At 72.0% G+C, this 115343-nt stretch carries 82 protein-coding genes (2 of these 82 running past the window's edge); 69 read left to right on the top strand and 13 right to left on the bottom strand.

The window, feature by feature from the left end; all coding sequences use genetic code 11:
• The 15 genes from CcI49_RS13280 to CcI49_RS13210 all read left to right on the top strand — a co-directional run.
• Positions 1–325 carry the 3' portion of a translation elongation factor Ts gene (locus tag CcI49_RS13280; protein WP_054564992.1) on the top strand. The gene continues 290 nt to the left of window position 1, outside the view, so the window shows 325 of its 615 coding nt (coding positions 291–615); its start codon lies off the left edge, out of view; its stop codon occupies positions 323–325.
• Between the two features lie 312 nt (positions 326–637).
• A complete protein-coding gene (pyrH, locus tag CcI49_RS13275; protein ID WP_006544168.1) occupies positions 638–1435 on the top strand; it encodes a UMP kinase in 798 nt (265 codons plus the stop codon).
• Positions 1432–1989, top strand: a complete 558-nt coding sequence (gene frr, locus CcI49_RS13270; RefSeq protein ID WP_076826792.1) for a ribosome recycling factor — start codon at positions 1432–1434, stop codon at positions 1987–1989. The genes pyrH and frr overlap by 4 nt, the downstream gene beginning before the upstream one ends.
• 152 nt (positions 1990–2141) lie before the next feature.
• Positions 2142–3350 carry a phosphatidate cytidylyltransferase gene (locus CcI49_RS13265; protein ID WP_347280116.1) on the top strand — a complete coding sequence of 403 codons (1209 nt, stop codon included), beginning with the start codon at positions 2142–2144 and terminating at the stop codon, positions 3348–3350.
• 140 nt (positions 3351–3490) lie between these two features.
• Positions 3491–4633 (top strand): 23S rRNA (adenine(2503)-C(2))-methyltransferase RlmN, encoded by a 1143-nt coding sequence (gene rlmN, locus CcI49_RS13260; protein WP_076826788.1) that lies wholly within the window; start codon positions 3491–3493, stop codon positions 4631–4633.
• Between the two features lie 167 nt (positions 4634–4800).
• On the top strand, positions 4801–6120 hold the full coding sequence (locus tag CcI49_RS13255) for a PHB depolymerase family esterase (protein WP_241840044.1): 1320 nt from the start codon (positions 4801–4803) through the stop codon (positions 6118–6120).
• A 155-nt stretch (positions 6121–6275) separates the two neighbouring features.
• Entirely contained in the window at positions 6276–7526 is a 1251-nt protein-coding gene (gene dxr / locus CcI49_RS13250) for a 1-deoxy-D-xylulose-5-phosphate reductoisomerase (RefSeq protein WP_054564988.1), read from the top strand.
• The gene (locus CcI49_RS13245; protein ID WP_076826786.1) at positions 7526–8713 is read left to right on the top strand and encodes a site-2 protease family protein; all 1188 of its coding nucleotides are present in this window, start codon (positions 7526–7528) and stop codon (positions 8711–8713) included. Before dxr ends, CcI49_RS13245 begins: the two co-directional genes overlap by 1 nt.
• 263 nt (positions 8714–8976) lie before the next feature.
• Positions 8977–10131: a flavodoxin-dependent (E)-4-hydroxy-3-methylbut-2-enyl-diphosphate synthase gene (gene ispG, locus CcI49_RS13240; protein ID WP_054564986.1), complete on the top strand. Its 1155-nt coding sequence runs from the start codon at positions 8977–8979 to the stop codon at positions 10129–10131.
• Between the two features lie 16 nt (positions 10132–10147).
• The gene (locus tag CcI49_RS13235; protein WP_076826784.1) at positions 10148–10999 is read left to right on the top strand and encodes a GNAT family N-acetyltransferase; all 852 of its coding nucleotides are present in this window, start codon (positions 10148–10150) and stop codon (positions 10997–10999) included.
• A 316-nt stretch (positions 11000–11315) separates the two neighbouring features.
• Positions 11316–12389 (top strand): ABC transporter substrate-binding protein, encoded by a 1074-nt coding sequence (locus CcI49_RS13230; RefSeq protein ID WP_054564984.1) that lies wholly within the window; start codon positions 11316–11318, stop codon positions 12387–12389.
• 107 nt (positions 12390–12496) lie between these two features.
• On the top strand, positions 12497–13258 hold the full coding sequence (locus CcI49_RS13225) for an ABC transporter ATP-binding protein (RefSeq protein ID WP_076826781.1): 762 nt from the start codon (positions 12497–12499) through the stop codon (positions 13256–13258).
• Positions 13248–14339 carry an ABC transporter permease gene (locus CcI49_RS13220; protein ID WP_076826778.1) on the top strand — a complete coding sequence of 364 codons (1092 nt, stop codon included), beginning with the start codon at positions 13248–13250 and terminating at the stop codon, positions 14337–14339. The genes CcI49_RS13225 and CcI49_RS13220 overlap by 11 nt, the downstream gene beginning before the upstream one ends.
• 92 nt (positions 14340–14431) lie before the next feature.
• On the top strand, positions 14432–14887 hold the full coding sequence (locus CcI49_RS13215) for an Rrf2 family transcriptional regulator (protein ID WP_006545460.1): 456 nt from the start codon (positions 14432–14434) through the stop codon (positions 14885–14887).
• A gap of 138 nt (positions 14888–15025) precedes the next feature.
• The gene (locus CcI49_RS13210; protein ID WP_076826776.1) at positions 15026–16006 is read left to right on the top strand and encodes an HAD family hydrolase; all 981 of its coding nucleotides are present in this window, start codon (positions 15026–15028) and stop codon (positions 16004–16006) included.
• A 130-nt stretch (positions 16007–16136) separates the two neighbouring features.
• Here the strand turns inward: CcI49_RS13210 and CcI49_RS13205 are convergent, their stop codons facing one another.
• Both CcI49_RS13205 and CcI49_RS13200 read right to left on the bottom strand, forming a co-directional pair.
• Complete coding sequence (locus tag CcI49_RS13205) at positions 16137–16622, bottom strand: DUF4439 domain-containing protein (protein WP_198955518.1); 486 nt, start codon at positions 16620–16622, stop codon at positions 16137–16139.
• A complete protein-coding gene (locus tag CcI49_RS13200; RefSeq protein ID WP_241840043.1) occupies positions 16619–17257 on the bottom strand; it encodes a hypothetical protein in 639 nt (212 codons plus the stop codon). Before CcI49_RS13200 ends, CcI49_RS13205 begins: the two co-directional genes overlap by 4 nt.
• 365 nt (positions 17258–17622) lie before the next feature.
• Here CcI49_RS13200 and rimP point away from each other — a divergent pair, with 365 nt between their 5' ends.
• The 34 genes from rimP to CcI49_RS13020 all read left to right on the top strand — a co-directional run bounded on the left by rimP (position 17623) and on the right by CcI49_RS13020 (position 62615).
• Positions 17623–18609, top strand: coding sequence for a ribosome maturation factor RimP (rimP, locus tag CcI49_RS13195; RefSeq protein WP_076826774.1), 987 nt, complete (start codon positions 17623–17625; stop codon positions 18607–18609).
• The gene (gene nusA, locus CcI49_RS13190) at positions 18606–19694 is read left to right on the top strand and encodes a transcription termination factor NusA (RefSeq protein ID WP_076826771.1); all 1089 of its coding nucleotides are present in this window, start codon (positions 18606–18608) and stop codon (positions 19692–19694) included. Before rimP ends, nusA begins: the two co-directional genes overlap by 4 nt.
• 7 nt (positions 19695–19701) lie before the next feature.
• Positions 19702–20055: a YlxR family protein gene (locus CcI49_RS13185; RefSeq protein ID WP_083749484.1), complete on the top strand. Its 354-nt coding sequence runs from the start codon at positions 19702–19704 to the stop codon at positions 20053–20055.
• Between the two features lie 232 nt (positions 20056–20287).
• A complete protein-coding gene (gene infB / locus CcI49_RS13180; RefSeq protein WP_076826769.1) occupies positions 20288–23413 on the top strand; it encodes a translation initiation factor IF-2 in 3126 nt (1041 codons plus the stop codon).
• A gap of 83 nt (positions 23414–23496) precedes the next feature.
• On the top strand, positions 23497–23826 hold the full coding sequence (locus CcI49_RS13175) for a DUF503 domain-containing protein (protein ID WP_076826767.1): 330 nt from the start codon (positions 23497–23499) through the stop codon (positions 23824–23826).
• A 178-nt stretch (positions 23827–24004) separates the two neighbouring features.
• Positions 24005–24574, top strand: coding sequence for a 30S ribosome-binding factor RbfA (gene rbfA / locus CcI49_RS13170; RefSeq protein WP_054564976.1), 570 nt, complete (start codon positions 24005–24007; stop codon positions 24572–24574).
• Positions 24571–25692: a bifunctional oligoribonuclease/PAP phosphatase NrnA gene (locus tag CcI49_RS13165; protein WP_054564975.1), complete on the top strand. Its 1122-nt coding sequence runs from the start codon at positions 24571–24573 to the stop codon at positions 25690–25692. The genes rbfA and CcI49_RS13165 overlap by 4 nt, the downstream gene beginning before the upstream one ends.
• A complete protein-coding gene (gene truB / locus CcI49_RS13160) occupies positions 25689–26624 on the top strand; it encodes a tRNA pseudouridine(55) synthase TruB (RefSeq protein ID WP_054564974.1) in 936 nt (311 codons plus the stop codon). Before CcI49_RS13165 ends, truB begins: the two co-directional genes overlap by 4 nt.
• 118 nt (positions 26625–26742) lie before the next feature.
• Entirely contained in the window at positions 26743–27672 is a 930-nt protein-coding gene (locus CcI49_RS13155; protein WP_076826764.1) for a bifunctional riboflavin kinase/FAD synthetase, read from the top strand.
• 485 nt (positions 27673–28157) lie between these two features.
• Entirely contained in the window at positions 28158–28427 is a 270-nt protein-coding gene (gene rpsO, locus CcI49_RS13150) for a 30S ribosomal protein S15 (protein WP_006543548.1), read from the top strand.
• 255 nt (positions 28428–28682) lie between these two features.
• A complete protein-coding gene (locus CcI49_RS13145; protein WP_054564972.1) occupies positions 28683–30872 on the top strand; it encodes a polyribonucleotide nucleotidyltransferase in 2190 nt (729 codons plus the stop codon).
• A gap of 44 nt (positions 30873–30916) precedes the next feature.
• On the top strand, positions 30917–32320 hold the full coding sequence (locus CcI49_RS13140) for a pitrilysin family protein (protein ID WP_076826762.1): 1404 nt from the start codon (positions 30917–30919) through the stop codon (positions 32318–32320).
• 57 nt (positions 32321–32377) lie between these two features.
• Positions 32378–33121, top strand: a complete 744-nt coding sequence (gene dapB, locus CcI49_RS13135; protein ID WP_054564970.1) for a 4-hydroxy-tetrahydrodipicolinate reductase — start codon at positions 32378–32380, stop codon at positions 33119–33121.
• An 80-nt stretch (positions 33122–33201) separates the two neighbouring features.
• On the top strand, positions 33202–35037 hold the full coding sequence (locus tag CcI49_RS13130) for an Hsp70 family protein (RefSeq protein WP_054564969.1): 1836 nt from the start codon (positions 33202–33204) through the stop codon (positions 35035–35037).
• Between the two features lie 40 nt (positions 35038–35077).
• Positions 35078–37822 (top strand): hypothetical protein, encoded by a 2745-nt coding sequence (locus tag CcI49_RS13125; RefSeq protein WP_076826877.1) that lies wholly within the window; start codon positions 35078–35080, stop codon positions 37820–37822.
• Positions 37823–37974: 152 nt separating this feature from the next.
• A complete protein-coding gene (gene hisS, locus CcI49_RS13120) occupies positions 37975–39294 on the top strand; it encodes a histidine--tRNA ligase (protein WP_054564968.1) in 1320 nt (439 codons plus the stop codon).
• Between the two features lie 652 nt (positions 39295–39946).
• The gene (gene thyX / locus CcI49_RS13110) at positions 39947–40756 is read left to right on the top strand and encodes an FAD-dependent thymidylate synthase (RefSeq protein WP_235497670.1); all 810 of its coding nucleotides are present in this window, start codon (positions 39947–39949) and stop codon (positions 40754–40756) included.
• Positions 40757–40961: 205 nt separating this feature from the next.
• A complete protein-coding gene (locus CcI49_RS13105) occupies positions 40962–43397 on the top strand; it encodes a phosphoketolase family protein (RefSeq protein WP_054564967.1) in 2436 nt (811 codons plus the stop codon).
• A 50-nt stretch (positions 43398–43447) separates the two neighbouring features.
• Positions 43448–44557 carry an acetate/propionate family kinase gene (locus CcI49_RS13100; protein ID WP_076826759.1) on the top strand — a complete coding sequence of 370 codons (1110 nt, stop codon included), beginning with the start codon at positions 43448–43450 and terminating at the stop codon, positions 44555–44557.
• Between the two features lie 189 nt (positions 44558–44746).
• Positions 44747–46228: a hypothetical protein gene (locus CcI49_RS13095; protein ID WP_083749487.1), complete on the top strand. Its 1482-nt coding sequence runs from the start codon at positions 44747–44749 to the stop codon at positions 46226–46228.
• A gap of 448 nt (positions 46229–46676) precedes the next feature.
• Positions 46677–47714 carry a 4-hydroxy-tetrahydrodipicolinate synthase gene (gene dapA / locus CcI49_RS13085; RefSeq protein ID WP_076826757.1) on the top strand — a complete coding sequence of 346 codons (1038 nt, stop codon included), beginning with the start codon at positions 46677–46679 and terminating at the stop codon, positions 47712–47714.
• Positions 47711–49396 (top strand): ribonuclease J, encoded by a 1686-nt coding sequence (locus tag CcI49_RS13080; protein WP_054564963.1) that lies wholly within the window; start codon positions 47711–47713, stop codon positions 49394–49396. Before dapA ends, CcI49_RS13080 begins: the two co-directional genes overlap by 4 nt.
• Before the next feature lie 127 nt (positions 49397–49523).
• Positions 49524–49895, top strand: a complete 372-nt coding sequence (locus CcI49_RS13075; RefSeq protein ID WP_076826754.1) for a PadR family transcriptional regulator — start codon at positions 49524–49526, stop codon at positions 49893–49895.
• Entirely contained in the window at positions 49892–50431 is a 540-nt protein-coding gene (locus CcI49_RS13070; RefSeq protein ID WP_076826752.1) for a hypothetical protein, read from the top strand. The genes CcI49_RS13075 and CcI49_RS13070 overlap by 4 nt, the downstream gene beginning before the upstream one ends.
• 197 nt (positions 50432–50628) lie before the next feature.
• Complete coding sequence (locus CcI49_RS13065; protein ID WP_083473072.1) at positions 50629–53430, top strand: DNA translocase FtsK; 2802 nt, start codon at positions 50629–50631, stop codon at positions 53428–53430.
• A 108-nt stretch (positions 53431–53538) separates the two neighbouring features.
• Positions 53539–54459, top strand: a complete 921-nt coding sequence (locus CcI49_RS13060; protein ID WP_076826750.1) for a helix-turn-helix domain-containing protein — start codon at positions 53539–53541, stop codon at positions 54457–54459.
• 58 nt (positions 54460–54517) lie between these two features.
• Entirely contained in the window at positions 54518–56296 is a 1779-nt protein-coding gene (locus tag CcI49_RS13055) for a radical SAM protein (RefSeq protein WP_076826748.1), read from the top strand.
• On the top strand, positions 56293–57057 hold the full coding sequence (locus tag CcI49_RS13050) for a CDP-alcohol phosphatidyltransferase family protein (RefSeq protein WP_076826746.1): 765 nt from the start codon (positions 56293–56295) through the stop codon (positions 57055–57057). Before CcI49_RS13055 ends, CcI49_RS13050 begins: the two co-directional genes overlap by 4 nt.
• Positions 57047–58363, top strand: coding sequence for a competence/damage-inducible protein A (locus CcI49_RS13045; protein ID WP_076826744.1), 1317 nt, complete (start codon positions 57047–57049; stop codon positions 58361–58363). The genes CcI49_RS13050 and CcI49_RS13045 overlap by 11 nt, the downstream gene beginning before the upstream one ends.
• A 152-nt stretch (positions 58364–58515) precedes the next feature.
• Entirely contained in the window at positions 58516–58833 is a 318-nt protein-coding gene (locus CcI49_RS13040) for a helix-turn-helix transcriptional regulator (RefSeq protein WP_006544978.1), read from the top strand.
• Between the two features lie 79 nt (positions 58834–58912).
• Positions 58913–59380, top strand: a complete 468-nt coding sequence (locus CcI49_RS13035) for a DNA starvation/stationary phase protection protein (RefSeq protein WP_054564956.1) — start codon at positions 58913–58915, stop codon at positions 59378–59380.
• A 180-nt stretch (positions 59381–59560) separates the two neighbouring features.
• Complete coding sequence (locus CcI49_RS13030; protein ID WP_054564955.1) at positions 59561–60478, top strand: PspA/IM30 family protein; 918 nt, start codon at positions 59561–59563, stop codon at positions 60476–60478.
• Positions 60479–60755: 277 nt separating this feature from the next.
• The gene (locus CcI49_RS13025; RefSeq protein ID WP_235497668.1) at positions 60756–61613 is read left to right on the top strand and encodes a hypothetical protein; all 858 of its coding nucleotides are present in this window, start codon (positions 60756–60758) and stop codon (positions 61611–61613) included.
• Between the two features lie 411 nt (positions 61614–62024).
• Positions 62025–62615, top strand: coding sequence for a sigma-70 family RNA polymerase sigma factor (locus tag CcI49_RS13020; protein ID WP_076826742.1), 591 nt, complete (start codon positions 62025–62027; stop codon positions 62613–62615).
• A 32-nt stretch (positions 62616–62647) separates the two neighbouring features.
• Here CcI49_RS13020 and CcI49_RS13015 read toward each other — a convergent pair whose 3' ends face one another.
• The 3 genes from CcI49_RS13015 to CcI49_RS13005 form a co-directional block, all read right to left on the bottom strand.
• Positions 62648–63601 (bottom strand): DNA-formamidopyrimidine glycosylase family protein, encoded by a 954-nt coding sequence (locus CcI49_RS13015; RefSeq protein WP_076826740.1) that lies wholly within the window; start codon positions 63599–63601, stop codon positions 62648–62650.
• A 102-nt stretch (positions 63602–63703) separates the two neighbouring features.
• A complete protein-coding gene (locus CcI49_RS13010) occupies positions 63704–65206 on the bottom strand; it encodes an MFS transporter (protein WP_076826738.1) in 1503 nt (500 codons plus the stop codon).
• The gene (locus tag CcI49_RS13005; RefSeq protein ID WP_198955517.1) at positions 65203–70062 is read right to left on the bottom strand and encodes an ATP-dependent helicase; all 4860 of its coding nucleotides are present in this window, start codon (positions 70060–70062) and stop codon (positions 65203–65205) included. Before CcI49_RS13005 ends, CcI49_RS13010 begins: the two co-directional genes overlap by 4 nt.
• Positions 70063–70207: 145 nt before the next feature.
• Between CcI49_RS13005 and CcI49_RS13000 the strand changes: the two genes are divergently transcribed.
• The 4 genes from CcI49_RS13000 (at position 70208) to rny (ending at position 74993) form a co-directional block, all read left to right on the top strand.
• Positions 70208–70402: a DUF3046 domain-containing protein gene (locus CcI49_RS13000; protein WP_035955154.1), complete on the top strand. Its 195-nt coding sequence runs from the start codon at positions 70208–70210 to the stop codon at positions 70400–70402.
• 363 nt (positions 70403–70765) lie between these two features.
• Complete coding sequence (recA, locus tag CcI49_RS12995) at positions 70766–71809, top strand: recombinase RecA (RefSeq protein WP_054564952.1); 1044 nt, start codon at positions 70766–70768, stop codon at positions 71807–71809.
• Between the two features lie 50 nt (positions 71810–71859).
• Positions 71860–72495: a recombination regulator RecX gene (gene recX / locus CcI49_RS12990; protein ID WP_241840042.1), complete on the top strand. Its 636-nt coding sequence runs from the start codon at positions 71860–71862 to the stop codon at positions 72493–72495.
• A gap of 332 nt (positions 72496–72827) precedes the next feature.
• Positions 72828–74993 carry a ribonuclease Y gene (gene rny / locus CcI49_RS12985; protein ID WP_076826736.1) on the top strand — a complete coding sequence of 722 codons (2166 nt, stop codon included), beginning with the start codon at positions 72828–72830 and terminating at the stop codon, positions 74991–74993.
• A gap of 22 nt (positions 74994–75015) precedes the next feature.
• On the opposite strand, the gene CcI49_RS12980 is transcribed toward rny, so the two are convergent.
• The 4 genes from CcI49_RS12980 to CcI49_RS12965 all read right to left on the bottom strand — a co-directional run bounded on the left by CcI49_RS12980 (position 75016) and on the right by CcI49_RS12965 (position 78908).
• Positions 75016–75885, bottom strand: a complete 870-nt coding sequence (locus CcI49_RS12980; protein ID WP_076826734.1) for an amino acid ABC transporter permease — start codon at positions 75883–75885, stop codon at positions 75016–75018.
• Positions 75882–76523, bottom strand: a complete 642-nt coding sequence (locus tag CcI49_RS12975) for an amino acid ABC transporter permease (RefSeq protein WP_083473025.1) — start codon at positions 76521–76523, stop codon at positions 75882–75884. The genes CcI49_RS12980 and CcI49_RS12975 overlap by 4 nt, the downstream gene beginning before the upstream one ends.
• Before the next feature lie 189 nt (positions 76524–76712).
• Complete coding sequence (locus tag CcI49_RS12970) at positions 76713–77681, bottom strand: glutamate ABC transporter substrate-binding protein (RefSeq protein ID WP_054564947.1); 969 nt, start codon at positions 77679–77681, stop codon at positions 76713–76715.
• A 492-nt stretch (positions 77682–78173) separates the two neighbouring features.
• Positions 78174–78908 carry an amino acid ABC transporter ATP-binding protein gene (locus CcI49_RS12965; RefSeq protein ID WP_054564946.1) on the bottom strand — a complete coding sequence of 245 codons (735 nt, stop codon included), beginning with the start codon at positions 78906–78908 and terminating at the stop codon, positions 78174–78176.
• 514 nt (positions 78909–79422) lie between these two features.
• On the opposite strand from CcI49_RS12965, the gene miaB reads away from it, so the two are divergent.
• The 6 genes from miaB (at position 79423) to hflX (ending at position 86510) form a co-directional block, all read left to right on the top strand.
• Positions 79423–80964, top strand: coding sequence for a tRNA (N6-isopentenyl adenosine(37)-C2)-methylthiotransferase MiaB (gene miaB / locus CcI49_RS12960; RefSeq protein WP_076826732.1), 1542 nt, complete (start codon positions 79423–79425; stop codon positions 80962–80964).
• Positions 80961–81755, top strand: a complete 795-nt coding sequence (locus tag CcI49_RS12955) for a hypothetical protein (RefSeq protein ID WP_076826730.1) — start codon at positions 80961–80963, stop codon at positions 81753–81755. The genes miaB and CcI49_RS12955 overlap by 4 nt, the downstream gene beginning before the upstream one ends.
• Entirely contained in the window at positions 81752–82651 is a 900-nt protein-coding gene (gene miaA / locus CcI49_RS12950) for a tRNA (adenosine(37)-N6)-dimethylallyltransferase MiaA (protein ID WP_054565436.1), read from the top strand. The genes CcI49_RS12955 and miaA overlap by 4 nt, the downstream gene beginning before the upstream one ends.
• Before the next feature lie 53 nt (positions 82652–82704).
• On the top strand, positions 82705–83880 hold the full coding sequence (locus tag CcI49_RS12945) for an EAL domain-containing protein (RefSeq protein WP_076826727.1): 1176 nt from the start codon (positions 82705–82707) through the stop codon (positions 83878–83880).
• On the top strand, positions 83877–84812 hold the full coding sequence (dapF, locus tag CcI49_RS12940) for a diaminopimelate epimerase (RefSeq protein ID WP_054564942.1): 936 nt from the start codon (positions 83877–83879) through the stop codon (positions 84810–84812). The genes CcI49_RS12945 and dapF overlap by 4 nt, the downstream gene beginning before the upstream one ends.
• Positions 84813–85001: 189 nt before the next feature.
• Positions 85002–86510 (top strand): GTPase HflX, encoded by a 1509-nt coding sequence (gene hflX, locus CcI49_RS12935; protein WP_054564941.1) that lies wholly within the window; start codon positions 85002–85004, stop codon positions 86508–86510.
• Between the two features lie 127 nt (positions 86511–86637).
• On the opposite strand, the gene lexA is transcribed toward hflX, so the two are convergent.
• Entirely contained in the window at positions 86638–87387 is a 750-nt protein-coding gene (gene lexA, locus CcI49_RS12930; protein ID WP_054564940.1) for a transcriptional repressor LexA, read from the bottom strand.
• A 1102-nt stretch (positions 87388–88489) separates the two neighbouring features.
• On the opposite strand from lexA, the gene CcI49_RS12925 reads away from it, so the two are divergent.
• The 3 genes from CcI49_RS12925 to CcI49_RS12915 all read left to right on the top strand — a co-directional run bounded on the left by CcI49_RS12925 (position 88490) and on the right by CcI49_RS12915 (position 93123).
• Positions 88490–88741, top strand: a complete 252-nt coding sequence (locus CcI49_RS12925; RefSeq protein ID WP_076826725.1) for a LysM peptidoglycan-binding domain-containing protein — start codon at positions 88490–88492, stop codon at positions 88739–88741.
• Between the two features lie 301 nt (positions 88742–89042).
• Complete coding sequence (nrdR, locus tag CcI49_RS12920; RefSeq protein WP_054564939.1) at positions 89043–89624, top strand: transcriptional regulator NrdR; 582 nt, start codon at positions 89043–89045, stop codon at positions 89622–89624.
• Between the two features lie 481 nt (positions 89625–90105).
• Complete coding sequence (locus CcI49_RS12915; RefSeq protein ID WP_076826723.1) at positions 90106–93123, top strand: vitamin B12-dependent ribonucleotide reductase; 3018 nt, start codon at positions 90106–90108, stop codon at positions 93121–93123.
• Between the two features lie 207 nt (positions 93124–93330).
• On the opposite strand, the gene CcI49_RS12910 is transcribed toward CcI49_RS12915, so the two are convergent.
• Positions 93331–95028 carry a trehalase family glycosidase gene (locus tag CcI49_RS12910; RefSeq protein WP_235497662.1) on the bottom strand — a complete coding sequence of 566 codons (1698 nt, stop codon included), beginning with the start codon at positions 95026–95028 and terminating at the stop codon, positions 93331–93333.
• 991 nt (positions 95029–96019) lie between these two features.
• On the opposite strand from CcI49_RS12910, the gene CcI49_RS12905 reads away from it, so the two are divergent.
• The gene (locus CcI49_RS12905) at positions 96020–97297 is read left to right on the top strand and encodes an RNA polymerase sigma factor (protein WP_076826721.1); all 1278 of its coding nucleotides are present in this window, start codon (positions 96020–96022) and stop codon (positions 97295–97297) included.
• A 283-nt stretch (positions 97298–97580) separates the two neighbouring features.
• On the opposite strand, the gene CcI49_RS12900 is transcribed toward CcI49_RS12905, so the two are convergent.
• Entirely contained in the window at positions 97581–99227 is a 1647-nt protein-coding gene (locus CcI49_RS12900; protein WP_347280115.1) for an AMP-binding protein, read from the bottom strand.
• Positions 99228–99427: 200 nt separating this feature from the next.
• Here CcI49_RS12900 and CcI49_RS12895 point away from each other — a divergent pair, with 200 nt between their 5' ends.
• The 5 genes from CcI49_RS12895 to CcI49_RS12870 all read left to right on the top strand — a co-directional run bounded on the left by CcI49_RS12895 (position 99428) and on the right by CcI49_RS12870 (position 110792).
• Positions 99428–100729, top strand: coding sequence for an acetoin utilization protein AcuC (locus CcI49_RS12895; RefSeq protein ID WP_076826869.1), 1302 nt, complete (start codon positions 99428–99430; stop codon positions 100727–100729).
• Entirely contained in the window at positions 100726–103494 is a 2769-nt protein-coding gene (locus CcI49_RS12890; RefSeq protein ID WP_083749481.1) for a GNAT family N-acetyltransferase, read from the top strand. Before CcI49_RS12895 ends, CcI49_RS12890 begins: the two co-directional genes overlap by 4 nt.
• 134 nt (positions 103495–103628) lie before the next feature.
• Positions 103629–107681: a SpoIIE family protein phosphatase gene (locus CcI49_RS12885; protein ID WP_277872717.1), complete on the top strand. Its 4053-nt coding sequence runs from the start codon at positions 103629–103631 to the stop codon at positions 107679–107681.
• 99 nt (positions 107682–107780) lie between these two features.
• Positions 107781–108605, top strand: coding sequence for an ABC transporter ATP-binding protein (locus CcI49_RS12880; protein WP_054564935.1), 825 nt, complete (start codon positions 107781–107783; stop codon positions 108603–108605).
• Between the two features lie 1845 nt (positions 108606–110450).
• A complete protein-coding gene (locus CcI49_RS12870) occupies positions 110451–110792 on the top strand; it encodes an Lsr2 family protein (protein WP_006542630.1) in 342 nt (113 codons plus the stop codon).
• A 256-nt stretch (positions 110793–111048) separates the two neighbouring features.
• On the opposite strand, the gene CcI49_RS12865 is transcribed toward CcI49_RS12870, so the two are convergent.
• A complete protein-coding gene (locus tag CcI49_RS12865; protein WP_054565430.1) occupies positions 111049–112455 on the bottom strand; it encodes an aminopeptidase P family protein in 1407 nt (468 codons plus the stop codon).
• Between the two features lie 2212 nt (positions 112456–114667).
• Between CcI49_RS12865 and CcI49_RS12860 the strand changes: the two genes are divergently transcribed.
• Positions 114668–115343 carry the 5' portion of an LCP family protein gene (locus CcI49_RS12860; protein WP_054564934.1) on the top strand. It continues 494 nt past the right edge of the window, so the window shows 676 of its 1170 coding nt (coding positions 1–676); its start codon is at positions 114668–114670; its stop codon lies beyond the right edge, outside the window.

Genomic DNA, 115343 nt, shown 5'->3' with positions numbered 1-115343 from the left:
GCAGCTCGCGCGTGACCTCGCTCAGCACATCGCGGCGGCCGACCCGCTGTACGTGACCGCGGAGCAGATCCCGAACGAGGTGCTGGAAGCCGAGCGGAAGATCTACGAGGCGGCGGCCCGCGAAGAGGGCAAGAACGAGAACGCCATCCCGAAGATCGTCGAGGGCAAGGTCAACGGCTACATCAAGAGCGCGGTGCTGCTCGACCAGCCCTGGGTGAAGGATGGCAAGATCACCATCCGTGCCCTGCTGGAGCAGGCGGGCTCCTCACTCGGTGAGAAGATCGAGGTGGGCCGGTTCGCGCGGTTCAACGTGCGGCAGGCCTGAGTAGGCGCTCGCCACGCCGGTGGGGAGAGACGGCCGGGCATCTGGCAGGGGATGAACCCTCTGCGGATGTCCGGCCGACGTCGGTTTGCGGTCCTTCGCCTCTGCGGCCCCTCGCGTTCGCGGGCATCACACGGCACACGGTGACGTTTGGCGGCGCGATCTGCACCGGCCCGATCCGGGGCCGGCCACAGTTCGCGCTCGTCGACGCGCCACGCGGCCCCACGGGCAGCCGTGCCTGAGTCGTGCGGCAGACTGCAGTCAGCATGAACGTCCCAGGCCGATGATCCCGGCTAACGGCGAAGGAGCCTCCCCGTGACCGATGACGCCTACAACGCCGTGGGTGCAGTCGACTCTGGAGACCGCACTGACACCCAGCCGCGATGGACCCGGGTGCTGCTGAAGCTCTCCGGTGAGGCGTTCGCCGGCGGGGAGCCGCTGGGGATCGACCCCGTCACCCTTTCGACGATCGCACGCCAGATCGCCGGGGTGAGCCGGTCGGGTATCGAGGTCGCCATCGTCGTCGGCGCGGGAAACATGTTCCGCGGGCAGGCCCTGGCCGAGCGTGGGATGGACCGCGCCCGGGCCGACTACATGGGCATGCTCGGAACGGTGATCAACTGCCTCGCGCTGCAGGACGTCCTCGAGCGGGAAGGCATCGTGACGCGGGTGCAGACGGCGATCGCCATGGGCCAGGTCGCCGAGCCCTACCTTCCCCTGCGGGCGATCCGCCATCTGGAGAAGGGCCGAGTGGTGATCTTCGGTGCGGGTCTGGGGGCGCCTTTCTTCTCGACTGACACCACGGCCGCCCAGCGGGCGCTGGAGGTCAAGGCCCAGGCGGTGCTCAAGGCGACGAAGGTCGACGGGGTCTACGACTCCGACCCTGCGACGAATCCCGCCGCCGTTCGGTTCGACACCCTCACTTACGGTGAGGTTCTCGCGCGCGGCCTGAAAGTGATGGACGCGACCGCGATCAGCCTGTGCATGGACAACGACCTGCCGATCGTCGTCTTCGATCTCCTCACCGAGGGGAACATCTCCCGGGCTGTCCGGGGTGAGAAGATCGGCACGTTGGTCGGTGTCGAAACGTACGGAACGGAAGGTACGCGGTGATCGACGACACGCTCCTCGAGGCCGAGGAGAAGATGGACAAGGCAGTCTCGGTCGCCAAGGAGGACTTCGGGAACATCCGGACCGGCCGCATCACCCCGGCGGTCTTCGGGAAGGTCCTCGTTGACTACTACGGTGCGCCGACCCCTGTCCAGCAGCTCGCCTCGTTCCACATCCCCGAGCCGCGCATGGTCATCATCACCCCCTACGACAAGTCGTCGCTGGGTGCGGTGGAGAAGGCCGTCCGGGACTCGGACCTCGGGGTGAACCCGAGCAACGACGGTGCGATCATCCGCTGCGTCTTTCCGGAGCTCTCCGAACAGCGCCGCCGTGAGCTGGTGAAGGTGGCCCGCACCAAGGCCGAGGAGGCCCGGGTCAGCATCCRCAACATCCGGCGCCACGCCAAGGACGCCATCGACCGTATCGTCCGTGACGGTGACGCCGGCGAGGACGAGGGCCGGCGTGGCGAGAAGGATCTCGACGAGGCGACCCACCGGTACGTCGCGCAGGTCGATGAACTTCTCCGCGTCAAGGAGTCGGACCTGCTCTCGGTCTGACCCCCGAGCAGCGTTCAGCCATATGCGGCACCGTGCCCATCCGCCACCTCGGACCATCCAGGGGTGGCGTGCCGGGCGTGCCGGTAGGAACGGATGGGATGGGCGGAGCGGTGAGTATCCCGGCCCTGGGAATGCCGCCCGAGGACACGGCTGTGACTGACCGCGCCGACACGCCTGACGACCCGGGACGGGACGGTCTCCGAACGGAGCAGCACGGCTTCGTCCCGGCGGACGGGCCTGCTCCGGGCGGCCATGCCTCGAACGGCATCGGTGGTCCGCACGGCATCGGTGGTCCGCACGGTGCCGGCGGTTCGAACGGTGCCGCCGGTTCGAACGGTGCCGCCGGCTCGGAGCGGGTCACCCGACCGCTGGCCGGGGACGTTGATCTCGCGTCCGCCCCGGTCGTCGGGCCAGGTACCGGTCGCGGCGGTGATGCGGCGGGCCGCGGGCCGGCAGCCCAGCCGCCGTTGGAAGGCGACCAGCAGCCGGCCGCGGGGGGCCTGCCCGCGAAGAACACCGCGAAGAGCGGCCGGCGGGTGATCCGGGCCGGCCGTGACCTCCCCGCCGCGATCGCGGTGGGGATCGTCCTCGGCGCGGTGATCCTCGTCCCGCTGTTCACCTTCTACCCGATCTGGGTGGGCGTGGTCAGCGCCGCGGTGGCGATCGGGACCTACGAGGTCGTCCGTGCGCTGCACGTCGCGGGGATGACGGTCCCGCTGGTCCCACTGGCGGCGGGTGCCGTCGCGATGCCTGTCGCGGCCTACGGCGCCGGTACGAACGGACTCGTGCTGGCCCTGGCGGGCACCATCCTCGCCGCCGTCGCCGTCCGTGGCGTGCGCGATCCCACGACGGCGAACAGCGCGGCACGGTTGCGGGACTTCGCGGCCTGCGCCTTCACCGCCGCGTACGTCGGCTTTCCGGCCGGCTTCGCCACCCTGCTGACCTCCGCGCCGGACGGCCACTGGCGCACCATCGCGTTCCTCGGCACGGTGGTCGCCAGCGACATCGGCGGCTACACGGCAGGTGTGCTCTCGGGCGGCCGTCACAAGCTGGCTCCGTCGGTTTCGCCCGGCAAGTCGTGGGAGGGCTTCGCCGGGTCGATCGTCGGCTGCGTCATCGTCGGCGCCGTCCTGATGACCTGGCCGCTGGACGGCGAGATCTGGCAGGGAGCGCTGCTCGGGGTGGCCACCGCCTGTTCCGCGACTGTGGGTGACCTGGGCGAGTCGCTGCTCAAGCGGGACATCGGCATCAAGGACATGGGCAGTCTGCTGCCCGGCCACGGCGGGATCATGGACCGCCTCGACTCCCTGCTGTGCACGGCCCCGGTGGCCTGGCTGCTCATCACCGCGTTCCTCGGCTGACCGGGCCGACCTCGACTGACCGGGCGAGGCTCAGCGGGGCCGCGGGCGCGTTCTGACCGGCGCAGACCCGGGGCGGCGAACGGGCCTCGTGGATCACCGGGGCGCCGTCTCGCCGGACTGCCTGGCAGACTGGACAGGCGATGACTGCCACGACCGCCGATTCCGGAGACCTCCTGCCACTGGTGGCAGGGCGGTCTCGCCCGCCGCGTCACCTCGCGGACCTCTCCCGCGACGAACGGCGTGCCGTGGCCGAGTCGCTTGGCCTGCCGGCCTTCCGGGCCGACCAGCTCGCCCGGCACTACTTCGCCCGTCATCTGCGGGCCGAGGACGCCGCCGCGATGACCGACCTGCCCGCGCAGGTCCGGGCGACGCTCGTCGACTCGCTGCTGCCGCGGCTGCTCACCGCCGCCACCACGGCGGACTGCGACGGTGGCCAGACCCGCAAGACCGTCTGGCGCACGGTTGACGGCGCCAAGATCGAGTCCGTGCTGATGCGATACCCGCAGCGGACAACCGTCTGTGTCTCGAGCCAGGCGGGCTGCGGTATGGCCTGTCCCTTCTGCGCGACGGGCCAGGGTGGTCTCACCCGCAACCTCTCGACGGCCGAGATCGTCGAACAGGTGGTGGACGCGGCTCGCACGATGACTCGGGGCGGCCTGCCCGGTGGGCCCGGCAGGTTGTCCAACGTGGTGTTCATGGGCATGGGCGAGCCGTTGGCGAACTACAACGCCCTGCTCGCCGCGCTGCGGCGGCTCGTCGAGCCCACGCCGGACGGTCTCGGTCTCTCGGCGCGGAGCCTGACGGTGAGCACGGTGGGCCWGGTGCCGGGGATCCGCCGGCTGGCCGGTGAGGGGCTTCCGGTGACGCTCGCGCTCTCGCTGCACGCACCGGACGACGAGCTGCGCAACGAGCTCGTTCCGATCAACACGCGGTGGCCCGTGGCCGAGGTCCTCGAGGCTGCCTGGGACTACGCCCGCATCACCGGCCGGCGGGTGAGCATCGAATACGCGCTGATCGACGGCGTCAACGACTCTCCCGAGCGGGCGGACGCCCTCGGCGCCCTGCTCGCCGGCCAGCTGGCACATGTGAACCTGATCCCGCTCAACCCGACGGACGGCTCGTCCTGGCAGGCGAGCGCCCCCCGCGGCCAGCGGGTCTTCGTGGATCGACTGCGAGCCCGGGGCGTCACGGCGACAGTGCGCGACACCCGCGGCCGGGAGATCGCCGCCGCGTGCGGCCAGCTCGCGGCCGAACCGCCGGCCCGTCGGCGGACGGGGCGCTAGCCGTGGCGTTCGGGAGCCCTGCCGGGCGTCGGCGAGGCAACGGCCGGCCCGGTGCCGGTTCGGCGAGGTCGACCGGCGGATCAGCGAGACCTGGTGTCGGTTCGGCGAGATCTGGTGTCGGTTCGGCGAGGTCGGCCGCGGGCTCGGCGAGGTCGGCCGCGGGCCGGGTGCGGGCTCGCTCCGGTGCGCTGCGCAACGGCTCCCGGCCGAACAGCACGCTCTGGCTGCCGATCACCGCCGCGGCGGGGGTGCTCCTCCTGCTGCTCTGGTATGCGATGTCACAGTCCCCGTCGGGCAAGTCCGATGCCGCGGCGCCGGTCGCGACCGCGCTGGGCAGGGCAGGGGCTTCGGGTGCGGCCGCGCTGGCCGCGCTTCCCACCGTGCCGGCGCCGCCGGCCAGCGGCTGCCAGACGGGCAAGAGCCTGCCGTCCGGGGTCACCACCGAGACCGTCACCGTCGCGGGCACGGATCGGCAGTACCGGCTCGCCGTGCCCCAGGGCGCCAGGGCGGGCACGGCGCTTCCGCTCGTCGTCAACCTGCACGACCGCGACCAGTCCGTGGACCAGCTGGAGCAGTACACCGGGATGGCTGACGCGGGGACCAGATCGGGCTATGCGGTCGTCACCCCGGTCGGCGTGTCCGCCCGGTGGAACCTCACCCGCTCGGCCGAGGTCGGCCCCGACGACGTTCTGTTCATCGGCACGGTGCTCAACGACCTGACGGGCCGGATGTGCCTCGACCCGAAGCGGGTGTTCGCCAGCGGCTTCTCCGATGGCGCCGACATGGTGCTGGAGCTCGCCTGCGCGCTGCCCGACCGGTTCGCGGCCGTGGTCACGGTCGCGGCGAGCCGGGTCCCGGACGACTGCGCGGATCCGCGCGCGAACCTGCTCGAGATGCACGGAACCGCGGACGCGATCGCTCCCTGGGACGGCGGCGGCCCGGCCCGTACCGCGCCCTTCGCGGGACTGGTCGCGCAGCCCGTCGAGAGCCGCACCGACCGGTACGCCAGGGCGTTCGGCTGCGGCGGTGAGCATTCCGCCGGCGCGGAGATGTCCAGCGCCGCCCTCACTGCCTGGACGTCCTGCCCGACGGGCAAGGACGTCGGGGTGCTGGCCATCAAGGGCGGTGGTCACACCTGGCCGGGCGCGGCCGCGCGGCCCGAGCTCGGGGCCACCGTGTCGAACCTGAGCGCGACCGTCGTCGCCCTGGAGTTCTTCGGCGGGCATCCGGCCGACGGCCGGACGGTCACCGGTGGGGGTGCTTCCGGCGGCGGTGGCACGGCCGGGGGCGGTGCGACCAGGCCGGCCGTTCCCACGACGAGCCCGGCACCGGCGTCCGCGACGAGGTCGGCAGGCCCGGAACCGTCCGCATCCGCGGTACCGGATAGCACCACCGAGCCCACGACCGGACCGACTCCGTCCCCCACTCCAGTGGTCCCCTCTGTGTCCGCCACCGCATCGGCGAGCCCGGCGGCCGCCGGCGGGTGAGGGTTGACGCCAGGTGAGAGGCCAGTGGCTACGGGGCAGGTCAGCGTATTCGGTGCTGACCGCGGGTAGGCGCGGGTGCACCCAATGCACACCTTCGGGTTGCACCTGTCAGGAACCGAACAGGCCTCGGTCCAAGCGTCGAAGGGCCTGCGAGAATGGGCGGTGTGGCGGAGGCTTCGGTCCAGCGTGAAGTGGTTCTGCTCGGGTCCACCGGCTCGATCGGAACCCAGGCGATAGATGTCGTACGCCGCAACCCGGACAGGTTCCGGGTGGTGGCGCTGATGGGCGGCGGGTCACGGGTGGACCTGCTCGCGGAGCAGGCGCTCGATCTCGGCGTCGAGGCGGTCGGTGTGGCCGCCGCGTCCGCGGCGCAGGACCTGCAGCTCGCGTTCTTCGCGGAGGCGTCCCGGCGCGGGTACCGCCGCGGGGAGTTCGCGGTTCCCAAGATTCTCGCGGGGCCCGACGCGGCCGTCGAGATCGCGTCCTGGCCGGCGGACATCGTTCTCAACGGGGTGTCGGGCTCGGTCGGGCTCGCCCCGACCCTGGCGGCGCTCAAGGCAGGCGCGACGGTGGGCCTGGCGAACAAGGAGTCCCTGGTCGCCGGCGGCCCGCTGGTGCTCGAGGCGCTGGGCGGCAATCCCGACCGGCTCGTGCCGGTGGACTCCGAGCACTCCGCGCTGGCCCAGTGCCTGCGCGGGGGGCGGCGCGAGGAGGTCCACAAGCTGGTGCTGACCGCCAGCGGCGGTCCGTTCCGCGGGCGGAGCCGGGACGAGCTGGCCGGCGTCACCCGCGAGCAGGCGCTCGCGCATCCGACGTGGGCGATGGGGCCACTGGTCACCATCAACTCGGCGACGCTGATGAACAAGGGCCTCGAGCTGATCGAGGCGCACCTGTTCTTCGGGGTGCCCTACGACGACATCGAGGTCGTCGTTCATCCGCAGTCGCTGGTCCACTCGATGGTCGAGTTCACCGACGGTTCGACCATCGCGCAGGTGTCGCCGCCGGACATGCGGCTGCCCATCGCCCTGGCGCTGGGGTGGCCGGACCGGGTGCCCCTGGCACAGCCGCCGATGGACTGGACCCGGCCGCAGTCGCTGACCTTCGAGCCACTCGACACCGTCGCGTTCCCCGCGGTCGACCTCGCCCGGACGGCGGGCCGGCTCGGTGGCACCGCTCCGGCGGTGTTCAATGCGGCGAACGAGGAGGCCGTCGCGGCCTTCCTCGCGGGTGGGCTGCCGTTCGTCCGTATCGTCGACCTGGTGGCTGAGGTGGTGGAAGCGCACGAGGTGATCGCCCGTCCGACGTTGGACGAGGTGTTCGAGACCGAGCGCGAGGCCCGGGCCGCGGCGAACCGTCTGATCGAACAGGCCGGTGGGCGGCCTGTGGCGGCCGGAGGACGTGCTTGATGGCAGCCCTGGGCATCGCAGCCTTCGTCCTCGCCCTGTTCGTCTCGGTCGTCCTGCACGAGGCCKGGCACTTCGTCACGGCCCGGTACTTCGGGATGAAGGCGTCCCGCTTCTTCGTCGGTTTCGGCCCCACCCTGTGGTCGAAGCAGCGCGGGGAGACCGAGTACGGGGTGAAGGCCATCCCGGCCGGCGGGTTCGTCAAGATCGAGGGAATGACCTCCCTCGAGGAGATCGACCCGGCTGACGAGCCGCGGGCCTTCTACAAGGCCCCGGCACGGGCGAGGCTGGTCGTGATGTCCGCGGGCTCGTTCGTCCACTTCGTCATCGCGATCGTGCTGATCTACGGCGTGCTGGTCACCCTCGGCACCAAGCAGACCAGCGAGACGCTGATCGGGGAGACGACGTGCCTGCCCGCGGCGGGCCAGACCGAGTGCACCGGGGCCGGCCCGGCGGCGGCCGCCGGGCTGCTCAAGGGCGACCGGGTGGTGAGCTTCGAGGGAACGTCCATCACCACGTGGGAGGACTTCACCCGGCTGGTGCGAGAGCACGGACCCGGGCCCGCCGAGCTCGTCGTCTCCCGGGACGGCCGGCAGCTGACCCTGCGCCCCGACCTCGGCGAGGTCCTGCGTGACCGCAGGACCGGCGGCGAGGGGAAGGACCCGGTCGGAGCCCTGGGAGTCAGGCCGGGGCAGGAGTCCGTTCACTACGGGGTGCTCGGAGCCGTTCCGGAGACCTTCAAGGTGATCGGCTCCGGGTTCACCGGGATGTACGACACGTTCACCGAACGGCTCGATGACATCAGCCGCATCTTCGGTGACAACCGCGACGAAAGCGGTTTCATCAGTGTGGTGGGCGCGGCCCGCCTCGGTGGCGACGTGGTCACCGCGGACGAGGACTGGTCCGACCGCATCGGGGTCTTCCTGTTCCTCGTGGCCGCGATCAATCTCGCCATCGGGATCTTCAACCTGTTGCCGCTGCTACCGCTCGACGGCGGGCACATCGCGGTGCTCGGTTTCGAGCAGGCCCGACACGGGCTGCGGCGGCTGCGTGGTTACCGGGGGCCGGTGCAGCCGGTGGACTTCGCGAAGCTGTTACCAGCCACGTACGCCACGGTCGTCGTTCTCGTCGGGTTCAGTCTGATCATTCTGTCCGCCGACATCGTCAACCCCATCCGCATCAACCAGTGAGCCGCCGTGTACCCGCGGTGGCGCGCGGTGGTGGTCAGTGGACGTCCCGGTCGCCGGTCGATCCGGCGGATCCGGTCGGGCGTCGCGCCGGCCGTCGTGAGTGCGCCGCCTCCGCACGACGTCCATCGACCTGATTGACACCGATCCAGCCGATCTGTGAATCGGCTCGGACCTGATCGACCCGGATGCCCCGGTCGCCCATGGCGGACCGGGGCCGGGTCGCCAATTGACGATCAAGAATCCGACACGCCAGTGAGGACATCGTGACCGTTACTCTGGGCATGCCCGCCGCTCCGCCCCGCCCGGTCGGAACCCGGCGGGTCAGCCGGCAGATCCACGTGGGCAACGTGCCGGTCGGAGGTGACGCCCCGGTCTCCATCCAGTCGATGTGCACCACGCTGACCTCGGACGTCAACGCCACCCTGCAGCAGATCGCCGAGCTGACCACCGCCGGCTGTCAGATCGTGCGGGTCGCCGTTCCGAGTCAGGACGACGCGGACGCCCTCGCGGCGATCGTGCGCAAGTCGCCGATCCCGGTGATCGCCGACATCCACTTCCAGCCGAAGTACGTGTTCGCCGCGATCGACGCGGGCTGCGCCGCGGTCCGGGTGAACCCGGGCAACATCAAGCAGTTCGACGACAAGGTCGGGGAGATCGCGCGGGCCGCCAAGGGCGCCGGCACCCCGATCCGCATCGGTGTCAACGCCGGGTCGCTCGACAAGCGCCTGCTGGAGAAGTACGGCAAGGCCACCCCGGAAGCGCTCTGCGAGTCGGCGCTGTGGGAGTGCTCCCTGTTCGAGGAGCACGACTTCCGCGACATCAAGATCTCGGTGAAGCACAACGACCCAGTGATCATGATTCAGGCCTACCGGCTGCTGGCCCAGGCCTGTGACTACCCGCTGCACCTCGGTGTCACCGAGGCCGGCCCGGCGTTCCAGGGCACCGTCAAGTCGGCGGTCGCCTTCGGAGCCCTGCTGGCCGAGGGTATCGGCGACACGATCCGGGTCTCGCTGTCGGCTCCTCCGATCGAGGAGGTCAAGGTCGGCGCGGCGATCCTGGAGTCGCTCGGGCTCAAGGAGCGGCGACTGGAGATCGTCTCCTGCCCGGCCTGTGGCCGGGCTCAGGTCGACGTCTACACCCTCGCCAACGAGGTCAGCGCCGGCCTCGAGGGCATGGAGGTGCCGCTGCGCGTGGCCGTCATGGGCTGCGTCGTGAACGGCCCGGGCGAGGCCCGCGAGGCCGACCTCGGCGTTGCCTCCGGCAACGGCAAGGGTCAGATCTTCGTCCGTGGCAAGGTAATCAAGACGGTCCCCGAGGCGCAGATCGTGGAGACTCTGATCGAGGAGGCCATGCGAATCGCGGAGGAGATGGAGGCTGACGGCGCGGCCTCCGGTACGCCGTCGGTGTCTGTGGCCTGACAACGGGAAGGGCTGGATGGGTCTGCCGCTTCGCTCCACTCCGACCAGGCTGCTCGATGACCGGGATCTTCCCGCGGTCACCGAGCTGCTGAGCCGCAACCCGGTCGCGGACGTGTTCGTCGCGTCGCGGGTGGCGGCGTGTGGCCTGGATCCCTGGCGCCTGGGCGCCGAGGTCTGGGGGCACACGGTCGACGGCACCCTCACAGCCCTGTGTTACTCCGGCGCGAACCTCTGGCCCGTGGGGGCGGGCCCGGACTCGGCGAAGCTGTTCGCCGAGCGGGCCCGCCGCCAGGGGCGCCGCTGTTCGTCGATCGTCGGCGTCGCTTCGGCGGTCGCCGCGATGTGGCGGCATCTGGAGCCGGTGTGGGGCCCGGCCCGGGAGATCCGCGGCGAGCAGCCTTTACTCGCCATCAACGACGAGCCCAGGATCGCGCCCGATCCCGGGGTCCGCCAGGTCCGGCCAGATGAGCTGGACATCCTGCTCCCCGCCTGCATCGCGATGTTCACCGAGGAGATCGGGGTCTCGCCGGTCGGTGCCGACGGTGGCGCGCTCTACCGCTCCCGGGTCGCCGAGTTCATCGGGCAGCGGCGGTCCTTCGCCCACATCGAGAACGGCCGGGTGCTGTTCAAGGCGGAGCTCGGTGCCGTCGCGGGGAACGTCTGCCAGATCCAGGGCGTGTGGGTTGACCCGGCGCTACGCGGCCGCGGCCTCGGCGCCGCCGGTACCGCCAGCGTCGTCGCGCTGGCCCGGGCGATGTTCGCCCCGGTCGTGAGCCTGTACGTGAACGACTTCAACCACGTCGCGCGCCGCGCCTATGAGCGTGTCGGCTTCGAGCGCGTGGGCACGTTCGCCTCGATCCTCTTCTAGCGCGGACGTCCGGGCTGAGCCCGGCTCTCACTGCGACTGCCATGTCGCGCCATTTCCGCGCCACTTCCGCGCCGCGTCGCGTGCACGGATCCCTTACTCGCGCCGTGGTGGTCGACGCGTCCTCCTCCAGCACCTGAAATTGCCGGATCGTGGTCGTTCGATCACTGATCGTCGCACTTTTCGGTATCCGTGTTCATTGCTGTGGCGCTATCGCCCTATCTCTGGCATCCTTACCTTCTCGACGTAATCAATCGACAAGACGCATTCGATCGAGTTTGTTAGACGATCGGGTGTGTGGGAGAGGGTACGGAACGTGATGAAGCCCCAGGGTCTGTGGCGCAGGTTCGTGCCACTGGTTGCTGCCAGTGCGCTAGCGCTGACGGTGGCCGCCTGCTCGGGCGACGACGGGGGGTCGGAGTCCGTGGCGGCGTCCGGGGAGGTCACCGGAACCCTGCGGCTCGGGTACTTCCCGAACCTCACCCACGCCCCGGCACTGGTCGGCGTCGAGCAGGGCACCTTCGCCAAGGAGCTCGGCTCCGGAGTGAAGCTGGCGCCCTCGACGTTCAACTCGGGCACGCAGGAGGCGGAGGCGATCCTCTCCGGCGCGATCGATGCCGGCTTCATCGGTCCGAACCCGGCCGTCAACACCTTCATCAAGTCCAGGGGCGAAGCCATCCGGATCGTCTCCGGGGTGACCTCCGGCGGTGCGGCGCTGGTGGTGAAGCCGGAGATCACCTCGGTCGACCAGCTTCGCGGCAAGACGCTGGCCACGCCGAGCCTCGGCAACACCCAGGACGTCGCGCTGCGCTACTTCCTCAAGAAGAAGGGCTTCGAGACCGACACCAAGGGCGGCGGCGACGTCTCGATCCGCCCGCAGGACAACTCGATCACCGTCGACGCGTTCAAGTCCGGTGCCATCGACGGCGCGTGGGTGCCCGAGCCCACCGCGTCCAGGCTGGTCTCGGAGGGCGGGCACGTCCTGGTCGACGAGGCCGACGAGTGGCCCGAGACCGACGGCAAGTTCGTCACCACCGTCCTGCTCGTCCGCACGGACTACCTGAAGAAGAACCCGGAGATCGTCGAGCGGCTGATCACGGCGAACATCAACGTGATCAAGCAGCTGAACGACGACCCGGCCGCCGGGCAGGCCGCCGCGAACGAGGCGCTGAAGAAGCTCACCGGCAAGCCGCTCGCCGACGACGTCGTCTCGTCCGCCTGGAAGGGCCTGACGTTCAGCCCGGACCCGGTCGCGAAGTCGCTGTTCACCTCGGCCGCGCACCAGGAGGAGCTCGGGCTCATCAAGGACCCCCAGCTCGACGGGATCTTCGACCTCTCGGTCGTCAACAGGATTCTCGCCGACGCGGGCGAGCCGGCGGTCGCGGACAAGTAGCCCACGGGCGCGAGAGCACAGGCAGGTAACGGAGCGGGTGCCGTGGCGGCCACATGGCCGCGACGACACCCGCTCTGGCGCACCACACATCCCGAGGGGAGCAAGCGTTGAGCGTTCTCACGACGGGCGCGGCGCTGCGGATCGACGGCGTCAGCCGGGTCTTCGGCGGCGGCGCAGGCCAGGTCCGCGCACTGGACGACATCACGCTGGATGTCCGGCCCGGTGAGTTCGTCTGTCTGCTCGGAGCATCCGGCTGCGGCAAGTCGACCCTGCTCGGGCTGGTGGCCGGCCTGGACCGGCCCACGACGGGCACGGTCGACACCGGAGGGCGCCGGGTCGGGATGATGTTCCAGGATTCGGCCCTGCTGCCCTGGCTGACCGCCGGGGGCAACGTAGAGGTGCCGCTGAAGCTGCGCCGGATGCCGAAGGCGGGCCGGGAGGCGAGAGTCCGCGAGCTGCTCGCGATGGTCCGCCTCGCCGGGCAGGCGGACCGGCGTCCGCACGAGCTGTCCGGGGGCATGCGCCAGCGGGTCAGCCTGGCCCGGGCGTTCGCCCAGGAGGCCGACATCCTCTGCATGGACGAGCCGTTCGGGGCGCTCGACGCGATGACCCGCGACCTCCTCCACGACGAGCTGGAGCGGATCTGGCGGGAGACCGGCATCACCGTCCTGTTCGTCACCCACGACGTGCGGGAGGCCGTGCGGCTGGGTGACCGGATCGTCCTGCTCTCCTCCCGTCCCGGCCGGGTCGCGGAGGTCTTCGACGTCGCGATCGACCGCCCGCGCCGCATCGATCAGCCCCAGGTCTCCGAGCTGGCCGCCGCCGTGACGGCACGGCTGCGAGAGGAAGTCGCCCGTCATGGCCACTGACACCGACACCGGCGTGCCGTCGCTCCGGACGCCGGGCCGGACGCCGGGCCGGACGTCGGACGGGACGTCGGACGGGACGTCGGACGGGACGTCGGACCAGACCCTGGCGGGCCTCGACGCGCTCGACATCCCGGTGGGTGAGCAGCGTCCGCTGGCGCGCCGCACATGGTCCGCGACGTGGCCGAAGGTCGCCGCGTTCGCGCTGTTCCTGCTGCTCTGGCAGGCGGTCGTCTGGTCGGGCTGGAAGCCGACCTACGTGCTGCCGGGCCCCGACGAGGCCCTGCCCGAGTTCTTCAGCCAGCTCGGCACCGCCGACTTCTGGGACGCGCTCGGCCGAACCCTCAGCCGTGCCGGCCAGGGCTACGCGCTCGCGGTGGTCATCGGCGCGGCTGTCGGGCTCGCGGTCGCGCGCTTCGCGCTGCTGCGGACCGCGGTGGGGTCGTTCATCACCGCGCTGCAGACGATGCCGTCCATCGTCTGGTTCCCGCTCGCGATCCTGCTGTTCCAGCTCAGCGAGTCGGCCATCATGTTCGTCGTCGTGCTCGGGGCCGCCCCGTCGGTGGCCAACGGTGTCATCTACGGCGTCGACTACGTCCCGCCGTTGCTGGTCCGGGTCGGGCGCAGCATGGGGGCGAAGGGCTTCGCGCTCTATCGGCATGTCGTGGCCCCGGCGGCGCTGCCGTCGGTGCTCGCCGGGCTCAAGCAGGGCTGGGCGTTCGCGTGGCGCAGCCTGATGGCCGGCGAGCTGATCGTCATCGTCCCCGGCCATCCCTCGATCGGCGCCAACCTGCAGAACGCCCGCGACCTTTCGGACACCGTCGGTGTCATGGTGTCCATGCTGACGATCTTCGTCGTCGGCGTGGTCGTGGATGCCGTCTTCAACGCCCTCGACCGGCGGATGCGGCAGCGAAGAGGCCTGCTGGCCGAAGGCTCGGCCGCGGTCAAGGCGGCCCGTGGGCCCCGGCGACCCGGCCCGGAGGCGGTCGCTGGGCCGGGTGCCGAGCCGGGTGCCGAGCCGGGTGGCGGGCACCTGCCGGCACCCGCCGGCGGCGCGGAGGGCCCGTCCGGTACCGGGGTCTGACCGGCCGCCGTCGCGCGACCTGGGCTGCCCGGCCACCCAGGTCCGCGGGGCCACCGAGCGCCGCTTGGCGCTGCGGGCTGCAAGATAGTGCCATGCAGATCTCCGCCCGGGCCGACTACGCACTGCGGGCCCTGCTCACGCTCGCTGCCTCGGACGGCAACCTCGTCAAGGGGGAGACCCTCGCCTCGGCACAGGACCTCCCCCTGCGTTTCCTGGAAAACATCCTCACCGACCTGCGGCGCAGCGGCCTCGTGCAGAGCCGCCGCGGTGCCGACGGCGGCTATCAGCTCTGCCGCCCTGCGGAGGACATCACGATCGCCACGGTGATCCGGGCGACCGACGGCCCGCTGGCCAGCGTCCGCGGCCGTCCGCCGGAGACCGCGCACTACGAGGGCGCGGCCAAGCATCTCCAGGACGTCTGGATCGCGACCAGGGTCAACCTGCGCCGGGTGCTGGAAGCCGTGACCCTCGCCGACGTCGCCAGCGGGAAACTGCCGGACATCGTCTGTGAGCTGCGGGAGGATCCGGACGCATGGACCACCAGATAGGCAGGGGCCACCACATGGCCAGAGGCCACCGGACGGCCGCGGGCCACCACACAGCCGTGGGGTACCAGACAGTCGTGGGGCGCCAGACAGTCGCGGGCCGCCGGCCAGCCGTGGGCCAGCAGCCAGTTCGGTGATCGGGTGGCCTTCTCGTGGTTCACACAGGGCACCGACCCGGCTGTCGGCCGAGCCGTCGACCCGGCTGCCGGCGGGGCTTCGGRCCCGAACGGCGGAAGGCCGCTCGAAGCCGTGGTCTTCGACTGGGGCGGCACACTGACGCCGTTCCACGACGTGGACCTGCTCGACCTGTGGCGAATGGCCGCCATCGAGATCTCGCCGGCGCACGCGGATGAGATCACCGCGATCCTGGCCGGGCTGGAATCAGCCTGGTGGCGGGGCCGGGAGGGCGCCGACGGGCTGTCCGGGAACGGTGCCCAGGACGGGATGACCGGCTCGGTCACCGAGCTGCTCGCCGAGGCCTCGGCCCGGCTGGGGGTCGACGTGGCCGCCGCGGTGCTGCAGGCCGCCACCCGTCGTGACCTGGCGGCGTGGACCCCGCACACGATGTGCGACCCCGAGGCGTTGCTGCTCGTGCACCTCGTTCGCGCCCGTGGCCTGCTCGTCGGCCTGCTGACGAACACCCGCTGGCCACGGCTGTGGCACGAGCGGCTGCTGGAGCGGGACGGCCTGCTCGGCCTGTTCCACGCGCGGGTCTACACCAGTGATCTTCCGTTCGACAAGCCGCATCCGATCGCGTTCCAGGCTGTGCTCGACGCGCTCGGGCTGGTGGATCCGTCCCGTGTTCTCTTCGTCGGCGACCGCGTGCAGACCGACATCCGTGGTGCCCGAGCCGCCGGCATGCGCACCGTCCTCGTCTCGGATGGCCGGGGCGGTCTCGGACCGGGCGGTCTCGGACCGGGCGGTCTCGGAGCGGGCCGGACGGAGCTGGCCGGACCGGCCCGCCCGAATCCGTTTGCCGATCCGATTCCTCGGGATGACGAGGGACGTGCCGGGGGACAGCGGCCTGTCGCCGCGGACGCGGTCATCGCCCGGCTCGGACAGCTTCTCGACGTCCTCGACGCGTTCGGGGCGGCCAGGCCGGGGACGCCGCCACCGCGCTGATTCCGGACGCCCGCCGTCCGACGACCAGCATTCGTCGACCAGCCTCCGTGCGGCGATCGGCTCCGTGCGGCGAGGGGCTCCGTGCGGCGAGCGGGCAGCGCTGCCGGATGCCTGCCTGCCGAGCGGCCGCTCAGCGGCCGGGAAAGGCTGCGGTCACGGACGCCGGGGCGACACCGGCGGCGAGCCGGGCTCGCTGCCCCCGCAGCGTCATGGCGACCAGTGTGTCGACGGCCATCTCCCGGTCGGCACCGGTGAGAACGTCCACCGCGGCGAGGGCGGAAACGGCTGACTGGTCCTCGATGCGGGCGAGGAGGTCGAGTGATCCGGCGATACCCGCGGGCTCGACCGGCAGCTGATAGGCGGCGAGCGCCGGGGGAGGCGTCGCTCCGCGTGTTCTCAGCATCGCGACCAGGGAGTCCCGCAGAGCCCGGTGATCGTCGAGGGCGGTCCGGGCCAGATCCCGAGCGGGGCGGGCCGCGTCGCCCAGCGGGGCGAGTACGCCGCCCGCCGCGGCGGCCGCGTAGACGGCGGCGTGCGCCGAGGCCAGCATCGACGACAGTGCCCTGGCCTGCGGGTCGGGTGCCCCCGAGGCCGCGACCCCGGTGGTGGCGGTCACCGGGCCACCGTCGGCTGCGCCTTGCCGATGAGCTCCGCGTGCGCCGACTCGGCGGCGCACAGGCTCGCCAGCAGCCCCGCCAGGCCCGTGCTCGCGGTGAGGCAGCCGGCCCGGTGCGCGGCGGCGGTGGTGCCTTCGAGGGCCGCGAGGGTGGTGAGCGTGGCGGCCTGCGTCTCGGATGTGTCCGCTGGGGCCGCGGTGTTCGGCACAGGATCCCCGGTGGACGTCGTGGGTGCTGTCGCCGCTGCCGCGGATGTCGCGGACGCCGCGGATGTCGCGGACGCCGCGGATGTCGCGGATGTCGCGGATGTCGCGGACGCGCCGACGCCGGGCAGCCCGAGGGCGGCCAGATCGCTGGCATGGTCGGCGTGATGTGCGCGGATCGTGCGCAGTGTCGTGGCGAGCCCGGGATGGCGGCTGATCGCGGCGTCGTAGGCGGTCAGCAACTCGGCTTCCCGCTGGTGGGCAGCAGCGGCGGCCGCGACGTCGGCCGGGTTCGCCGTCGGCGTCGGGGCCACCGGGTCCGAGCCGGTGCAGCCGGCCGAGGCGAGAAGGACCGATGCTCCGGCGCCGACCAGCGGGACGGCGGCCAGGATCGCCCGGCGCGACGGACCGGAACCGGCTGCTGTGGGCACGGCAGGCAGCTTCGCACATGGGCGGCCCGGTGCCGGCTCCGCGGTCGCACCGCCGGTCCGGTCCGGTCGCCGGACCGGCCCGAAATTGGAGAGGCCCGTCGGCAGACGTAGGCTAAGGATCTCGACTGTGTGACGCTCGACGCTTGACCCGGCGGGCGCGCGCACGCGGGGCGACAGCGCGTCGGGGCTGGCGACAGTGCATCTGGGCTGGCGACAGTGCATCGGGTCCCCATCGCGTCCGGGCGGCATCCGGGGCGAGGGCGCATCCGAGGGTAATGTGGCTGCTTTTGCGCCGCCGCGGTCGGTCGCCGGTGGAACAGGCCGCGGGCAGAGGCGCCGCGTCGGTGGGGGAAGGGACAGGCTAGGTGGCTAGGGCGGGAAACTCCGGCCGGGCGGAGGTCCGTCGGCCGACGGCGTCGTCCCGGGGTACCGGCAGGGCACAGACCGCCGGCGGGTCGCCGGCCGCAGGCGAGAGCCGGGCGGCGGCGGACGCCATCCGCGCCCAGCTGCGCGGTCGGCTCGAGCCAAGGCTGGCCGCGGCGGGTTTCGATCTCGAGGATGTGACCGTCGCGCGGGCGGGTTCGCGCAGTGTCGTCCGAGTCGTCGTCGACCGCGACGAAGGTATCGATCTTGATGCGGTCGCGGATGCGAGCAGGATCGTCTCGGCGGCTCTCGATGAGGACGAGCAGGGCTCCGCGGCCGAGCCGGGCGATGCGGCGGGTGCCCGCCCGCCGTCGGGGTCCGGCGCCGGTCCGCTCGGCGGGCCCTACGTCCTTGAGGTGACCTCGCCCGGGGTCGATCGCCCGCTGGTGGAGCCGCGGCACTGGCGTCGTGCGGTCGGCCGGCTGGTGCTCGTCCGCCGCGCTGACGGCAGTGAGGTCGAAGGCAGGGTGCTCTCCGCCGGTGACGATGGTGCTGATCTGGCGATACCGACCGGCGTCGCTCGCCGTGGCCGCCCGGCGCGCACCCGGCTGGAGCGCGTCGTCTACAGCACTGTCACCCGGGCGACGGTGCAGGTCGAGTTCGGCGCGCCCGCCGGCTCCGAACCTGGCGGTTCGGGTGAGAACGAGGGCGAGGCCGCGACCGGATCGCATGCCGCGGACCTGGAGCCCGAGATCGAGGACGTCGACGATGTCGATGACCTTGATGACGTCGAGGACCTTGACGACTTCGAGGACGTTGAGGACCTCGACGACTCCGATGCCGCCGACGAGGCTGTCGAGCACCTCGGCGCGGACGGTGCGGATCCCACCGACGGGACAGCGGACACCGACGGGACAGCGGAAGATCATGATGCCGTGGGCGCGGAAGCGGGCCGCGGCGGCCGGAACAGCAAGGAGATGAACCGGTGAAGCTCGACGTCGCTGCGCTGCGGGGAATCGAGCGCGAGAAGGAGATCGCCTTCGACACGCTCGTCGAAGCGATCGAAACCGCGTTGTTGACCGCCTACAAGCACACCACCGGCTCCGCTGACGATGCTCGGGTGGTGATCGACCGGACCAGCGGTGAGGTGGCCGTCTTCGCCCGCGAGAGCGCTCCGGACGGCACCTCGCGCGAGTGGGACGACACGCCCGCGGACTTCGGTCGGATCGCGACGATGACCGCGAAGCAGGTCATCATGCAGCGTCTCCGGGAGGCGCAGCAGGAGGTGACCTACGGCCAGTACGCCGACCGGGAGCATGAGGTCGTCTCCGGGGTGGTGCAGCACCACGAGCAGCGTGCGGGCTCCCGGGTGGTGCTGGTCGACCTCGGCACGGTCGAGGGCGTGCTGCCACCGGCCGAGCAGGTGCCCGGTGAGCGGCTGGAGCACGGCGACCGGATCAAGTGCTACGTCGTGCATGTGTCGCGAGGAGCCCACGGCCCGACGGTCACCCTCTCGCGGACCCACCCGGAGCTGGTGAAGGGGCTGTTCCGGCTCGAGGTTCCCGAGGTCGCCGACGGCACGGTCGAGCTCGCGGCGATCGCGCGCGAGGCCGGCCACCGCACCAAGATCGCGGTGCGTTCGAAGGCGCCGGGGGTGAACCCGAAGGGCGCGTGCATCGGGCCGATGGGGAGCCGGGTGCGCGCCGTCATGGCGGAGCTGCACGGCGAGAAGATCGACATTGTCGACTGGTCGGCGGATCCCGCGGCGTTCGTCGGCAGCGCGCTCTCACCGGCGAGGGTCTCGAAGGTCGAGGTCACCGACCTGGCGAATCGTTCCGCCCGGGTTGTCGTGCCTGACTACCAGCTGTCGCTCGCCATCGGCCGGGAAGGGCAGAACGCCCGGCTCGCGGCGCGGCTCACCGGTTGGCGGATCGACATCCACTCCGACACCGAGGGGAACCCGGACCGTGCGGACCAGCCAACCGGGGACGCCACGCCCCGGCACAACGGATCCGGGACAGGGCCGCGGAGGTCCTCCACGGCGGGGGGCCACTCTCGGGGCGCAACGGGATAGACTTATCATGGCGCGCCGTGCGGAGCCGACTCCTCATGTGTCCCCAGCCCGAACCGCGATCTCCGGTAGCACGATCTCCGGAACCGCGATCCCGGTAGGGCCGGTTCGTACCTGTGTCGGTTGTCGGGCCCGGGTGGCGCGGTCGGACCTGTTGCSTATCGTCGTGGTAGGTGGGGAGCTCCTCCCGGATGTTCGCCACCGGATGCATGGTCGGGGTGCGCATGTGCACCCCGATCCGGGCTGCGTCGATCTCGCGGAGCGCCGCAAGGCGTTCCCGCGGGCGCTGCGGGTTCCCGGGCCGCTCGGGCTGAACCAGGTCAGGGCGTACCTGGAACTGCGCACGCGCAACACAGGCATGTAGAACAGTGGTACGGGCTACACGCGCCAGCATGGAGTCCGGTGTGACAGCGGAGCGGTACCCGTTCCGGAGGTTTCGGTTCGGGTGGCTCGCGCCGGAAGGCGACGCCAGATCGACGTCGACAGGGAAGCAGGTCGAGACAGCGATGACCGCGCAGTGAGAACGCAGCCATGATCACGACCAGCAGGTAACGAGGTCACGCGGGCATGGACCGCGGGCCGAACGAAGGAGCACCGTGGCAGGAAAGGCCCGCGTACATGAGCTCGCGAAAGAGCTCGGCGTCGACAGCAAGACCGTGCTCGCCAAACTGAAGGATCTCGGCGAGTTCGTTAAGTCCGCCTCGTCCACCGTCGAGGCACCCGTAGTCCGCAAGCTCAAGGAAGCCTTCCCCGCGGAAGGCTCCGCCTCGCCCGCACGCCCCGGCCCGCGGCCTGGTAACGGCGCTCGGCCGACCCCGCCGCCCCGTCCGGGTCCGATGCCCGGTCGTCCCGGCCCGCGGCCCGGCCCTGCCGGTCGCCCCGCTCCGGGTGCTCCGGGCGCTCCGGGTCGTCCTGGCCCGATGCCCGGCATCGCGAGGCCGTCGGCGCCGGCGGCCACGCCGCCCGCGGCGCAGCCCCCGGTGGCGCAGCCGCCGGTCGCCCCGCCGTCCGCGCCGCTTCCCCAGCATCCCCGCCCCATCGCGGCGTCAGCAGCCCCGCCTGCGGCGCCGTCCGCGCCTGCCGCGCCGTCCGCGCCAGCCACCCCGCCCGGCGCTTCGGCGCCGCGTCCGGGCCCGGCTGGCCCGACGGCCGGCGGTCCCCGGCCCGGCCCGGCTCAGCCTCGCCCGAGGCCCGGCGGTCCCGGCGCGGGTGGCGGTCCTCGCCCTGGCCCGCGGCCCGGTCCCCGGCCCGCGGGTGCGGGTAACAACCCGTACACCACTCCGTCGGCAGGCCCGCGTGCCGGCTCCGGCCAGGGCGGTTCGCCCTCGGCGCCGCCGCGTCCCGGTGCTCCGCGCCCGGGTGGCCCGCGCCCGGGTGGCCCGCGCCCCGGCGGCCCGGGTGGTCCCGGTGGTCCGCGTCCGTCGCCGAACCAGATGCCGCCGCGTCCCGGTGGCTCCGGCGGTGGTCCCGGTGGTCCGCGTCCGTCGCCGAACCAGATGCCGCCGCGTCCCGGTGGCTCCGGCGGCCCGCGCCCGAACTCGAACATGTTCCAGCCGCGTCCGGCGGGCGGTGCTCCCGGCCGTCCCGGTGGCGGCGGTGCTCCCGGCCGTCCCGGTGGCGGTGGCGGTGGCCCGCGTCCCGGTGGCGGCGGTGGCGGCTTCCGTAGMGGCGCCCCCGGTCGTCCCGGTGGCGGCGGCGGTGGCGGCGGTGCTCCCGGTCGTCCCGGTGGCGGCGGCGGTCCCGGTGGCGGCGGGCGTCCGGCTGCCGGTGGTCGTGGCCGCGGCGGAACGACGGCCGGTGCCTTCGGTCCCGGCGGTCGCGGGCGTCCCGGCCGGCAGCGCAAGTCCAAGCGCGCGAAGCGGCAGGAATGGGAGAGCGGGCTTGAGGCGCCGCGCATGGGGGCGATGGTCCCGCGCGGCAACGGCCAGGCGATCCGGCTTCCTCGCGGTGCGTCACTCGCCGACTTCGCGGACAAGATCGACGCGAACCCCGGTGCGCTGGTCCAGGTGGTCTTCACCCAGCTGGGTGAGATGGTCACGGCGACCCAGTCCTGCACGGACGAGACGCTGCAGCTGCTTGGTGTGACGCTGGGCTACGACGTGCAGATCGTCAGCCCCGAGGACGAGGACAAGGAGCTCCTGGAGAGCTTCGACCTCTCCTTCGGCGGCGAGTACGGCGACGACATCGAGCTCTCGGCCCGGCCCCCCGTGGTCACGGTCATGGGTCACGTCGACCACGGAAAGACCAAGCTGCTCGACGCGGTCCGCTCGACGGACGTCGTCGGCGGCGAGGCCGGCGGCATCACCCAGCACATCGGTGCCTACCAGGTGCGGGCGACCGTCGACGGCAACGAGCGTCCGATCACCTTCATCGACACTCCGGGTCACGAGACCTTCACCGCGATGCGTGCCCGTGGTGCGCAGGTGACCGACATCGTGGTCCTCGTGGTGGCGGCGGATGACGGTGTGAAGCCGCAGACGATCGAGGCGTTGAACCACGCCCAGGCGGCCGGCGTGCCGGTCGTGGTCGCGGTGAACAAGGTCGACAAGGAGGGCGCGGACCCGGCGAAGGTCCGCGGCCAGCTCACCGAGTACGGCCTGGTGGCGGAGGAGTACGGCGGCGACACGATGTTCGTCGACGTGTCCGCCCGTAACCGGACCGGTATCGACGAGCTGCTCGAGGCGGTCGTCCTGACCGCTGACGCCTCCCTCGACCTGCGCGCGCCGACCGGTACCGAGGCTCAGGGTGTGGCGATCGAAGGTCGCCTCGACCGTGGGCGCGGCCCGGTGGCGACCGTGCTGGTCCAGCGCGGAACCCTGCGGGTCGGCGACTCGGTCGTCGCCGGCGAGGCCTTCGGCCGCGTCCGGGCGATGCTCGACGAGAACGGCGCCCAGGTGGCGGAGGCCGGCCCGGCCCGGCCCGTGCAGGTGCTCGGTTTCACCAGCGTTCCCGACGCCGGTGACAACTTCCTCGTCGTGCCCGAGGACCGGGTCGCCCGGCAGATCGCGGAGCGCAGGCAGGCCCGCGAGCGCAACGCCGAGCTGGCGCTGAGCCGTGGCCGCCCGACGCTGGAGTCGATCCTCGAGCGGATGAAGGAGGGCGAGAAGACCCAGCTCAACCTCATCCTCAAGGGCGATGTGTCGGGTTCGGTCGAAGCCCTCGAGGACGCTCTGCTCAAGATCGATGTCGGCGACGAGGTCGGCCTGCGGATCATCGACCGCGGTGTCGGTGCGATCACCGAGACCAACGTCATGCTGGCGTCGGCCTCGGAAGCGGTCATCATCGGCTTCAACGTCCGGCCGCAGGGCAAGGCGACGGAGCTGGCCGACCGCGAGGGTGTCGAGGTCCGCTACTACTCGGTGATCTACCAGGCCATCGAGGACATCGAGAACGCCCTCAAGGGCATGCTCAAGCCGGTGTACGAGGAAGTTCAGCTCGGCACCGCCGAGGTGCGCGAGGTCTTCCGCGTTCCTCGGGTGGGCAACGTCGCCGGTTCGCTCGTCCGTTCCGGCATCATCCGCCGCAACACCAAGGCCCGGCTCATCCGGGACGGTGTCGTGGTCGCGGACAACCTCACCGTCGAGTCGCTCAAGCGCTTCAAGGACGACGCGACCGAGGTTCGCGAGGGCTACGAGTGCGGTATCGGTCTCGGGTCGTTCAACGACATCAAGATCGATGACGTGATCGAGACCTTCGAGCAGCGGGAGGTTCCCCGCACCTGATCCGACGAAGCCGGTGCCGGTCGAACCCGTATACGCGGGTTCGACCGGCACCGGGACGTCGCCCGACAGGTCGCGGAAAGATCATGTGGATCGGGAGTCTGACACTGGACATCCTTCTCGGGAACGTGCATTCCCTGAAGGAGAAGCGGTCGGTGGTTCGGCCGGTCGTCGCGGAGCTTCGCCGGCGGTTCGTCGTCAGCGTCGCGGAGACCGGGAGCCACGATCTGCACCGTCGAGTCGAGATCGGGGTCGCCGTCGTGGCCGCGGACCGGGCGCACTGCGCGGACGTGCTCAGCGCCTGCGAGGACCTGGTGGCCGGGCGCCCTGAGCTGGAAATTCTCTCGGCGCGGGTGCGCTACCTGTCCGATCAGGATGCCGACGGCATGACCTGCTCGGAGACAGCCCTGTCCTAGGACGCCTCCGGGCGGTCATCCAGGCTGCTGGCGCATCTCCGCCGCGGTCCGCCTGCCCGGAGCAGCCGAGTAGGCAGTGACCCGGGGTAGGTAGGAAATGGTGGGTGTCGACCGTGGTCAGGCCGGGCACCGTGGTGTCCGCCGCCCAGGTCGACCGGGTGAGTGAGGGAGGTGGACGGTGGCTGATCCGGCTCGTGCGCGTCGATTGGCGGTACGCATCCGTGAGGTGGTCGCGTCCACGCTGGAGCGCGGTGTCAAGGACCCCCGTCTCGGGATGGTGACCATCACGGACGCCCGGGTGACGCCGGACCTGGTGGACGCGACGATCTTCTATACGGTCTACGGCGACGACGAGGCCCGGCAGGCCTCGGCCGCGGCGCTGGAGTCGGCCAAGGGCATGCTGCGCAGCCAGGTCGGTCGGGCGACCGGCGTCAAGGTCACCCCGACGTTGACGTTCGTGCACGACCGGCTGCCGGACGACGCGCGGCATCTGGAGGACCTGCTCTCCGTGGCGCGCCGGCGCGACGCGGAGCTGGCCCTGGCCCGGCAGGACGCCCAGCCCGCGGGTGAGCCGGACCCCTACCGCCGGCCCCGTGAGATCGACGATCTCGACCTCGCCGACGCCGGCGCTGATGCCGACACCTTCGCGGACGGGCTGGACGAGGACGATGCCGGGAACGCCGTCGTCGGCTTCGACGAGGTCGCCGGGGAGGACCGCGAGGCCGTGCGCCGGGAGTCGGCGTCATGACCGTCATGTCCGCGGGAACGGGCCCGATGGGCGCTGGTACCGGGGACACGGACCGCACTGGTGCCGCTGCCACTGTCGGTGCGACCGCTGCTGCCGGTGCCGGTGCTGGCGCGGTCGGCGCCGGCGAGGCCTTCGGCGCGGCGGTCCGGGCATTGCGCTCGGCCGCGGACACGGGTGCGCCGGTGCTGTTGCTGGCGCATGTCAACCCGGACGGTGACAGCCTCGGGTCGGCCATCGCGCTGGGCCTGGCGTTGCGCCGCCTGGGCGCACGACCGCGGGTCTCGTTCGACGCGGAGCCGTTCGTCGTCCCTCGTACGCTGCGTTTCCTTCCCGGTCAGGATCTGCTCGTCGCGCCGGGCGACCTCGACAGCCTCGGCACCGCCGCGGCACTGGTGGTGACCCTGGACGTCGGCAGCGAGGAGCGGCTGGGCCGGCTGTCGCGACGGCTCGCCGGCGCACGGTCCCTCGTCGTGGACCATCACGCCTCGAACACCCTCTTCGGAGAGGTCAACTTCGTCGATCCGGAGGCGGCGTCGACCAGCGTCCTGGTCACCCGGATCATCGACGCGCTCGGGGCGGAGCTCGACCGGGACATCGCCGCGGCGGTCTACACGGGCCTCGTCACGGACACCGGCTCGTTCCGCTTCGCGGCGACGACGCCCGCGGTCCACGAGCTGGCTGCCCGGCTGCTTGCCACCGGGATCCGCCACGACCAGATCTGCCGCACGCTGTGGGACACCCACCGGTTCGGCTATCTCAAACTGTTGGGCCAGACCCTGGAACGGGCGCGGCTCGAGCCGGAGCTCGATCTCATCTGGACCTGGTGCACCGAGTCCGATCTGCGCCTGGCCGGGATCGGTTACGACGAGATCGAGGCCGTGATCGATACCGTGCGTACGGTGTCGGAGGCCGAGGTCGCGCTCGTGTGCAAGCAGGACGGCGGGATCTGGAAGCTGTCGGTGCGCTCCAAGGGCGCGGTGGACGTCGGTGCGTTGTGCACCACGCTCGGCGGCGGCGGGCATCGCTTCGCCGCCGGGGTCTCGTCCTCGGAGTCGTTGGCGGCCACGATGGACCGGTTCCGCGAGGAGCTCGTCCACGCCCCGCGGCTGAGCCGGTGAGCGACACGCCACCGCCCGCACCACCAACGCCGCCCGCGCCGCCAACGCCGCCCGCGCCGGCCACTCCGGCGACTCCGGACGGGCTCGTCGTCGTCGACAAGCCGGCCGGCTGGACGTCGCACGACGTCGTCGCCCGCTGTCGGCGCCTGCTGCGGACCCGGCGTATCGGCCACGCCGGGACTCTTGATCCGATGGCGACCGGTGTGCTCGTGCTGGGCGTCGGGCGCGGTACCAGGCTGCTCGGCCATCTGGCCCTGACGGCGAAGGTCTACGAGGCCACGATCAGGCTCGGGCGGACCACCACGACGGACGACGCCGAGGGCGAGCCGGTCGCCGACCGGCCGGTCGAGGTCGGCGCGGGCGAGCTTGCGGCCGGGATGGCGGCGCTGACCGGTGTGATCGACCAGGTTCCGTCCAGCGTCAGCGCGGTGAAGGTCAACGGTGTACGGGCCTACGCGCGGGTCAGGGCCGGCGAGGACGTGGTGCTGGCGGCTCGGCGGGTCACCGTGAGCCGTTTCGAGCTGCTGGCCCGTCGTGGGACCGACCTGGACGTCGTCGTGGCCTGTTCGAGCGGCACCTACATTCGTGCTCTCGCGCGTGATCTGGGCGCCGCGCTCGGCTGCGGCGGCCACCTCACGGCGCTGCGCCGCAGCGAGGTCGGGCCGTTCGGCCTGGCGGCCGCGGTCGGCCTCGACGAACTGGCCGAGCGGGGTCCCGCGGCGGTCGTCCCACTGGGAGCGGCGGTCGCGGCGGCGTTCCCACGCCGCGATGTCGATCTCGATCAGGCGCGTGATGTCGCTCACGGTCGATGGTTGCCTGCGCTAGGTCGTTCCGGCCCGTATGGCGTCTTCGGGCCGGACGGTGCGGTCCTGGCGTTGTTCGAGGATCGAGACGAAACAGCCCGGCCCGTCGTCGTGTTCGCGCCGGCGTAGGCGTTCGACTCGGCGCGCAACGGCCCGTCGGCACGGTCCCCGATGGCCGCCGCCGTGGTCACCCCGTTGCCCCGAACGGCGATCGAAGATCGACTCGCGATGCCCTAGGCTTCGGCAGGTGCGACGTTGGCGCGGAGTGGAGAACACCCCCCAGGACTGGCCGGGGGGAGTCGTCACCATTGGCTTCTTCGACGGTGTTCACCTGGGGCACCGCCGGATCGTGGGCAGGGCGGTCGAGCTCGCGCGCCAGCGCGGGCAACGGTCGACGGTGCTGACCTTCGACCCGCACCCGGCGGAGGTTCTCCGTCCCGGCACCCATCCCGCCCAGCTGACCACGCTGCGGTACAAGGCGGAGCTGCTGGCCGCGATCGGCGTCGACGCGCTGTGCGTCGCCCCGTTCACGCTGGAGTTCAGCCGGATCCCGGCGGAGGAGTTCGTCCGCCAGGTTCTGGTGGGGCGGCTGCGCGCGACCGCCGTGGTGGTGGGGGAGAACTTCACGTACGGCCACCGGGCGCTCGGCAATGTGGAGAGCCTGGCTCGCGACGGGCAGGCGGAGGGCTTCGAGGTGGAGGGCATCGGGCTCGTCCGCGCGGACGAGAAGGTGCTCTCCTCGACCGAGATCCGGCGGCGGGTGGCCGCTGGGGACGTCGAGGGCGCCGCGGCGGCGCTGGGGCGGCCGCACCGGGTGGAGGGCGTCGTCGTGCACGGTGACGCGCGCGGCAGGACGATCGGCTACCCGACGGCGAACCTGCAGTGCGCGCCGTGGTCCGCGATTCCTGACGACGGCGTCTACGCTGGTTTCGCGAGCTGGTCCGACCAGCGCCGGGCCGCCGCGATCTCGATCGGGACGAACCCGACGTTCGAGGGGCGGGACCGCCGGGTCGAGGCGTTCCTGCTGGACTTCGACGGCGACCTTTATGGCGAGTACATGACCTACGAGTTCACCCGCAGGTTGCGTCCCACTCTGCGGTTCGACTCCGTCGACGAGCTTGTCGAGCAGATGGGGCGAGATGTGGACGCGACCCGGTCGRCCACCCTGCCCGTCTGACAGTGAGGCTTTTCCGTCGCACGGTCCCCGATCGAGGAGGCCGCGGGTCCGCGTCGACGACGGAAAGCGCTCGGTCGGTGTCCGGGCGGCCCGCCAGGGGTTGATAGGCTTGCCCTTCAAGCGGGAGCGGTGTGTCCGGTGACGGCGTGCCGAATGGTTGGCTCGCGGCGGTTGCTGATGGTTCACAGCTTGTTTTGCGTGGTGCACCTGGTGGTGCCCGGTCCACTGCGGGGGAGCCCTGCGGTGGAGACACTGCGGTGGAGACACCGAGGGTGGGGCCGGGTGCAGGTGGTGGTGCGCAGCGTGGCTGATGGCGCTCAGCTGTCGTCGAGGTCCGGCGATCGTAGGGGCGGGTTCGGTGTGGTGCCGATGGCCCCGGGGGTCGGTGGGCGTGGGGCGACGGTTCGCCAGGCCTACACCGGCAGGAGGCTCGGGTGCAGAAGACCCCGGGCGCGCGCCGTCCCAGACGAGGAACGAGGTGGAGCGTGCCGCTCTCAAGCGACGTCAAGCAGAAGATCATGTCGGACTACGCCACGGTCGAACGGGACACGGGTTCGCCCGAGGTCCAGGTGGCGATGCTGACCCGTCGCATCAGTGACCTGACCGAGCACCTGAAGGTCCACAAGCACGACCACCACAGTCGACGCGGGCTGCTGCTGCTCGTCGGGCGCCGGCGCCGCCTGCTGAACTACCTGGCGAAGACGGACATCAACCGCTATCGCGCACTGATCGAGCGACTCGGTCTGCGTCGATAGCAAACAAGAGGGAGCGCCCGGTGGCGCTCCCTCCGGCGCATCCGGGGTAGATACCGGGGCGTCGGGCCGCCGGCGGCGATCGGGCCGCCCGGCGGCCGCAGGACCTGACCGGGTCCGCGCGGCATGAGTCGCCGGTCCTCGGTCGTGGCCGCCCGAGCGGTGCCAGCGGTAGCGGTGCCGGGCCCGGGAGACTTCGACTGAGCACCGGCATCCTCGATGGCGCGGGCACGGCCCACGAAGAGGATGGAGTATCGAGTGGACGACTCGACACAGGCGGCCGAGGCGGTCATCACGACGCCGGCCGGGCCCCGCACGGTGCGGTTCGAGACCGGCCGGCTGGCCCGGCAGGCGGCCGGTTCGGTGGTCGCCTACCTGGGCGACACCATGGTCCTCTCGGCGACGACGGTGAGTCGGTCGCCGAAGGAGCAGCTGGACTTCTTCCCGCTCACGGTTGACGTCGAGGAGCGGATGTACGCGGCGGGGCGCATCCCCGGTTCCTTCTTCCGCCGGGAGGGCCGCCCCAGCGAGGACGCGATCCTCACCTGCCGGCTCATCGACCGGCCGCTGCGGCCCTCGTTCGCCAAGGGGCTGCGTAACGAGATCCAGGTCGTCGCGACGGTGCTGGCGCTGGACCCGGAGACCCTCTACGACGTCGTCGCGATCAACGCGGCGAGCGCGTCCACGATGCTGGCGGGGCTGCCGTTCAGCGGCCCGATCGGGGCGACCCGGGTCGGTTTCGTCGACGGTGAGTGGATCGCCTTCCCGACCCACGCCGAGCTCGAGCGCGCGACGTTCGACATGGTCGTGGCCGGCCGGGTGCTGGAGGACGGCTCCGACGTCGCGATCATGATGGTCGAGGCGGAGGCCACGCCGGGAACGGTGGGCCTGCTCGCGGGCGGTTCGCCTGCGCCGACCGAGGAGGTCGTCGCGGCCGGTCTGGAGGCCGCGAAGCCGGCGATCCGCGAGCTGTGCCGGGCCCAGAGCGAGCTGGCGGCCGGCACGGCCAAGCCGCAGCGCGACTTCCCCCTGTTCGTCGACTACCACTCCGACGTGCTGGAGTCGCTGACGGCGGCGGTCGGCGAGGAGCTGGCGGCGGCGCTGCGCATCGCCGGCAAGGCCGAGCGTGAGGCGGAGCTGGAGCGGGTCCGCGTGCTGGCCGTGGAGAAGGTCTCCGGCCAGTTCGAGGGGCGCGACAAGGAGATTGGCCCGGCCTACCGGGCGCTGACCAAGAAGCTGGTCCGTTCCCGGATCGTCGCGGACGGCGTGCGCATCGACGGCCGTTCCACCACCGAGATCCGAGAGCTGTCGGCCGAGGTCGACTACATTCCGCGGGTGCACGGCTCGGCCCTGTTCGAGCGGGGCGAGACGCAGATCCTCGGCGTCACCACGCTGGCGATGCTCCGGATGGAGCAGACCGTCGACACGCTCAACCCGGAGCGCACCAAGCGGTACATGCACAACTACAACTTCCCGCCGTACTCCACCGGTGAGACGGGCCGGGTGGGCTCGCCGAAGCGGCGCGAGATCGGCCACGGCGCGCTCGCCGAGCGGGCCCTGCTGCCGGTGCTGCCGGACCGCGAGGAGTTCCCCTACGCGATCCGCCAGGTCTCCGAGGCGCTGGGCTCCAACGGCTCGACCAGCATGGGCTCGGTGTGTGCCAGCACGCTGTCGCTGCTGAACGCCGGTGTGCCGCTCAAGGCGCCGGTGGCCGGCATCGCGATGGGGCTGATCCAGGAGGGCGACACGTTCGTCACCCTGACCGACATCCTCGGAGCCGAGGACGCCTTCGGTGACATGGACTTCAAGGTCGCCGGCACCCGTGACTTCGTGACGGCGCTGCAGCTCGACACCAAGCTCGACGGCATCCCCGCCTCGGTGCTGGCCGGTGCGCTGCAGCAGGCGCGGGCGGCCCGCCTGACGATCCTGGAGGTGATGGCCGAGGCCATCGGCGCGCCGGACGAGATGTCCACGCACGCGCCGCGGGTCATCTCGGTGAAGATCCCGGTCGACAAGATCGGTGAGGTCATCGGGCCCAAGGGCAAGATGATCAACCAGATCCAGGCGGACTCCGGCGCCGAGATCACGGTCGAGGACGACGGCACGATCTACATCGGCGCCGCCGACGGGACGTCCGCCGAGACCGCCCGTTCGGCGATCAACGCGATCGCCAACCCGCAGATGCCCGAGGTCGGCGAGCGTTACCTCGGTACCATCGTGAAGATCACCAACTTCGGTGCCTTCGTCTCGCTGACGCCGGGCAAGGACGGCCTGCTGCACGTCAGCAAGCTCAAGCAGCTCGCGGGCGGCAAGCGGGTGGAGAAGGTCGAGGACGTGCTGTCGGTCGGCCAGAAGCTGCAGGTGGAGATCACGGAGATCGATGCCCGGGGCAAGATCAGCCTGGCGCCTGGCGCGGAGGCCGTTGACGCGGTTGCCGCCGAATCCTGAGTCACCCCTGTGTCCGCGGGGGTCCTCCTCCTGACAGGAGTGTTGTGACGGAGACGGATCTGTCCACGTCCGACGAGCGCACGCCGGCTCCGCGCGGGTCGGAGGTCACCTCCGCCCCGTCGCCGGTCCGTGTCGCCGAACTGCTCGCCGCCGGATCCGGGCCCGAGGAGCTGCTGGCCGGCACCGTGCGCCGCACGGTGCTGCCCGGCGGCCTGCGGGTCATCACCGAGAAGGTGCCCGGTGTCCGGTCCGTGGCCATCGGCGTCTGGGTGGGGGTCGGCTCCCGCGACGAGACCCCGCTGACCGGCGGCTGCTCGCACTACCTGGAGCACCTGCTCTTCAAGGGCACCCCGAGCCGGGACGCACTGTCGATCAGCGCCGCCATCGAGGCGGTCGGCGGCGACCTGAACGCGTTCACGGCGAAGGAGTACACCTGCTACTACGCCCGGGTCCTCGACTCGGACCTGGACCTCGCCGTCGACGTCGTCTGTGACATGGTCGCCAACTCGCTGGTGACCGCGGACGACGTCGAGGCCGAGCGTGGCGTGATCCTCGAGGAGATCGCCATGCACGAGGACGATCCCGGCGACGTCGTCCACGACGTCTTCGCCGACGCGGTCCTCGGGTCCTCGGTGCTGGGCCGGCCGGTGCTGGGCACGGTCGACACGATCGGGGCCCTCGGCCGGGAGACGATCTTCGACTACTACCGGGAGCGCTACGCCCCGCCGTCGCTCGTGATCTCGATCGCCGGGAACCTCGAGCACGACCAGGCCCTGGACCGGGTGGTCCGGGCGTTCTCCGACCACCTCGGCGGGTCCGCGCGGCCGCAGGACGTCCGCCGCGGCCAGTATCCCTTCCCGCCGCCGCCGGGCATCGTCGTGGACCGGCGGCCCACCGAGCAGGCGCATGTCGTGCTCGGCACGGTCGGTCTGTCCCGGCACGATCCGCGGCGCTACGCGCTCGGGGTGCTGTCGACGGCGCTCGGGGGCGGCATGAGCTCGCGGCTGTTCCAGGAGGTCCGGGAGAAGCGGGGCCTGGCGTACTCGGTCTACTCGTTCGACAACCAGTTCGCCGACGCGGGCCTGTTCGGGGTCTACGCGGGCTGCACACCGGGCCGGGCCGACAACGTGCTGGAGATCTGCCGCGAGCAGGTGCACCAGATCGCCGAGCACGGCATCACCCAGGAGGAGCTCGACCGCGCCCGGGGCCAGAACCGCGGGGGCCTCGTGCTCAACCTGGAGGACACCGGGTCGCGGATGAGCCGGCTGGGCAAGAGCGAGCTGGTGCACGGCGAGCTGCTGTCGGTGGACGAGGTGCTCGCCCGGGTCGAGGCTGTCACCCTGGACGATGTGCGGGCGCTCGCGGGCGAGCTGGTGGACCAGCCGTGGGCGCTGGGCGTCATCGGCCCGTTCGACGACCACGATTTCAGCGCCGCCGTCGCCCGCTGACCACGGCGTGGCGCGTGCAGGACACCTGGTGCCTGCAGGACACATGAGGGGCATGAAGTGATCGCTGTCGGTGTGCTCGGATCCCGGGGCCGGATGGGTGCCGAGGTGTGCCGGGCTGTTCGCGAGGCTCCCGATCTGGAGCTGGTCGCCGAGATCGACGCCGGTGACGACCGTTCCGGGCTCGCGAAGGCCGACGTGCTGGTCGACTTCACCCACCCCGACGCGGTGATGGACAACCTGCGGTGGGCGGTGGAGAACGGCGTCCACTCGGTGGTCGGCACGACCGGCTTCGACGACGACCGCCTCGCCACCGTGCGCGGCTGGCTGGGCCCCGATCCGTCGGTCGGGGTTTTCGTGGCCCCGAACTTCGGTATCGCCGCCGTTCTGATGATGCTCTTCGCGGCCCGGGCGGCGCCCTACTTCGAGTCCGTGGAGATCGTCGAGCTGCATCATCCCGGCAAGGCCGACGCGCCCAGCGGGACGGCGCGCCGCACCGCCGAGCTCGTCTCGGCCGCCCGGCGCGCGGCCGGGCAGGACCCGGCGGGTCCGGACGCGACGACCTCGGCCCTCGACGGGGCCCGTGGTACCCGGGTCGCCGGCGTCCCGGTCCACGCGGTCCGGCTCGGCGGGCTCGTCGCGCATCAGGAGGTCCTGCTCGGTGGTTCCGGGGAGACCCTGACCATCCGGCACGACTCGTTGGACCGGGCCTCGTTCATGCCGGGTGTGCTGCTCGCGGTGCGCCACGTCGCCGATCACCTGGGTCTCACGGTGGGCCTGGAGGCCCTGCTGGACCTCGGCTGACCGGTACGGGCGTGGGTGTCGCGAAGCCGTCACCCAGTCCGCTCTCTGCCCGACCCGGTACGGATGGATAAGTTTCGGGTGTGGCGCGACATACAGGTGGCCGGGCGGCGAACGCCGGAACCGTTTTCGGTATTGACCTGGGGACGACCTTCAGCTGCCTGGCGACCGTCGCGAGCTCCGGCGATCCCGAGGTCGTGCCGCTGATGGACGGGTCGTCCACGCTGCCCAGCGTGGTCCTCTTCGTCGGTCAGAACGACTACATCACCGGGGAGACCGCCCGGCGGCTCGCCCGGGCCCGCCCCGATGACGTCTGTTCGCTCGTCAAGCGCCGGATGGGCGACCGTGACTGGCGTTTCGTGACGCACGGGGCCGCGTGGTCGGCGCCCGCGGTGAGCGGACTGATCCTCAAGGCACTGGTCTCGGATGCCGGCCTGACCGTCGGCGAGCCGGTCCGTGACGTGGTCATCACCGTCCCCGCCTACTTCGGTGACGAGGAGCGCAGGGCGACGGTGCTGGCTGGGGAGTACGCCGGCCTGAACGTCGTGGATGTCATCAACGAGCCGACGGCCGCCGCGCTGTCGTACGGGTTCGCCCGTTTCGAGGTCGCGGGCCGGCGGACACTCGCCGGGCCGGGGGCGCTCGCCGAGGAGGTGGCCCTCGTCTACGACCTCGGCGGCGGGACCTTCGACGTGACCATCGTCGAGCTCGCCGACCGCAGGGTCTCCGTCGTCGCCACCGACGGTGATCATCAGCTCGGCGGGGCGGACTGGGACGAGAAGATCGTCCTCTTCCTCTCCGACCGTTTCCTGGCGGCCCACCCCGAGGCCGACGACCCGCTGGACAACGGCGAGGCGGCCCAGGAGCTGTCACTCGCCGCCGAGCGTGCCCGCCGGGAGCTGACGGAGGCCGAGTCGACCGTGGTCACGGTCAGCCACGGCGGCAGGTCGCTGGACGTCACCCTCACCCGGGACGAGATGGAGAGCCTGACCGCCGGCCTGCTCGACCGCACCCTCGCGCTGACCCGGTCGGCGATCGACGCCGCCCGTGAGCGGGGGGTCCGTGGTGTGGACCGGGTCCTGCTCGTCGGCGGGGCGTCGCGGATGCCGGGCGTCGCCCGTCGCCTGGCCGCGGAGCTGTCCGTGCCGGTGGAGCTCACCGATCCCGACCTGGCCGTCGCCCGCGGTGCCGCCATCTACGGCCAGAAGAAGGCGATGGAGCGCCTGGTCGCCGCCGATCTGGTGACCCGCGGCCAGCTGGTCGACGGGGCCTCGGTGGACACCGCGGCGCCAGCCGATCTGGACGCCGCCTGCCGCCGGCTGGCCGACGCGCTCGGCCTGCCCGCCGACCGGGTCCGGCGGACGGTCGAGGTCCAGGTCGTCAACGTGGTGTCGCGGGGCTTCGGGGTGCTGGCGCTGGACCGGTTCGGTGACCAGCGCGCGGTCTTCCTCGTGCACCGCAACGACCGGCTGCCGGTTGCCGTTCGCCGGCTGTTCGGCACCGTCCGCGATGATCAGGACGCGGTGATGGTGCATGTCGTCGAGCAGGCCGGCGGAGTGGAATCCACCCGGATCGAGGACAACAAGATCATCACAAATGCGGAGATCATCGGGATTCCGCCGGGCTATCCTGCCGGAACCCAGATTGAAATCATGTTCCGCATGGGCTTCGACGGCATCCTGGAGGTGACCGCCCGGCACGAAGGGCTCGCCGACCAGCCGTTGACCGTCCGCATCGAGACCTCGGCCGCGCTCAGCCAGGCGGACGTCGCCCGCGAGCGTGAGCAGGTCGCGCGTGCCCGCCGGGAGCGGGGCCTGGACCGGCCCGCCACCGGCGGTCCGGACCCGCTGCGCAAGAAGCCGCAGGATGGGGACTCCGGCGGGCTCGGCGGGCTCGGCGGGTCGCCGGGCTGGCCGTAAGCCGCCGTCAGAGCGTCACGTCTTCAACAGGGAGTCCGCGGTGCTGCCCTTCGACTCGAACGACTACCGGAGCCGGGTGCTCGCCGCGGTCCACGCCCGCGGCGGTGCCGAGCAGAGCGACCCGTTCGAGATCTACGACATCCCGATCGAGGAGGCCGCCCGGCTCGGCGACGCCGAGGTCCGGGCACGCATCGACGAGGTCTGGGCGTTCTGGCAGCGCAGCCGGGACCATCCCCGCTACCGCGGTGTGATCATCGCGCTGCTGGGCCTGCACGGTGAACTGTCCGCGGCGCTGCGCACGACGGCCGCCCGCACGGAGCTCGCCGGGCGGGTCACCGCCGCCCGCACTGCCCGGGACGGCGAGCGCTTCGCCGAGCTCGACGCCGCCGTTCGCCGGCTGGTGAGCCGCTTCGGCGGCCTGCCCGAGGACAAGATCGCCGGGCTGCGTGCGCTGGCAGCCACGCATGGCATCGACGACGCGGCGTTCGAGCTGCGCATTCGCCGGCATCGGCGGCTCCCCGCCGGCACGGCGGAACGAGCCACGGCCACGTCGGCCCGCCGGCCGGTGTCGGCCGAGGTGATACGCCAGGTGCGCGCCGATCTTGACGAGCTTGGCCGGATCGTCGGAACCACCCCGCCACGAAGCCTCTTCGACCTGCTCGGGGTCACGCCGGAAAGCAGCCGGGAGGAGATCCGCGCCGTCCGCGACGCCGCCGCGGCGCGCAACCGCGAGCGTCGGCCGGACCGGCGCCGCGCACTGCTGGACGACCTGCTCACGGCGGCGCGGGCGCTGCTCGTCGACGGCGACCCCGAGGCCTATCTCGACGCCCTGGTCGAGCCGGTCAAGGCGGTGCTGCGGCCGCGGGTGGCCACCGCCGTGCTGATCGAGGACCGCCTGCTCGCCACGGCCGCGGCCGAGTTCGTCGCCCAGGCCGTCGCCGAGGGCCTCGACCAGGGCCGGGCCCGCGCGGTCGTCGCGGATCTCGCCCGCGAGCACGGCGTGGAGCCACCGGAGACCGGGCGCCTGACGAGCCCGTCGCGTCCGGGAAGCGGTGCCGCGCAAGGTGGGTGGACGGGCGGTGGGCCGGCCACGGGTGGCTCCGCGGGAGCGGCCGAGACCACCGGCAGTGACGCGCCCACGCGCGACCGGCCAGCCTCCCGACCGGTGCCGGCCCGGGCCAGCGACTGGCAGGCCCTGCTGTCGCGTGCCCGCGCCGAGCTGCGGGCGGGGCGGCCGATCGCGGCCAGCGGTGAGATCGCCCGGGCCCGGGAGCTCGCAGGCGAGACGCTGCCACCGATCAGGGCGCTCGACGACGAGGTCGAGCGGGTGATCCGGGACGCCGGTGAGCGCTGGCAGGCCATCATCGCCGAGCTCACCGCGAACCGTCACCGCGCGGCGCTGGGCCTCGTCGAGGCCCTTGCCCGCCTCGCCGCCGACGTGCCAGGCCCCGGTGGGCGGCTGCTCGAGGAGGTGCGGGCGCTGGCGCTCGACCAGTGTGCCCAGGCGGACGAGCTCGTCCGCCGGGCGCGGACGTCGGTCGGCCCGGACCGGGTCCGGCTGGTCCGGGCGGCGGTGGCCCTGGTAGCGGACCACGAAGAGGCACTCGCCCTGCTGGCCGAACCCGCGGCCGGCGCCGCCGGCCCGGGCGCCCAGAGCGGTGGAACCGGGTCGTCGACCGCGGGCTCGCGAGCAGAGACATCCACCGGCCCGGCGCCATCCACCCGACAGCCATCCACCCGACAGCCGTCCACCGAACAGCCGTCCACCGAACAGCCATCGGCGGAACCGCTGCCGGTGCAACCGCTGTCGGCACAACCACGGCCCGCCGAAACGCCAGCTGCCGAGCCGGCGTCGGTCGAACCGCCGACCGGCGTGGCCGCTAGGTGGGACGGGTCCTCCGTGGTCATCAGCTGGCGGCGGACAGTAACTCCTGGTGATGTCAGTTATCGCATCCGCCGGATCACGGCGGACGGGAAGGCTCGGGCGGTGGGCGTCACGCCAGCCACTGTCATCGAGGACGGCGGGGTGTTCCGCGGTTCGTCGATCCCTGAATACGAGGTGATCGCCGGCATCGGCGGAGTGTGGTCGAAGCCCGCGAGATGGCCCGACCCCGCCGACCCCGCCGGCACCGCCGGCACCGCCGACGCGGCCGGCACCGCCGGCACCGCCGACGCGGCCGGCACCGCCGCTCCGGCCGACGCGGGCACGGCCGACGCGGGCGCTGCAGGGCCGGGCGCTGCAGGGCCGGGCGCGGCAGAGCAGCTCCGGAGCGAGACCGGCGGTTCCGCGCAGGGGTCGGTTGATGGCGCACCGCCCGACGGCGGAAAGGCCGGCGCCGCCGTGTTCGAGGTGCCACCGCCGGGACCGCGCACAGCGGCCGACGAGATCGGCCCGGCCTCCGACCTGCGAATGGAGGGCGGCCGGTTGTGCTGGACCTGGCCGGCCGGGTGCACCGAGATGATGGTCACCGCCCGTGCGGACCTCCCGCCCGCCGGCGCGCAGGAACTGGGCGCCACCACGCGCAAGATCACCAACACCCGGTATGACATCGATGGCGGCTTCCTGCCGCCGGACGTCCGTCCACTGCATGTCGCCCTGTTCGCCTGCGTGCGGGAGCGCGGTGAGCTGGTGGTCGCGGGCGCTGCGGCCGGCCGTGTCCTGATCGATGCGAGCGGCGGCCTGACCGTCGTCGGGCCGGGTTCCGCCGTCGCGGTGCGGACAGCCCCGGCTGGCGGCGTCGTCGGGGCCGGCAGCGGCAGCGGGAGCGGGAGCGGGGCTGGCTGACGCCCGCACCGGCTGGTACCGACCGGTGCCGCTGTAAGGTTGGGATCGTGTTCTTCTTTTCTCGACATCGGTGATCGCCGCGCTTCCAGGGTCCGATGAGCGCGCGAAGAGATCGCGTGCCAGCAGTGTCGAGAAAGAGGAGTTGATCGGCGATGGCCGATGCGCCCGTGGTTCGTCCCACGCTGGTCAGCGGGTTTCCCGAGTGGCTTCCCGACGTGCGGATGGTCGAGCTGCGCTGGCTGGACACCATTCGGGCCTCGTTCGAGCGGTACGGGTTCTGCTCGGTCGAGACCCCGTCGGTCGAGGCGCTCGAGGCGCTGATGGCGAAGGGCGAGACGTCGCAGGAGGTCTACACCCTGCGGCGCCTGCAGGCCACCGACGATGACGACAGCGCGCGTCTCGGTCTGCACTTCGACCTGACGGTCCCGTTCGCCCGTTACGTCGCCGCGCACTTCAACGACCTGGTCTTCCCGTTCAAGCGTTACCAGATCCAGCGGGTCTGGCGTGGGGAGCGGCCGCAGGAGGGCCGGTACCGCGAGTTCACCCAGTGCGACATCGACGTCATCAACGTCGATCACGTGCCGCTGCACTTCGACGCCGAGCTGCCCCGGATCGTGCACGAGATCCTCACGACGCTCGGCGTCCCAGCCTGGACGCTGAACATCAACAACCGCAAGGTGCTGCAGGGGTTCTACGAGGGCCTCGGCATCGGTGATCCGCTGGCTGTGATCCGGGCCGCCGACAAGATCGACAAGATCGGTCGCGCGGGGGTGGAGGCGCTGCTGACCGGCCCGGTGGGCCTCAGCGCGGACCAGGCGAAGGCCTGCCTCGACCTGGCCGGGGTCCGGGGCTCCGACGCCTCGGTCGTCGATGAGGTCGGCCGGCTCGGGGTCAAGTCAGACCTGCTCACCGAAGGGCTCGACGAGCTGGGGCGGGTGCTCGACGACCTGGCCGACCTGCCGGCGGGAAGCGTGGTGGCCGACCTGTCGATCGCGCGCGGCCTGGACTACTACACGGGCACCGTCTACGAGGCGAAGTTCGTGGACGCGCCCGGCTACGGCAGCATCTGCTCAGGCGGTCGGTACGACGACCTCGCCGGGACGTTCATCCGGCGCAATCTGCCCGGAGTCGGGATCTCGATCGGGCTGACCCGGATCTTCGCCAAGCTCGTCGCGGACGGTCTGGTCGGTGGCGGGCCGGCGAGCCCGGCCCAGGTCCTGATGGTGATCCCGAGCGACGAACGGCGTCAGGTGGCGCTTGCCACCGCCCGGACGCTGCGCGAGCGCGGCCTGCGGGTTGAGACGTACCACCAGGCCGACAAGATCGCCAAGCAGGTCCGCTACGCCTCCCGCAAGGGGATCCCGAACGTCTGGTTCCCGCCGTTCGCGGATGACCGCGAGCACGAGGTCAAGAACATGGCGACCGGCGACCAGCGCGCCGCCGACCCCGCGCAGTGGGCCCCCGACGCCTGATCCGTGCGGCGCCGGTGCGACGCCCGTTCGCGCCACGCGGCCGCGGCGCCGGTCGGCGGCGCGGGAGACGGGCCGACCGGTGGTCGCGGCCGCGTGGTGGACATGGTGCCCGCCGTCGGTGCGGGCCTCGGCCGGGAGCTGACGGGGGCGGAGACCCCCGGCCGAGGCCACACTTCCGGGTGAGCACCGGACCCCTCACCGGCTGTGGCGAAGAGCCCACATCCGGTGTACCACGGTGGGCCGTCGTGGCCACCGCCGTGTTCCGGACGGGTCACCGGACGGGTAAGTGGGTGGCGACACGGGGCGGTTGGGCGGTTCGAACGTAACCGGTCTGGTGCATGCCGATGACGCCCACGCGAACGGTCCCGGAGCGGGGTCGGGCCGGGAAGACGATGCCGCTGTTGATGCGGTGGTCCCCCGGGGTCTCGTCCGATGCCCGGCCGGATCGCCGCGAAGCGAGCGGATACCGTGGTGCGCATCCGCTGCCGGCGAGGTCGGGAGGCTCGCATCCGCGGCCTGACCCGTGGCCGGGGGGCGCGTGGCGCGCCGTCTGACCCGAGTCCAGATCGAGGGCCGGGCGGGTCGCCGAGCGTGTGGGTGCGGATTCCTTGTGGAGGTCAGTCTCGTGGAGATCGCTGTGGGGGAGGGTTTCATGCCGGACGAAACCGTCGGGTCCGCCGGGCCGGGCGGGTCCCCGGAGGGGGCCCAGGTACCGGCGGTGGCTCGCCTGCGGGTGCAGGTCATCGCCCGTACCGAGTTCCTGCCGCCGAGCGACGTGCCGTGGAGCACCGACGCCGACGGTGGCCAGGCACTCGCGGAGTTCGCGGGTCGAGCCTGCTACCAGAGCTGGAGCAAGCCGAACCCGGCGACCGCGACGAATGCGGGCTACCTGCGGCACATCCTCGACGTCGGCCACCTGTCGGTCCTCGAGCACGGGTCGGTGTCCCTGTACATCACCGGGGTGTCACGCAGCCTCACGCACGAGCTGGTGCGGCATCGGCACTTCTCCTACAGCCAGCTCTCCCAGCGATACGTCCCCGAGCATGACGCGGCACTGGTCGAGCCCGAGGTGATCGCCGACGATCCGGAGCTGCACGATCTGTTCACCGAGGCCGCCGCCGCCTCGATGGAGGCGTACGCGCGGCTGCTGGAGGGCCTGGAGAAGCGGTTCGCCGACGTGTCGGCGCCGACGTCGCGGCGTAAGCAGGCACGGCAGGCGGCCCGGTCGGTGCTGATGAACGCGACCGAGACCAGGATCGTCGTCACCGGCAACTACCGCGCGTGGCGGCATTTCATCGCGATGCGGGCCAGCGAGCATGCCGATGTCGAGATCCGCGGATTGGCGGTCGCCATCCTGCGGGCGTTGCAGGAGGTGGCGCCGAACGTCTTCGCCGACTTCCAGGTGCGAACCCTCGACGACGGCACCGAGGTGGCGTCCAGCCCGTTGGCGGGCGAAGGCTGATCCTGCGCCCCGCCGGCCCGGCAAGGGCCCTTCGGCGCCGGGACTCCCGACGTTCGGCCCCGCCAGCCGCGGGCTGACCTGACCACTCCCATGCTCACAAGGGATCAGCGTTCGGGCCTGGTCGAGGGGAACGATGATGGGGTCGAGCGGTGGGGCAGACGCGCGGGCAACGGCGCCAGGGCGGGACGGGCAGGGGAGGGCCAGCATGATCGACGTTGCCGAGATCGACGCGGGTTCAGCCAGGGCGGCGGGGTCGGCAGGGCCAGCCGTGGCGGCGGCACGCCCGCTGTCCACCGAGGAGCTGCGCCTGGTCGACGCCTACTGGCGGGCCGCGAACTACCTCTCGGTCGGGCAGATCTACCTGCTGGACAATCCGCTGCTGTCCGAGCCCCTGCGGGCCGAGCACATCAAGTCGCGCCTGCTCGGCCACTGGGGGACCACACCCGGCCTCAACCTGATCTACGCCCACCTCAACCGGGTCATCCGGCGCAACGACCTTGACGCGATCTATGTGATCGGCCCTGGTCACGGCGGTCCGGGCATCGTGGCGAACACCTATCTCGAGGGCACCTACAGCGAGATCTACCCGTCAGTGGCCCAGGACCGGGAGGGCATGCGGCGGCTGTTCCGCCAGTTCTCCTTCCCCGGAGGCATTCCGAGCCATGTGGCACCGGAGGTGCCCGGCTCGATTCACGAGGGCGGTGAGCTGGGCTACGCCCTCACGCACGCCTTCGGAGCAGCCTTCGACAACCCGCACCTGCTGGTCGCCGCCGTCGTCGGTGACGGTGAGGCGGAAACCGGGCCACTGGCCGCGAGCTGGCACTCGAACAAGTTCCTCGACCCGGTGCGGGACGGCGTCGTGCTGCCGATCCTGCACCTCAACGGTTACAAGATCGCGCAGCCGGCCATCCTCGCCCGTATCCCGGAGGCTGAGCTCGAGTCGCTGATGCGGGGCTACGGCTACGAGCCGCTGCACGTGGCCGGCGACGACCCCGCCGAGGTCCACCAGCGGTTCGCGCACTGTCTCGACCTCGCGATCTCGCGGATCCACGACATCCAGGACCGGGCCCGCCGGCTTGGCGATCCGTCCCGGCCCGCCTGGCCGATGATCATCCTGCGCACCCCGAAGGGCTGGACCGGCCCGACCACGGTGGACGGGCTGCCGGTCGAGGGCAACTGGCGGTCGCACCAGGTACCGATCAGCGAGCCGAAGCGCGACCCGGCCCACCTCGCCCAGCTCGAGACCTGGCTGCGCAGCTACCGGCCCTGGGAGCTGTTCGAGCCCGACGGGCGGCTGAAGCCCGAGCTCGCGGCGCTGGCCCCGGTGGGAACGCGCCGGATGAGCGCCAACCCGCACGCCAACGGCGGCGAGCTGCTGCGTGACCTGACCCTGCCGGACTTCCGCGACTACGCGGTCGACGTGCCCAAGCCCGGCCGGGCCTGGACGGGGGCGACCCGGGTGCTCGGTGGCTTCCTGCGGGACGTCATGCGCGCCAACCCGAACACCTTCCGGGTCATGGGCCCGGACGAGACCGCCTCGAACCGGCTGGGCGCGCTGTTCGAGACCACCGGGCGGGCCTGGAACGCCGAGGTCGTGGAGACGGACGAGGATCTCGCGCCGGACGGCCGGGTGATGGAGGTGCTCTCCGAGCACCTGTGCCAGGGCTGGCTGGAGGGGTACCTGCTCACCGGCCGGCACGGCTTCTTCTCCTGCTACGAGGCGTTCATCCACATCGTCGACTCGATGGTGAACCAGCACGCGAAGTGGCTGAAGACGTCCCGGCACATTCCATGGCGGCGGCCGATCGCGTCGCTGAACTACCTGCTCACCAGCCACGTGTGGCGGCAGGACCACAACGGCTTCTCGCACCAGGACCCGGGCTTCATCGACCACGTGGTGAACAAGAAGGCCGAGATCATCCGGGTCTACCTGCCGCCGGACGCGAACACCCTGCTCTCGGTGGCMGACCACTGCCTGCGCAGCCGGCATTACATCAACGTGATCGTGGCCGGCAAGCAGTCGGCGCTGACCTACCTGCCGATGCGGGACGCGATCGCGCACTGCACCCGCGGCCTGGGCATCTGGGACTGGGCGAGCAACGACCACACCGAGGACGGCGACGGCACCCCCGACGTCGTCATGGCGTGCGCCGGGGACATCCCGACCCTGGAGACGCTCGCCGCGGTCGACATCCTGCGCCAGCACTTCCCCGAGCTGAAGGTTCGCGTCGTCAACGTCGTCGACCTGATGAGCCTGCAGGACGAGGCGGAGCACCCGCACGGCATCTCCGACGCCCGCTTCGACGCGCTGTTCACCGCGGACCGGCCGGTCATCTTCGCGTACCACGGCTATCCGTGGCTGATCCACCGGCTCACCTATCGCCGCCGCAACCACAACAACCTGCACGTGCGGGGCTACATCGAGGAGGGCACGACAACCACGCCCTTCGACATGGTGATGATGAACAACCTGGACCGCTTCCACCTGGTGGTCGACGTGATCGACCGGGTGCCCAGCCTGGGCGCGCGCGCCGCGCACGTGCGGCAGCGGATGATCGACGCCCGGCTGGCCGCCCGGGCCTACACCCGGGACCACGGCGAGGACGATCCCAGCATCCGCGACTGGACCTGGCCCTACTGAGGTCAGGCCGGGAGCGACCGAGAGCCGAGAGCGACCGAGGACGGGGTCTTATGGGCGGGAACGTGCTGGTGGTCAACGCCGGCTCGTCCAGCGTGAAGCTGCGGCTGCTCGATCCGGGCGACCGGGTGCTGGCCGCGCACGACCTGCGTGCGGTCGCCGGCCGGCCCGACCCCGACGAGCTGGAACGGGCGGTCGAGGAGCTCGCCCAGGCCGGCGATGTGGCGATCACCGGCCACCGGGTGGTGCACGGGGGGTCTGTCTTCGTCGACCCGGTCCTGGTCGATGACGAGGTCGAGCGGCAGCTGCGCGCGCTGGTTCCGCTGGCGCCGCTGCACCAGYCGGCGGCGCTGACCGCGCTGGCGGACGTCTCGGCGGTGCTGCCCGGGGTGCCGCGGGTCGCCTGCTTCGACACCGCGTTCCATGCCCGCATGCCGCCCGAGGCGATCACCTACCCGGTTCCGATGCGCTGGCGCGACGAGTACGGGGTGCGCCGGTACGGGTTTCACGGCCTGTCCCACGCGTACGCGTCACGGCGCGCCGCGGAGCTCACCGGCGCCCGGCGTGTCGTCACCGCGCACCTGGGCTCGGGAGCGTCGCTGGCGGCGGTGCGCGACGGCGTCAGCGTCGACACGACGATGGGCTTCACCCCGCTGGAGGGCATGGTGATGGCCACCCGCTCGGGAACGGTGGACCCCGGCCTGTTGCTGTGGCTGCAGACGGAGCAGGGGATGACCGCCGAGGAGCTGACGGACGCCCTGTTCCACCGCAGCGGCATGACCGGGCTCGTCGGCTCCGCGGACATGCGGGCGGTGCTCGACGGCGCGCGGCGGCCCGGTACGCCGGAGGCCCTGGGCCTCGCCGTCTACCTGCACCGGCTGCGGGCCGAGATCGCCGCCATGACGGCTGCCCTCGGTGGGCTGGACGCCCTGGTCTTCACGGGTGGGGTGGGGGAGCACGCCCCGCCGGTGCGCTCCGGTGCCGCCGCCGGGCTCGGTTTCCTGGGCGTTGCACTCGACGCGGAGCGCAACGGCTCGTACCAGGGCGGGGACCTGGAGATCAGTGCTCCCGGCGCACCGGTTCGCACCCTGATCATCGAGGCGCGTGAGGACGTCGAGATCGCCCGGGCGGCCCGCGCCCAGCTGCCGGCACACGCGGGGTGAGCTTCTCGGGCGGGCGCGCGCTATGTGAGGGTGCTGCTACTCTCGCCCGATGTGAGCAGTTCGGGCGGTTCGGGTAGTTCGGGGGGACCTGCGGGGCCCTGGCCTGGCCGCCTGCGGCGGTGGCGCCGGCGGGACGACGCCGACAGCGCCCCGATTCTCGACCTCACCGATGTGGACGAGGTCACCACGATGCTGCTGGCACCCCCGGCGGAGTACCAGGGGCTGCGGCGCCGGGTCGTCGACCAGTTCACGATCGTCAGCGCCAACCGCTGCCAGCTCGCCAGGTCGATCAACTGGGGGCCGCTGGACGGGCTGCTGAACAGCATCGTCCCGGGCACCGGCCGGCTCGACACCGCGGGCCGGCTGCCGCCCGAGGTCTGTCTCCTGCTCCCGATCTCCACCCTGCCCAAACGCGCGCTCGTCGGGTTCGACCTCGTCGGCCCCGGCGGGTCGGACGCCCATCTGATGCCCTACGGGACGTCGGTCGCGATCCAGGGCAATCTGATCGCGTTGCTCGCCGAGGCCGCCGGATGCCCGCTGCCCGGCCCGGCCCGCCGGGTGGTGGACGCGATCTCACGCTTCCGTCCCGGGCGGCTCACCGGCAACCTGCCGCAGCTGGCACCGCGCGGGGACCGCCCGCTGTCCTTCGAGGCGGTACGGACCTACCTCGACGCCGAGGCCGACCTCGTCGTCCCCGCGCCCACGCTGCGTTCCTGGCAGGAGCTGCTCGAACCGGCCCAGAGCCTGCTGGGCCGGGCGCTGGACGAGCCGTTCGACCCGCTGAGCAGCGCCGACACCCTGCTGCTCGCGGTCGGTGAGCTGTGGCGGGACCCGGACGTCCCGACGCCGTTGGAGATCGGGCACATCGAGTACTACCTGCGCGAGTTCACCACCTGGATCGGCGAGCTGAGCCTGGCGGGCGCGGCGGCGACGCCGGTCCTGAGCACCGTCGCCGAGTACGGGCGGCGGTGGGAGGCGCTCGCGGCGGTCATCGTCGACCCGTACCGGCCCTGCCTGATCAAGATGAAGGAGGAGCGCCGGACGATCCTGGCCCGGCGCCACCCGGTCCGCGACGGGCAGGTCCCGATGCGGCAGCGGTGGCTGACCCCGGTCGCGCTGGTGGACATCGATCCGGGCGGTCCCGGCAGCTACCACGTCAGCATCGGCACCGACGACTCCAGCATCGAGCTGAGCACGCCGATCACCGTCGACCTGTGGCACCGGCGGATCGCCCGGACCTACGTCGAGGACGTCCACGGCAACCGTGAGGTCTACGCCTTCTACAGCACGGACGCGCGGCGCGCCGCGCGGGCCAGGCTCGTGGTCGGCCTGAGCGTCTCGCCGGATGTGTGGCGGGTGGCCGCGGCCATCGGGATCCTGATGAGCCTCACGGTCGCGCTGTCGGCGCTGCCGTTCCAGCTCGGCGCGGACGCGGTCGCGGTGGTGGCGGTGCCGTCGTCGTTCGCCGCCACAGTGCTGCTGACCAGGGAGCGGTCGAGCCTGGCGGCCTGGGTGCTCGGGCCGACGAAACAGGCCCTGCTCGCGTTGCTGGTCGCGCTGGCGGTGCTGTCCGGGCTGCGGGCGCTGGGCTGGCACACCCCGCCGGACGAACCGGCGTCGTCGATCATGTCCGGGCAGGCCCAGGAGACCGGCCGCCGGGGGCCCGGCTGACCTGATGGCGACGGCAGGACGCGGCCGGGGCCCGCGAACGGCGACCGTCGCCGCGGTCAGGGCGGTACCCTGAACCAACTGTCGAGCGAGACGGGGCGGTGAGCATGCCAAAGAACTATGGCGCCGGAGTCGCGGGCGGCGCGGCGCGCGTGGGTGGCCTGCGGTCGTTCGTCCGTCTGGGTCGTCGTGAGCTGTGGGTGCGGCTCGACCGCAACATGATCGCCGGTGCTCGAAAAGAGCCCGCCGGCCGTCCGTCCGCTGGTCCGTCGAGTCCGGCGGAGCTGGCGCCAGGGTCCTGAAAGCCGCTTGAAAGTAGATCTTCGTTCCCTGCCCGGGTCCGCCGGGTCGGTGGGTTTCCGGCGCGACTGTCCGGATGATGCCGCCCGCCCGCCGCTCCAGGCACCTGGTGGGGGATGCCGACTCCGCCGGTCGGTGACCGTCGGAGGAGATGTCGGAGGTGCCCGCTAGCGTGGCAGGTATGTCAGCATTGCCCCCGGCCCCGTTCGGGCGGATGATCACGGCGATGATCACGCCGTTCACCTCGGATGGCGGCCTGGACGTCCCGGGTGCGGCGGCGCTCGCCGAGCATCTCGTCGACGCCGGCAACGAGGCGTTGGTCATCAACGGTACGACGGGTGAGTCCCCCACGACGTCGGACGCCGAGAAGGACACGTTGCTGCGTGTGGTCCGTGAGGCGGTCGGTGGACGCGCCCAGATCATCGCGGGGGTCGGTACGAACGACACCCGGCACACGCTGGAGCTGGCTGGCGCGGCCGAGAAGGCAGGCGCTGACGGCCTGCTGGTCGTCACGCCGTACTACAGCAAGCCCCCGCAGGCCGGGCTGCTCGCCCACTTCCGGGCCGTCGCCGACGCGACGGGCCTGCCTACGATGATCTACGATATTCCCGGCAGGTCCGGAGTTCCCGTCGCGACCGAGACGCTCCTGCGGCTGGCGGAGCACCCGCGGATCGTCGCGGTGAAGGACGCGAAGGACGATCTCGCCGGGTCGTCGTGGGTGCTGGCCAACACCGGCCTCGCCTACTACTCGGGCACGGACGTGCTCAATCTTCCGTTGCTGTCCGTTGGTGCGTGCGGCGTGGTCAGCGTTGTCGGTCATGTGGCCGCACCCGCCATCCGGGCGATGATCGAGGCCTTCGGGGCCGGTGAGGTGGGTCGGGCGATCGCGCTACACAAGGGCTTGCTGCCCGCATACGAGGGAATTTTCCGTACCCAGGGTGTGATCACGGCCAAGGCGGCGCTGGCGATGGCGGGCCTGCCCGCTGGGCCGGTGCGGTCCCCGCTGGTCGACGCCACCGAGGCCGAGCGTGCGCGGCTGCGCGCCGATCTCGCCGCCGCCGTGCTGGACCCGGCGGCCGCGGCGGCCCGGGGTGGTGCAGCCGGCGCGGCCGGGTCGGCGGGCGGTGCCGCTTCGGCGTCGCCACGGTCCGACACCGCGGCGGCGGCCGCGGGGGCGGCGGTTTCATGACGCCTCCGCGCCCCGAGCTGGGGCCGCCCCCGCCGCTGCGTGCCGACGGGCTGAGGATCATCGCGCTGGGCGGGCTGGGCGAGATCGGCCGGAACATGACCGTGTTCGAGCACGCCGGCCGGTTGCTCATCGTCGACTGCGGGGTGCTCTTCCCCGAGACGGACCAGCCCGGTATCGACCTGATCCTGCCGGACTTCACCGCCATCCGGGATCGCCTCGACGACATCGAGGCGGTGATCCTCACCCACGCGCACGAGGACCACATCGGGGCCGTTCCCTACCTCCTGCGCGAGCGCCGGGACATCCCACTCATCGGCACCCGGCTGACCCTCGCGCTCATGGTCGCCAAGCTGCAGGAGCACCGCATCCAGCCGGTGACGCTGCAGATCCGCGAGGAGGAGCGCCATTCGTTCGGGCCGTTCGACTGCGAGTTCCTCGCCGTCAACCACTCGATTCCGGATGCCGTCGCGGTCGCCATCCGCACCGACGCGGGCCTCGTCCTGCACACCGGTGACTTCAAGATGGACCAGCTCCCGCTCGACGGGCGCCTGACCGACCTGGGCGGCTTCGCCCGGCTCGGCCGGGAAGGCGTCGACCTGCTGCTGTCGGACTCCACGAACGCCGAGGTCCCGGGTTTCGTCGCCTCGGAGCGCACGATCGCGCCGGTGCTCGACAAGGTCTTCCGCGAGGCGGAGCGGCGCATCGTCGTCGCGTGCTTCGCGAGCCACGTCCATCGGGTCCAGCAGGTTCTCGACGCCGCCGAGGCACACGGCCGGTCGGTCTGCTTCATCGGCCGTTCGATGGTCCGGAACATGGGCGTCGCCCGCGAGCTGGGCCTGCTCCAGGTTCCGCCGGGCCTGGTGATCGACGCCCGTGACGTCGACTCGTTGCCGGACCGCAACATCTGCCTGATCTCGACCGGGTCCCAGGGGGAGCCGCTGTCCGCGCTGTCGCGGATGGCCAACCGGGACCACGCGATCCGCATCGAGGCCGGTGACACCGTCGTGCTCGCCTCCAGCCTGATCCCGGGCAACGAGACGGCCGTCTACCGAGTGATCAACGGCCTGACCAGGTGGGGCGCGAAGGTCGTCCACAAGGGCGTGGCGATGGTCCACACGTCCGGGCACGCGCCCGCCGGTGAGCTGCTCTACGTGCTGAACGCGACGAGGCCGTCGAACATGATGCCGGTGCACGGCGAATGGCGGCATCTGCGCGCCCACGGGGCGCTCGCGGAGGCCACCGGCGTCCCGCCGGACCGCGTCATCCTCGCCGAGGACGGAACGGTCGTCGACCTCATCGACGGCCAGGCCAGCATCACCGGGGCGGTGCCCTGCGGGATGGTCTTCGTGGACGGGCTCGCGGTCGGCGACGTCGGCGAGTCCAGCCTCAAGGACCGGCGGATCCTCGGGGAGGAGGGCTTCATCACGATCACCGTCGTGGTGGACGCCGCCGCCGGGAAGGTGGTCGTCGGCCCCGATCTGTCCGCTCGTGGCTTCTCCGACGCGCGCGGGGCCTTCGACGAGGTCCAGAGCCGGCTTGCCGACGCCCTCAACGACGCGATGCGTTCCGGGATGACCGACACGAACGCGTTGCAGCAGCTCGTCCGCCGCACGGTGGGCCGCTGGGTGAACGAGCGGTACCGGCGCCGCCCGATGATCCTCCCGGTGGTCCTGGAGGTCTAGAGAGCGACCGCGGATGGTTTCTCGCCGCCCTGGGCCGGATCTCCGGTCCAGGGCGGTTCTATTTCCGCCCCCGCCGCCTCGTGCTCCTCCAGGCGGTATATGTCGATCACTTGTATAGTCTCCTGACATGAGTATGGAGGAGATGCGGGAGCCCACCTTCCTGGTGCTTGCCGCGCTCGCGGACGGTCCCCGTCATGGGTACGCGACGATCGGCGAGGTCAGCGCGATGTCCGGTGGGCGGGTGAACCTGCGGCCAGGCACCCTCTACGGCGCGCTGGACCGGCTCGCGGGCGAGGGCCTCGTCCAGGTCGACCGCGAGGAGATCGTCAACGGGCGGCTGCGGCGGTACTACGCGCTGACCAACGAGGGCGCCGCCGCGCTCGCGGCGCAGACCGAACGGATGCGGGCGAACGCCGCCGAGGCCGAGCGCCGGCTGGGCGTGCGAACTCGCCATCTCCCGGGTTCGGCGACCGTGGCCGGAATGGCGGCGGGCGGATGAGCGCGCTCGACGAGACCGGTGGGGAGCACCCGCGGCCCGACTCGGACGACGAGGCACCCAGCGGGCCGCGGGTCCCCGACCTCGGCGACCCCGGCTCCGGTGGTCTTCTGCCCGCGTTGGCCGTGGTCGTCGGCTGGGCCGGCCTGGTTGGCGTCCTCGGCCACCGGTGGGGCTGGTGGGCCCCGCCCGAGGAGGGCTTCCTCGCGATGGTTCGTACCGTCCCCGCCGGCTATTGGAGTGGGTCCTACTTCGCGTCGCTGGTCGACTCGATGCCCGAGGGCCTGCTGTGTACGGGCGTGGTGGGCCTGCTCGCCGGTGTCCGGCGACCGGGCTGGGTCGCGGCCCTGTTCGTCTGCGGCGCGTTGCTTTCGGTTCTGCCCGTGTGGCTGGCGTGGATCCAGTACTGGGACTTCTACCAGCGCATGACCCAGATCGCTTTGGCTCTGGCGTTGTTGCTGTGCGCCGCCCTGATCGACGGGATGCGCGCGCACCGGATCTCCGCCAGGGCGGGTGGCTCGGTCGCCGGCCACGGCTGAGCGTGGCCGGTGTGCGTCGCGGCGCGGTACGGTGCTGTGCGTCGCACCACGACGCTGCGCGGCGCTGCCTGCGGCGGGTTCGGGTCGCATGCCTGAGGGCACTCTCGGGCGGGGCGAAACGCGGCCACTACGGCCATGGCGCGCCCGGATAGTCTGGGTTGCAGCGACTCGCGACGCTTCCCGGGTACCTTCTCCGCGTGGCCACACGCACGTCCAGCGCCCGAACCCAGGCGCAGCCGAAGCCACGAGCGGCCACGGCACGGTCCGGCGGCCCGAGCGGTTCCGGCGGCTCTGGGCGGGCTTCCGCGCGTCCGCGGTCCGGCGCGTCCACCAGGGGCGCCGCCGCCCGCGGCCCGGGTGGTCGCGGGCGCCGAGAACCGCCGCCGCGTCCCGTTCAGCTGCGGCTCGCCCAGGCGGCGATCAAGGCGGTCTACCAGACGTGGATGGCCGCCGCGGGCCTGCTCGGCAGCGGGCTGCGCCGGTTCGGCCGCAACACGCGGGATCTGCACATCGAGCCCGAGCACTGGCGCGACGGCCTCGGGCTGGCGGCCCTGGGCGCGGCGATCCTGCTGGGCGCCACGATGTGGGGCGGCGCCGGCGGGCCGGTCGGCGCCGGTGTCGCGGCGACCATCGAGCTCTTCCTCGGCGAGGGAGCGCTGGTCGTGCCGGTGTTCTGCCTCGGCGCGGCCTGGCGGCTGGTGCGTTCGCCCTCGGACCCGGAGAGCCGCGGCCGGGTGGTGATCGGTTGGGCCGCGGTGACGCTCGGTCTTCTCGGGTTGGTGCACATCGCCCGCGGGATGCCCGACTTCGCCACCGGCGTCGCCGCGCTGCGGGACGCCGGCGGCCTGATCGGGCTGTTGGGCAGCGCCCCGCTGGTCGGCGCGGTGACCACCTATGTGGCGGTGCCGCTGCTGGTGCTGATGGCGTTCTTCGGGTCGCTGGTGGTGACGGCGACCCCGGTGCGCCAGGTGCCGGAGCGGCTGCGCGGGCTCGCCGAGCGGCTCACCATCCCGATCCGCCAGCCCGGCGCCTATGACGAGGGCGACGACGAGGACTACGACGACTACGACCTCGACGAGGACGTCCATGGGGCGGCCGGTGGGCCGGCCGACGCCGCCCTCGACGACCTGCTCGACGGCGAGCCGGCCCGCTCGCCCTCGCGCCGCCGGCGGGGCGCGGCCGCGGAGTCCGATGACGTGTACGACGTCGACGGCGATCCGCGGGGCTCGGCCGCGGGTGGCGACCGGGCCAGGGCTGGCCGAGCGCGGCGCTCCGGACCACCCGACGCCCGCGACCAGGCCGACCTGTTCGGCGACATCCCGGCGGCGGTGGGCGCGGGGGACGGCGTGGATGTCGATGACGTCGATGACGTGGTCGGCCTCGTCGCCGGGGAGGTCGGCGGGCCCGTGGCGGGTGCGCGGCGCCAGCGCGGCCGGGCGGCGGCGTCACCGGGCGCGGCGACCGACGCCGGCCCGTCCGCCCAGGGCCCGGTCGGGCCGGACGAGATCGAGTACCTCGTACCGCCGGTGGAGGGTGACTACCGGCTGCCCTCGCCGACGCTGCTGCGTTCCGGTACCCCGCCGAAGGTGCGCTCGGCTGCCACCGACGGTGTCATCGCCTCGCTGACCGACGTGTTCTCCCAGTTCAAGGTGGATGCGAAGGTCACCGGCTTCACCCGGGGCCCGACGGTGACCCGCTATGAGGTCGAGCTGGGCGCGGCGGTGAAGGTCGAGCGGATCACCCAGCTCGCGAAGAACATCGCCTACGCCGTCAAGAGCCCCGATGTGCGGATCATCAGTCCGATCCCGGGCAAGAGCGCGGTCGGCATCGAGATCCCGAACACCGACCGCGAGCTGGTGTCTCTCGGTGACGTCCTGCGCAGCACGGACGCGACCGGCAATCCGCATCCGCTGGTGGTCGGCCTCGGCAAGGACATCGAGGGCGGGTATGTGCTGGCGAATCTCGCGAAGATGCCGCACATCCTCATCGCGGGCGCAACGGGCGCCGGAAAGTCGACCTGTATCAACACCCTCATCACGAGTGTGTTGGCACGGGCCACGCCGGACCAGGTCCGTATGGTGCTGGTCGACCCCAAACGGGTGGAACTGACGAACTACCAGGGAATTCCACACCTCATCACGCCCATCATCACCAACCCCAAGAAGGCGGCGGACGCGCTGCAGTGGGTGGTGAAGGAGATGGAGAACCGGTACGAGGACCTGGCGGCCTGCGGAGTGCGCCATGTCGACGACTTCAACCGCAAGGTGCGCGCCGGTGAGATCGTGGCCCCGCCGGGCTCGGAGCGGGTCTACACGCCATATCCCTACATTCTCGCGATCGTGGACGAGCTCGCCGACCTGATGATGGTCGCGCCGCGTGACGTCGAGGACGCGATCTGTCGGATCACGGCGATGGCCCGTGCGGTCGGCATCCACCTGGTGCTGGCGACCCAGCGTCCGTCCGTGGACGTCGTCACCGGTCTGATCAAGGCGAATGTCCCGTCTCGGCTGGCCTTCGCGACGGCCTCGCTGGCCGACAGCCGGACGATTCTCGACCAGGCGGGTGCCGAGAAGCTGGTCGGTCTCGGAGACGCGCTCTTCCTGCCGATGGGGGCGAGCAAGCCGGCCCGGATCCAGGGCGCGTTCGTCTCCGAGGAAGAGATCGCCGCGATCGTCGACCACACCAAGGAACAGGCCCAGCCCACCTTCGTGGCGGACGTCTTCGACGGTGGCGGTGAGGCACGCAAGGAGATCGACGAGGAGATCGGCGACGACATGGCGCTGTTCCTCCAGGCCGTCGAACTCGTGGTCAGCACCCACTTCGGCTCGACGTCGATGTTGCAGCGCAAGCTGCGGGTCGGCTTCGCCAAGGCCGGTCGACTGATGGACCTGATGGAAAGCCGCGGGATTGTCGGCCCGAGCGAAGGCTCCAAGGCGCGGGACGTCCTCGTGATGCCCGACGAGTTGGAGGGACTTCTCACGACGCTCCGCAACGGATAAGAAAGTCTCAACAGATCCGCTGCGCTCGGTCGGGCGTCGGCGGGCGACCGTAATATCGGCTGGCGCTGGCAGTGGCGCCAGCGCGATGACGGGTGCGGAGGTTCGCTCATGCAGTCCGCGGACGAGCCGGCGACCCCTGGGCCGGATGCCTCCAGGCAGGTGGCCCCCGACTCGATCGGGGCGACGCTGGCAGCCGCCCGCCGGGCGGCGGGCCTCACGATCGACGACGTGAGCGACCGGACGAGAATCCGCGCGTCGCTGATCGAGCAGATCGAGCGTGAGGACTTCAGCGGCTGCGGCGGCACCGTGTACGCACGCGGTCACCTGCGGAGCATCGCGACGACCTTGGAGCTCGACCCCGCGCCGCTGCTCGCGGCCTACGACGCCGGGCACGAGCGGGTCCCGTCGCCGGTCGTCGTCGCCTCCTCCGAGTTCGACCCGCTGAACGGCGGCGGGGCGCGCCGGGGGATGGGTGGCTTCCGCTGGGCGCCGGCCATGATCGCTTCGCTGGTAGTGGTCTGCGTGTTGGCTCTGGTCGCGCTGGTGCTGCCCGGTGGCGGCGGTGACGAGGACGACGCCACGGCCCGGCCGAGCACTGTGCCGAGCACCGCGGCCGCGACCGCTCCGGCGGCCCCGACGGCCGCCGCGACGCCGCCCCAGCCGCCCGGTGTGAACGTGCGGGTCGAGGCCCACGACGCGCAGAGCTGGCTGGAGGTCCGGGACGAGGGCGGGAAGCCCCTCCTGGCGCAGCTTCTCCAGCAGGGGGACAGCCGGGAGGTGTCCTCCGAGGGGGCCCTGGAGATCAAGATGGGCAACGCGGGCGCCGTCGACCTCACCTGCAACGGCCGGGACCTCGGCAAGGCGGGCGGCCCCGGCGAGGTGGTCACGATCAGGCTGGCACTCGCCGAGAGCGGCGGCGGCTGCGCCGTCGGCGGCGGTGACGGCAGGGCGACCGGCCTGGCCGCCGCCGGTCGTCCCGCCGTCAGCGGGGCGACCGGGGCGGCGGCCCAGCCCGGCGGGACGCGCTGAACGGCCCTGGGGCAGGTCCAGCCGCGTCACCAGCGCCGCGTCCCGGTAGCCTGAGTCCGTGTCCCCTCGCCCTACACGCCGGGTAGCTCTCGTCACGCTCGGCTGTTCCCGTAACGAGGTGGATTCGGAGGAGCTCGCCGCCCGCCTCGCCACTGATGGCTGGGAGCTGGTCGACGACGCCGAGCTCGCCGATGCGGTCCTGGTGAACACCTGCGGTTTCGTCGACGTGGCCAAGAAGGACTCGATCGACGCGCTGCTCGCCGCGGACGCACTGCGCGAGCCGGCGGGTGCGGCCACGGCCGGCGAACGCGGCGGACACGGGCCGGGTGGTCCGGGTGGCGCCGGCGCCGGTGGGCCGCGTGCGGTGGTGGCTGTGGGCTGTCTGGCGGAGCGCTACGGCCAGGAGCTCGCCGAGAGCCTGCCGGAAGCCGACGCCGTGCTCGGTTTCGATGCGTACCCGCAGATCTCGGCTCACCTCGAAGCGGTGCTCGCCGGCGCGGCGCCGGCCTCGCACACCCCGCGTGACCGGCGCACCCTGCTGCCGATCACGCCGGTCGAGCGTGCGGGTGTCTCCGGTGCCTCGGACGCCCCGCATCTGCCCGGGCACATCCAGCTGCCGACCACCCAGACGGCGGCTGGTACCCAGCGGGCGGCGGGCGCCCTGGCAGCGGGCACCGGCAGCCGTCCGAGCGAGCCGTCGGCGGGAGTTCTCGCCGGTGGGGTCGGTCGGCGTCGGCTGACCGAGGGTCCGGTCGTGCCGCTGAAGCTGTCGAGCGGGTGCGACCGGCGCTGTGCGTTCTGCGCCATTCCGTCGTTCCGTGGCTCCCATGTCTCCCGCCCGCCGGAGCAGGTGCTGGCCGAGGCCGAGTGGCTGGCCACGCAGGGAGCGCGCGAGCTGGTGCTCGTCAGCGAGAACTCCACGTCCTACGGCAAGGATCTCGGTGACCTGCGGGCGCTGGAGAAGCTGTTGCCGCGGCTGGCCGAGGTCCCGGGGATCGTCCGTGTCCGGACGGTGTACCTACAGCCGGCCGAGCTGCGTCCGTCGCTGCTCGAGGTGCTGCTGACGACGCCGGGTCTGGCCCCCTACCTGGACCTCTCCTTCCAGCACGCCAGCCCCGCGGTGCTGCGCCGGATGCGCCGGTTCGGTGGGACCGACGACTTTCTGGACCTGCTGCGCCGGGCCCGTGGGCTGCTCGGCGATCTCGGCGCGCGGTCGAACGTCATCGTCGGCTTCCCGGGCGAGACCGAGGAGGATGTCGACATCCTCATGGACTTCCTGGAGCGTGCAGATCTCGATGTCGTCGGTGTCTTCGGCTACTCCGACGAAGAGGGCACCGAAGCCGCCGGAATGGACGGTCATGTCGATCCCGACGAGATCGAGCGCCGCCGCGCCGACGTCACCGACCTCGTCGAGCAGCTGACGGCGGCCCGGGCCGAGCGCCGGGTGGGCACGACGGTCGAGGTCCTCGTCGAGGAGGTCGGCGGCGGTCTGGCGTTCGGCTGCGCCGGGCACCAGCAGGCCGACGCCGACGGCGCCTGCACCGTCCGGCTCCCCACCAGCCGCCCCGACGGGTCGGGCCACGGCGATGGATCGGCCTACGGCGGCGTGCGCGTCGGTGACCTTGTCGCCGCCCGGGTTGTGGCGGCGGAAGGCGTCGACCTGGTCGTGGAGTTCACCGATGTGCTCGACCGTGCCGCCGTCACGCCGGTGCGGGCCGCCTCCGCGCCGGCCGCTGTCGCGCCGGCCAACGCCATGCTGGCCAACGCGGTGCCGGCCGTGGGCGAGGGCCAGGCCGCGCTCAGCGGTGCGGTCGGCCAGTCGCCGGGTTCGGCGTGACCGGTCCCGTTGCGGGTCCCTCACCCGGCGGCGCGGCCGCCGGGACGGATCCGGCGGTGCTGGCGGGCGGGCCGGTGCTGGCGGGCGGGACACCGTCGGCCCGAGCGGTCGGACAACGGCCGGAGCGGACGGAGCCCGAGCGGTCGGCGCCCAACCCCCCGGCGCCCAAGCCGCCGGTGCTCAACATCGCCAACGTGCTCACCATCATCAGGTTGGCGTTGGTTCCGGTCTTCGTGGGCTTTCTGTTCGCCGGCCCGGACACCGACGGCTGGCGTTACGCGGCCTTCGCGGCCTACGCCGTCGCCGCCATCACCGACCAGATCGACGGCACGATCGCCCGTCGGCGCGGTCTGATCACCGATTTCGGGATTCTGGTCGATCCCATCGCCGACAAGGCGCTCACCGGTGCCGCCCTGGTCTCGCTGTCGCTGCTGGACGAGCTGCCCTGGGCGGTCACGGTGCTGGTCGCCGTCCGCGAGATCGGGGTGACGCTGCTGCGGCTGTGGGTCATCCGCTTCGGAGTGATCGCCGCGAGCCGTGGCGGCAAGGCGAAGACACTTCTGCTCAACATCTCGCTCGGCCTCTACGTGCTCCCGCTCGACGGGTTCGCGGCGACGGGCCGGGCGGTGATTCTCGGCTGTGGCGTCATCGTGGCCGTGGTGACCGGTGCGGACTATGTCTATCGTGCGCTCGCGCTGCGTCGCCGGGCCGGGGCCAGCGCTGCGGCTGGAGCCCGAACAGAGGAGACCGATGCGCGCTGAGCTGCTCGCGGTGGGGGACGAGCTCCTCTACGGCGACATCGTGAACGGCAACGCGGCCTGGCTGGGTGGCCAGCTGGCGGACGTCGGGGTCCAGGTGTCGACGTCGATCGTGGTCGGGGACGTGATCGCGGACATCGCCACGGCGATCGTCGCGGCGCTCGGCCGGGCCGACGCGGTCGTCCTCACCGGCGGGCTCGGCCCGACCCAGGACGACCTCACCCGTGAGGGCATCGCGCAGGCGGCCGGGGTGGGCCTGCACCGCGACGCGGYCGAGGAGGCGACGCTGCGCCGCCGGTTCGAGGAGATGGGGCGCAGCCGGGCCGGCTCGGGCGGGCGCGGGGTGCCCGAGATGAACTTCCGCCAGGCGGACCTTCCGGTCGGCGCGCAGGCCCTGCCCAACGTGCCGGGCACGGCGCCGGGCATCCGGATGGAGATCGGCTCCGGCGTGGTCTACGCCATGCCGGGGGTCCCGTTCGAGATGAAGGACATGTTCACCCGCAGCGTGCTGCCGGACATCCTGCGTCGGGCCGGTGAGCCGGCGGTCGTCGTGCACCGGGTGCTGCGGACTGCCGGCATGTGGGAGTCGATGGTCGCGGAGGCGCTCGCGGACGAGGTCACCAGGCTCGAGCCGCTCGGGAACCCGCGGATCGCCTTCCTGGCCAGCGGTGGCCAGACCCGGGTGCGGATCACGGCGCGGGCCGCTGATCGCCTCGCCGCCCAGGAGCTGATCGCTCCGGTCGAGGCGGCGGCGCGGGTGGCGCTCGGCCCCGGGCTGTACGGTGTCGACGACGACTCGCTCGAGAAGGTCGTCCTGGATCTGCTGGGCGCCCGGGGAGCGACGCTGGCCGTCGCGGAGTCGATGACCGGGGGGCTGCTCGCCGGCCGGCTGACCGACGTCCCCGGTGCGAGCGCGGTGCTGCGCGGTGGGGTGGTCGCCTACGCGACCGAGGTGAAGAGCTCCGCGCTGGGGGTCGACCCCGCGATCCTCGAGACCGTGGGCGCGGTGTCGCCGGAGACGGCGGTGGCCATGGCAGCCGGGGTGCGGGAGCGGCTCGGCGCCACCTATGGGCTGGCCACCACCGGTGTCGCCGGCCCGGACGAGCAGGAGGGGAAGCCTGTCGGCACGTTGCACGTCGGGCTCGCCGGCCCGGACGGGGCGACCACACGCACGGTGCGGCTGCCTGGTGACCGGCGCCGGGTTCGTGAGTTCGCCGTGGTCCAGGCCCTGGATGTGCTGCGGCGTGTCCTCACCGGAGTGGCGGCCGCGGGCGACTTCGGCCCGTGGGTGCCGACCGGGCCGCGCTGACCGGCGGGCCTCGGCGCGGCTCAGGGGTGCCCTGATCGCGGATTGACCCGGTCCGGGTGTGCTTACAGCGTTACAGTCGCATCAACGACGCCCCGGAAACGGGCTCGGCGGGTATACGGTGAAGCCAGCCCGTGGATGAAGGAGGAGGCTCGATGGTCCTGCTCCGACGCGTGATCGGCGAGGCATTGCGCCGCCGCCGACAGGATCAGCGCCGCACGTTGCGGGAGGTGTCGTCGGCCGCCAGAGTGTCGCTCGGCTACCTCTCCGAGGTGGAGCGTGGTCAGAAGGAGGCGAGCTCCGAACTGCTTGCCTCGATCTGCGATGCGCTGGGGGTACGTCTCGCCGATCTCCTGCGTGAGGTCAGCGACGATCTGGAGCTTGCCGAGCTGGCTGTGGGCGCCCCGGCGCCGGTCGGCGCCACGGCGGTCGTCGTGCCGGCGCGGCCGGCGGTGGTGGATCGCGCCGCCTAGAGCGGCCGGCCTGCATACGACTCCTCTCGGTGGGCACGTCCTGATGCGGACGTGTCCGAAACCTTCCGGGAGGAAAGCCATGAGCGCCATCCGCAGTCCGCTGTCCGACGAGGCGCGTGTCGTCGTCGGGGAGGCCCTTCAGGGCGCGGTCGTAGACCTGATCGATCTTTCCTTGCTGGGCAAGCAGCTGCACTGGAACGTCATCGGGCGGAACTTCCGCACGGTTCACCGCCAACTGGACGACGTGGTCGACCTCGGACGCCGGTACACGGACATGGCCGCCGAGCGGGCGGTCGCGATCGGGGTCAACCCCGACGGTCAGGCCACCACCGTCGCCCGCGGCAGCCATTTGCACGGCGTCGAGAGCGGCTACATCGGTGACGAGAAGGCAATCCGCCTCATCACGGACGTACTCGCCGGGATGATCACCAGGATGCGTACCCGGATGGATCTCACCGCCGAGCCGGACCCGGTGACGCAGGATCTGTTCATCGCGGTGATCCGCGATCTCGAGGAGCAGCACTGGATGTTCCAGGCGATGGTCTGACGGCGCGCCCCGAGCCTGCCCGAGCCCGGCCCTGCAGGCCGGCCCTGCGGCCCGGCCCTGCAGGCCGGCCCTGCGGCCCGGCCCTGCGGCCCGGCCCGACCACCGGGTGCGGGCGAGGGCGGTCAGATCAGTGACACTCGTCGACTCTCCGGATCGCCCTGCGCGTGGGACGATCGAGCAATGGCGAATGTTGTTCGCAAGGCCTTCCGCTACCTGTCCAAGCGGGCCGAGGTCGCGTTCGAGGAGAAGGCGGATCCGAAGATCCAGCTCGAGCAGGCGATGGACGAGGCGCGTGCGCAGCACGAGCGGCTCGTCTCGCAGGCGGCGCTCGTCGTGGGCAACCAACGCCAGATCGAGATGAAGCTGGGCCGCCAGATCGAGGAGGTCACGAACCTCACCGAGTCGGCCCGATCGGCCCTCGTGCTCGCGGACAACGGCCGCGCCGCCGGTGATCTCGCGGCGGCGGCCCGGTACGAGCAGGCCGCTCAGGCGTTCGCGAGCCGGCTCATCTCCGCGGAGTCGGCGCTGGAGGATCTCAAGCTGCTCCAGCGGCAGGCGGCCGAGTCGGCCGCCCAGGCCCGGGTCGCCGTCGAGGACAACGCCCTGCGCGTGCGGCGCCTGCAGGCCGAGCGGGCCCGCCTGCTCACCCAGATCGAGCATGCGGCGATGCACGAGCAGATGGGCAAGGTGATGGAGCAGATGACCTCGCTCCCGCCGGCCGGAGACGTCCCGACGCTCGCCGACGTCCGGGACAAGATCGAGAAGCGTTACGCGGTGGCTCGGGGCCGCCAGGAGCTGGCGTCGCAGGGCCTGGAAGCTCAGATGATCGAGGTGCAGCGGGCCACCATGGACGCGCAGGCGATGGGGCGCCTGGCGGAGCTGAGGGCGTCCCTGCCGCCCGCAGCCGCGCCGGCGGCCGGTTCCACGGGCGTGGCGCCTCACGTCGGCGATCAGGGGGCCCCGGAGGCGCCCGCGGTCGAAGCCGCTCGGCCTGGCGGTGGCGCTGGCGGCACCAGTGGCACCAGCGGCACTGGTGGTCCGCGCCCGTCGTTGGAGAAGGCATCGGATGATGCCCAGACGTCGCCGGACGCGCGCTGACGTTGCCGGATACGCGCTGACACTGCCGCGGACGCGCGCTGCCACCGCATGCGCTCATACCGGAAGGCTGCTGATGACCGACGTGGCGGGAAGCCCCGGCGAGCCCGGTTCGCCGCCCGTGGGCCCGCAGCCTCCGGCCGCGCCCGAGGCTGAGCACCGGTCCGCGCCGAGGCGGGCCGCGCCCGCACCGCAGGTTCCCGCCGAGCCGCGTGATTCGAAGAACTTCGCAGATTTCGGGCCGGCGGTCACCCGGAATGTTCCCGGTGGGACACAGAGTATGTCCGGCGGTTTCGAAGAACCCCGATCCGGCCGTCAACGCAGAAGTTTTTCGCACTTTATCGGTCTCGCTGACGACGCTGGCGGATTCGGCTTCTCCGGTGCGGTCGCGGCGGTCACTCCCGGTCTTCCGGACTGGCTGCGGGCGGACGTCGAACGTCGTTCGTTCGAGAACTCACACCGCCGGCTCGACCGGCCGTTCCGGCGGGCCCGTCGGCGTGCGTTGAATTCCGCCCGGATCTGGGCCGCCGCCGCTGCCGCCTCGCCGGTGGCGGCCGTCGCCGCCGATGAATGGGGTTGGCTGGGTTTCGGCGCGGCAGCCCTCGTTCAGGCCGCTGTGTCGTTTCGGGAGTTCCGAACGTCTCCGGATACCGGGCTGCCCGTGCCGCGCGTCGCTCCGCTGAAGGCCATGGAGATACGCCGGTCCGCGGCCGCGCGTGCGCTGCGCCGCGGCGAGGCCGGGCTGGCCGCTCTCGCCGCCCTGCTGCTCGCGGTCGAGGCTCGTCCGGCCGCCGCGCAGGTGTTGCGGGCCACCGAGACCGCCGCCCGCCTGGTCGACGACCTCCGATCGACCGCCCGCAGGGTGCTGGCCTGCGAGTCCGCGCTGCGTGCGGTGTCGGATCCGGCGGTGCGGGCCGAGATCAGCACCACCTCCGCCCGGCTGCTGGCGGGCATGGACCAGGCCGCGGACCTGCTCGACGGCCTGCTGGCCGCGGCCACGCAGATCGTCGGCGCCGTCACGGTCGCGGGCTCGTCCCCGCGGCTCGCGGAGCTCACGGCTGACGTCGAACGCCTGCGCACCTACGCCGATGGGCTATCGGAACTGCTGGGATCGGGCGGGCCGGGCCGCCCGGCCTGATCTGGCACGATTCTCTCAGGTGTGACGTCCGTTTAACGTCCGTCCGCCGCGGCCTGCCCTTTCCGGCCGGCGGCAACGGCCGGTTCCGCCTGTCTGGCAGCGACTTTCGGCTGGAACGGCGAGGCAAAGGTCATCCCACTAAGTGCACAGCGACTATGCAGTTAATTCTTTTTGGACTTTCTGGTGTGCACCCGGGTTGGCACCTTCGAGGGGCATGTAGGTTTGGGTATGTGACCTCGGTTATGGCGCACAAGCGCGGTTTGGCCTAATGTCCCAGATGTCCGATCGGCGATTGTGGCGCTGGATGACGAAGGGGAGCGTCTTCCACGTTTTCATCGCCGCCGTGCGATGGCCAGACCGGCGGTCCCGGACGTCCGGATGGCATGACGCAGCCAGGCAGGTGGAAGTGCCATGACGCAAATCAGTGGGGACGATATCGAATCCCCGAACCAGGAGCCTGCCCGGCAGGTACCCGATGAGGCAGGCGCACTCATGGACAGCGCACTCATGGACGTCGACCAGCCGTTCAGCGGCGACCGGTGGTCACTGGTCCTTCCGCACCGCGAGCGACTGGTGCACATCGCCCGCCGGCGGCTGCCGAGCACCGCCGACGCGGAGGACTGCGCGCAGGAGGCACTTGTCCGTGCCGCCGGGTTCCGCAACCTCGACAGCCATCGGGTCGGTCAGTTCCTGACCACGACGGTGCTGCGGCTGTGTGTGGACCACCACCGTGCGCGGATGCGCGCGGACCGCGCGATGGCCCGCAGCGTCGCGGCACCCAGCGACCCCGGTCCCGAGGACTCGACCTGCGACCGTGCGGAGGCGCTCTGGCTGCTCGACCAGACCCGCCGGCTCCGCGGTCGGGAACGGCAGATCATGATGGCCCGCGCCGCCGGCCGGACCACCCGTCAGGCGGCGGATGATCTGTCGATCAGCGTGAAGGCCGCGGAGGGCGCGTTCACCCGCGGCCGGGCCCGCCTGCTGGCGGCCAGCAGGGTCTGAGACCCGGCCCGGTGGCCGGGCCACGCCTGCGGTCAGCCGGCCGGTGGCTCCGGCACCGGCCCTGGCTGGCAGGTCGGACACCATGCGGTGACCCGATCGTTGCCACCGCCGACGTCGACGCGGACGTCGGCGGAACTGCCGGCACCATCAGCGTGCCGGCCCTGGTCACGCCGGACGTCGAGGCGCGGGCCCCGCTCACCGGGTCCGCGGCTACGTCCCGGCGATCCGCGTTCGGACGAACTCTGGGTGGAGACCCGCCGATCCAGCCGGCGGACAAGCGTGCCGCAGCGCCGACACGGCCTGCCTGCGCGCCCGTACACCCAATGCTGTTCGCCCGGGCGGGCGGAACCAGTCGTCACCTGGTGACCGCCCCGCGCCCCGGCCCTGACCATCGCCTGGGCGCGGCGGACCAGACCGGGAAGGTCACGCACCTCGCCGACCGGGGTCCAGGGGCTGACGCCGGCGAGGAAACACGCCTCCGTCCGCCAGATGTTGCCCAGACCGGCCAGCATGCGCTGATCGAGTAGCGCGACGCCGATCTCGCGGGTCGGATCCGCCAGCAGGTTGGCGACGGCGCGGTCGAGATCCCAGTCGGCGCCGAGCACGTCCGGGCCGAGGTGCCCGACGACCCGGTCCTCCGAGGCGGTCGGTAGCAGGTCGACGACCGGCAGCCGGTAACCCACCGCTACCTGCACCGCGGTGACCAGCACGACCCGGATCTGCCAGGCCGGCCCGCCAGACCACCGTGAGCCTGGCCGGTACAGGTGCCAGGAACCCTCCATGCGGAGGTGGGTGTGCAGCGTCAGGCCGCCGTCGACGCGCAGCAGCAGGTGCTTGCCCCGCGCGCATACCTCGAGGACCTCCCGCCCGCGCAGGTCGGCGGTTGCCAGCGACGGCACCCGGAAGTCCGACCGCAGCAAATGCTGACCGCGCAGCGCCGCGTCGAGCCGGCGCGCCGTGAGCCAGACCGTGTCGCCTTCGGGCACCTCTCGATAGTGCCTCCGAACTGGCGGTGCCTCCGAACTGGCGGTGCCTCCGAGTCGGCGGTGCGACCGAATCGCGGGTACGGCTGAGAAGGGCCGGTCGGCTCAGCTGGCGGCGGGGGTCGAATCCGCGGCGGGGAAGATCCGGGAGGGCGCCCGGCGCACCACCAGGGCGCCCAGGGCCGCGACGATCACAGTCAGCCCGAACACGGTCGCGAGCCCCAGGTCGGGAGTGCCGTTCGCCGCCTCGCTGGCCGCGACCGCCGCGCCGCCGAGGCCGGTGCCCAGCGCGGTTCCCAGGTTGTCCGACAGGGTCACCGCGCTCGACGCGGTGCCGTGGCGTTCAGGTGGCGTCTCGGCGAGCACGAGGCTGGCGATCGGGGAGTAGGCCAGGCCCATCCCGAGCCCGGCGACCGCCCAGCAGGCGATCGGCACCGCGAGTGCCACCGCGTCGACCAGCACCAGCGCGAAACCCGCCGTGCCCGCGGAGACCGCGAGCAGCCCGGTGCCTATCAGGACACGGCCCGGGACCCGGCCGGCCAGCCGCGCCTGCGTCCAGGAACCGGTCGTCCAGGTGACCGTCACCGCGGTCACGGCCGCGCTCGCCACGATGGTCGGCTCATGCCGGGCCGCCGTGATCGCCAGCGGGACGAACGTGTCGGTGCCGAAGAAGGCGAACGTCAACAGTCCGCGGGCGGCCACCGCGGCCGCGATGCCGGGCCGGGCCCGCAGGGTGCCTGCCGGGAGCAGCGCGCGCACCGGCTGGTAGGCCAGCACGGATCCGACGGCGATGAGCGCCAGCCCCGGCGCCGACCGGCCGGTCAGCCCGGCGAGAACCAGACCGGCACCGACGCTCACCCGCAGCGCCGCGATCAGGCGCGGCGCGGTCGGCGCGACGTCCACCGTGGTCGGGGCCGGCACACCTCGCAGCGCGCGGACAGTGCCGGTGCCGGCCACCGCGACAAGCGGTATCAGCCCGCCGAAAACCCAGCGCCACCCGGCGTGCTCGGCGACGAGCGCGGCGGTCGCCGGCCCGATCAGGCCGGGCAGCACCCAGGCGGTGGCCGTCACCGCGAACATCCGGGGACGCTGCGATTCCGGATAGGCGCGGCCGATCGTCGCGTAAAGGATGGCCGGTACGGCACCGCCGCCCAGCCCCTGCAGGACCCGGCCGGCCACCAGGATCCACATGTTCGGTGCCAGCGCGGCCACGGCGAGCCCCGCGCCGAACAGCACCAGCCCGGCGGTGAGTGGCCGGGCCGCTCCGACCCGGTCGCTCTCCGCACCGGCGATCACGACTCCGACCAGCAGCCCGAGGAAGAACCCGCTGGTCGTCCAGCCGTAGAGAGACAGGCCGGACAGATCCTCGGCGACCTTCGGCAGCACGGTGATGACCGCCATCGCCTCGAACGCGATCAGCGTCACCGTGCTGACGAGGCCGAGCGTCAGGGCACGCAGCCGCGGGTCCCATGGGGTGGGATCGGCCGTCTGCCCTCGGGATCCCCGCCCGGAAGGCCCGCGTTCGGTCGACCCGTGATCGGTCGACCCATGATCGGGTGGCCCCTTCGCGGGTGGCTCGTTCTCGGGTGATCTGTTCGATGCGCTCATGCGCGTAGCCGCAGCCCGCGCGGGGTCGGATGGAAACCCGCGGCCTCCAGGGCCACGCCGAGCCCGCTGCCGACCACCGCGACGCCGTCGGCCTTCTCCACGGTCAGGCGGCCGAGCGCTCCGGCGCGGACGGCCTGCGCGAGGGCCTCCACCGCCGGGCCGAGCAGCGCCGGGGTGTCCGACCACGACAGCAGTGTGCGGCCGCCGCGTTCGACGTAGAGCACCAGCTCACCATCGACGAGAACGACGACCGCGCCCGCCTTGCGGCCGGCGCGGTGACCGGATCCCTCGCCTTCGCCCGCAGCCGCCGGGCGTGGGGGCCACGGCAGCGCGGCGCCGTACGGATTCGCCGGATCCGCCGCGGCGAGCACGACAGCCCGCGCATCGGCTTCACCCGGACGCGGCATACCGAAGCCCGCCCCGCCGGCCAGGCGCGCGCTCGCGACGTGCCCGGCGCCCGCGCCCGCCGTGCCCGCGCCCGCCATGCCGGTTCCTGCCATGCCCGCGCCCATGGCGAACGGTCCGGCGACCGCCCGGCCGGGCTGGCTCGAGGCTGCCCAGCTGGGCTGGTCAGCGGCGTCGCGCTGAGCCGCGGCGATGGCGCGGAGCCGGTCGACGGCGCCCGGGACGGCGAACTGCGCCGCACCCAGCGACTCGACGAAGTAGCCGCGGCGGCAGCGCCCCGCCTCCTCGAACGCCGCCAGCACCCGGTAGACCGCCGCGAAGCCGCCCGGCGTGTGCTCGGCGGCGACCGCACCGCGGGTGACGATGCCGTGCCGCTCCAGCAGCGCCTCGGCCAGCGCATGCGCGCGCCGGGTCGGGTCGCTCTCCCGCTCGGGGAGCAGCGACCACCGACCACCGACCGTCGGAGGGCCGGTCCGGCGTGGCATCGCGGGCCGCCCGCGGCCGAGCCGGGCCACCCGGCCGCGGGGGGCGCGGCGGCTCGGCTGCGCCGGATGGCCCGCTCCGAGCTGGACGCGCAGCGCGGCGAGGGTGTCGTTGGTGACCAGACCGGCCCACACCAGATCCCACAGGGCGCTCGCGAGGGCGGTGTCCTCGACGAGCCCGGCGTCGTCGAGGCTGCCCACCCGGTCGGAGAGGCCGCGGAAGAACAGCGCCTGGCCGTCCGCGAGCACGTCCAGGATGGCGCGGTGGGCCGGGCCCGCCGCCGCGTCCGGGTCGGGCTGCGGCAGCAGGTCCTCGGCGGTCTCGGCCAGGACGAGGGTGAGCCACCCGTCGTTACCGGGCAGCCCGCCGGAACCGGCCCACAGCACCTCGCCCGTGGCGCACAGCTCGTCGAGCATCGCCGGCGCGTAGTCGCTGACCCGGGACGGCAGCACCAGCTGCTCCAGCGAGCTCGCCGGCACCAGCGCGCCCTGGAGCTGCTCGATGGCACGCAACACCCCGTCGACGCCCCGGCCGCGCCGGGTCGTCACCGACTGCCAGGCTGGCAGGAACTCGCCCATCGCCCGGACCGGTACGGCCTCGACCTCCTTGCGTAACGCGGCGAGGCTGCGCCGGCGCAGCGAGCGCAGCACCCCCGCGTCGCACCACTGCTCACCCGCGCGGTCCGGGTGCAGCTCGCCGCGGACCAGGCGCCCCTCGGCGGTGAGCCGCTCGAGCACGCCTTCGACCACCGCGACGCCGAGCCCGAAACGGCCGGCGACATCCGCTGACTCGAACGGGCCGTGTGTGCGGGCGTAGCGTGAGATCAGGTCACCGAGCGGATCACGCACCGGCTCGGTGAACGCGGCTGGAACGCCGACCGGCAGTGCCACGCCGAGCGCGTCGCGCAGTCGGCCCGCGTCCTCGACCGGAACCCACCGCTCGGCCCCGGTGATCCGTACCCGGATCGCGCGACCGGCCCGCTCCAGCGATTCCAGCCAGGAGTGCTCCACGCCGCGGGCGGCGGCCTCCTCCAGGCTCAGATCCCCGAGCACCCGCAGCAGATCGGCCGCGGACTCCGCGTCCCGCGCGTGCCGTTCGGGCACCAGCCGCTGCAGCTCGGCGACGATCCGTTCGAGCACGCGGGGATCGATGAGCTCCCGCAGCTCCGTCTCGCCGAGCAGCTCGGCGAGCAGCGAGCTGTCGAGGGAGAGGACCTGGGCGCGGCGCTCGGCCAGCGGGGCGTCGCCGTCGTACATGAACGCCGCGACATAGCCGAACAGCAGCGACGAGGCGAACGGGGAGGGCGCCGTGGTCTCCACCTCGACGACCCGCAGCGACCGTGCGTCGACCTCGCGCATCAACCCGACCAGGGCCGGCACGTCGTAGACGTCCTGCAGGCACTCGCGCATCGTCTCGAGCACCACCGGGAAGTCACCGAACGTGGCGGCGACCGACAGCAGATGCGCGCTGCGCTGGCGCTGCTGCCACAGCGGTGTGCGTCGGCCGGGGGTGCGGCGTGGCAGCAGCAGGGACCGGCTCGCGCACTCACGGAAGCGGCTCGCGAACAGGGCACTGCCGCCGACCTCGGCCCGCACGACCGCCTCGATCTCCGCGGGGTCGAAGACGACCAGCTCCGCCCGGGGCGCCTCGGCCGCGTCCGGGACGCGGGCCACCACACCGTCGTCGGTGTGCATGATCTGCACCTCGGAGCCGTACCGTTCCCGCAGGCGGGCACCGATCGCCAGCGCCCAGGGCGCGTTCACCGGCGCCCCGAACGGCGAATGGACGGCGAGCCGCCAGTCACCCAGCTCATCCCGGAACCGTTCGACGACCAGATGCCGGTCGTCGGAGAGGTGGCCGGTGGCCGCCCGCTGCTCGTCCAGGTAGCTCAGCAGGTTGCCGGCGGCCCAGTCGTCCAGCCCGGCCGCGCGGACGCGGGCCGTCGCCGCCGCGGGCGCCAGTGTGGCCAGCTCCCGCAGGAACGCGCCGAGGGCACGGCCCAGCTCGGCGGGCCGGCCTGGCGCGTCCCCGTGCCAGAAGGGCAGCCGGCCGGGCCGGCCGGGCGCGGGCGTGACGAGCACCCGGTCCGGCGTGATCTCCTCGATGCGCCAGCTCGACGAGCCGAGCAGCACGACGTCGCCGATGCGCGACTCGTAGACCATCTCCTCGTCGAGCTCGCCGACCCGGCTGGCCTTCTCCCCGAGCAGGAAGACACCGAACATGCCACGGTCGGGGATCGTGCCGCCGCTGGTGACGGCGAGCCGCTGCGCCCCGGGCCGGCTCGCGAGCACACCAGTGGCCCGGTCCCAGGTGATGCGGGGACGCAGCTCGGCGAAGTCGTCGGACGGATACCTCCCGGCCAGCATGTCCAGGACGCCCTCGTACGCCGAGCCGGGCAGGCCCGCGAACGGTGCCGCACGGCGAACCAGCGCGCCCAGTTCGTCCACCTCGCGGTCCTCCATCGCGAGGATCGCCACGATCTGCTGCGCCAGCACGTCCAGCGGGTTGCGCGGGTAACGGACGGCCTCGATCTGCGCGGAGCGCATCCGCTCGGCGACGACGGCGCATTCCAGCAGGTCGGAGCGATGCTTGGGCAGGACCACGCCCCGGCTCGCGGCGCCGACCTGGTGGCCTGCCCGCCCGATCCGCTGCATACCGGCCGCGACGCTCGGCGGTGACTCGATCTGCACGACCAGATCGACCGCGCCCATGTCGATGCCCAGCTCGAGGCTGGAGGTCGCGACCACGGCGGGCAGCCGCCCGGACTTCAGATCGTCCTCGATCAGCAGGCGCTGCTCCCGGCTCACGCTGCCGTGGTGGGCACGCGCGACCTCGACGCCCACCGGTGGCGCGGCGCCACCGGCCGGACCCATCAGATCCGCCGGTGACAGACGCGCGGTGCTCTTCACCGTGGTCCGCCCGCCAGCCGTGGCCTGTTCGAACGCTGTGGCCTGTCCGAAGGCCGCAGCCTGCTCGAGGCGGTCGGCGTACAGCTCGTTCAGCCGGGCGCACAGGCGCTCGGCCAGCCGCCGCGAGTTCACGAAGACGATCGTCGAGGAATGGGAGAGGATCAGATCCAGCACTCGCTCCTCGACCGCGGGCCAGATCGACGCGCGCGGGCCCGGGCCGGCGGCGGGCCCCTCGGCGACGGCCTCCAGCGGCAGGACCTGTGGCGGCGTTGTCGGTGTCGGTGTCGGTGTCGGTGTCTCGTCGAGGTTCGCCATGTCCTCGACGGGGACGGCCACCTCGATCTGAAGCGTCTTCTCGGAYGGCGGTCGGATGACCGTCACCGGGTGTGGCCCGCCGAGGAAACGGGCGATCTCCTCCACCGGGCGCACGGTCGCGGACAGCCCGACCCGCTGCGCCGGGGCATCGAGCAGATCGTCGAGGCGTTCCAGACTCAGTGCCAGATGCGCGCCCCGCTTGGTGCCCGCGACAGCGTGGACCTCGTCGACGATCACAGTCCGGACGCCGCGCAGGGCTGTGCGGGCGGCGCTGGTGAGGATCAGGAACAGCGACTCCGGCGTGGTGATCAGGATGTCGGGCGGAGTCCGGCCGAATGATCGGCGTTCGGCGGCTGGAGTGTCGCCGGAGCGGACACCGACGGACACCTCCGGGACGGGCTGGCCCAGCCGCGCGGCGGCGGCCCGGATGCCGGCGAGCGGCGCCCGCAGGTTGCGCTCGACGTCGACCGCGAGTGCCTTGAGCGGGCTCACATACAGCACCCGGCAGCGCAGCGTCGGGTCCGCCGGAGGGCTGGAACGAGCCAGACCATCCAGCGACCACAGGAAGGCCGCGAGCGTCTTGCCGGACCCGGTCGGCGCCACCACCAGGGCACTCGCGCCTCGGGACACGGCCGACCAGGCCTCGGACTGGGCCGGGGTCGGCGCCGCGAAGGACGAGGCGAACCACTCTCGGGTCGGGGCCGTGAAGGCGGCGAGGGGGTCCGGGACGTCCGAGGCGGTCACGGCATCAGTCTGCTTCCTGCCACCGACACAAATCCCGCGGTCCACGGCCGGGTCCGCCCGGCGTCGCCGGACGGTCACCGGACGGTCGCCGGTATGAGGACCCGGTCGTGGCTGGGGCGCGGTCGGCGGCGTGCAGACTGGAGCGGTGCGACTGACCGAGTTCTGGGCGAACATGAACAAGCAGTTCGGCGCTGCCTACGCCGACTCGCTCGCACGCGACCACGTGATCGCCGGTCTGGGTGGGGCGACGGTGGAGGCGGCGCTGCGGCGGGGGGACGACGCCAAGCAGGTGTGGCGCGCGGTATGTGACGAGTTCGACGTGCCGGCTCGCGACCGCTGACGCCGGCACCTTGGTGGGCCCGGCGTCGAGTTGGTGGCAGCCGGTGGCGGCGGATGGCCGCGGCCGTGGGCGGCCACGGGTGGTGGCCGAGTGGCGGCAGTGGCGGGTGAGTGGTGGCCGAGCGGCAGTGGGTGGTGGCCGAGTGGCGCCGGAACCCGGCCCGGCAGGTGTGCGGGGAGCGGTGGGGCCACCCGTTCGGGTGAGCCACGGCGTGTCGTTGAGGCTTCGAACGAATGTTCGGCTACTGTTGTCCACATGCTCTCCGATGTCCACAGAAGCGACCCGGCTCTCGAAACTGTCGGACCCACCCCCTAGCGTCGGATCGTGGCCAAGACTCGACGACCTCTGCATGGAGTAACTCCAATGGTTGGACCCGACCGCGAGAAGGCGTTGGAGAACGCCCTTGCGCAGATCGACAAGCAGTTCGGCAAGGGCTCGGTCATGCGCCTGGGGGATGACACCAGGCCGCCGATCCAGGCGATCCCGACCGGATCGATCGCGCTCGATGTCGCGCTCGGTATCGGGGGTCTTCCCCGTGGGCGCATCATCGAGGTCTACGGGCCGGAGTCGTCCGGAAAGACCACGGTCGCCCTGCATGCTGTGGCTAACGCCCAGGCGGCCGGTGGCATCGCGGCCTTCATCGACGCGGAGCACGCGCTTGACCCCGAGTACGCGGGCAAGCTGGGCGTTGACACGGACGCGTTGCTGGTCTCCCAGCCCGACACGGGGGAGCAGGCGCTGGAGATCGCGGACATGCTGATCCGCTCCGGCGCGCTGGACATCATCGTCATCGACTCGGTGGCTGCCCTCGTGCCACGTGCCGAGATCGAGGGCGAGATGGGTGACAGCCACGTCGGCCTGCAGGCCAGGCTGATGTCCCAGGCGTTGCGGAAGATCACCGGCGCGCTCGCGAACTCGGGCACGACCGCGATCTTCATCAACCAGCTCCGGGAGAAGGTCGGCGTCATGTTCGGCTCCCCGGAGACGACCACCGGTGGCAAGGCGTTGAAGTTCTACGCCTCCGTCCGGCTGGATGTCCGTCGCATCGAGACCCTGAAGGACGGGCAGGAAGCCGTCGGTAACCGAACCAGGGTGAAGGTCGTCAAGAACAAGATGGCGCCACCTTTCCGGACGGCCGAGTTCGACATCGTCTACGGCGGCGGCATCAGCCGTGAGGGCTCCCTCATCGACATGGGTGTCGAGCACGGCATCATTCGCAAGTCCGGCGCCTGGTACACCTACGACGGCGACCAGCTCGGCCAGGGCAAGGAAAATGCGCGTTCATTCCTGCGCGACAATCCTGATCTGGCGAACGAGATCGAGAAGCGGATCAAGGAGAAGCTCGGTATAACGCCGGCGCTGGACGCTGACGCGGATGCGCCCGCTCCGGTTCCGGTCGACCTCTGACCCGGGGTGCCGTGTTCCCGCCCGAGCTGTCGTCAGCTGTGCAGGATGTGGTGAAGGGGGAGGCCGGGCCGGCGGCAGCGGACCGCTCGTCGGTTACGTCGGGTACCGCTGCGGCGTCGGCCCGCGCGGGCCGGGTCGACCCGTTGGCAGCCGCGCGGGAGATCTGCCTGCACCAGCTCGCGGCCCGGCCGCGTAGCCGGGCAGAGCTCGCGGCGGTGCTGAGTCGCCGGGGCGTCGAGGAGGAGATCGCCGGGCTGGTTCTCGATCGTCTGGCCGAGGTTGGTCTGGTGGACGATGAGGCCTTCGCGGTCGCGTTCGTCTCGTCGGCCCGGGCTGGGCGGGGATTGGGCCGTCGCGCGCTCGCCGTCGAGCTGCGACGGCGCGGGGTGCAGCCCGAGGTGTCGGAGGAAGCCTTGGCGGCGGTCGGCACCGAGGACGAGGAGGCGACCGCACGTTCCCTCGTCGCCCGGCGTCTTCGTGTCATGGAGGGCCTGCCGGCGCCGGTGCAGGCCCGCCGGCTGGCCGCCCTGCTCACCCGAAAGGGCTATCCGCTCGACCTCGTCCGGCGAGTCGTCGAGGAGGCGGTCGAGGCGGTCGTCGAAGAGGAGGCCGAAGAAGCGGACAGCGACGTCGACAGCCTGGACCGGGGCGTGCAGCGCCGGCCGCGGAGCCGCTGGCAAAGCTGAATGGGTGGCTCCCTCCCGGCGGTCCGGGTGCGGTGGATCGGCGATGTTTTTCTTGACCGAATGAAAGTTACAGACCTACCCTTTCACAAAGGTGCAAGGGTAGCCGCGCGTATGCGGTTCCAGATAGCTGGCCAACTTCACATCAGGGCGGTGTTCCTTCGACCGCCGGTGGTCCTGCGCTGTCGGCAGGCTCGGCTTTCGGTGCCGATGTGCCCTCCGGTGGCCTGATTTAGGGCACCGGTCGATAGGTGCTGCCTGCTCGCTGGCTGGTCTTGGTCCCGTGCACCTCACGCCTGTCATCACAGGCGTGAACAGAAGCGGGAGGAGCAACCGTGGGTGTCGCCCTCATAGCGCTTCTCGTCCTGCTTCTTCTCGCGGTGGTCGGTCTGACCGTCGTTCTGTTGCACCTGGTGCGGGCTGGAACGCTCGGCGTAGGCGGCGGTGTCGCTCTCGGTAAGCAGGGTGAACCGGCCGGCGCTTCCACCGCTTCCACCGCTGACCCCACCCCTGCGGCCAGCACCCCTGTCACGGCTGATACCGCCGGCGCGGCTGTCACCGCGGATACCGCTGTCACCGCGGATGCTGCCGTCGCCGACACCACGGCCGTCACTGACACCACCGACACCACTGTCGCTGCTGACACCGCTGTCGCAGCTGACGGCGCGGCCCGGCCCACGCCGGACATTCCCGCTCGGCTGGATGGTCAGCCTTCGCCCGATGCGCGGGCGGACGCTCAGGCCCACGCGGAGTCGGTCGACCCACAGGCGCCTGAAGCCGGCGAGGAACGGGCCGCGATGGTAGGGGCTGCCCAGGCAGAGGCACCTCGGGTGGAGTCGGCCCAGGTGGAGACGGCACTGGCGGAGGCAGCCCGAAACGATCTGGCCACCCTGTCCGCGAAGCTGGTCGACCTGCGGCGGCAGGCCCGCGACGCCGAGGACGACGCCGACCGCATCCGGCGGCGCGCCGAGCAGGACGTCGCCGAGCAGATCGCGCGAGTGGATCGTGACGTCGCGCAGATCCGTCGGCATGCCGAGGAGGCAGCGGAGGCGATCCGGGCGCGGGCCACGGAGGACGCCGAGCTGCGTGCTTCGAAGGCCCGGACGGAGGCGCTCGAGGCGATCCGGGTGCAGCGCGAACAGCTGCGCGCCGAGCTGGAGGAGGACCTGCGCTCCCAACGGGCGGAGCTGCGTGGCTGGGACAGCAGGGTGGCGCAGCGCGAGCAGCGGCTGGCGGACCAGGCCACCGCCGTCGAGGACCGGGCTCGGCGGCTGGAGACCCGGGAGGAGGAGCTCGCCGCCCGGGAGGTGGAGCTGGGTGGCCGCGGTGCCGAGCTGACCGACCTGGAGACCCGCCTGCGTCAGGAGCTCGAACGTGCCGCCGGCCTGACCTCCGCCGAAGCCCGCACCGAACTGGTCAAGGTGGTTGAGGACCAGGCGCGCCTCGACGCCGCGGTTCGGGTACGGGAGATCGAGGCCCGGGCGGAGGAGGAGGCGGAGGATCGCGCCCGCCGGATCGTGACCCTCGCCATCCAGCGGGTGGCCTCCGAGCAGACCGCCGAGTCGGTCGTGTCGGTGCTGCACCTGCCGAGTGACGAGATGAAGGGCCGCATCATCGGGCGGGAGGGGCGCAACATCCGGGCGTTCGAATCCGTCACCGGCGTCAATGTGCTTATCGATGACACTCCCGAGGCGGTGCTGCTGAGCTGTTTCGATCCGGTGCGCCGGGAGACGGCGCGTATCACCCTGGCGGCCCTGGTGTCGGACGGGCGTATCCATCCGCACCGCATCGAGGAGGAATACGCCCGCGCCGAGCGGGAGGTGATGGCGAAATGCGTCCGGGCCGGGGAGGACGCACTGATCGATGTCGGTATCGCCGAGATGCATCCGGAACTGATCACCCTGCTCGGGCGCCTGCGGTATCGAACCAGCTACGGGCAGAACGTCCTGGCGCATCTCGTCGAATGCGCGCATCTTGCGGGAATCATGGCCGCCGAGCTGCGGCTGCCACCGGCCATCGCGAAGCGCGGCACACTGCTGCACGACCTCGGCAAGGCACTGACGCATGAGGTGGAAGGCTCGCACGCGCTGGTCGGCGCGGAGATCGCCCGGCGTTACGGTGAGCATGAGGACGTCGTGCACGCGATCGAGGCGCATCACAACGAGGTCGAGCCGCGTTCCATCGGCGCGGTGCTGACCCAGGCCGCGGACCAGATCTCCGGGGGGCGTCCCGGGGCGCGCCGCGACAGCCTGGAGTCCTACGTCAGGCGGCTGGAGCGGATCGAGCAGATCGCCGGGGAACGGCCCGGCGTCGAGAAGGTCTTCGCCATGCAGGCCGGCCGCGAGGTGCGGGTCATGGTTGTCCCGGAGGTCGTCGACGACGATGCCGCGCACCTGCTCGCCCGCGACGTCGCCAAGCAGATCGAGTCCGAGCTGACCTACCCGGGCCAGATCCGGGTCACCGTTGTCCGTGAGACCCGCGCCATCGGCCTGGCCCGCTGACCCCAGGGTCGCCGACGCGCGCTCAGGCGGCCGCGTCGACGCCCGTGCCGGCGCCCGCGCCGGTGGCCGCTGCTCCGGTCGAGCCGCCCGCGCGGACGGACTGGCGACGCTCCAGCCAGCGTGCCGTCAGGGACAGGCTGCCGTTCACGACGATGTAGATACCGGCCAGCGTCGTGTAGATGGGCAGTGCGTACCGCCCGCCGAGGTACTCCACCGCGGTGCGCCCCTGCCGCAGCAGCTCGGTATAGCCGATGACGAAACCGAGCGAGGTGTCCTTGAGCAGGGTCACCAGCTGGCTCACCAGCGTGGGCGACATCYGGCGGACCGCCTGCGGAAACTGGATCAGGGTGAAGATCTGCGTGCCACGCATCCCGAGCGCCGCCGCGGCCTCCGTCTGGCCCCGGTCGATGGACAGGACGCCGGCGCGGAAGATCTCGCTGAGCACCGCGCCGTTGTAGGCCGTGAGGCCGAGGACCAGCGCCCAGAAGGCCGAGAGGTTCACGCCGAGCGCGGGCAGGCCCAGATAGGCGAAGAAGATCAGCATGAGCAGTGGCAGGCCGCGCAGCGTCTCGACGAGCACGGCAGCCGGCCGGTGGACATCGGGGCGGGGCGACAGCCGGGCGAAGGCGAGGGCCACTCCCAGCGCGACGGCGAACACCATGCCGGTCGCCGCGGCGCGCAGCGTGTCGAGCAGCCCCTCCCACAGCAGGGTGCGCAGGTCGGGCTCATCGATGAGGACCCGCCAGACGTCGGGGTCGAGCCGCCCGTTGTCCGCCAGCCGGCGTACGGCGAGCACGGCGAGTGCCGCCAGCACCGCCACGGCCAGCACGCTCGCGACGAGGATGCGCCGCCGGCCACGCGGACCTGGCGGGTCCGCCAGTTGGAGGCTCACCGTGGCTCCCCTCTCAGCCGGCGCTCGACAACACCGACCGCGCCCGCCAGCGACAGCGTCAGCACCAGATAGCAGACGATCCCGGCGAGCAGGATGGCGATGACGTCGCCGGGGTTGGCCGTCGCCAGCCCCTGGCTGACGCCGGTCAGCTCCTGCACGCTGAAGGCCGCCGCGATGGACGAGTTGCGGATGAGCGCGCTGCCCACGCTGCCCAGGGGCTGGATGACGTTACGGAAGGCCTGCGGCAGGATCACCAGCCGCAGGCTCTGCGAGAAGGTCAGGCCGAGGGCGCGCGCGGCCTCGGCCTGACCGACTTCCACTCCGTTCACACCGGCCCGGACCGCTTCACAGACGAAGGCCGTGTGGTAGATCGTCAGCGCCATCACCGCGAAGGCGAAGAAGCTGAAGACGATGTCGACCTGCGGAAGTACGAAGACCACGAAGAAGAACACGATGGTCAGCGGCGTGTTGCGAACCGTCTCCACATAGGCCGTTCCCGCCCAGCGCAGCGGCGGGACCGGGCTCACCCGCATGGTCGCGAGGACGCTGCCGAGCAGCAGCGCCCCGACGGCGGAGAACAGGCTCAGCCCGAGGGTCCTGACGAAGCCGTCGCGGAAGACGTGCAGGTTGTCGAGCACCGCGTCGATGGGAGACCACCCGTCGTGGAATCGGCCGTTCCGGCTGGCACCGGCCGGTCTCGGCTACGCCGGCCACCTCGGCTGTCCGGGCCGCGGCGGCCGGCGAAGGATCAGACCGGCGAAGGTTCAGATGTGCGTAGCGATCAGGCGTGCGTAGGTAGTGCGTAGGTAGTCAGACGTGCGTACCTGTCAGGAGGTGTAGTTGTCGACCGCCGGGGGCTTCGGCATGTTCGGCTCGACCTTGCCGAGGGTGGACTCGTAGGCCTTCTCGTACCGGCCGTCGGCGTAGGCGGCGGTCAAGGTCTCGTTGATGAAGGTGCGGAACTCGTCGTCACCCTTGGCGATGCCGATCCCGTACGGCTCGGTGCTGAACGGCTTGCCGACCAGCTTGAAGGTGCCCGGGTCGGAGTCCATCAGCCCGAGCAGGATCGCGTTGTCGGTGGTGACGGCGTCGACCTGGCCGTTCTTCAGGGCCTCGGCGCACTTGCTGTACACGTCGAACAGGACGAGCTTGGCCTGCGGCGCCTCGGTGCGGATCCGCTCGGCCGGGGTCGAGCCGCTGACCGAGCAGACGTTCTTGCCGGCCAGGCTGTCCTTCCCGGTGATGGCGGACTCGCCGGCCCGCACCATCAGGGTCTGGCCGGCCACGTAGTACGGGCCGGCGAAGTCCACGACCTGCTTGCGCTTGTCGTTGATGGTGTACGTGGCGACCACCATGTCGACCTTGTGCTGCTGGATGAACGGCTCGCGGTTGACCGAGACCGTCTCGACGAACTTGACCTTGTCCGCCGGGATGCCGAGCGCGTTGGTGATGATCTTCGCGATCTCGACGTCGAAGCCCTCGGGCACGCCGCGGAGGTTCTTCAGTCCGAACAGCGGCTGGTCGAACTTGGTGCCGACGGTGATGGTTCCGCCCGCCTGCAGCTTGGCCATGGTGCTGCCGGCGGGGAAGGTCGTGGCGGGCGCGGCCGCGGGCTCGACCTCGGCTTCGTCGTCGCTGCCGCAGGCGCCCAGCGCGAACACCGCGAGCAGTGCGGTGCTGAGCAGCAGTGCCGTGCCGCGCGCCGTCCGGCGCCTGGGTTCACGGTGGCCGGCGGCCGCCGCCCGCGAGGTCGGGTGAGCCGATCGCTGTCTGGTCCGGGTGAGCGACATGCGCATGAGTAATCCCCTGGAGAAGGTTGGCGTCGGAATTCAGGTATCGGTTTCGGCGAACCTCGTTCGCGGGCCGGACGGCGCCCGGCCCGACAACACTAGCCAGCGCGCCGCCGATGACTCCGCATCGGTGACGAGGCAACAGTGACCAGGCACCGGGAAGGACGTCTCCACCGGCGAGGGTCTTCGCCGGTGGAGCAGCTCGCCGAGGGCGAACCAGGTGACTGGTTGTGGTCCGATCAAAATTTGCGTGGACGCCCTCGGAGCGGCCAGGTCAGCGGTGTGTTCGAAGGTCCTTTTCCATCCCACGGTCCATGATCCTGGATGTCTCGAGTCGAGTCCGGGGATGGAAACGGCTCAATGAGCATTCTCCATCGTCGACTCGGCCGCGTCCCTCTCCCCGGCCACGCGCCGTGAGACGGAAAAGGTTCAATGAGCCTTTTCCATCGTCGGCTCGGACCTCGCCCCTCAGGTCACGTGTCGTGAGAGGGAAAAGGTTCAATGGGTAAGAACCTTGGCCAGGAAGTCCGCGGCTCGTTCGCTGCCGGGCGCGGCGAAGAACTCCCCGGGGGGCGCGATCTCCAGGATCTGCCCGTCGGCCATGAAGGCGACGCGGTCGGCCGCCGAGCGGGCGAAGCCCATCTCGTGGGTGACCACGATCATCGTCATCCCGGACGCCGCCAGCGACCGCATGACGTCGAGGACCTCCTGGATCATCTCCGGGTCGAGGGCGGAGGTCGGCTCGTCGAAGAGCATCAGCTTCGGTTCCATCGCGAGGGCTCGCGCGATCGCGGCGCGCTGCTGCTGGCCGCCGGAGAGCTGGCGGGGAAGGCGGTCCGCCTTGTCGGCGATGCCGACCCGCTCCAGCAGCGCGCGGGCCGCCCGCTCGGCGTCCGCCCGCCCGACGCCCAGCACCTTGCGCGGCCCAAGGGTGATGTTGTCCAGCACGGTGCGATGCGCGAACAGATTGAAGGACTGGAAGACCATGCCCACCTGGGCACGCATTCGCGCCAGCTCGCGGCCCTCCGCCGGCAGCGGGCGGCCGTCGAAGGTGATACGGCCCTCGTCGATGGTCTCCAGGCGGTTGACACACCTGCAGAGCGTGGATTTACCGGAGCCTGACGGGCCGATCACGCACACGACCTCGCCACTCCGGACGGCCAGGTTGATGTCGCGCAGCACCCGGTTCCGGCCGAAGGACTTTCCCACGCCCTCCATGGTCACCAATGCCATGACATACCCCCGACACCTGGTTCTCGGCGGGCGGGCGTGGATGCGGACGCTGACGTGGTACCACCCGAAACCTGACGGCGAACGTGCCGACGAGATCGGTGGCGCCCACCCGGAACGGCTTCCGGCTGCGGTGTCATGCTCGCGAGCATTTATGGATGTTACGTCCCAGGCATTCGTAACGGTGCCGGCCGGTGCAGTTCTGCCGATCAGGCAACGGGGTTTACCTGCCATCCCGACGGGTAGCAAATCGTCCGGCCAGAGCGGAGGCTCGCCGCCGGCCGGGGTGCCAGGGGAGACCGGCGTCCGCGTGGGCCAGGGCCGGCCACCCCAGCGGTAGCCCGGGCGACCTGGATCGTCCGGGCGTTGTGACCCGACGTGGTGACCCGACATCGTGCCCATCTGCTGCCCGACGTGGTGACCCGACGTCGTGGTCCTGCATCGGAGGACGGGCACGGACCATCGCCTGCGATCGGCGCGTCGAACGGCGACCGCGGGCGGGCCGTACGCTGGTCGGGTGAGCGGGCGTAGCTATCAGGTCCGGACGTTCGGCTGTCAGATGAACGTGCACGACTCCGAACGGCTTGCCGGCCTCCTGGAGTCGGCCGGTTATGTGCCGGCGGCACAGGGAGCCGACGCCGACGTCGTCGTGTTCAACACCTGTGCGGTCCGTGAGAACGCCGACAACCGGCTGTATGGAAACCTCGGTCATCTGTACCCGACCAAGAAGAACAATCCCGGGATGCAGATCGCCGTCGGCGGGTGCCTCGCCCAGAAGGACCGCTCGGTGATCATCGACCGCGCGCCCTGGGTCGACGTCGTCTTCGGCACCCACAACCTGCACCGGCTGCCCGTCCTGCTGGAACGGGCCCGGCACAACGCGGCGGCCCAGGTGGAGATCGCCGAGGCGCTGGAGGTCTTCCCCAGCAGCCTGCCGGCCCGGCGGGCGAGCCACCACTCGGCCTGGGTGAGCATCAGTGTGGGCTGCGACAACACCTGCACGTTCTGCATCGTCCCGAGCCTGCGCGGCGGTGAGCGCGACCGGCGCCCCGGTGACGTGCTCGCGGAGGTCGAGGCGCTGGTGGCCGACGGCGCGCTCGAGATCACCCTGCTCGGCCAGAACGTGAACTCCTACGGGCGGTCACTCGGCGACCCGGGGGCCTTCGCGAGGCTGCTGCGCGCCTGCGGCAACATCGAGGGCCTGGAGCGGGTGCGCTTCACCTCGCCGCATCCCCGCGACTTCACCGACGACGTCATCGAGGCGATGGCGCAGACCCCGAACGTGTGCCCACAGCTGCACATGCCGCTGCAGTCCGGGTCCGACGCGGTACTTCGGCGGATGCGGCGCAGCTACCGTCGCGAGCGCTTTCTGGGAATCGTCGAGCGGGTGCGCGAGGCCATTCCCCACGCGGCGATCACGACCGACATCATCGTGGGCTTCCCCGGCGAGACCGAGGAGGACTTCGCCGACACCCTCGACGTCGTCCGTGCTGCTCGTTTCGCCGGGGCGTTCACCTTCAAGTACTCGCCCCGGCCGGGCACACCGGCCGCCGAGATGGACGGCGCCGTCGACCCCGCTGTCGTCTCCGAGCGCTACGAGCGGCTCGCGAGCCTGCAGGACGAGATGTCCTGGGCGGAGAACCGCGCGCAGGTCGGGCGCAGGGTCGAGATCCTCGTCTCCGAGGGTGAGGGCCGGAAGGACTCGGAGACCGGCCGGCTCTCCGGCCGGGCGCGAGACGGCCGGCTCGTCCATCTGCTGGTGACCGGTCCGCACGCCCAGGACGGTGTCGTGCGCCCGGGCGACGTGATCGAGGCGGTGGTGACCAGGGGTGCCCCGCACCACCTGACCGCTGACGGGCCGCTACACAGCCACCGGCGGACCACCGCCGGCGATGCCTGGGAGGCCGCCAGATCGCGCGGCTCCGAAGCCGGCTCCGAAGCCGGCTCCGAGGCTGGCCCGGAGGTTCTGTCGCCGGCCGGCTCGATGTCCGCCGGCTCAGGGCAGCCCGCCGTCTCGCTGGGGATGCCGACCCTGCGTACCGGGCCTGCCGCGCGGTGACGCTGCTCGCCGCGGCCGTCTGCCCGCACCCGCCGCTGCTCGTCCCGCAGGTCGCCGGCCGGGACCCGATCGACGTCCGGGATCATGCCCTGGCGGCGGTGCGCCGGCTGTGCGCGCTGGAGCCGGATCGGATCGTGCTGGTCGGAGACGACGCGACGGAGGCCGTCTACGACGAGATGTCCGTCGGCTCGCTCGCCGGCTTCGGCGTCGATCTGATCTTTCCGCTCGCCCGGGCGGCCACGGCGAAGACCACGGCCACGGCCCCTGCGACAACCGCAGGCGTGGGCGTGGGCGCCGACTCGAGGCGGCGTCTGCCGCTCTCGCTGACGATCGGCGCCTGGCTGCTGGGTGAGGCGGGCTGGGCGGGGCCCTGTGCGGCCCGCGGCGTGCCCGCCACGATGACTCCGGCCGCGGCGGCCGAGCTGGGGGCCGGCCTCGTCGACGCCGCGGCGGCGGACGGATCGCGGCTCGCACTTCTGATCATGGGAGATGCCAGCGCCCGCCGCACGGTCAAGGCGCCCGGCAGCCTCGACCCGCGCGCCGACGCCCACGACGCGTCGGTCGCCGCGGCGCTCGCGGCGCTCGACGTCGACGCCCTGCTCGCCCTCGACCCCGAGCTGTCCAGGGATCTCCTCGCACCTGGCCGGGCGTCCTGGCAGGTCCTCGCGGGCGCCCTGCGTCGCGCGACGCCGACGGATCCCGCGCGGTCCTGGCGCAGTGAGGTCCGCTACGACGACGCACCGTTCGGAGTCGGCTACCTTGTCGTCGGGTGGGAGCGCAGCGGTCGATGAACGAACGCCGTGGCCCCGTCGTCGCGGTGGTGGGCCCGACCGGCGTGGGGAAGAGCGACTGGGCCGTCGAGATCGCCCTGGAGCTCGGCGGGGAGATCGTCAACGCCGACTCGATGCAGCTCTACCGGGGAATGGACATCGGCACGGCCAAGATTCCGGTCGAGGAGCGCCGCGGGATCCCGCACCACCTGCTCGACGTGTGGGACGTGAGCCGGACGGCGGACGTCGCCAGCTACCAGCATGACGCACGGGCCGTCATCGACGGCCTGCTCACGGCGGGCCGGCTTCCCGTCCTCGTCGGCGGCTCGGGCCTGTACGTGCGAGCGGTACTGGATGACCTGGCCTTTCCCGGGACGGATCCGGCGGTGCGCGCGCGGCTCGAACAGGAGCTGGCCGAGGTCGGCCCGGGGCCCCTGCACGCCCGCCTCGCGGTACTGGCCCCCGACGCGGCGGAGGTGATCCTGCCCAGCAACGGGCGGCGCATCGTCCGGGCGCTGGAGGTCGTCGAGCTGACCGGCACCTTCGTGGCCACCCTGCCAGAACACAGCTCGATCTACGACGTGGTCCAGGTGGGTCTCGATCGGCCTGATCTCGACGAGCGGATCGAACGCCGCGTCGAGCTGATGTGGCGCGCCGGGCTGGTCGAGGAGGTCGAAGAGCTGGCCGCACAGGGCCTGCGGGATGGCCGCACGGCCTCGCGGGCGCTGGGCTACGCGCAGGTCCTGGCCGCGCTCGACGGGGCAGTGGGCTCCATGGCCGAGGCCAAGGCGGCCACGACCATCGCCACCAGGCGTTTCGCCAGGCGGCAACGGTCGTGGTTCCGGCGAGACCGGCGGATATCCTGGTTCGACTCTCCGGATCTCGCCGAGGTGCGACGTCTGGTCGGCGCGCTCTGACGGGTGGTCGGCCTCCTGCCGAGGCGTCTGGAACACGGCGTCTGGAGTCTGACGTGACCGCGCTCGACATCGGCCTGGTGCCCGCGCTGTACGCCTCGTTCGACGACGGCACGCTGCGCCTGCACTACCAGCCCGACGTCGACCTGCGCAGCGGCTCCGTGCCCGGCATGCGGGCGTACCCCCGCTGGGYGCATCCCGAGCTGGGCCTGCTGGGCCCGGCGGACTTCATGCCGGTCGCGGCGGCCGCGGGGCTGGTCGGCCAGGTCCACCAGTGGGTGCTGCGGATGGCGGTCACCGAGGCGCGCACCTGGCATCGCATGGCGGCGGGCACCGGGGTCCGCCCACCCCGGCTGTGGGTGCGGGTCGACAGCGCCCAGCTCGGCCGGCCGGACTTCTTCGACGAGATCGAGCGGCTGGTCCTCGGGCGGTCGCTGCCACCCGGGGCGATCGGCCTGCAGTTCACCGAGAACACGCTGGCCTTCGCGCCGCCGGGCCTGCCCCACCTGCTCGGGCGGCTGCGTGCGCTGGGTGTCGCGGTCGGTGTCGACTCGTTCGGTACCTGGTCCGYGTCGGTGGCGACGCTCGACAAGCTGCCGCTGGACCTCGTGCGGATCGATGGGCGCTTCCTGCGGGCGACGATCCGCGACCTGGAGGGTCAGGCGGTTTTCGCGTCCATGCTCCAGATCGCGCACCGCCGCCGCATGGTCGTGGTCGCCGAGGACGTCGACACCGCGGCGCTGGCGGCCGCCGTGGGGCGGACGGAGTGCGACCGGGTCTGCGGCCCGCTGTTCTGCCCGCCCGTTCCGGTCGAGGACGCCCGGATGATCGCGCTCGGCCGGGGTCGGCCGGACCGTTGGTACAAGCCGTGGACGGACTCCTGGGAGGGCGTCGGCACCCGTCGCCCGACCGGCGAGCCGTCGAATCCTTCGAGCTCGGCCAGCTCCGCCGACCCGGCAGGCTCCGGCAGCTCGGCCTACTCCGGCAGCTCGGCCTACTCCGGCAGCTCAGCCGGCTTCGGCAGCTCAGCCAGCTCCGGCAACGCTGCGAACAGGGCGGGCCCGGGGAGCGGTCATGCGGGCGCGGCGGGTCGTGCGGGCCGGCGGACGCCCGCGGGCCCGCCGCCCGCGGCACCGCCACGCGACCCGGCGAGGGCGTGCCAGGACTCGCAGAACGGACGTCCCGGCAGTTCCGGACGTGGCGACCGCTCTCGGGCGGCCACGGCCGGATGAGGCGCCCGGCGCCGTACGATCGCCGCGTGCGGTACGTCAAGGGACACGGGACAGGCAACGACTTCGTCATCCTTCCGGATGCTGACGGTGATCTCGACCTGTCGGCACAGCTGGTGCGCGCGATCTGCCACCGCGGAACAGGGGTCGGTGCCGACGGGGTGCTGCGGGTGGTCCTCGTCGCCGCGGAGCCCGCGGCGGCGGCCTACCTTGGCGCCGCCCGCTGGTTCATGGACTACCGCAACGCCGACGGCTCCATCGCCGAGATGTGCGGCAACGGAGTCCGGGTCTTCGCGCGGTATCTGGTGGACGCCGGCTACGAGATGCCCGGCAGCCTCGTGATCGCCACCCGGGCGGGCCTACGCTCCGTCGAGGTGCCGCCGGCCGGTGACGTGAGCGTGGACATGGGGCCGCCGGCTTTCGCCGCGGGCACCGTGCCGGTCACCGTGGTCGGCCGCGAGTTCGCCGCGGTGGGTGTTTCGATGGGCAACCCGCACGCGGTCTGCTTCGCCGACGACCTGGGGCCGTCCGAGCTGGCGCGCCTGGACCTGGGTGCTCCCGTCTTCCCGGCCGAGGCCTTCCCCGACGGTGTGAACGTCGAGGTCGTCGTGCCGAGTGTGGATGGCGTCGCGATGCGGGTCTTCGAACGCGGCGTCGGCGAGACGGCCTCCTGCGGCACCGGCGCCTGCGCGGTGGCGGTCGCGTGGGCGGCGCGGGTGGGCGGTACGCCGCCGTCCGAGGTGCTGGTCGATCTTCCCGGCGGGCGCCTGACCGTTGACTGGCGGGAGACGACCGTCATTCTGCGCGGTCCCGCCGTTCTTGTGTCTGACGGTGTCCTTCGTCCCGAATGGATCCGCCAGGCCGCCGAGGTCGCCTCCGGTACTGCCGCTGCGGGTGCGCAGGCACTGGTTCCCGCCGGGACCGGCCGGAGCTGACCGACAGGGCCGTTCCTACCGGGCGCCGGGCCGATAAACGGCTCGCGATCGCGGCAGCGGCGTGTCACCCTGAGGCTGCGGAGGTTCCGCTGCGCCGGGGCACCGAGCCCGGGTACAGCGGCACCGGCCCGCTCCCGAACGGGGCGGGCGGAATTCGACGGTCACCGTGCCGCGTTGAGAACGGATGGTATGAGTCTTCCCGCTGACGCCGCCATGGCGTCCACCCGGTACCCGAACCCGAACCTGAGCCCGAGCTTCGACGGCGACGACGGGGGCGTGGTCCTCCTCGGTGACGGCGAGGGGTTCTCCTTCTTCGACGAACAGGGCGACGGCTTCGACCTGGAGGAGCGTGGCGCGCTGCGCCGCATCCCGGGTCTCACCACCGAGCTCGAGGACGTCACCGAGGTCGAGTACCGCCAGCTCCGACTGGAGCGGGTGGTGCTGATCGGGGTGTGGACCTCCGGGACCCTCCTGGAGGCCGAGGCGTCGATGACGGAGCTCGCGGCCCTGGCCACCACCGCGGGCTCGATGGTGCTGGACGCGCTCGTGCAGCGCCGCGACCGGCCGGACACGGCGACCTTCGTCGGCTCCGGCAAGGCCCGAGAGCTCGCGGACGTCGTCGCGTCGACCGGTGCGGACACGGTGATCTGCGACGGCGAGCTGACCCCTGGGCAGCTGCGCCAGCTCGAAGAGGTCGTCAAGGTCAAGGTGATCGACCGGACGGCGCTCATTCTGGACATCTTCGCCCAGCATGCGACGTCCCGGGAGGGCAAGGCCCAGGTGGAGCTGGCCCAGCTCCAGTACATGCTCCCGCGGCTGCGTGGCTGGGGTGAGTCGATGTCCCGGGCCGCCGCGAGCAGTGGTGGCCGGGCGCCCATCGGTACCCGCGGCCCTGGTGAGACGAAGATCGAGACCGATCGGCGGCGGCTGCGCACACGGATGGCCAAGCTGCGGCGCGAGCTGGCCGCGATGGCCACCGTCCGGGAGACGAAGCGCTCCTCGCGGCGGCGGGGTGCCGTGCCGGCGGTCGCGATCGCCGGGTACACCAACGCCGGGAAGTCCTCGCTGCTCAACCGTCTGACCGGAGCCGGTGTGCTCGTCGAGGACGCCCTGTTCGCGACCCTCGACCCGACCGTGCGGCGAGCGACCCTGCCCGACGGGCGGGTGTTCACCCTGGCCGACACCGTCGGTTTCGTCCGGCATCTGCCGCACCAGATCGTCGAGGCGTTCCGGTCGACGTTGGAGGAGGTCGTGGACGCGGATCTCGTCCTGCACGTCGTCGACGGTTCGGCGCCGGACCCGATGGGGCAGATCACGGCGGTCCGTGAGGTGCTCGCCGAGATCGACGCGGCCGGGGTTCCCGAGCTCGTGGTCGTCAACAAGGTCGACGCGGTCGATCCGACGACGTTGGCAGTGCTGCGCAAGGCGGTTCCGGACGCCATCTTCGTCTCGGCTCGGTCCGGAACGGGCCTGGCGGAGCTGATCGACGCCCTCTCGGAGCGGATACCGCACCCGGAGATCGAGATGTCGCTGCTGGTGCCCTACACCCGTGGTGATCTCGTCTCCCGGATCCACCGCGACGGCGAGGTGCTGAGCGTCGAGCACACCGGCGCGGGCACGGCGGTGGCGGCCCGGGTGCCGGTGAGCCTTGCCGCCGAGCTGGAGCCCTTCAGGGTCGCTGGAGCCCTTCGGAGCTGACCCCGCTTCGGAGCTGACCGAGCCGGCGGGAAGCCGAGCCAGGGGCCGCCGCCTGGCTCGGCATGGCGGCTGGCTCGATGGCCGGCTCTTCCCCAGGGGGTCAGCGCCCCCTGGGGTCGCGTTCGGGTCAGACCCGGCGCATCACGGCGACGATCCGGCCGAGGATGGTCGCGTCTTCGGCCGGGATGTCGGAGAACGCGGGGTTCTCCGGCGCCAGCCACACCCGGCCGTCGCGCTGGCGGAAGCGCTTGACCGTCGCCTCGCCGTCGATCATGGCCGCGACGATCTCGCCGTTGTCGGCGACCGGCTGCTGGCGGACGACGACGTAGTCACCGTCGCAGATCGCGGCATTGATCATCGACTGCCCGACCACCTTGAGCAGGAACAGCGTGCCCTCACCGACGATCTCCCGCGGGAGCGGGTAGACGTCCTCGACGGCCTGCTCCGCGAGGATCGGCCCGCCGGCCGCGATTCGCCCGATGAGGGGCACGTAGGTCGGGGTGCCGCCCTCGGCCGCGACGGCACCACCCACCTCCGCCGGCGTGGCGCCGGCGGAGCGCAGCCGGGCGCCCGCCTTCTGGCCGCCGATCGGCAGTACTTCCATAGCCCGCGGCCGGTTCGGGTCGCGCCGCAGGAAGCCCTTCTCCTGGAGCACCTTGAGTTGGTGCGCGACGCTGCTGGTGCTGGTCAGGCCGACAGCCTCGCCGATCTCGCGGACGCTCGGCGGATAGCCGCGCTGCTCCACCGCGGCGCGGATGACCTCGAGAATCCCCTTCTGTCGTTGCGTGAGGCCTGAGGCGTCCGCGGGGCTGTCGGGAAGATCCCGGACATTGCCGCGGGCGTCGCCTCGGCGGGTACCCCGTGCCTGGCTGGTCATCGCCTACCGCTCTCCCTGTCGATGCATCCGGCGGCGGGGCTTCGCCCGCTACCGGCTTCTCCGCGACCGGGGGCTCGGCGGTTCCGCAGCCGGCGGGCCACCCGGTCGATCTACCACTTTGTCCTATTAGTAGCTTCTGACCGGTTCGGGTGGATTTTCCGTGCTCGCTTCTTCTCGCACGATCGTCCACAACTGATCGTCCTTGACGGTAGTCGGCCGGTCGCCGAATCTCAAACGTCTGTTCGAGCGTGTCGGGGGAAGTGTGCGTGGCGACCGTGTAAGAATCGCTCAGGTGTTCGAGCGAGCGGATGCTCGCGCCTGGGAGGTTGACATGGCCGACCCCGATCTGGCCGACCCCGATCCGGCCAACGCTGATCCGGCCGACCCTGATCTTTCCCGCGCCGGTCTGGCTGATGCCGACGTGACCGACGTTGCCATTGTCGATATCGCCATTGTCGATGTTGCTGCGGCCGATCGTGACCTTCGGCCGGCCGCTGGCGACGTTGGCCTGGCTGCCGGCGATGTTGACATCGCGGATGGCGACAGGGCGCTCGGCGGGGGAGCCGGTCCCAAGTGCCGGGTGTTCCGCGTCGGCGCGGCGCGGCGGTCCGCGGCCGTCGGAGGAGGTGCGCCGGCGGCGGGCGGCCGTGGTGGTCGCGCGCGTCCGCGTCCTCGTGCTCGCCGTGGTGCGGCGGTCAGCGGGGTCGTGGTGCGCGGCCAGGCGGTGCGGGGCAGGGCCGTGCGTGGCGGTGATCGGCGGCCGGCGCATCGCTCGGCCCCTTCTCGTTGTCTCGGCAGTGGTCCTTCGCCTGCGGCGGGCCCGTGCGGCGCACAGTCGTCCTCGGCGGCGGTCGAGTGCGTCGAGGCCCAGGTCATCGAGATGCCCGGGCTGGAATGGCGTGCCCGCGCCGTCGGGTACGCGTTGCCGCCGCCCGGCGACCAGAGACTACGGACGAGACCACGGCGCCGGTGGCCGAGTCTGCGGCGCAGCTCGTCCCCGAGCTCGCGAGCCCTGTCCCCGGGCGCGCAACGGCCCCGCCCGGGCTCGCGACGCCACCCGCGGCAACAGCCGCCGCTGAGGCTGACCCGGCGGGGCAGGCTCGTGTTCGCGGCGCTCGCGTGCCTGTCCGGCGCGCTGGTGCTCTCGCTGGCGTTGGTCACCGCGTCGCAGGCGTTCACGGCCACCCCGGTGGACTGTCAGGCCCACGTGGTGCGCCAGGGCGAGACGCTCTGGGAGGTGGCACGCGGGATCGACCCCGAGGCCGACACCCGTGCGGTTGTTCGTCGGCTCATGTCCCTGAACGATCTGCCCACCGCGGATCTCGTTCCCGGCCAGCCGCTCTGCCTGCCCTGACGGTGGCCCGCCCGACGGCCGGCCGCCGGGCGGGACCCGCTGCCGATCAAGTGGTGGCGGCCCCGCGGCAGCGACACGCCGGAGGAGGAGGGGCGGTGTCGGACCTGTCGGGTGCGTGCGCTACGGTGAACACAACATCTTGTAGTTACAGCACCGTAAGTCATCCACAGGTTGTGCATCGATATCCACAGGTTGTCAGTTGGCCACCCCCGGAGGGTGGTCGGCCGGTGGCATGTGGGCACCTGCTGGGGCGTGCTCCGCGTGTGGCAGCCAGGCCGCCCGGAGCGGAGAGGAGTGTGCCGTGCGCTGTCCCTTCTGCCGCCATTCCGACAGCCGTGTCGTTGACAGCAGGGAGGCCGAGGAAGGCGCCGCGATCCGGCGGCGCAGAGCCTGCTCGGAGTGTGGGCGCCGGTTCACGACGATGGAGGAAGCTTCGTTGCGGGTGCGCAAGCGTAGCGGTGCCACCGAGCCGTTCAGCCGCGCCAAGGTGATCGTGGGCGTGCGCAAGGCCTGCCAGGGGCGCCCGGTCCGGTCGGACGATCTCGCCCTGCTGGCCGAGCGGGTCGAGGAGACGGTGCGTTCCTCCGGCTCCGCGGAGGTGGCTGCCGAGGACGTCGGCCGGGCGATACTCGGCCCGCTCCGGGAGCTGGACGAGGTCGCCTACCTTCGGTTCGCCTCGGTCTATCTGGCCTTCGAGTCGCTCGCCGACTTCGAGGTGGCGATCGCGGCACTTCGTGCCGACGCGGGGCAGAGCTCCGAAGCCGGTGGCACCCCGCTGGCGGAGTCGTCCCGGGCCGCCGGCCCGGAGCTGGGCGCCGCCGGGCTCACCCGCGGGCCGCACCTCGCCGCCGCGCCGGGCCTGCGCGCGGCCGCCGGCCCCTGAGCCGCCGCGGGCCCCTGAGCCAGGGCCGGGTGCGGCCTCGGCCAGGCCAGGCCGGGTGTGGGGCGGCCCAGGAAATCGGGGCATCCCCGGCACCGGGCGTATCACTGACAACCGCACCGGCAACCGCACCGCTCTTAACCACCGCGGACTGACCACCGCGACTGACCACAGCATCGTGATCGCGCCCTGACCGCCGCGCCACGTCGCTCCACCACCGCCACGAACCACCGCATTCGGCGGTCGCCTGCGCCACCACAGCCGTCACCGCATCGCGCACCGACGGCGTGGTCGCCTGCGCTGCCACAGATCCCAAAGCACGTCGGACCGATCAGCAACGAGGCTGATCCGGTCATTTCGGCGTGCCATCCAACGGCGGGGCCACCTGCCCGGCGAGCGCCGAGCCCGCTGTGGACCGGGCTCATYGGGCAGGTAACCCCGGCCGCCATTGTTGAACCTGTCGAAAGCGAACACGAGGAGTGCCATGACCGAGACCCGCGGCAAGGGCAGCAGATCGGCCGCGAAGGTGGCTGGCCTGAAGATCCGGCGGGTTCGAACCACGCCCGGCGTCCACCCCTACGACGAGGTGGAGTGGGAGACCCGGGACGTCGTCATGACGAACTGGCGTGACGGTTCAGTCAACTTCGAGCAGCGCGGGGTGGAGTTCCCGGCCGCCTGGTCGGTGAACGCCTCCAACATCGTTGCCAGCAAGTACTTCCGCGGCGCGCTCGGCTCGGCCGAGCGCGAGTCGTCGCTGCGCCAGCTCATCGACCGGGTCGTGCACCGCTACACAGTGGCCGGCCGCGAGAACGGCTACTTCGCCTCCGAGGACGACGCCGAGGCCTTCGAGCACGAGCTCACCTGGATGCTGCTGCACCAGGTGTTCAGCTTCAACTCCCCGGTCTGGTTCAACGTCGGGACCTCGGCGCCCCAACAGGTCTCGGCCTGCTTCATCCTCGCCGTCGACGACACCATGGAGTCGATTCTCAACTGGTACCGGGAGGAGGGGCTGATCTTCAAGGGCGGGTCCGGTGCCGGCCTGAACCTCTCCCGGATCCGGTCGTCGAAGGAACTGCTCTCCTCCGGCGGAACGGCGTCCGGCCCGGTCAGCTTCATGCGTGGCGCCGACGCCTCGGCAGGCACCATCAAGTCGGGCGGCGCGACCCGCCGTGCCGCGAAGATGGTCGTGCTCGACGTCGACCACCCCGACATCGTCGAGTTCGTGGAGACGAAGGCACGGGAGGAAGACAAGATCCGTGCCCTGCGTGACGCCGGGTTCGACATGGATCTCGGCGGCCGTGACATCGCCTCGGTGCAGTACCAGAACGCCAACAACTCGGTCCGGGTGAACGACGAGTTCATGCGGGCCGTCGTCGACGGGACGTCCTTCGACCTGCGTGCCCGGCTGGACAACCGGGTGATCGAGTCGGTGGACGCCAAGGGGCTGTTCACCACGATCGCCCAGGCGGCCTGGGAATGCGCCGACCCGGGCATCCAGTACGACGGGACGATCAACGACTGGCACACCTGCCCGGAGTCCGGGCGGATCTCCGCGTCGAACCCGTGCTCGGAGTACGTCCACCTGGACAACTCCAGCTGCAACCTGGCGTCGCTGAACCTGATGAAGTTCCTGCGGCCGGATCGCACCTTCGACGCCGAGGCGTTCGTCGCGTCGGTCGAGCTGATCATCACCGCGATGGACATCTCGATCTGCTTCGCGGACTTCCCGACCCCCGAGATCACCACGGTGACCCGGGCCTACCGCCAGCTCGGCATCGGCTACGCCAACCTGGGCGCGCTGCTCATGGCGAGCGCCCGGGCCTACGACTCCGAGGGCGGGCGCTCGCTCGCCGCGGCGATCACCTCGCTGATGACGGCGACGGCCTACCGCCGCTCGGCGGAGCTCGCCGGAACCGTCGGGGCGTACGACGGCTTCGCCCGCAACGCCGACGCGCACCGCCGCGTCGTGCGCAAGCACGCGGCGGCGAACGACGCGGTCCGCACCGTCCACGCCGAGGACGCCCGGCTGATCGCGGCCGCCTCGAAGGAGTGGGAGCGGGCGCTGTCGGTGGGGGAGAAGAGCGGATGGCGTAACGCGCAGGTCAGCCTGCTCGCCCCGACCGGGACCATCGGGCTGGCGATGGACTGCGACACCACCGGGATCGAGCCCGACCTGGCCCTGGTGAAGATGAAGAAGCTGGTCGGCGGCGCCAGCATGAAGATCGTGAACCAGACGGTGCCAGCGGCGCTGCGGGCGCTGGGCTACCCGGAGGAGACGACCGAGGCGATCGTCGAGTTCATCGCCGAGCACGGCCATGTCGTCGACGCCCCCGGCCTGCGTCCGGAGCACTACGAGGTCTTCGACTGCGCGATCGGCGACCGCGCGATCAGCCCTATGGGGCATGTCCGGATGATGGCGGCGGTCCAGCCGTTCCTGTCCGGTGCGATCTCCAAGACGGTGAACATGCCGTCCACTGCCACGGTCGCCGACGTCGAGGAGATCTACCTCGAAGGCTGGCGGCTCGGGCTCAAGGCGCTGGCGATCTACCGGGACAACTGCAAGGTCGGCCAGCCGCTGACCGATGTGAAGGGCGCGAAGCGGGACGCCGAGGCGGCCGCCGCCGCAGCCGGCACCGCCGACGCCGCGCTCGCGGGTGCCGCGGCCGCGGCCACCACCGGGGTCACCGCGGCCGGGCTCCCGCAGTGGCCCGCCGGCCCCGGGGAACACCGCCCGGTCCGGCGCCGGCTGCCCAAGAAGCGCCCGTCGCAGACCGTCTCGTTCACCGTCGGCGGTGCCGAGGGCTACATGACCGCCGGGTCGTACCCGGATGACGGCCTCGGCGAGGTCTTCATCAAGATGTCGAAGCAGGGCTCGACGCTCGCCGGCGTGATGGACGCCTTCTCCATCGCGATCTCCATCGCGCTGCAGTACGGCGTCCCGCTGGAGGCGTACGTCAGCAAGTTCATCAACATGCGCTTCGACCCCGCCGGCATGACCGACGACCCGGACGTGCGCATCGCCCAGTCGATCATGGACTACCTGTTCCGCCGGCTGGCGCTGGACTACCTGACCGAGGAACAGCGCGAGGAGCTCGGCATCCTCTCCGCCTCCGAGCGGACCAGGAAGCTGTCCGAGCAGTCCGGTGGCCCGGCAGCCGGCCCGGCGGAACCCGAGGTCGACATCGAGGCGCTGCGGACGTCCGCGCCGGTGGAGGGTGACGCAACGGCCGCCACCGGTGTCGGCACCGGTGGCGGTGGCGCCGATCGCGCCGCACGCAACGGGGTGGCCCCGTCGGCCGGAGTGGGCGGCCTCACCGGCCCGGCCGCGGGTGCAGGTCCGGAGCTGGTGGCGCGTGAGCTCCGCGTGGCCATGCCGGGCGGCTCGCTCACCGCGCAGACCGCCGTCGACGCCCCGCTGTGCTTCACCTGCGGGGTGAACATGCGCCCGGCCGGCAGCTGCTACGTCTGCGAGCAGTGCGGCTCCACCAGCGGCTGCAGCTGACACCGAGCGCTGGTACGGCAGAGCACCGGCGCGGCAGGGCGGGGGTGGCGAGCGAGTCCGCCTCGCTGCCCCCACCCTGCCCGAGACCTCAGATCCGTCCCGAAGGTTTTGGCGAGTGGCGCTGCCGCGAGTTCTCAACTACGAATCCGTCGGGCCTCCGGCCACGGAATCCGCGGCACTTCTGGCACGGATTCCGCGGGCTTCCTGTCACGGATTCGTCGTGCTGTCCGTGCTGGTCAGGGCCACCTGTGGGTGGGTGGCGAGAATGTCGATGAGCAGGGCCGACGTCCAGGAGAAGCGGTTGCTGCCGGCGCCGGAGCCGTCCAGCGGCGAGTAGTACTCGAACATCGATCCGGACGCGCGGATCACCTCGACGGTGTTCGCGCGGATCGCGTCGGCGGCCTCCCGGCGGCCGTAGCGGTCGAGCCCGTCGGCGATCAGCCAGTTCATGTTGACCCAGACCGGGCCCTGCCAGTAGCAGCGGGGCAGGAAGGCCGGGTCGTCGGTCGGGACGCTGGCGATGCCGTACTTCGCCCAGTACCGCGGCGACAGGAGGGTCTTGACCAGGCCGTCGACCTGGTCGTCCGGGACGACGCCGGCGTAGAGCGGCAGGAAGCTCGCGATGGTGGGGTGGTGCAGGAGCTCGCCGGTGCGGAAGTCCCGGCTGAAGTAGAGACCGTCCGACCACAGTTCACCCATGGCCGCGCGGCTGCGCCGCATCGACCGGGAGAGCCAGCGGGGGATGGGGATGCCCGCCTCGTCGGCGATCGTCACGAGGTGCTCGTTCGCGCGGATCAGGATCGCGTTGAAGGCGACGTCCTGAACCAGCGGGACGAAGGTGTCCCGGATGGTGCGGAAGTCGTAGCGGCTGCGGCGCAGCTCGCGGACGATCCGGTACAGCGTGAACAGGTCCGCGGAGGTCAGCCGCTCGTCCGGCGGCACCTCCTTGGAGTCGCGGCGCAGCGCGTCGAGCGCGTCGTCGCCGTTGATCCGGCGCAGCGCCCGCACGGTGCGCGGGGCGACCGGCTTGGTCATCTCCATCCAGGTCGGGGTGTTGTCCATGCCCGACTCCCAGGAGTGGACCAGCGCGACCAGCCCGCTGTCGTCGGGGTCGCGCTCGCGGTAGAGCCACTCGTGGAACCGGATCAGCCCGGGTGCCAGGCGCCGGTAGAAGTCGACCCGCTCGTCGCGGGTCATGGCCTCCCCGACCCGGACGGCCGCCTCGGCGATCATCGGTGGCTGGGTGACCCCGGTCGACTGGACCCCGCCCGCGGTGGTGCACACACGGTCGCAGCGCCAGCGCTGCGGGCCCGCATGGTAGTAGTCGGTCGTCTCCGCGAAGATCACGTGCGGGATCATGCCGCCCGGCCACTGGCCCCGCAGCAGGGAGAGCAGCTCGGCCGCGGCCCGGGCGGGGTCGAGGTGGCGCAGCCCGATGGCGATGAAGCAGCTGTCCCACAGCCACTGGTGTGGGTAGAGGGTCGGCGACGGACGGGTGATGTCACCGAGGTCGTTCGCGCGCAGGACGCCGACGGCCGTCTCGCGCAACGCGGCGAGGTCGGCCGGCAGCGGAATCTCGCCGGCTGGCGACGGCACGGGTGGTGCCGGCGGCGTGGCGGGCGCTGACGGTGCCGCGGGCACCGTTGTGCCGGCGGGAGACCCGGCGGCCTCGACAGTGGTGGGCATCACATCGACCGGGTCGGCCGGGCCGGCGGGGCGGGGGACGTCGACAGCGGGCACGGCACCGCTGCCGGCGGGGTCCGCCAGTGGCCGGTTGGGGCCTGCCGATCCCACCGTGGGGTGGTCGGCGGCACGGCCGGTCGGCGTCTCCGGCGGCGCCGCGGCAGGGGAGGCGCCACGCGCGGAGGCCGGCGTGATCGGGCTGGACGAGGACTGCGCGGGCATCGGGGAAACCGACATCGTGAGAGAGTAGCGGTTACACCCCGTGCTCGTCTGGTGGGGGTCCCCGGCGCGGCCAGGGGTGGTGGAAGAAGGTTGCGCGGGGGCTACCGGAGCGTTGCATCGGGCGCGTCGTTCGCCGATGAATCAGCAAAAACGCCAGGTTCCGGGCTCCTGTGGTGGGTGTGGGGTGGCGTGGGTGGCCGAGGCGCCCGGTGTGGTGGGGGGCTCGCCGCGCGGCGGGGGCGTGCACCACGAGTCGTTACAGAGAGTGATCATCGGTCTGACTGCGGGAAGATCTACGTCAGGGTCCGCCTCTGGCCGGCTGGTGCGCGCCGACTCTGCCGTGTGGGCGAAGAAGTCGCGGTTCGGTGGCGCAGCGGGGTGAGGGTCGATGCGGTCCGTGAGCGTCGCGAGTCGTTACCCGGAATACATCCGTCGGCGACGGCGGGCTGGTTGTCTGTGGATCGGCTCACGTCGTGCCGACGGCCGTGTGGTTCGGATGTGATCCGTCTCTCGCTGGTGGCGGCGCTCCGGATGGGTGAAGAGGCGCTCATGGGGGTACGGAGTCGGTCTGTCGGTGGCCTGATCGTCTCTCTGTGGCATCGGCGCAGCTGGTTGGATGGTGTTCGCGGGCGGAGGGCGTGCGTGGTGGACCCTCGTCGCGGCGCGCGGAAGGTGACGCCGATCTCTGGATCGAACTCCCGAAAGTGGTGTTACGGCGACGCTGCGTTGTGAACTGTCACTGACAGTCGAGGACTGACCGTGGAAGCCGCCGAGATAGTTGCTCGTTCTCACCACAGCGCGCGATCTGCCAGGTAGTCTTCGCGACAGCGGGTTCAGCGTCCCGAAGGCAGGGGTCTACACTTCTCTGTAGGCCCGGCGATCGCTGACGTCCGGCTGTGCCTGCACGGGAATGGTTGCGCCTCTTCGGTCGTTACCTCCACGTGCAAGGAAGTAGACGACCCACCCGCACCGACCATCGGATCTGCCACTGATGACGCTGCCTGCCCTGGAACTAGCCGAGCGCACCGACGAGTCACGCCCGCGTCCGCGGCGCCCCCGTCGCTCCGCTTCTCCTGTCCGTAACGCTCCAAGCCGCACGCTCGCCGCGGTCCCCGATGAGCTCGACGAGCTCGACGTCTCCGCTGTCGCCGAGCTCATCGCCCGTGGTCGCGAGACCGGGGAGCTCAGCCGTGCCGAGCTTCGCGAGGCCCTTGAGGCCGCTGATATCGGCGTCGAGCTGCTGCCCGCGCTGATCGCACGTCTCGGCGCCGCTGGAATCGACCTCGTCGAAGAGGAAGAGGAAAGCGAGCGCGCCCCGGCCGGCGCCACCACGCCTGGCCGGACCGTCGCCGACCACGCCGGCACGGCGGACCTCGTCCGCATGTACCTGCGCGAGATCGGCAAGGTTCCGCTGCTCAACGCCGCTCAGGAGGTCGAGCTCTCCAAGCGCGTCGAGGCGGGGCTGTTCGCCGAGCACAAGCTGGAGACCGACGAGGGCCTCGCTGAGGACCTCCGCCGTGACCTGCGCCTGCTCGTCACCGACGGCCAGGCCGCCAAGCAGCAGCTGGTCTCCGCCAACCTGCGCCTCGTGGTGTCGGTGGCGAAGAAGTACAGCGGCCGCGGCATGACCCTGCTGGACCTCGTCCAGGAGGGCAACCTGGGCCTCATCCGCGCGGTCGAGAAGTTCGACTACGCGAAGGGCTACAAGTTCTCGACCTACGCGACCTGGTGGATCCGCCAGGCCATCGGCCGCGCGCTGGCCGACCAGGCCCGGACGATCCGTATCCCGGTTCACGTGGTCGAGCAGATCAACAAGATCACCCGGCTGCAGCGCCAGCTCGTCTCGACCCTCGGCCGTGAGCCGACGGACGAGGAGCTCGCGTTCGAGCTGGACATGCCGATCGAGCAGGTCGTCGAGCTGCGCCGCTACGCGCAGGACACGGTGAGCCTGGAGACGTCCGTCGGTGACGACGGCGACTCCGTGCTCGGCGACTTCATCGAGGACTCGGATGCGACGTCGCCGGCCGACGCTGCGTCCTACGGCGCGATGCAGGACGAGATCGACAACGTCCTCGGCGCGCTGAACCCTCGTGAGCGCGAGGTCATGCGGCTGCGTTTCGGTCTCGCTGACGGAAAGCAGCACACGCTCGCCGAGGTCGGCAACCGGCTCGGGCTCACTCGTGAGCGCATTCGCCAGATCGAGCGGGACACGCTGCGCGAGCTGCGTAAGCCCGCCGTGGCCGGGAGGCTGCGCGAGTTCCTCGACTGACGAGCGGGCGGCTGGGCCGAGGTCGTCTGATGGGCGCCGGCAACGCGGGCCGGCGCCCATAGCACAGCCCGGAGCAGGGGCAGCCGTCCTCGCTCCGGTACGGGTGGTCGGAAGCCGGATCCTCGCCATGAGGATCCGGCTTTTCCTATTGGAAGCCGGCCTGTCGAAACCGGACCGGCGAGACGCCAGCCCGCCAGACGCCAGCCCGCCAGACGCCAGCCCGCCAGACGCCAGCCCGCCAGACGCCAGCCGGCCATGGACCGGTCCGTCAGCGGCCGGCGTGTCAGTAGCCTGCGCGGACGCCGGATGGCAGGAGCGTCGGGTACAGGACGTTGCCCACGGCGAAGGCCCCCGACGGCGTCAGGCGCGCGTACTCGTTCTGCGACCACCAGCCGGGGAATCGTGCCAGCCGGGTCTGGAAGAGCCACGATCCAGCTGGGTCGCCCCAGACGAACAGTGGCATCGACGGCATCGGCATGGTCACGACCAGCTCACCGTCGACGTCCGCCGGGCCCCTGGCCGGGTAGCCGGCCGGGTCGACCACGGCGACGGCGCAGCCCAGCGCCGCGCCGGCCTCACCGGCCCGCACCGGCGCGGTGGGCAGCGCCGCGATCGTGGGCGCGCCGAGGTCGCCACCGCCACTCATGGCGCTGAAGGCGACCGACGGGCTCACCGTCTCGTAGACCCATGCGGCCGCGTCCGGCGTGAACGGCGATCCGAAAGCCGCCACGGTGCGCAGCAGCGAGAGATCGGCGACGCTCGCCGGCACCAGCCCCGAGCCGTGGCACGCCTCGACGAACGAGGCGGGCAGGCCCAGGCAGGTCACCTCGACCGCCTCCGCGAGCCGCCACAGGATCGACAGGTCCGGCCGGGCCGGGCTGCCGTCGTACAGGACGATCGCCGACCCGGTGAGCAGACCGGAGACCAGGAGGTTCCACGTGGCCTCGCCGGTGGTGGCCAGCCAGCAGAAGCGGTCGTCCGGCCCGAGATCCAGGTGGAGCACCAGCGATTTCAGGTGCTCCAGCAGGATCCCGCCGTGCCCGTGGACGACGGGCTTCGCCACGCCGGTGTCCGGGGAGCTGAACTGGATCCACAGCGGCGCGTCGAACGGGAGCCGGGCCCAGGCCAGGTCCTCCGTCGCGGCGAGCAGGTCGTCCCAGGACGTCAGGGCCGGGGTCCGCGCCTGCGCCGCCCGGGTCAGGGCATCGGCCGCGAGGTAGGGAACCACCACCGTCGCGGCCAGATTGGGCAGGCGGCGGGCAAGGTCGGCCAGTGACTGCGCCGAGTCGAACACCTGGCCCTCGCGGGTGTACCCGTCGACGCCGATCAGCACCTTCGGCGTGATGGGGGCGAAACGGTCGGCGATGTCCGCCAGGCCGAGCTCGGGCGGGCAGCACGCCCACACCGCGCCGAGGCTCGCGGACGCCAGCATCGCGACCACGGCCTGCGCGCCGCTGGGCAGCACCGCGGCGACCCTGTCCCCGGGGCCGACACCGAGGCGGCGCAGGCCGGCGGCGGCCCGTGCGACCTGCCGTCGAAGCTCGTCCCAGCTGACGACGGTGGTCACGCCGTCCTCGCGGACGGCGATGATCGCGGGTGCGGGGCCGCGGCGGCTGAGCGCGTTCTCGGCGTAGTTGACGCGTGCGGAGGTGAACCAGCGGGCATCGGCCAGCCCGGTGCCGGTCAGCGCCGGGCCGTCGCCGCGGTCGCCCTCGACGGCGCAGAACTCCCAGACCGCCTCCCAGAAGGGGCCCGGTTGGGTGACCGACCAGCGGGCGAGCCCGGTCCGCTCGGCGAAGGACACGCCGTGGTCCTGTGCGAGCCACTCCTGGAAGCGGGTGACGGACGCCTCCGCGACGCGCTGGGCCGACGGCTCCCACAGCACGGTTCCCACCGGCGTGCGTGACGGTGCGGCGCGTGACGACGCCACGCGTGACGTTCCGGAGCCGGTGGCCGCGAAGTGGCCCGTGCCCGCGGGCGACTGATCGCGCGATTCGTCGTTTGCTGGACTTTCATCTCCCGCCACGTGATCTGACCCTAACGTGTCCTCGCCGGTCAATCGCCCGCGAGTCGACGAGCGGTCGTGCCGGAGAGCCACGGGAGTTACCGTCTTGTCGTGTGAGCGGGTCCGTGAACGTCCAGCCAGTGCAGTCGCGGTCGGTCGGGTCCCCGGAGGCTGACCGGGCCGCCGGGGACGGCGGCCCGGGCAACGGCACCCTCGTGGTCTGGGACCCGGGGATGCTCGACTACAACTTCGGCCCGGCCCATCCGCTGCATCCGGTCCGGCTGGCGCTGACCATGGAGCTGGCCACCGCGGCCGGCCTGCTGGAGGCACCCGGGCTCACCGTCGCCGCCGCCGGCATGGCCGCCGACGAGCTGATCGAGCTGGTACACGACCCCGACTACGTGGGTGCGGTCCGCGCGGCCTCGCCGGGCTCGGCGGCGGGCAGCCTGCTGGCGGCGCGGTACGGGCTCGGCACCGCGGACAATCCCGTCTTCGACCGGATGCACGCCGCCTCCGCCCTCATCACCGGCGGCACGCTGGCCGCGGCACGGGCGGTGTGGGAGGGCACCCACCGCCATGCGGTGTCCCTCGCGGGCGGCCTGCACCACGCGATGCGCGGTGCGGCGAGTGGGTTCTGCGTCTACAACGATCCGGCGATCGCGATCGCCTGGCTGCTGGCGGCCGGCGCCACCCGGGTCGCCTACGTCGACATCGACGTCCACCACGGTGACGGGGTGCAGGCCGCGTTCTACGACGATCCGCGGGTGCTGACCATCTCGCTGCACCAGAGCGGAATGTCGCTGTTCCCCGGGACCGGCTTCCCCCGGGAGGTCGGTGAGGGCAGTGCCGAGGGCACCGCGGTCAACGTCGCACTGCCGCCGGCCACGGGTGACGCCGGCTGGCTGCGGGCGTTCTCCGGGGTGGTGCCCGTCCTGCTGCGCGCGTTCCGGCCGCAGGTCCTGGTCACCCAGCACGGGTGCGACACGCACCTGCTCGACCCGCTCGCCGACCTGCGGCTGTCGCTGGACGGGCAGCGTGCCTCCTACGAGGCGCTGCACGCCCTGGCCCACGAGGTCTGCGAGGGCCGCTGGGTGGCCTGCGGCGGCGGCGGCTACGCCCTGGACGCCGTGGTTCCCCGGGCCTGGACCCAGCTGCTGGCGATCGCCTCGCACACCAACCTGGACGGGGCCCGGGCGCTGCCCGAGGAATGGGTGGCCGCGGCTCCGGCCAGGGTGCGGGCGGCGACCGGCCACACCTCGGTCGGCGCCGCCGGGATGCCGTCCACCTTCGGCGACGGCGCGTCGACGCGCTACCACCCCTGGGACGCCGGTGCCGGCGACCAGGATGATCCGCTCGACCGGGCGGTGGCCGCGACCCGCAACATGGTGCTGCCCCTGCACGGCCTCGACCCGCTCCGGGACCGTTGAGCGCCGCGCCGCCCGCCGCGGGGCCGCCACCGCCACCGCCACCATCACCGCAGCCGCCACCATCACCGCAGCCGCACGACTATCCGGCCCACTGGGAGGCCGATGTCATCCTCTCGGACGGTGGCACGGCGCACATCCGTCCGATCCGGCCGGCGGACGGGGAGCTGCTGCGCCCGTTCTGGTCCCGGCTGTCGACCCGGACGATCTACTTCCGGTACTTCAACGTCCGCCGCGGCCTCAGCGACGCCGACATCGCCCGGACGACCAACGTCGACCAGCGGGTCCGCGGCGCGCTGGTGGCGCTGATCGGTGGTGAGCTCGTCGGGCTCGCGCACTGGGAGCGTGGGCAGTCACCGGACGCCGGTCCCACCCCCGAGGCGGAGGTGGCGTTCCTGGTCGAGGACGCCCAGCAGGGCCGCGGGATCGGCTCCGTGCTGCTCGAGCACCTGGCCGCCGCCGCGGCCGAGCGGGGGGTGCGGCGCTTCGACGCCGACGTGCTCAGCGAGAACCAGCAGATGATCAGGGTTTTCCTGGACGCCGGTTACACGGTCTCGCGCGCCTGGGAGTCCGGGGCCGCCCACCTGTCGTTCGACATCGCGCCCACCACCCGCTCCGTCGATGTGATGCGAGCCAGGGAGCACCGGGCCGAGGCCGCGTCCGTGCACCGGCTGCTGCACCCACGGGCGGTGGCGGTGATCGGAGCCGGCCGCGACCGGGAATCGCTCGGCAACATCGTCCTGCGCAACCTGCTGGCGGGTGGGTTCGACGGCCCGGTCTACCCGGTGAACCCCGTGGCGGCGGCCACCGGCGGCGCCGTCGCCTCGGTGCGGGCGTACGCGTCGGTCGAGGACACGCCGCCGCCGGTCGATCTGGCGGTGCTGTGCGTGCCGCCGGGCGAGATCCCCGGAGTGGTCGCCTCCTGCGGCCGCCACGGTGTGCGCGGTCTGGTGGTCATGACCGACCAGCGCGACGACGAGGCGGACGCCCGGCTCGCTTCCGACGCCCGCGCCCGCGGCATGCGGGTGGTCGGCCCGGCGAGCCTGGGCCTGCAGAACGTCGCCGCCGGCCTGAACGCCTCGCTGGTGAACCAGCTGCCCGCACCCGGACGCATCGGCTGCTACTCCCAGTCCGGCCCGCTCGGCGGAGCGCTGCTGGAGGCGGCGGCCGCGCGCGGGCTGGGCTTCTCGGTCTTCGTCTCGGCGGGTGACCGCGCCGACGTCAGCGGTAACGACCTGCTCCAGTTCTGGAAAGCGGACACGTCGACCGGTGTCGCCCTCATGCACCTGGAGACCTTCGGCAACCCGCGCAAGTTCGCCCGGCTGGCCCGCTGGCTGGGCCGTGACACCCCGGTGGTCGTCGTCCTCTCCGAACGGACACCGCTGGACGAGGCGCTGCTGCGCCAGGCCGGGGTGATCGGCGTCGACCGGGTCTCCCAGGGGCTGGACGTCGCGCTGCTGCTCGCCACCTGCCCGCTGCCGGCGGGCAACCGGGTGGCGGTCGTCGGTGACTCACGGGCTCTGGTCCGGTTCACCGCCCGGGCGGCGGACGCGGCGGGGCTCGCGGTCGAGGAGGTGCTGCTGCCGGCCGGCAGCAGCACCGAGGCCTTCCGGGCCGCGCTGGTCTCCGCGGCCTCCCGGGCGGATGCGCTGATCACCGTCGCCGTCCGGCTGCCCACTTCGCTGCCGGGCCCGAACTCGGGCCCGAACTCGGGCCCGAACCCGGACCCGGCGCCGGCTGCTCTCGGTGCCGCCGCCGCGGCGAGGGCCGTCAGCGTGCCCGTCCTCGCCACCGTCCGGGGCTCGCGGGTGCCACCGGAGCTGTCCGGGCTCCCGGTCTATTTCACGCCCGAGGCCGCGGTCGGAGCGTTGCGCGGAGCGGTCGCCTACGCCGACTGGCGTGCCCTGCCCGCGGGGACCATCCCCACCACGCCGGTTCGGCGCGACGAGGCCCGGCGACTGACCGACGGTGTGACCGGCCGGCTCACCGCCGGCGCCGCGAGTGAGCTCCTCGACTGCTACGGCATCGACGTCGTCCCCAGCCAGGTCGTCCGGAATGCGGACGAAGCGGTGGAGGCGGCTGAGCTGTTCGGCTGGCCGGTGGCACTCAAGGCCCGCGCGAGCCGGTATCGGCACCGGCCGGAGCTGGGCGGGCAGCGCCTCGACCTGGCGGACCCGGCGGTGCTCCGGACGGCCTGGCGGTCACTGGTGGAGCGCGTCGGGCCGGACGGCCCGATCGTCGTGCAGCGGATGGTGCCGACCGGGGTGGCGGTGGTCCTCGGCGCCGAGGAGAACCCCCGCTTCGGGCCGTTGGTGTCCTTCGGCCTGGCGGGTGCGGCGACGGAGCTGCTCGGCGACCGGGTGCACCACATCCTCCCGCTGGCCGACGCCGACGCCGCTCGGCTGGTCCGGTCCGTGAAGGCGGCACCGTTGCTCTTCGGCTACCGCGGTGCCGCCCCCGTCGACGTCGCCGCGCTGGAGGACCTGCTGCTGCGGCTGGCGCGCCTGGTGGACGAGACCGGCGCGGTGCGGCGGCTGGCCCTGGAGCCCGTGATCGTCTCGGCGGACGGGGTAAGCGTGCTCTCCGCGGAGATCGTTCTCGCCCCGCCGATCCCGCGTGCCGACGCGGGCCCGCGTCGCTTCTGGCGGGCGGGTTCCCAGGGCGCGCCGGCGGGCGCCACGGCGGGTGCCACGGCGCTTGTCGCGGAGGCCGACACACAGCCCGGTTCGGCACAACGTGTCCCCACCGTCCACAATCGTCTGCCATGACCACGCCGTACCCTGCCCAGCCAACAGGCCGGCCGTCCGACGGCCCCGAGACGGGCGGCCGTGACGCCGTCGGTGACGAACCCGCTGGATCGGCTGGCCCGGGTCCGGTTCCGGGCCAGCCGGGCGGGGAGCGGGTGGGATCGCCCGTTGTCGGCTGGGACGACTTCGGCCGGGCTCTGGACGGCTGGAACGACCAGAGCAGCGAGAACGGCTGGTCGTCCTACCCGGACGTCACCGGTGCGCGGGCCGCCGTGGGTCAGCAGCGGACCCCGTCCGGCTGGGAGCCCCTCGTGGGGGATGACGACAGCGAGACCCGTGGGCCGCTGTCATCGGCGGGCTTCCCGCTGCCGGTGCCCGCACGGCCGCCGGTACCGCCGCCCACAGCGCCGCCGCCTACGATCCCGCCGCCGCCGACGGTGCCGCCGCCGACCACGGCGCCACCGGCCGCGCCGCTGTCAGGACCGCCGCTGTCCGGCCTGCCGCAGTCGGTTCCTCCGCTGTCAGATCCGCAGCCGCCCGTCCCGCAGCCGGCAGCGTCGTCGATGCCGCCGCCGACCGCCACGCCGCCACCGACCGCCACGCCTGGGCCTGGGCCGGGGATGCCTGGGCCGGGAGCGTTCGGGGCATCGGCCGCCGGCCCCGGCACGGACGGAGCCCTTCTCGCGGGAGAGCCCGGGTCGGGCTTCGCCGGCATCCCCGGCTTCCCGCTGACGCCTCCACCCGGCACGGGTGTGGCGCCACCGTCTGATTTCGGTACGTCCTGGCGCGGGCCGGCCCTCGAAAACAGCGCGGCGGCAGGTGGCGCGGGCGGCGGTCCCGGTGGTTTCGGTGGTTCCGGCGGTCCCGTGGGTCCGGGCAGCGCGGTCCCGGCCCTGTCCGCGACCGGTGCCGGCGCCGGCGCCGGCACCGAGCCTGGCTCGTCACCGCCGCTGCCCACCGATCTCGTCGGCCAGGCCCTGCGCGAGGCGCTGTTCGACCGGGCGCCCGTCGGGCTCGCCCTCTACGACACCTCCGGCCGGTATGTCCGGGTCAACGAGGTGCTGGCCAGCCTCAACGGCCGTTCCGCCGCCGAGCACCTCGGCCGCACGATGCCGGAGCTGCTCGGCGACATCGGCCTGGAGATGGACGTCCTGCTGGGGCGGGTCCTGCGGACCGGCGAACCGGTCACCGATCTTGAGATCGGGGTCGCCACGGGCGGTTCGGGGCCGAACCAGACCTGGCTGGCGAGCTGGTACCCGGCCACGGACCGGCTCGGCGCGCCCGCGGGAGCGGTCCTGGTCGCGATCGACGCGACCCGCGCCAAGGCCGCCCAGGCCGACCTCGGCCGGTCCGTGGCCCGGGAGCGTGCGCTGGCGGAGGCCACCGCCGCCGATGTCTTCCACGGCGGCCCGGACGGCGCGCTGGACACGGATCTGCCCCGCTGGCGTGCCATGACCGGCCAGTCGGGCGCCCAGACCGCCGGCTTCGGCTGGCTCGACGCGCTGCACCCGGACGACCGGGATCGGGTCCGCCGGGCCTGGCGCGCCGCGGTGGAGCGCCGGGAGCAGTTCGACGGCGAGTTCACCGTCCAGGACGTCCTCGGCGCCCCCCGGAAGATCACCGCGCGGCTGCTGCCGACGGCGGTGGACGGCCAGCAGGGCCAGCACGTCGAGTGGGTCGGCGTGTTCACGGACGTCACCGAGGCCCGGTCCGCCGCGGTGACGCGGGCGTCGGTCGCCGCCGCCGCGGACGAGGCGGCGTGGCGCCGGGAACAGTCCCGCCGCCTCACCACGGCGCTCGGCCGGGCGGTGACGGTCGACGACGTGGTCGCCGCCGTGGTCGAACACGGCGGTCGCGCCGCGCGTGCCATCAGCCGAGGGGTCGCCCTGATCGACTCCGCCGACGACCGGCTCCGGTTCGACGCCCTGGTCGGCGTCTCGGCGGAGTACGCCGCGCACTGGTCGGAGGTCTCGCTCGGCGCGATCCACCCGCTGGCCGAGGTGGTCCGCGGCCGGCGGCCGATCTTCCTGGGCAGCCGGGACGAGCTGAGCGCGCGCTGGCCCGTCGCGGAACTGCTCGGCGCGGTCGAGTCCGGTCCGGAGCACAGCTGGGCCCTGCTGCCGCTGGTGACGACGGACGCGCCGTTCGGCGTGCTGCATCTGGGGTTTCCCGACCCACGCGAGTTCGGCGGCGACGACCAGGACTTTCTGCTGACGCTGGCTGAACAGACCGCGCAGGCGCTGGAGCGCGCGACCCTGTTCGAGCGGCTCGCGGCCGAGGCGGCCGGGCGGCGGGTCGCCCGTGAGGAGGCCGAGGCGGAGCTCGCCGCGGCGCGGCTGGCCGCCGAGGCCCACCAGGCGGTCGCCGACGGGGCGCTGCGGCGGCTCGAGGTGCTCGCGCAGGCCAGCACCGCGGTGGCCGCGGCCGCGGACGCCGACCGGGCGCTGGCCGCGCTGGCCTCGGTCGTGGTCGGCGAGATCGCCGACGTCTGCCTGATCTACCTGAACCCCACGGTGGACGACCTGGAAGCGGCGGACGCGACCGCGGGTGTGCGCCTGGTGGCCGCCGCGGTCAGGAACGGCCTGACCGCCGCGCCGCTGCCCGGTGGACCCGCGCTAGTGCTGCCCACGACCGGCCCGCTGGCCGCTGCCGCCGACGGCGACGATGACGGCGACGGTTCGCCTGGCCGGACCGTGCCCGTCCTGTTGTCCCTGGGGGAGGGCACGGCGCTGCCTGGCGAGCCGACGTCCACAGGCCTGGCGCCCTTCCTGGACGGGGCTCTGGCCCCGGACCTGGCCCGCTGGGTACGCGACGCCGAGGGCCACAGCGCCGCCGCGATCCCGATCATGCGGCGTGGACGTCCCGCCGGGGTCATGGTGATGATCGCGGCCGGTGAGCGGGCCGCGTTCACCAAGGACGACCTGACGTTCCTCACCGAGATCGCGGCCCACACCGCACCGGCGCTGGAACGCGCCCAGGCCGGTGGCCGGGCCGGTGGCGAGGCCCGTGCGCTCCAGACCGCCCTGCTGCCGCGGATGCCCGTCGTGGCCGGCCTGGAGCTGGCGGCCCGGTATGTCCCCGCCGGGGATGCGGACGAGGTCGGCGGTGACTGGTTCGACGCCATCGACCTGGGCGCCGGCCGGGTGGCCCTGGTCATCGGGGACGTCATGGGCCGCGGCCTGCGCGCCGCGGCGCTGATGGGGCAGCTTCGCAGCGCGGTGCGCACCTGCGCCCGGCTGGACCTGCCGCCCGTGGAGGTCCTCACCCAGCTCGACCGGCTCGTCGCCGACCTCGGCGAGGATCTGATCGCCACCTGCATCTACGCCGTGCTCGAGATCGAGACCGGCCAGCTCACCCTGGCCAGCGCGGGACATCCGCCGCCGCTGGTGGTCGCTCCGAACGGGCTGGTGTCGCGCCTGTACATGGCGGTCGCGACGCCACTCGGGCTGGCCCGCGACGCGATGACCGAATACACCGTGCAGCTGGGTCCCGGTGCGCTGCTCGCCCTGTTCACCGACGGGCTGGTCCGGGGGCGGTCCACCGACATCGACGCGGGCGTGTCGAACCTGGCCGCCGTGCTCGCCCGCCCGGCCGAGGACTGGGACGGCCGGCTCGACCTGCTTGCCCGGGCCGCCTGCGCGGCCGGGTCGCGGGCGGGCGGTGCTCGTCCGGACGGTCCGGGCCCGGGTTCGGGCCCGGCGCCCGCACCGGCGTCAGCCTCAGCGTCAGCGTCGGGGCCGGGTGACGATGTGGCCCTGCTGTTGGCCAGGCTGCCCGAGGCGGGCCCGGCGGTGGATCCACTGGACGTCACCGTCGATCCGGCCGGCGGTCTCAGCCAGGTTCGGGCACACGTCCGGGTCGCCATGGAGAACGCCCTGGTCGCGCCCGCGGTGATCGACACCGTCGTGCTCGTGCTGTCCGAGCTCGTCGGCAACGCGCTGGTGCACGGCCGGTCGCCGCTTTCGGCGCGGGTCCGACGGATGGGGATCGCGGGCGGGGCCGCGGGCGCTGGTGGCGGAAGCTCGCGGCGGTTGCTGATCGAGGTCACCGACGCCGGCGGACGGATGCCGCGCCGGCGGCACGCCAGCCCGGACGACGAGGCGGGCCGCGGGCTCGACCTGGTCGGGCGGCTCGCCGTGCGCTGGGGTACGCGCCCGTTGCCCGAAGGCAAGCTGGTGTGGGCGGAGATCGATCCGGACGACCTCTGATCGTCCGGGCCTTCGGCGGCCGGCCATCGAGAGGGCGCAGGCGGGCTTTCTCGCGGCCGGGCCGTCGGATCCCACGCCGCCTCGCGTAACGTGAGCGTCATGCCGGAAGCGGTGCTGCGCCTAGAGAACGTCACGGTCAGGCGCGATGGGGTACACCTGTTGCGGAACGTGAACTGGGTGGTGAACCAGGGCGAGCGCTGGGTGCTGCTCGGTCCGAACGGCGCGGGTAAGACGACGCTTCTTCAGATCGCCTCGTCCCGGCTGTTCCCGACCTCCGGCGAGGTTGATCTTCTCGGCGAGCGGATGGGCCGGGTCAATCTGCAGGACATTCGCTACCGGGTCGGAGTCGTCAGCCCGGTTCTCAGCGACAAGCCCCCGCACTACGAGCGGGTGCTCGACGCGGTGGTCACCGCGGGCTGGTCGGTGCTCGGGCGTGGCCGCGAGGAGTACGACGAGGTCGACCTGAAGCGGGCGGCGGATCTGCTGAGCCAGTTCGGTTGCCGGAGCCTGGCCGAGCGGAGCTTCGGCACGCTCTCCGAGGGAGAGCGTAAGCGCGTCCAGATCGCCCGCGCGCTGATGACCGACCCCGAGCTGCTGCTGCTGGACGAGCCGGCCAGCGGCCTCGACCTCGGCGCCCGGGAGGCGCTGCTGCGGCGGCTCACCCGCTTCGCGGCCGATCCCGGTGCCCCGGTCACGGTCCTTGTCAGCCATCACGTGGAGGAGATCCCCGTCGGGGTCACCCACGCGCTGCTGTTGCGCCGCGGCGAGGTTCTCGCGGCCGGCCCGGCGGCCGAGGTCCTGGTCTCCGAGCATCTGTCGGCCTGTTTCGGGCTTCCCCTGGAGGTGACGGCCACGGCGGGCCGGTACTCGGCTCGACTGGCCGCTCCGGGGCCACGGCGACCGTCTGCTTCGGTCTCAGCCTGATCTCCGGTCTCGACTCGGCCGGCGGTTTCGGTCCGGCCGGTCCGGCCGGACCGGCGCGGGCCTGACCCGCATCGGATGCCGGCCGCGGCACTGGCAGCACCTGGCCTGATGCGGCGGCCGGGCGGGGATTCCCGCACCGGGCCCACCATCCTGGGTGGCTTCGTAGCGGCGGCCTCGTGGTGAGTGGCTTCGTGGTGAGTGGCTTCGTGCACGGGGAACACAACCGGTGGGTGCCCGTGCAGGCGCGGTGGCGGTGGCGGGCCGTCGGTCCCGTGCCGGTGTTCGGGCCGGCTGGGGGCCTCGGGATCCCGTACCGGATGTGGCCCGGCCCGATGGCGAGGGGCCGGGCGCCTGGGCGAGCGGCTCAGAGCGTCTGTGCGGCGCGACGCGGCGAATCCGGGGTTTCATTTACCCTCTCGCCTTTCGAAGGCTTGTCTGACCCGCTGAGGCGGCCCGCTGGCTCTCGTGCGGGCAGGCGTGCCGGTCGGCCACGGAGCGCGGTCCCGCCGGCGGTGTCGGAACGCCCGACGGACCGTCATCTGGCCGGCCGAATGCCTGACGGGTGAGAGCCTGACGAGTGGGTGGCGGAGGGCCGAGAGCCTGACAGCCCGAGCGCCTGACAGCGATGTGCCTGACAGCGATGTGCCTGATGGCCGAGCGCCTGACAGCGATGTGCCTGACAGCCGAGCGGAGCAGGGTCGAACCACGGATGGCGCGAGGGCTATTGGTTCGGTGGCCGGAACTTGTCGGCTGCCGGGGCCGTGCCGGGTGGGTGTGATTCCCCGCATAGTGATTTCCGGCATACTCATGGTGATTTACGGCATATAGGTGTACTGGCCCCGTCAAGGACATCCCGGAGCCAGCCAGAGCCCACCACCCGTGCGCCCAGCGCGCGAACGCGATCTCGCAGTGCCTGGTCCGATGTCACGACCAGAGTCGGCGGTGGCGTGGTGCGTACCGCTTCCACGATCGTGTCGTCCCCACTGGCCGGTGCATGGATCACCAGGAGCCGTGGGGGTTCCACGCTCATTCTCGGTAACGGTGACTTCAGTTCCGGTGCTGCTGCCGGTGTCCGGTCTTCCCGGTCGTCGGCGGAGATTTCGCTCGTACCGGCCGCGGTTGGTGCGAACTTAGCCATGGTCGGCCCGGCCGGTACACCGGCCCGGGCGGCTCCCTCGAGAACAAGAAGCACCTGTGACGGTCGATCCGCCGGAGTGCGGAGTCCATCCGGCCGGCTGAGCAGGGTGAGAATGTCCCTGTGTAGTCGCCCGGCGGCGGCGGCGCGATCCCGCCACCAGCCGTCTGGTCGTGTGCCAATCACGTTCGCCGCGTCGACGACCCAGGTGAGCCGGTAGTCCATGCCAGTCGGGCGCATAGCGTCAGGAGCGGAATCCGGCGTACTCATCCGGCGCCGCGGGTCGGCTTTGGCAAACACGACGGTGGGTTCACGGGCCCGGGCTTGACCAAAGACGCCGCTGTGCGGGTGGCCTCGTTTGCCGGGCAATCGAACGGTCCGGCGGCGTACGAAGCCTGCTGCCCGTCCGCGTACCGGTGTCTCGGTGCCGAGGCGGGTCGCTGGTGGGTTGCCGCGTGCCGTCGTCGGGACGTTCGTGGGTCGACGTTTCGAACCGGAAGGTGTGATTCGAAGAACATGATCATCTCTCTATCATGTCGATGTCGATCCACTCCTTTGGGCTGCGTCGAGCACCCACCTCGAGCCAGCGACTTGCGCCATCGTCACGGTTGCCTCGCGAGTCTGACGAACCAGGCGTGACAGTTCACGGTGTTCTCGTGGTAATACTAGACCCGTAAGTTCTGCGGTCCGCTGACCTGAAGGAGAGTGGCATGGCCCAGAAGACCATCGTCTCGTTGATTGACGATCTCAGCGGAGAAGAGGCCGACGAGACAGTCCGGTTCGGACTGGACGGCGCACAGTATGAGATCGACCTGTCGGAGAAGAACGCCACGAAGTTGCGGGAGTCGCTGGCGCCGTTCGTCACCGCCGCTCGTCGTTCCGGCGGGCGTGCTGCCAGTGGCCGGCGTGGCGCCCGCGCCGCTTCGCGGCGTACCGGTGGAACCGACCGCACCGCCGACATTCGTGAGTGGGCGCGCAGCAACGGCTACACGGTGAGTGACCGTGGGCGTATCGCGTCGAACATCGTTGAGGCGTACGACAAGGCTCACTGAGCCAGGTCCCACTGCTTTACGGGTCGACGTGTCGAGTCATCGACCCAGGTACTACCCGAGCACAACCCTGATAGTTGGTGTGGGTCTCCTCGGGCCGGCGGCCGAAGAAGACGTGATCATGTTTCGCGTCCTGGTTCCTGCCCATCGAGCGGTCGATGGGCAGGAACCAGACCACGTTGTGTCGATTGCCGGCCGGTGGCCGTACTGCGGCCGGGGGCGACCAAATGGGCGGCCGGCCGGCTGGATCCCCGTGGTTTCAGTGCCTGACGGCTTCGCCGGCCATCCACTTTTCGACATCGTCGGCCGAACGCGGGAGCGCGGCCGACATGTTCCGACTTCCCTGTGACGTCACCAGGATGTCGTCCTCTATCCGGACGCCGATCCCACGAAGCTCCGGTGGGACGGTGAGGTCATCGGGCTGGAAGTAGAGGCCCGGTTCGACGGTCAGCACCATCCCGGCCTCCAGCGCCGCATCCCGGTATGTCTCATCGCGTGCGTGCGCGCAGTCGTGCACATCCAGTCCGAGCATGTGTGACGTGGAGTGCAGCGTGTAGCGCCGATGCAGACCGGCACCCGGTGCCTTCGGATCCTCGCTGAGTGACTCGTCGGGCGTGACCGGAAGCAGCCCCCAGTCGTGCAGGGCCTGTGCGATCACCCGCATCGCCGCGCGGTGTGGATCGAGGAAGGCCGCACCTGGCCGGACCGCTGCTATTCCAGCCTGTTGTGCCTGGTAGACGATCTCATGGACCTGGCGCTGCAACGGGCTGAAGCGTCCGTTCACCGGCAGCGTCCGCGTCACATCCGCGGTGTACAGCGAGCGGCTCTCGACGCCCATGTCGAGAAGCGCCAGGTCACCGGGTCGCACGGGGCCGTCATCCCGCACCCAGTGCAGGGTTGTCGCGTGTGGTCCGCAGGCCACGATGGATCCGTAACCGACGTCGTTGCCGTCGACCCGGGCCCGCCGCCAGAAGGTTCCCTCCAGCCAACGCTCACCGTTGGGCAGTGTCGCCGCATAACCGAACTCGGTCACACACTCGGTGAAGCCGACAATGGTCGCGGCGACCGCCTCGTCCAGCCGCGCGATCTCGAAATCATCCTTGACCAGCCGAAGTTCGGACAGCGTCTGGGCGAACACGGCATCCCGGTCGACGGCCGTGCCGGGCGGCGCCCAGCGGCTCACCGCCCGATCAACTCGGCTGTCCAGCCCGCGCAGAACTCTCGTCCTTGCCGGAGAGAGCTGGGCGAGTGCTTCGGGCAGTTCCGGCAGCGGCCTGCATTCGATGTCGAGCGCGGCTGTGGTCTCCCGCACGCCTGGGCGAGGGCCGACCCATAGTTCGCCGTATCGGCGATCGGTGTAGAACGCGGAGCTGGACCGGTCGGAACGGTCGGCGAGATAGAGCACGGCGTCATGGTCACCGGCCGCGTTGGGATGCAGGATCAGGACGGCGTCCGGTTCGTGACAACCGGTGAGCCAGAAGAAGTCACTGCCTGGGCGAAACGGGTAATCGGTGTCGTTCGCCCGCACATGGAGCCCGCCGCTCGGTACGACGAGTGTGTCGGAGGGGAATCTTGTGGTGAGAAGCCCACGCCGCTTGGTGGTGTAGGGAGCACAGTCGTCACGCGGTGCGACGGTGGTGTCGACCGGTGCCCACCCGCTCGCCATGAAACGCCTGAAGGCCGCGTGGGGCGTCTCATCGTGTTTGGCCTGTCCGTTCCTGTCCGGTTCGTCCGCAGCTTGTTCATCCGTCGTCACACCGCCCGCGGCGGGCAGTGGTGCCTGTGGATCCGTGGCAATCTTCGCCGACTCCTGTGGCCGAGTTGTCCCGATGGTCGGCCGGGACGATTCCTGATCCTCCTCGCCCGGGTTTTCCGCGGACCCCGTTGCGGATGCGGCCGGTGCGGAGACACCCGTCGAAGACCGGACGGACGCCACTTCCGAGCCGCCCGAAGTGAGAGAGCTCCGTTGTGCGCTGTCCGCGGTCGGGCTGTCCTGCGACGGCGCCGCGGCGGGGTGTGAAGCTGGTGTTTGGTGGGACTGGGCGCTCATGCCGTTAACGGTAGGCCGATCGAGCCATGGTCGGGTAGCGGCGCTCGCTGTGGCGGACCCGGCCGGTTCGCGCCGCGGCTCATCTCGCACCGGATCTCGCCCAGATTTTGTCTGGATCCGTTAGCGATGATGATGCGTACTCATCGTGACAGCAGGAGCGTCCGGCGCGACGCTCGAGAGGCGGACCGATCCGCGATCCCACGGCCCGGCCACCGGCAAATGATCGCCGCAGTTCACGGGGAGTGGCGTCGGTTCGCAATCAGCCGTTCCGCACCCTGGCGCGCTGCGACGGACCGTGACTTCACGTCGCGGATCGTTGCCGACTTCGGTGTTCGGCCGGAGATGTTCGGTGGAAGAACTACCGGGGTGGTTGTGATAGGGGTCCAACCTGTGGGGGAGGGGTACGTCGCCTTCGGTTCGTGCCACGTCTCGGCACCGAATTCGGGTGGGGGTGCTCCGGCGCCGGGTAAACCGGTGCACCCGTGGGCGGAAGGGGCGCGGGCCTCGGCCGCGAGGGGCGGAGTATGGCGTTCATCACTTACCGCCTGTCGCGGTGAGGGTGCAAACCCGGCAGGTCGATCGTGGAAGACCAGGAGTTCCGTGTTATCGGCGCCACCGGTGCCCACCCGCGACGCGCGGTGTCCGCCGCCCGGTGGTAGCGACGATTGCGCCGGGTGGAAGGCACTGGTCGCGGCCCTCCAATTTCTAATCCTTTCAAGTCTGGTGGTATTCAGACCGCGTGATCGCCGCGACGGGCCGGACCCGGGTGGTCCGTCCATCGGCCGCGGCCACCACCAGGCGGCCGGGCTCCGCGACCGGCGTCCGCGACGTGGCTCCGCGAACGGCGTCCCCGGCCCGGCTCCGCGAACGGCGTCCCCGGCCCGACCGGTGGGCTCGGCGGGACGGCGTCGCCTGCCGGCCGAGCCCGAGCCGGTGTCGGTGTCGGTGTCGGCTGTCGGACGTCGGGCGGTATCGGCCGGATGCCGGCGGTTTGATGATGTCGACTGTCGAGTCGGGCAATCAGATGCCGGACAGAGATATCGGTAGAACCCTGCGGGTCGCCAGAACACAGGTAGAAAAGTGGTGGGCCGCTGTGGTGGTCCGCGTAGCCGTGCCGACCGAGGCTCGCGGCTGCCGCGGCGGCCGTGGGGATGTCGAGCGGCGTCGGCAGCGGCCAGCCTGGTGCGGCGTCGGATGAGATTCCGACGGCCTTCGGCGGTCGATCCAGCCGTTGGTTCGACGGGCAGGCGCTCGGCGGCAGGAGTCCGCCGGCTCCGTGGGGGCGACGTGGCTCGTCCCGGCGGGTGAACGAGGGGACGTGGCCGTGAGCTGGCCTCCGAACAATGACGATCCGGGCCACTGGGATCCGCGTGACCGTCGTCGCACGCCACCGGGCCGGGGGTCTGGCCGACCGCTGCCTCCGGAGTCCGGAGCACCCCGGCAGCCCGGAGCACCCCGGCAGCCCGGAGCACCTCGGCAGCCCGGAACACCCCGGCGCCCCCCGGCGCGCCAGCCCCGGCCCCAGGAGCGCCCGGCGGCCCCCGAGCGTGGTGGTCCACCTCGTCCGGGCCAGGCACGTCCCACTCCACCGCCCGCGGCGGGTTCCGCCCGGCGTGCGCCCGGAGCGGAGAACTGGCCTGCCGGTAGCTGGCCGCAGCGTGAGCCGAGGCCAGCTCCGAACGGGCCTGCCCGCCACGGCCCACCGGGTGGACCGAACAGGTCGGGTAGGCCGGGCGGGCCCCGCGACCCCTATGACTCCTACGAGCCCTATGGGCCCGCCCCCGCCCAGGAGGAGCAGCGCCGGCCGGCCAGTGGGCTGCGCCGCACCGTGACGGCGTGCGCGGCGCTCGTCTCGATCGTCCTTCTCCTGGGGGCGACCACCGGCTGGGCCGTGCTGCGGCACTACGACGGCAAGGTCGGGCGGGTGGAGCTGAAGTTCTCCGACGCCTCCGCGCGCCCGGCCGCGGCCGGGTCGGGCACCCAGAACATCCTTCTGGTCGGCTCTGACACCCGGGCCGGTACCGGGGGCGAGTTCGGGCAGACCGAAGGGCAACGATCGGACACCACGATCCTGGCTCATCTCGATGCCGACGGCTCGACGACCCTGCTGTCCTTTCCCCGGGACCTCTGGGTCCAGATTCCCGCCTACACCGACTCATCCGGTGTCGCGCACGAGGCGCAGAAGTCCAAGCTCAACGCGGCCTTCGCCTACGGCGGGCCGTCGCTGCTCATCCGCACCATCGAGACGCTCACCAACATCCGCGTCGATCACTACCTGCAGATCGACTTCGTGGGCTTCCAGGCGATGACGGACGCGCTCGGCGGCGTGACGGTCTGCGTGAAGGAGCTGTCGGCCGATCTGAAGGCGCGCGGCTTCAACAACCTGAGCGACCGGTACTCCGGCTGGCAGGGGCAGGTCGGCAGCAACACGCTCAACGGTGAGCAGGCCCTGGCGTTCGTCCGGCAGCGCTACGGCCTGCCGGAGGGCGACATCGACCGGATCC

Origin of the sequence: Frankia sp. CcI49 (assembly GCF_001983215.1) — a bacterium.
Taxonomy (GTDB): domain Bacteria; phylum Actinomycetota; class Actinomycetes; order Frankiales; family Frankiaceae; genus Parafrankia; species Parafrankia irregularis.
Note: the sequence above shows the minus strand (reverse complement) of the source record. Positions and strands in the feature narration are given on the sequence as shown.

Bases quoted from the DNA above. Each gene is read 5' to 3' on its own strand.
- CcI49_RS12880 (WP_054564935.1), top strand. From the start codon at position 107,781: ATGCCGGAAGCGGTGCTGCGCCTAGAGAACGTCACGGTCAGGCGCGAT.
- CcI49_RS13070 (WP_076826752.1), top strand. From the start codon at position 49,892: ATGAGCGCGCTCGACGAGACCGGTGGGGAGCACCCGCGGCCCGACTCG.
- hisS (WP_054564968.1), top strand. From the start codon at position 37,975: ATGGCCGATGCGCCCGTGGTTCGTCCCACGCTGGTCAGCGGGTTTCCC.
- CcI49_RS13060 (WP_076826750.1), top strand. From the start codon at position 53,539: ATGCAGTCCGCGGACGAGCCGGCGACCCCTGGGCCGGATGCCTCCAGG.
- CcI49_RS13035 (WP_054564956.1), top strand. From the start codon at position 58,913: ATGAGCGCCATCCGCAGTCCGCTGTCCGACGAGGCGCGTGTCGTCGTC.
- CcI49_RS13025 (WP_235497668.1), top strand. From the start codon at position 60,756: ATGTCCGGCGGTTTCGAAGAACCCCGATCCGGCCGTCAACGCAGAAGT.
- lexA (WP_054564940.1), bottom strand. From the start codon at position 87,387: ATGACCAGCCAGGCACGGGGTACCCGCCGAGGCGACGCCCGCGGCAAT.
- CcI49_RS12965 (WP_054564946.1), bottom strand. From the start codon at position 78,908: ATGGCATTGGTGACCATGGAGGGCGTGGGAAAGTCCTTCGGCCGGAAC.
- dxr (WP_054564988.1), top strand. From the start codon at position 6,276: ATGGGCGGTGTGGCGGAGGCTTCGGTCCAGCGTGAAGTGGTTCTGCTC.
- CcI49_RS13075 (WP_076826754.1), top strand. From the start codon at position 49,524: ATGAGTATGGAGGAGATGCGGGAGCCCACCTTCCTGGTGCTTGCCGCG.
- CcI49_RS13030 (WP_054564955.1), top strand. From the start codon at position 59,561: ATGGCGAATGTTGTTCGCAAGGCCTTCCGCTACCTGTCCAAGCGGGCC.
- CcI49_RS12910 (WP_235497662.1), bottom strand. From the start codon at position 95,028: ATGCCCGCGCAGTCCTCGTCCAGCCCGATCACGCCGGCCTCCGCGCGT.
- CcI49_RS13020 (WP_076826742.1), top strand. From the start codon at position 62,025: ATGACGCAAATCAGTGGGGACGATATCGAATCCCCGAACCAGGAGCCT.
- dapF (WP_054564942.1), top strand. From the start codon at position 83,877: ATGAGGCGCCCGGCGCCGTACGATCGCCGCGTGCGGTACGTCAAGGGA.
- CcI49_RS13215 (WP_006545460.1), top strand. From the start codon at position 14,432: ATGCAGATCTCCGCCCGGGCCGACTACGCACTGCGGGCCCTGCTCACG.
- CcI49_RS13095 (WP_083749487.1), top strand. From the start codon at position 44,747: ATGCTGCTGGCACCCCCGGCGGAGTACCAGGGGCTGCGGCGCCGGGTC.
- CcI49_RS12905 (WP_076826721.1), top strand. From the start codon at position 96,020: ATGACGCTGCCTGCCCTGGAACTAGCCGAGCGCACCGACGAGTCACGC.
- CcI49_RS12865 (WP_054565430.1), bottom strand. From the start codon at position 112,455: ATGGCGAGCGGGTGGGCACCGGTCGACACCACCGTCGCACCGCGTGAC.
- CcI49_RS12915 (WP_076826723.1), top strand. From the start codon at position 90,106: ATGACCGAGACCCGCGGCAAGGGCAGCAGATCGGCCGCGAAGGTGGCT.
- CcI49_RS13040 (WP_006544978.1), top strand. From the start codon at position 58,516: ATGGTCCTGCTCCGACGCGTGATCGGCGAGGCATTGCGCCGCCGCCGA.
- CcI49_RS13080 (WP_054564963.1), top strand. From the start codon at position 47,711: ATGACGCCTCCGCGCCCCGAGCTGGGGCCGCCCCCGCCGCTGCGTGCC.
- dapA (WP_076826757.1), top strand. From the start codon at position 46,677: ATGTCGGAGGTGCCCGCTAGCGTGGCAGGTATGTCAGCATTGCCCCCG.
- CcI49_RS13230 (WP_054564984.1), top strand. From the start codon at position 11,316: ATGAAGCCCCAGGGTCTGTGGCGCAGGTTCGTGCCACTGGTTGCTGCC.
- CcI49_RS13175 (WP_076826767.1), top strand. From the start codon at position 23,497: ATGTGGATCGGGAGTCTGACACTGGACATCCTTCTCGGGAACGTGCAT.
- miaA (WP_054565436.1), top strand. From the start codon at position 81,752: ATGAACGAACGCCGTGGCCCCGTCGTCGCGGTGGTGGGCCCGACCGGC.
- thyX (WP_235497670.1), top strand. From the start codon at position 39,947: ATGCCGGACGAAACCGTCGGGTCCGCCGGGCCGGGCGGGTCCCCGGAG.
- CcI49_RS12870 (WP_006542630.1), top strand. From the start codon at position 110,451: ATGGCCCAGAAGACCATCGTCTCGTTGATTGACGATCTCAGCGGAGAA.
- CcI49_RS13165 (WP_054564975.1), top strand. From the start codon at position 24,571: ATGACCGTCATGTCCGCGGGAACGGGCCCGATGGGCGCTGGTACCGGG.
- CcI49_RS12970 (WP_054564947.1), bottom strand. From the start codon at position 77,681: ATGCGCATGTCGCTCACCCGGACCAGACAGCGATCGGCTCACCCGACC.
- hflX (WP_054564941.1), top strand. From the start codon at position 85,002: ATGAGTCTTCCCGCTGACGCCGCCATGGCGTCCACCCGGTACCCGAAC.
- recA (WP_054564952.1), top strand. From the start codon at position 70,766: ATGGTTGGACCCGACCGCGAGAAGGCGTTGGAGAACGCCCTTGCGCAG.
- CcI49_RS13220 (WP_076826778.1), top strand. From the start codon at position 13,248: ATGGCCACTGACACCGACACCGGCGTGCCGTCGCTCCGGACGCCGGGC.
- CcI49_RS13235 (WP_076826784.1), top strand. From the start codon at position 10,148: ATGGGTCTGCCGCTTCGCTCCACTCCGACCAGGCTGCTCGATGACCGG.
- CcI49_RS13010 (WP_076826738.1), bottom strand. From the start codon at position 65,206: ATGAGCGCATCGAACAGATCACCCGAGAACGAGCCACCCGCGAAGGGG.